This window comes from Streptomyces sp. NPDC047869 (assembly GCF_040704065.1).
Classification (GTDB): domain Bacteria; phylum Actinomycetota; class Actinomycetes; order Streptomycetales; family Streptomycetaceae; genus Streptomyces.
The window spans coordinates 1-97,824 of sequence record NZ_JBEYRK010000034.1; the positions used below are offsets into that span (position 1 = coordinate 1).

The window sequence follows — 97,824 nt, forward strand, 5'->3', positions numbered from 1 at the left end:
GCCGAGAATGGTCAGCAGTTCGTCGTTGACGATCTTGAGGACCTGCTGGGCGGGGTTCAGCGCCTTGGAGACCTCGGCGCCGAGCGCGCGCTCCTCCTCCGGAGACGTGACGCGCCGTCACTACGTGACGGAGAGTTGCACCGTCGCTCCGCGACGTTTTGTAACGCCGCTCCGCAGCGTTACAAGCTGGCTAGGTGGCAAGTGCCGGCCCCCGCTGGCCAGTTACATAATTGAAGTAGCGGCATCGCTTGGGCTTTGGTGCTCTTGTGTGCTTTTGAGCTGCGATTTTATCTCTTTGGGTCTCGACTGCTAGTGACGAGGTGGAGCTGACTTGCATTGAAGCGCCCTCCGGGCGCCTCTCCTTCACCTGATGTGTACTCATTATGTAACGCTCTCGAGTCGGTGCATAATTTATGTAACGGCTACTCTTCGTGCTGGGAGTAGTGGTCTGGACCTCTTGTGAAACATTCGATGCCTGAAAAGGTGAAAGAAAATATCCCAGAGGGATTATGTAACTCACCGAGAGGGCGGCGCACATTTCTGGTGTATTCAGTGGCAGTCAGCGTGAGAACGACATGGCTCTTCGTCACTCATGCCAGCAACGGAGTGAGCATCACCCGTCAGTGTCAATGACCAGATCGCCGCGCCTGCGCCCCGGATGTCGTCCAACGGCGCACCGTCACCCGCTGCCATCGACGGGACCGGCTGCAAGACGGCACCAAAACGGGGCACCGGTCCTCCGTGTTGAACTGGCCCGGCGAGGGCCCGTATACGGCACTGGTGCTGCCCCGGGCGGGATTGGCATGATGGGGACGCGACGTCGCCGCCTCCCGCCTCCGGGCGAGGGCGGTGACGGTGTGCGCGCGAAGGGCCCCCGTGCCGGCCAGCAGAGAGGGCCCTTGCGTTCCTTGCGGTGTCGTCTCCTGGCGCCCGGTGGTTACCGGTGCCAGGGGCCGAACGCCTGCCAGGGGATCGCCCCGGCGAGCTTGACCGTCCAGTACAGCGCGATCACGACGGCCGTGTACGTACCGGTCCGCTGACGCTCCTCTGCCGATCGGAACTGGTGCCGCGGAACCGATGTCCGCTGCGCCGGGGTGTCCCGCTGACAGTCCTTCTTACGGTGCCCACACCACATGTGAGCGCCTCCCTCCCATGCCCGGTTTCGGCCGGACTGCCGGGGTCCGAGTGTTTCGGACCCGGCCGGATTCAAAAACACTCCCCGGACTGGTGTGGAAGGGATTCACCGCCAGTTACTCTGGCACACCCAGGCGCCCCCGTCGACGCGGAACAGACCATTCCGAATCCATCTGACCTGCGGAAACGTGAATGGCAAACAGGCAACTCCCTTACAGGGAAAGGAAGTTGGGGAACCAGGGAAGATTTTTTGCAGTTCAGCGGCCTGCGCAGGGTCCGCTCGACGGCGAAATCTGCGTGACGGGCCGCATCTGCCGGTGATCGCGCTGGTCAGGCCCAACCAGCATGCTAGCTGCCCGCCCCGGCAACCTCCATGCCCGGCTCGGGAACAGACCGGCCGCCAACGCGGGCCCACCGTGCGGAAACAACCCTAACTTCAAGCTCAGCCCCGGCGACCGGCAGACCTTCGACGACTGGTAAGCGCCCCGGCCCGCACACCGAGTTCGGGTGTGCCCGCCTCGGTGAGCTTCCACGTGTGTGCGTGTCCGCCGGGGCAGACCCGGCGCCCTCGATCCTCGACCGCCCGCTGCTCCTCGGTATTTCGGGCGCGCGTGAAGTCGCACCGGTCATGGATTGTGGGGTGCTGCGTCATCGCGGCTCCGCAAGGCGCCCCTGTGCACCGGCGCCCGCTGGCAGATGGTCGTAAACGGTCGCCGCGAAATCCTCGGTCCGACCGTTCCTCGGGAAGGGCCGCGGCCGCGGTCTACAGCCGTACGCAGGTTGCCCCGGCGGACAGCCAGGGCGCGCAGCTGAGGCGAGAACGGACGCGGATGTCGGGCAGCTACGCACAGCGGCGGCGCATCTTCCGGAAGACCCCAAAGATCAGCTGGTTGGGGCGTATCCGGGGTGGCGTCGCGCGTCAGCGGGCTGTCCGGCTCCGGCTGTTCGGGCCGCCGCGCGAGCGCATGGTGGTACCGGCTTCGGTGAGCAGGCGGTGGACGAAGCCGTAGGAACGGCCGCAGCCCTGGGCGAGGGTCCGGACCGAGGCTCCCTTGTCGTACGCCTTCTTCAGCTCGGCGCCGAGCTTCTGTCGGGCCGGCCCTTTGATGTGGACGCGGATTCCCAGCATGCCGGCTCCCTTCAGGCTCGTGCTCGTGAACGGCTGCGGCTGGCGCCGCGGTGGGCCGGGCGCGGCGCCGGGTAGCTCACCGGTGGGCAGCGGCACCGACGTCGCCCGCGTTGACCAGCGCCGTCCTCAGCTCCTGCACCCCGCAGGGGCGTTCGCCGGGGGGCAGGGCGGTCGCGGCGTCCAGCAGGGCGCGGGCGTAGCGTCGTACAGCCGTCTCCCGCCACGTCCCGGGCGCCTGGGCGACCAGCAGCGCGGCCAGGAGCAGGGCGTCGGCGCGATCGGGGTGGGCGGCGGCGCGTTCGGCGACGAGATCGGCGTCGGTCAGGGCCGGAGAGTGCTCGGCGCTCGCCCGCATCAGCTCAAGCCACACCGTCTCCTCCACGGCCGCGTCCGCGAAGGCGCCCGCGCCAACGAGCGCACCTGCCGGCAGGCCGGCCGCGAGCGCGGCCCGCCACAGGTCCACCGCCGACCCCAACCGCGTCTGCTCGGCCGACGGGAGCGGGCCGTCGTCGCCGGTGTGCGGCGTGCGGGCGGCGATCGCCTCCAGCAGGCGGGAGACCTCGGCCACGCCGTCGCCGGGGCCGGCCGCCAACTCGGTCCACCAGACGGCGGGTTCGCCCAGGAGTGCGGGGTCGGCCAGAAGGGCGTGCGCGAGGTGCTCGGCGGCGCCGGGCACAGCGGCGCGCAGCGCGGCGAGGAGCTCGACGCGGTCCAGGGCGGCAAGGAGCTGCCCATCGGGGCCTCCCCAGCGCAGCCAGGAGGCGGCCGGCGATGGCCGGCCGGGCTCGATCCCGTAGAGGGCGGTGCGGTGGGCGGCGGCGAACGCGGGCGCGTACCGGTGCAGGGCCGGCAGGTGCACCCCGAACGCGGTGGCCACAGCCTCCTGGTCGGCGTGCGCGGCCAGGACGCCGGCGACCGTGTCCAGGACGTCCTCGGGCATCTCGCTGGCGGTACGGGCCCGGTGGGCGGCGTACTCCAGCAGGCAGCCCAGCGCCCGGACTTCCGGATCCGATCCCACCGGCGTCGGCGTCGTCGCCTCTCCTGCGGTTCCCGAAGCAGCGGCGCCCGGGCCGCTGGCCGGGGCCGGGGTAGCGGCGACCGAGGTGGTGGTGCCGTTCTTGGTCTCCGCGGCGGGGGCGGGGCGGGTGAGTGGGGCGACCAGTGCCTTCATGTACGCCATGGCTTCCTTGTCCTGGTCACCGGCGAGGGCATCGGCGCGCCAGGCAGCGGTGAGCAGGTCGAACAGCGCCTGGTCGGCGAAGAACACCCCAGCGGGCCGGCGCCGTACGCCGTCGGAGCCGACGGTGGGGGCGATCTCGCCGAGGCCGCGGCGTACCTCGAGCGCTGCGGCGACGGCCGCCGGCAGCGCACCGTCCGGGAAGGCGCCGAGGCGGTCGGCGTGGGCGGCTACCGCAGCGAGGTAGAACGCGGCGAGCTCCGGCCGCTGAAGGGCGGCCAGGACGGCGGGCACGTCGGTCGTCCAGGCGGCCGGGTCGGTGGCGACGAGGCGGTGCAGCACTATCGCGTACCCGTCGACGCCGGCATCCGGGGCGGCGGTGATCCGGGCCGCGGTGGCCACCGGCCCTTGTCCGGCCGCCAGTTCCACCAGGTCCTCGGCCTGAAGGGCCGTGGTGGTCTTGCTCGGTTCCAGCACGGCCTGGGCGCGTGGGTCGGACGGGCCGGCGGGCTCAAGGCAGCGCAGCGCCTGAAGGAACACCTCCCAGCCCTGAAGGACCGTGGAGGTCAGGACGGGCGACCAGTCCCACACCCGCAGCCAGCCGGCGAGCGGCTCGGCCCTCCCGTCAACCTGATCGGCGTCGGTGGGCAGCACCTCCTCGACCAGGGTGGCGGGCGGCGGGGTGCCCAGGGCTGTACGGACGTCCGTCTCCAGCTGCGCTGTGTGCTCGGGCGGGCAGGCGGCGAGTACCAGCTCGACGAGGCGCGCCGACTCCGGGTCGGGACCGGCGGCCAGGGCCTGCGGGACGAGCGCGAGGCCTTCCTGCCACCATTCCTGGCCGTCCAGGGCGCCGGCGGCCGGTGGACGGTGGGCGAGGTGCGCGGCCATCAGGCGGGTGTGGAGGCGGGCATCGAGGCCGGCTACCCGCCGGAACTGGCGGGTGCGCTGGGCCAGGCCGGTGCCGGCGTCCGCGTCCGCCGCGGCCACGTCCAGCACGGCGCGCGCCAGCCGCGGCCCGCCGAACGCCGCGGTGTCACCGAGTTGTACCTGGTCCAGGTCGGTGTGGAAGACGACCGGCCGGACCTCCTCGGCGGTCAACTCGACATCTTGGGCGAGCAGTTTGGCCAAGACCACCCGGATGGCGCCGATATTGCGGTGCGCGGGGCCGCGGCGGCCGGCCGGGTAGGCGGTGCACGCCAACTCCTGTACCAGCATGGCGACGTCGTGGTCGGGCAGACGGGACGCGCCCTCCAGGGGGGCCAGCTCGCGCATCTCCTTCTCGTCCACCACACCGACCGCCACAGGCTCCCCGGCGGCACCGCCGGAGGTCTGTGTCTCGGCGGCGGCGCGTTCGGCGACAGTCCGCAGTGCCAGGTGGCCGGTGTGCTCGTCCTCGACCGCGCCGGTCAGCAGCCCCTCCACCACACCGATCCACTGCCCCGTCCGCTCGGCGCGGGGAACCGCGCGGGCCCACCTCGCGGCCAGGCGCAGGGTCGCCCCCACCTCCAGGCCGCCCCCCTCCCGGGCACCGGGGCCGGCCAACACGGCCTGGAGCTGGGCGGCATCGACGGCGTCCCAGCGGCGTACGGCCACGCCCAGCAGCGCGTCCAGGGCGAGGCGGCCGGTGGCGGCGATCTGCTGGGCGCGCAGGACACCGGGGGCCCCCTGGTCGGCGGGTTCACTCAGCCAGGTGCGGACGGCATCCGGGTCGGCGGCGGCGACGTGGTCGAGGAACGGGGCGGCCGGCCACCGTCCGCCGGCCGCCCCGTCCGGCATCAGCAGGTGCGGCGCGTGCTCCTGCAGCACGTTCAGCCACGCCGTGGCCGGGCCGGAGCGGAAGAAGAAGTCGGTGGCGCGCGGGTCCGCCCAGCCGGCGAGCTCCTTCGCCTCGGTGGCTTCCGGGTGTTGGAGGGCGACCAGCTCCAGCACACGGGCCGCACGGTCCGGGAGCGGCACCAGCAGGTTGCGGGCCGCGCCGAGGATGTCCGCGTACAGGACGGCGGCCTCGCCGACGTGGGCCGCACGGCCGTGCAGGATCCCCGAGGCCACCCCGTAGACGGTCCCCCACACATCCAGCGCCGTCTCCTGCGCCGCACCGAGTTCCACCTTCATCAGCCGCTCGACGATGCCCCGCGCCCGCGCCTGGTGATACCGGCCCGGGCGGTTGAGCTCGTCGCGCAACACATCCGCAGCGGCCGTCACCCGCTCCCACGCCGCACTCGCCCCGGCGGACACGCCACCAGCCGCGTCGTCGTCGATACCGGCCGAACCGGCTTCGGCGGCCCGGGAGGCCTCACCGGCCGAGGGCCCGGCGCCTGCCGGGACGGCCGGGACGGCCGGGACGAAAACCTCGGCGGCAGGGGGCGCGACGGCATCCACCGCGGCCAGCAGGGCTTCCGCTGCGGGCTTCAGTCCCACCGTGACCGGGGCTCCGGGCAGGCCCAGCAGCGCGTCCGCCGCGGACCGCACACACGCCGCAGCCACCTCCGCCGGCCGTACGAACCCCGCCCCGGCCAGGACCCGGTGGGCGTCCCGCAGCAGCCCCAACGCCCGTACGCCCGCCTCCCCCTGCGCCGTCAGGACGTCCGCGAGGACGTCGTCGACCTCGGGCAGCACGCTCGCGCCGGCCGGCGCCACCTCGTCGCTCATCCCCGCACCGTAGACCCGCCGGCCACCACCGGCGGACCGGCTATGGCGAATCCGCCATAGCCACCCGCCCGACCTGCCGCTCCTCCCCCAACGCGCTGGCCGCCGACACCGCCCTGCCCACCTCGGCGCGCACCGAGGCAAGGCGGTCATACGACACGGCCGGCTGCTGCTCGTCACCACAGCCGGGTCCCGGTGGGCACCCGACGTACGACCTCGCCCGGGGCGCAGCACATGGCGGGCGGCGCCGTACGGCCGCACGCTCTCGCATGGGCGCGTGGGTGAAAGTGTGAATTTGTGAAAGCCCCTCAGGCGGCGCCCAGTGCCCTGGTGGTCAGGTTGGTGCGCAGCCGCGGCAAGGGCGGACGGGGAGCAGCACTTCGATCGGGAAGAGGCCAGCCGCTGGCCGGCGGGGGCGTGCCCCCTGTCGGGGCCGTGTGCGGGGTAGGGCCGGATCCCTTTCGGGACCCTGGTCGACTCGGGTGCGGGACCGGGCTGTTGGTACCGGAGCGGGTGGGCCCCCGGCACCGTTCTCCCAGTGCGGGGGCCCATGTGTGTTTCCGGTGCCGGCTGTGGTTTCGGCCGGCCGAGGGGTCATGTGCGCCGGTGCGGCATGCGCGTCCGGTGCACGAGCGGGATCCCGAGGCGCGCGGCCACGGTTTTTTTCCAGGGCGGAGACGACGTGGCCGGGGGTGGCATCACGCAGCGGGATCACCCAGTACTCGACCCATTCGTCCCGCTTCGATGTGCTGGTGTTGATGTGCTGGCTGAGCCTGGTCGCGGCGGCCCCCCGGTTCAGGGCCCGGGTGGGGGCGGTCTTTCCGCAGTAGCAGGCGTTGCCGTTGCGGTTGACCGCGATGTAGATGGCCTTGTCCTCGTACCCGGAGTCCTCGCCGATGGGGATCGGTTCGGGCTGCGGTTCGACGAGCCACTGGCCCGTGAGCCGGGCGAGCATGGCGTACCGGTCGTCGGTGATGGCGACGACGCCGGTCCAGGTGGTGTCGGTCATCAGCGCGGCTCGGCCTCGGAGATGCCGCCGAGGTCGCTGCCCATGTAGCGGAGCTGCTTGACGGACGGCTCCACGGCGATCCAGGGGAGTTTGGTGTCGGTGCCGTTCTCCTTGCGCAGGGCGATCAGGTCGTCGAGTTCGGCGGCTGCCGTGGTGAGGGAGCCCTGGAAGGCCGTGAGGGCCTTGTCCTCGAGTTCGGTGGCGGTGGGGTCGTTCTGGTAGCCCTCGGGGTCGAACCCGTGGTTGGCGGCGAGGCGCAGGTGGGCGTTGAAGTCGCTGCCCTTCCAGCCGTCCTGCTCGACGAGGTGGCCGTCGGCCCACCACTGCGGGCGCAGGCCGGCCCGGATCCGCTTAATCGCGTCCGCGAGTACCTGCCGGCCCTCCTTCTTGTCGAGGACGGTCTTGATGACCGTGCCGACGCTGGCGCGCATGACCTTGATGTTGCCGACGATCTGCTCGGCGGAGCCGCCGGGGGCGAGGAGGTAGCCGCTGGTGACGAGGGTGATCATGGCGAGCACGCCGAGAAGCAGCCGGGCGGGGATGTCGTTGTCGGCGCGCTCGAGGAGGTCGTCCACGGCCTGGTCGTTGTCGATGTTCTCGACGGACCACTCGTGGTCGGCGAGCGCCTGCCACAGGCAGCCGGTGTCCAGCGCGGTGCGCACGGGCGCCATCTTCTCCTTGGAGAGGCTGGAGTACGAGCGCAGGCCGAGTTCGACGATCGGGCCGCTGCGGTGGGAGACCTGGAGGCGGCGCTTGTCGAGCTTCGCGGCCATGATTGCGTTCAGCCGGGGCTCCTTACGGGTGAGCTGCTGGACGACAAACGTGAACCGCAGGTCGCGGAAGGCGGGGTTGAGTCCGATGGACTTCATGGCGTCGGTGACGTCGGCGCGGCCGAGGAGGACGTCCCGCACGGCCTGTGCGTCGTCGCCGAACTCACCGGCGTCGGACAGGGCGGTGACGATCTCCTCGGCGGTGACGCCGTTCTGTGAGGACGGCTCGAACGACTTCACCCCGACGTTCATGCGCATCAGCAGCGAGCGGACCGCGACGGGGAAGCGCCGCATGCCCATGTCCGGTTTGTCGTCGGTGTAGCCGACGATGACCTGCACCGGGACGGTCATCGCGTTGAGGAGCCTGGCGGCCTGGTCGCGCTTGGCACGGGCGGCCCTGCTCGTGCCGGTGGTGGCGTTGATGTCGCGGTGGGCGTTCTTGACGATCTCGCGGACGAGATCCCGTCTCTCGGTGAGGGGGAGCCGCATGAGGTGGGACGGAAGGAGGCTGTCAGGGTCCTTGGCGTTGGTGGGGCGGATCGAGCTGGACGGGACCGTGATGCCGGCGGTGCAGGACGCCCAGCGGCTGTTGCCGTCGACGATGTTCAGGTCGTCATCGGGGTGGCGTCCAGGGTTGAGGAAGGTGACAGGGACGGCCGTCAGGGGCCGCTCCACGATGCGTCGGCCGACTTCCTGCGGGTTGTTCTCCCTCACGCGCTTGGACGCCCGGTCGATGGCGGCGACGAGGTCGTCCATGGCGTCGGCGTAGACGAGAGTGGCGTCGGTGTCGTGCGCGGTGGGCATGGCCAGGACCCGCTGGTGGTCGCTGGTGTCCGGGTCGGCCGCGTAGTGGGCCTCGTCGAGGAGTCGGTCGTTCTCGATCGCGGGGGACAGCATCAGCGTGTACGCGCGGTAGGTGATGACGGTCAGCCAGCCGGTCTCGACGCGGTGGCGCTCCAGGCGGACGCCCTCGAGGAGTCCGGGCTCGACCGCGCCGTACGCGATCCGGCGGACGGCGGCGGGGGAGATCTGGACGTCGGGGTGCTCCTGCTCGAGGAACTTGATCGCCTTGGTGGTCTTGCTGACCGGCTCGACGCGGTGCTCGAACGGCGTCGAGCGGTCGCCGGAGCGGATGTCGATGACCTCGATGCCGTCGATGTCGTCGTGCTCGTCGGGGGTGTCGATGGTGCTCACAGGGCCTCATTCGCATGGGCCGGCGCGAGGTGGGCTCGCGGCCGGTGATCGGCGTACGCGAGCAGAGCGCCATCGGAGCGCTACGCACCCGTGCCCGCCTCGGTGCGGACCGCGGTCCGTCGCTGGGCTGACCCGGCGTCGCTTCGGTGACCTGCAGGCGGATCCGGGTACCCGCCCCGTGACGTGCAGGCGGCGTACTCGGGTCTTGCCGGTGGATACCGCGGTGTCCATCGGCTGCGCAGCAAGCCGCCCTCGGCGGCGGCGATGGCACAAGGGTACGGCCATCCGAGGGGGCGCATCATGTGAGTTGACGGTCTTTCCGATCCGGTCGGCTGTGACCTGCACGATCTCGCCCGACGGTCCGTCAGGGGCTGCGTGGGGGTTGCCTGCCGTGCGGCCGAGCCACCTCGGCGGCCGCCCCGTTGGGTGGCGCAGCGGGTCGGCACCCCGTGCGGGCGTCGCCGCGTCCCGGGACCCGCGCCTCGTCCGGTTTCGGGAGCGCGGCGCCGTACGGCGGACGAATCCCCGGGCCGGGCAGGCAAGTTGCGAGAGGCCCGTGGTCGGCGTCGTAGGGCGCTCACGGCGGACGAGGCGCAGCAGGTCGCCGTCGCGGCGGGGCGGGCGGGCGGCGGGCAGGTTGTTTGTCGAGCTTCCGGATCCAGGCGCGTACGGGGATCCGGCCCGTCGCCGACGCCAGGATCACTGCTGCCAGCCCGCCCACGGCGGCGACCATCTGCTCGACCTCGCCGAACGTCGACCCGGTGAGGTACAGGACCACCGCCGTGGCGAAGACGACGGTCATCATGGCGGCCTCGGCCCCGTTGAGCCGCTTGCTCCCCTCACTCCCGGGCGAGGAGAGGGGCCGGCCGGGAACACGTCGACGGCGGCACCCGCACGCTCGGAATGGTCTTCGGGGGACATCACAACTGGCTCCTGGGCACGACAGGGGCTCCGGCAGCGGGGCCCGACGAGGCTGAGGGGAGGCGGGCGCCGGACCGCGGGGCCAAGCCGACCGCGTTCGTCTGGCGCATGCCGTCATCGTTGCAGTCATCCGGCCAAATCCCGTAGCGGAAAACGTCCGTTGAAGCGGATTCCGCAAGACGCATCCCAGTGCCCGGACGCCGCTCCGAGGGGCCCACGGCCTCGTGCCGGGCGCGTACAGGAGAACGAGCGCGCGGGCAGCCGTACCCGTTGCGTACGCTGTCCCGCCTCTCGCACCCGCGGTTCCGCAGCTGGCGTCCCAACCCTGCGTCGTCCCCGGCTTACAGGGCACTGAGCGGCGCTTGGGGCCGGTCAGGCTGGCCGCGGGCGGTCGTGTCAGGCGCCGATGCCGATGTAGGAGACGTAGGTGTAGGCGCCCCAGTCGGAGTCGAGTTCGGCGATGACGTCGTCCCAGAGGTCTTCCATGGTGTCCAGGTCGCTGGCGACGAGGGCGTCGACGGCGTCGTCCCAGATGTAGCGGACCTGCCGGTGCTGGATCCTCAGGTTGTCGCGGCGGCGTGGCTCGTCAACGATGGCCTGGTTGACGGGGTGGATCTCGATGCGGGTGCCGCGGCCGTTGCGGTTGAGGTGTTGCTTGAGGGCGCCGGGGTTGGTGAGCACGTTGTGGGCTCGTAGGTTCCAGTAGGCGGTGTCGATCGCTTCGAGGTTGGCTGGGCGCGGGCGTTGGGTGCCGCGGGTCCAGGCGCGGATCGTGGCAGGGGTGGCGTGGATGCCGGCGTCGGCCAGGGCTTGAGGGCCGCCTTTGGTGGTGGTGAGGTAGCGCATGCGGGCTTTCAGGCCGCGGCGGGTGTCGACCGGGGATTTGATTCCGCCGTCGATGATCATGCGTTCGAGGGCGTCTTCGAGGGCGCGGGCGAGGGCGATTTTGCCGTGGACGTTTCCGGGGTCGCGGTCTGCGCCGTAGTTGCCGAAGTTTTTCCATCCGTCGGTCGACATCTATCGGGCGCTCTTCCTCGGCAGGGGGTATTGGTCTTTTTGTTTCATCTGGGTGGTGAGGCGGCCTTCGGTGAATACGGTGCGCCAGTCGCCGACGACGTGGAGTTCGTCGGTGCCGCGGACGCGGACGACGGTCAGGCCGTTGCTGTGGGCCCGGTGGGATTTATACCAGAGGTTGGCGAATGCCTGGGAGCGGATGATGTGCATCCAGTCGGGTCGGCGGATTTCGCGGTTGACGCTTGATTCTCCGATGGTGGAGGTGAATTTCGAGTACATGGCTTTGATGTATTCGACGGTCACCGTGTCGTCGGCTTCGATGGCCTTTGTGCGGGCCTCAGTCAGGACGCGTCGGAATTTTTCCAGGAGGCCTTCGCTGGTGCCGGAGGTCCAGCACTCGGTGATGTGCGGGGCTTCGCACAGGCCGAGGCGGGCGCAGCGGATGAGGAGGCGGATGGTGGCGTCGTCGAGGAGGACGGGGCCGTCTTCACGGCGGTTGCCGATGGGGTCGGGCAGGTGGGGGTGGTGCCAGGTGGGGCGGGTGGGGAGGCGGTAGATGCCGGAGCGTTTGGGGTCGAAGCCGCCGTGGGGGTCGTGGATCAGGGCGCCGATGGGCAGGTGGGTCTTGAAGGCGGACAGGAAGCTGGCGTTGGTGTCGAGGGCGTTGACGGTGATCGGGGGGTGGGTGCCGTTTTGGAGGGCGTCCGTGAGGTGGGTGTTGGTCCAGTTGTGGCGACCTTCCCAGATTTCGTCAGCGCCGTCCTTGGTTTTCTTTCGGAGGAATTCGAGGGTTTCCGGGTAGACGGTGTGTTCGTAATTTCCGCCGACGCGGGTCGCTTCGAACAGGGCCATTGCGTTCGGTACGGCCTTTTTCACCAGAGCTTCGGTTGCGGCTGCGATGTCGCCGTCGTGGTCGTGAAGGGCTTCGTCGACGGCGCGGGTGATCATGCCGGTGAAGTAGCTGTAGTCCCGGTTGGCATAGCCGCCCTGGGGCGGAGGTGGGGTGGTGCGGCGGGGCGGTGGCCTGTGTGGGGCGGCGGTGTGGGGCGTCGGGGCGGGCTGGGTGGCCGTGGGGTCCGAGGATGGGCCGGTGGGGGCTTGGAGAGGCGTCTGCGGGGTCGGCGCGGGGTCGTGCGGTGTCGTAGTCGGAGGCGTCTGGGGTGCTGAAGTGGGGGTGACGGAACTGGCGTAGGGGTCGGTAATACGGGCGTGGGCGAGGTCGGCGTGGAGAGTGAGGGTGGCCTGCGGGCCGAGATCGCGTTCGGTGACGGTGGCGTGGATCTGGTCGGCGTCGCGGGCCAGGGTGATAGTGATGTCGAGGCTGAGCGCGGCGATCAGATGGGGGTCGTCGGTGTCGACGGCGGCGAGGACAGGGAGATCGTGCGTGCGGGCCAGATGAGCGAGGGCCTGGGCGGCGTCGGTGATCTGGGCCGGGCCGGACAGCGGCAGCCGGGGATCCTCGGTGGTCTGCAGGCGGTCGACCACGATCAGGGCCAGGCCCGGCAGGTCCGGGACGCTCTCGGCGATCGCGTCGGTGGTCAGGTCGGTGCCGTCGTCGATATAGAGCGGAGCTTGGACCAAGTGGTGGTGGAGGGCCGCGGTGTCGTCCAGTTCGGTGGGGGTGAGGCGGCCGGCTCGCAGGCGGCGGTAGTCGACGGGCAGGTGGGCGGCGACGATGCGTGCGGCGATGTCGGCGCGGGTGAGTCCGGAGGCGGCGTACAGGACGGGTTGGTGCTGGTCGAGGGCGCTGGTGCGGGCGGCGGCGGTGGCGATCAGGCTGGATCCGGCTCCCGGGGCGGCGGCGACGAGGTAGAAGCGGCCGGGTTGGAGGCCGCCGAGGACGTCGTCCAGAGCGCGGATGCCGGTCGACAGGCCCATCAGGGGTGTGGGCGTGGTGGTTTCCCCGGTGGGGGCAGTGGTCGGGAGGACGGTGTCGAGGGCTTGGGCGAGCGCGGCCAGGCGTCGCGGGGTACGCGGCGCAGCGATGGCAGGTGGGCCGCTGGCTGGGAGGGCAGCCTCGTGACCGGTGACGGGCATCGCGGGAGCGAAGGCCGGCGGGCTCGGCTCGGATGGGGTCGAGGGTGGTGCTGGGAGGGCGGTCGGCGGTGTGCCCGGGTGTTGGCGTGTGGGAGTGCCGGGGGTGGGGGCGGCAGCGGCCGGCGGGCCGGTGGGGGCGGTCGGTGGGGCTGGGGCAGTGCCGGGTGAGGCGCGGGGCGTGTCGGCAGGCGCAGGCGTGTCGTGGGCTGCCGGTTCCGAGGAAATGGTGGGGGCAATGGCCGCTTCGGCAGGGGTAGTTGCCGGCGCGGGTGCGAGGTCCTTGGCGGCTTCGTCTGCTGGTGTGGCCGGAAGGGGGTTCTGGACTGTCTGCAGGCCCTCGGGGGGTGGGGTGGAGTCCGGGGCTGATGTTGCCGCCGGGGCCGCTGTGTCAGGCGCGGGCTCGGCGTGAGGCGTGGGCGGGGCGGGGGTGCCGTCCGCGGCCGCGGCGATCAGTACGGCGACAGGGGTCCTGTGGCGGCACAGCACCTGGGGGTGGCCCTCGGCGCCGAACTGGACCAGATCCCCGAGCTGTCTGCGGGCGTCCGCGATGCTGTGGGTGGGGGCTTGGATGAGGTCCCAGCCCAGTTCGGTTGCGTGGGCGGGGGTGGTGAGCAGAGCGTGGTGCGGGCCGCGCGTCAGGGGGGTGGGGTGGCCTTGGATGGCGGCGTCGATCAGCTGCTTGAGTGCGTTGCGGGCCCCGTGCAGCGTCGCAGGGCGGGTGCGCGCCAGGGTGTGTGGTGTTCCCGCGTCAGGGGTGGTGGAGGTTGTTCCCCGCTCGTCCAGCGGGCCCTCAGCTGACTCGGGTTGACTGTCCTCGTCGTGTTGGCGGCTGGCGTTTTCAGGGAAACTCAGGGGCCAGTGGCCCGCCCAGCGCGGAGCCGGATCGGACGGCTCCGTCGAGGTTGCGGGCGCGACAGTGGGGGCGGAGTTGTCCGGCACGGCAGCGCCGGAAGACGCCTCATCGGCGGCGTCGGATGAACGCGAGGAGGACACCTGGGGACTCCAAGAGCAGAAGCGGTAAGCGGGTTGCGAGGGACAGGTCGGGCAGTGGGCCGCCGAGGGGGGTGTGGAGCGGCCGTGCCGTCAAAAATGTAACGCTGCCACCCAGTCTAGCTGACGGTACATAACATTCGCCAGAATTATGTAACGCTGCGGTCGAGGTCTCGTATGGTCACAGGGCGTGAGCATGCCTCCGGAGGGGGACGGTGCGCCAGGCCCTCAGCTCGAGGGCCGTCAGGCACGAGCGGCGGCGCGCTCCCTGGGAGTGACAGGTTCGGTCTTGGCCTTCAGCTGACCGCGGAGAGCGGTCTGCGTTCGTCCGTCGTTCCCGTCCTCGAGCGACGGCCGGCGTGAGAATCACATGGCCTTTTGTCGTCATGTCAGCAACGGGTGAGCTCCACCCGTCGGGTCAGGCCAGATCGCGGCACCTGCGCCAGTCGGACGATGAAGTTCAAATGACGCCCCCGCAGACCATCATCGCGACTAACCTGGACACGCCACTCTGGGTCAGGGCCGCGACCCTACTGGGACGCTCTCAGGCAGAGAGCGGCAAGACCGCCGACGCGGGGCGGTACCCCACGCGGACGACACCACCGCTGGTGTCGTCCGTCTCTGCACGTCCTTCTGCAAGAAGACTCCCGATGGCTCGGGCCCTCAGACCCTCATACCTTCTCGCCCGGAACCGCCCAGCCCGGCTGGCCTGCCGTCTGCAGCATCGCCGCCGTTCTTGTCACTGCACACCACTGTGGTGATGCTGACCGCCGCATTTTTCGGCGTGGTCATAGGCGGGCTCATGTTCCTCCCCGAGATGTCCGTGGCCAAGGCCATGGCTACAGGCTTGACGACCGGGGCGGTCAGCACCCCCGCACTCCACAAGCTGATCGGCTAACCGGGTGACGGGTGGGGCAAGACCCTCTTGCCCCACCCGTCACCCATCTCTGACTCGTCATGGCAGGCCTTGTACGCACGCGCCTCGGCAACCAGTTCCTCCGTAACTCGGAGCGCATCCCGGGAGCTACTGCGAGCGCGGACCAGGCGGTCCACGCGCTCGCGCACGCCATCGTCCGTCAGCGCGGCCGCCCAGGCTGTGATCGTTTCGCTCATGTCCCTCCCGGCCAGTGGGACAAGCAGCTCAACCAGGCCGGTACGAGCTGCAGATGCCTGGATCCGCTGGCTGCCTCTCTTTGCGGCAGACATGGCTCCTGAACGCAACAGTTCGCCACGCAGGTTGTCGTGCCCGGTTGAGATGTCCAGCTGCGGCGGCAGCGAGACGACGTTGCGGTTCCCCGTCACGAGGATGGGGATGGCTGTGGTGCGGACCCAGTCCTCCAAATACTCCAGCTCTTTGACCGCGATGTTCCACACCTCAGTGTGCGGACGCTGCAGTGACACAGTTGTCCAGATGGAGAGGGGGATGTACGCACGGCGCGGTGCCGTCGCGATGACGTCGTCGACATGGAGCGGCTGTCCGCTGCCGGGCTGAGGTCGCCGCTCAAGTGGCTGGGAGACAGCAAGGTCCGCATGCGGCGCATCGGGATGCACCGCGCCAAGGCGAGCCGCTGCGACGGCCGGCCGCCGATGCTTTGCCAGGTTGGTGTACTCGACCAGGAGCTTGAGTGGGTGTTCGTCAGGAGTACGGCGTTGGAAGGGCTGCAGATCCCGGATGCGCTGAGCAAGGGGAGCACTCTGCTGCAGCGGCGAAAGGCCACGCCTGCGGCGGTGGTTGAGCCAAAAGGCAAAGTCGGCGGGACTCGTGCTGGCGGGCATCTCAATGCTTCGTGCTTCCTCAGCCGTCAGAGGTCGTGCGAGTAGGTGCTCCACTTCGGCATACACGGTGTGCTCGAGCGCGGCACGCAGTTGCGTGAGGGCGTCCGCGACGAGGCGGGGAATCGCCTCGGGCAGGGGAGCAATCGCGGTCACAACAACCTGCGCTTGATCGCCTTCCACGACGGTCTTGAGGGAGAGGGGCCCTTGGGCGGTGTAGTCGTGGATCATCCGGATGACACGGTCGACCGTCTGATCGACATGAGCCAGGGTTGCCGCCACGTGCAACTGATGATCCGGCAACCACGCGTAGTCAGTAGCGGGGACACTCATGACGGCGAACCTAACGATCTTAGGGGTGGGTTGACGGCTGTAGCGCAGGCGCAGCAGTGGGTCGGGCGGGGCTTCTGTCCGACCCACTTGCTGTTCGGTCTCAGCGGCGGGTCGTGTAGAGGTGCAGGATGTCGCCCATGGGCTCTTGTGTGCCGTCCGGGTTCTTTCGAATGCCGGGGGCCGTGTTGAAGCGCAGCGTGGGCCCGCGCTGGCTCAGCTGGACCCTGTCGAGTGCGGTGTGCCGGTCCGGGTGCCCGATGACGACCTTCTCGCAGCTGTCCGTGAGGTCCTGGTTGCAGTTGATCACTCGGCTGAGCTTGACCTCTTCTGAGGATGTGCCTTGGCCGGGGATGAGGACGAGCTGGGCCGTGGGGCTGACCGGGAACCTGATCTCGTGGGCGTCCTCCAGGCCGAACCCTTGGTAGGCGTCACTCGGAGTTTCCGGGCGCCAGAGTACGAGGGGTGCGTCGGAGGTGAGGAAGATCGGCTTACGGCTGGTCTCGAGCCTCCAGTGCCGAGCACGGTACTGCGGGATGCATGCCTGGACGGAGCTGAGCGGCACGGTGACCGCGTCGTCGTGGGTGGGGTCGTTGCCGGCGTTCATGGCTCGCGTGCCGTGGTAGTAGTCCCAGGCGCCCTGGGCTTCGGCTGCCCGTGGCGGGTGACCGAGATGCTTGCGCGTGAGGTACTCGGTCATCAGCGCCTGGTCGACCTCTCGGCCGTTTGCGTAGGCGGTGACGTCACGCCCGAAAAGCAGCATCGTGCGCTGCCTGGGTGTCCTGGCCATCTGTACGGCCAGGTAGAGGCAGAGAAGCTCGCGGTCGTCGGTCCCGGCAGCGGGAGGCATTCCTGTCTCGTCTATTCGGCGCAGGGCGGCGAGCCCCTGGCCTTCCAGACCACTGAGCTTGAGCTCGATGGCCGTGGAAGGCATGCCGTACTCGTCCGTGATCGTGTAGAAGCCAGTCTCAGCTGCAACGTTCTTGACGTTGGCGAGGTGCGTCTTCGGCGGGCACCGGCGTCTTACCCTGACCATGTCGCCTCGTCCAAATCGTGCCAGGTAGCTCTGAGGCACATAGTGGTGAAGTTTCGGTGCAGACACGCCACCCAGCGTAAGCGAGCCAGCTGCGTGCAACTACGGGATTTTCGAGGCTTCAGGCACTCACCTCGGTGCCGTCCGCGATCAGGACGGGGAGGTGATTGATCGCCCGTTCCGGAAGCGGTTCGGTCATCGCCGCGTGCTCGCTGATGTGACGGTCGGCGTGAGAATCACATGTCCTTTCGTCACTCATCTTGGCAACGGGTAGGCACCACTAGCCGCGGTTCCTCTGGAGGGAAGCGTGAGCTGGGCCGACGCTGAGGGGGGCGTGCGCGGACCGCCTGCAGCCCATGGGCCTGCACCACTGACGTACAGACGTTCAACTGGTACTCCCCCGCAGACGTCACTTGCCGGGACTCCCCCGGGTGGGCGCGTCGTTGATCTGTCACGCCGGTGCGAGTTGGTCGTCCCCAGAGGCGGCGCGCGCCCCCGCGCTCTGTCGCAGCGGTGCGGACGGCCTCTGGAGGACCTCGGATCGCCGTCGAGGCGGCCGGCGGCGCGTGCCCGCGGCGCTGGAGAACAGCACCGGCATCTCGGGGTGGCCACTGCGCTGTGCCTGCGCACCCCCACTGGCGGGTCAGATCGTGTCGTCCTGGGTGGCTGGCCAGCCGAACGGGTCCGTGTGCTCGATGTCGTCCGTCCAGTAGCCGTACCGGTCGCCGAGCACCGACAGCAGTGCCTGGGAGTCGAGCCGGCCGGGGCGGATGGCGAGGCCGAGGCCGCGCGCGGTGCTCACCGCAGCCGCGGACAGGTGGGAGCGCAGGGCATGTTCGGTGAATGCCTGGGCGGGAACAGGCGGGTCGTGAGGACGTTCGGGGGCCTGCATGGCGGCGAGGATGCGAGCTCGGTGTTCGGGGGAATCGCCCGGGGAGGGGCGCAGGCTCTGCTGCTGGGCGCGGTGGTTTCCGGCCGCGTTGGCGATGGCGGTCAGCAGGTGCCAGTCGCGCCACCCTTCCTGCCTCAACTGCGTGGCTGTACGCCGGAAGCCAGGGTCCGCGGCCAGGCGGGGAAGGGTGTAGCGCACGATGGGGAGCAGGTTGGCATAGCGGTTGCGGACGGTGTCGAGGGCTGTTTCGTGCTTGTAGCCGGGTCCGGGCCCGGTCCGGGCCGGTAGGGCAGCTGGTTTCGCCTGGCCGCGCGGTATGCCTGCTCCGACGGCTGGGTCGGCGAGCGCAGCCATCGTCTGGTAGTCGTCGGCTTTCAGGAAGTCGGCCAGTTCGTCGTAGGGGCGGCCGATGAAGAGTTTGTGCCAGAGACCGCCGGCGAGCGCCTGCTCGACGAGGTGCATGAATGCCTCGTCGGAGAGCAGCGACTGGGAGAGCACCACCTTGACCAGGGCGGTAAGCAGACGGGACGGTTCTGTTTCCACGTCCGCGGGGGCGATTGTGGGCAGGCGCAGCCTCCACCGGTTGGTGTCCCGGTCGGCGCTCTGGTCGCAGACGGCGGGCTGGTCGTGGGGCAGGGTGGTGTCTGCGTGGATCTCGACGCTCAGGCTGCCGGGCAGGAACAGCGGGTCTCCTACGGCGAGTTCGCCGAGGAACACCTGGAGTGCTGCGGTGTAGCGTTCCGCGGCCAGCACCGACAGCCGGTCGTTCGGGCAGGTGATCTCCCAGTCGACGCCGAGCGCGTTCCAGGCATAGCGGCGTGTGGGGCCGGCGTCGCTGAAGGGCCGTCCCACACCGTGGGCGTCGGCCTCCTCGGCGTACGTCTCTTCGGCTGCTGTGAGGACGTCTGCGGTCGAGGCGAGCAGGTCGTCGATGATGGTGTCGATGCCCGCCGAGGCGGTGATCGTGCGGAGCAGGGGGACGAAGCCGGGCCTGACCGCGTCGGCTACGCGCAGGGTGAGCGCCTGATTGCCCATCATGTCCCAGACGTAGGGGTAGCGTTCGTGGTTATACGGCTCGTCACAGTAGGAGTTCTGCGCCATGAGGCCGATGCAGAACAGGCGGGTGGCGGAGATCCAGTTTCCGGCTTGGCGGTCGTACTGGGCGGCGAGGATGATCCCGCGGGGGACGAAGCGGTTCAGCTCCGGGGCGGGGGCAGACGTCGCGGCGGTGGCGGCTGCGAGCGCGTACTGCTTGGCCGCGGTGGGCAGGCCGAGTTCGCTGTAGAGGCGCGCGCACAGCAGCAGCATGATCAGGCCGCCCTCAAAGGTGTCGCCGCGCAGCCAGTTCGCCTTGGCGTCGTGGATCTCCTGGAGCGCTTGCGGGATGCGGCCGCTCTTGATCAGGGCGTGGCCCCGTGACTGGGCGCGTTCACCGCGTGCACTCTGGCCAGTGACCCGGTCGGTGGCCTGATCGAGCAGGTCACGGACCTCCCGGTACAGGGGGTGGTCCACCAGTAGAGGGGTGAGGTAGTCGAAGAGGTCGGCGGTGTGCTCGATGGGGAACAGCGGCGCGTTGACCAGGTGGTGGCCCAGCCGGAGCAGGATGCGCATGCCGGTGTCGAGGTCTGTGAGCGGGGGCTCCGACTGCAGGGCGGGGATCGGCTCGCCGGCTTCTACCGCTTCGCGGACGGATGCGGTGACCTCTGCGACGGTCGGCAGGTCCTCGGGCACGGATTCGAGGTCGGCGGTCATGTCGGCGTGCAGTGCCAGGCGGGCCCGCATGGCCAGCAGATGCGCCATGGCGTTGGGGGGCGGGTCTGCAACCAGCAGGCGGTCGATCTTGTCTGCCAGCAGGTGCTGCCAGCCGCACAGGTCCTCTACGGTCAGCGCGGTGAGGCGGCGCACCAACGCCCCGAATCCGTATTGGAGGAGCACAACGGCGTCCTCGAGAATTCCTGGGTCGGTGAGGGTGTCGTCGGTGGTGACCGTGTCGAAGAAGTCGCGGGCCAGTTGGTCCGAGGGGTGCATGTCGCCGAGGCCGCGCAGGGTGGCCACGACAATCTCGTAGCGGGCGCGCAGGGCGGTGTGCTCTCCCGCTGCGGCGGCCAGCAGGGCACGTGCGTGGCCGATCCATTCCGGCAGATCGGCCCGGGCCTCGTCGTGGAAGGTGGCGTGGCGCAGCGGGCCCCGCAGGTCCACCAGGTCGCCCAAGGTGCGGACCGGCTCGTCGTTGGCCTGCCATCGCCGGCGGGCTTCGACATACCAGGCGGGCAGTTCACCGGCTCCGTCCGGGCGCGGTGGAGCGAGGTCGGAGGGCAGGTGGAGGTACTGGACGGCGAGGTAGAACAGGTCGTAGTCGGCGAGGTGGAGGGCGAGGGCGGCCGCGTCCCAGATCTCCAGTTCGACCTGGTGCGTCCGGGCGGCTTCGTCGATCAGGTCGTGCCGCTTCCTGGCGGGCACGGCGGTCACCGTGAAGTAGATGACGCGGTCAACGGGGGTGCCCTGCCCGCAGATCGATGCCAGGTCCTTTCGGATCTTGCCGGGGATGTCGGTGGCCTGGATGGTGCAGGCCATCACCACCCGCTGGGTGGAGGCCAGCGACGCGAACAGGGACGTGCCGGGCAGTTCCCGGGGAATGTTGCTCCAGTGGCTTTCGGCGTCCCGGCCCTGGTCCCCGCCGCTGCTGACGGGGCCGGTCGCCGGCAGCAGATTGCTGGTGATCCTGCGGCGGGCCAGGCCCAGGCACAGGGCCTCGAACTCGTGGTGGCTGTTGCTCTCGCCGAGGATGCTCAAGGCGAAGCGGATGCGCTTCTCGAGCTGGACGGCATCGTCACTCACGTCGTTCCCCCTGGTCTGGCTGCCGCAGTCACGCACGACCAGTGTCCAGTACCCCACTGACATCCCGGGGCCATGCGCGCGTCTCGGTGCTGAGCGGACATGGGTTCGGCCGCCGGGCGCGTGCTTATGCGCGTCACGCAGTCGGCACCCCGCGTGGGCTGAGTCTCGGCACCGCGCGGTGCGCAAGGATGGAGCAATGGCTGAGGACCCCGCTGACCCTGTTGCGCGCCCGGTACAGATCCCTGCGCGGATCCACGCAGTGGGGCCGGGCTGGCAGGGGCTGCTGGAGCGTCTGCATGCCCAGATCCGCGCGGTTTTTCCCGGCTATCGTCTCCTCGATCTCAGGGAGAAGCTCGGCGGCCTGCGCGTCTACGTGGAAGGGCCGCCGGGCAGCGGCGACAGGCTGAGGAGCCTGATCGTTCTTGCCGAGGTGGAGGCGGAGCGCACCTGTGAGTTCTGCGGCGCACCCGGCCGCATCCGCACCCGCGACGATTGGCCGGGAGGATGGCGCAAGAGCGTGTGCGACAGCTGCCACAGCGACTGGTCGGCACGCCGCATCGTGATCGTTTGTGGTGTGGTGCGCAACCGCGGGTGAGGGCAGGTCGATGCGCGCGCTGCGGGTGCGTGCCGGGGACTGCTCATCCGCGCCGGCGGCCGGGCTGGGCCCGGGCGTGAACGGTGTGGTCGGTCAGGTGGGCGAGGACGGTGTGGTTGGCCTCCCAGCCGTCGGCGACCTGGGAGGCGGCTCCGGGTTGTGCGGGGTCGTTGGAGGGGTGGGCGTCGAGGAGTTCGGCGATGCCGGCGCGGGCCACGACGATGCAGGCGTGGCGGTGGCGTGAGGTGAGGACGCACAGGCGGCCGGCTTCCAGGTGGAAGGCGGAGGCGTCGCCGCGGCCGGAGAGGGGGTGCAGGACGATAGTCACGCGGAATTCGCAGCCTTGGAGTCGGTTGGCGGTGTCGATGGTGACGCCGTGGAGGTGGGGGTACTGGCGGGCCAGGAGGGCGCGGATGTGGTGGGCCTGGCTGCGGTGGGCGGTGCCGATGGCGATGTCCCCCGGCTGCAGGACGTGGCCTTCGGGGTTTTCCTCGCAGGTGGTGGTGGCGCGCCGGGCCAGCAGCCGTTCGGCGATGCTGAGGACGGTCTGGAAGGCTTCGATGTCGTGCTGGCCGGTGATGCGGGCTGGTAGTTCGAACAGTGCCCATCCGGTTCGGGCGGCGTGTTCGATGACCTCGTCGGTAGGGGTGCGCATGCCGCGGATGGAGAACGTGAGGGTGCGGTCGGCTTCACGGCTTCCGGCGTGGAAGGGCGTGAAGGGGTAGAAGGCGTCGCTGATCAGGGGGACGGCTGAGGGCGGCAGGCGCCAGGACACGGGCAGAAAGTGGACGGGCAGGTCTCGGTTGTTGCCGAGCAGGACGGCGACCGCGCTGTTCATGGGGTCATGGGGCAGGCCTTGGAAGCGGTCGGTTTCGACCGTGGAGAAGGGGTCGAGTTGGCCGGGATCTCCGACGAAGAGGGCCCGGTCAAAGAGGCCGGCGGTCCACAAAAGCATGTCGGAACGCATCTGGTAGGCCTCGTCGATGATCGCCCACGGCCATCGGCGGTCGGTGACCGTGGCCCATTTCATGGCGGTTCCCACGATGACGTCGGCCGTCTTCTCGAGGGCTTCGATGCGGGTGGCGATACGGATGCCGGGATGTGCCTGCAGGTCGTGCGGGACTGAGTGTTCCGTTGCGGTGAGCCGTGCGGTGCGCAGATGCGGGTGGTGCCGGGCGAGTCGTCGTAGGAGTTGGTCGACCTGGGTGTTGGTCTGGGCGATGACGGGGCAGGGGGCGTTGGACTGGGCGAGGGCGTCGGCGGCTCGGGCGACCAGGGTGGATTTGCCGGCGCCGGGCGGGGAGTGCACGACGATTCCGCGGTGGGTGAGTGTGGGCAGTTGGTCCAGGATGGCGCGGGCGGCCGTGTCCATCCGCTGCTGCGGCGAGGGCTGGTGGGAAGGTGTCACTGTTCTTCCTCTCCCGCGCCCGCATCCTCGTCGCTGTCGTCCGGATGGTCGGCAGGAGGCCCGCCATGGGTCCAGGGGGTCTGTTCTCGTGAGGGAAATTCCGGCATCCGGTAGGAATCCGGTGCGATGGTGAACACGAGGAAGGCCCCGGCTTCGGGCAGGACGTCGTAGGTGGGACGGTGGGCGTGGCCCATGCCTGCGGTGATCTCGAGTTTGACGAGAGTGTCGCCGTCGGCGGGAGTGATCTCGCAGATCTTGTAGCCGGCCTTGCGGTAGGTGTGGCAGGCCAGGAGTTGGCCGGGTTCCATGCGCAGCGGGTCGGAGGTGGACACGGTGAACCGGGGCCGCCATTGTGGCCGTCCGGTGGGCCCGCGCAGGGTGTGCTTGGAGTTGATCGCGGTGACGGTGCCGCCGAAGGCTTCGCCGGTGGTGCGCAGTTCGGCTCGTGCGAAGGGGTCGTCGGCGGTGCGTTCGGCGGCGAAGACGGCTGCTGCGTGTTCCATGTGGGCCAGGCGGACGGCGGCGGCGACGGCTTGGTCGCGGGCCGGCCGGGGGCGTCCGTCCTGGGCCAGGTGCAGGCATTCGTCGGTGAAGGCGGTGCGTTCGTGGTCCCAGCGGCGTGCGGTGCTCTCGGCTTCGGGGAGGGCCTGCAGGAGTGCGTAAGCCTGCCACATGAGGTCCCAGGTGGGCTGCAGGCAGGTGGCCAGCAGGCGCTCGAGTTCTCGCAGGATGCGGGTCTGCTCCTGGGCCAGGGCTTGTCGCCGGGCGCGGGCATAGGCGTCGAACAGGGGCGCCAGGTGGTCGTTGTCGAAGGCGGCGTCGGTGACCGGTCCCGCCGGGCGGTGGGTGGCCGGGTCTTCTGCTGCCAGTGCGGCGTCGCGTCCGGAGGCGGTGTGGCGGGGCGGGTCGATCCAGGCCAGCAGGGTGGCCAGGTCCTCGTCCTCGAGGGGGCTTTGGCCGCTGATCCAGTGCATGCCAAGGAAGCTGGTCATGGGGATGAGGGCGGCTGAACCGGCCAGGTCGGCGCGGTCGGTGAGATAGGTGAGCCAGTGTCCCAGGCGCTGGACGGCCCGGGAGCCGGGATGGTGGTCGTCGGTGCTGCGGAACCGCAGGTCGGCTCCGAGGTCTTTCAGGTGCTGCACGGTCTGGGGGTTGGGGACGAGGATCTGGGGAGCGTCGGTGTAGCGGCGGCGGGCCGGCTTGCTGGAGGTGGCGGGCAGGTGTTCGCTGTGCCGCTGGCAGGCGTCGATGTAGGCGGTGACGGCGTCTGCCAGGGAAGCGAGCATGGGAGTGGTGCTGCCTGAGGGCGGGGCGAGCAGGAGTTGGGGGCGGTGCGGGTCGGTGCCCAGCATGACGGCCAGCGGTCGTGCGGCGGGCCCGGTCTGTTTCAGTGCCAGCAGCATCAGCGGCTGGTCGCTGAGGTGGAGGTGACGCAGCTGGCTGGCGCGTTGGGCGTTGCCGGTGGCGGCGGCGCGCATGCGCAGGAGCGAGGTGAGGCGGATCATGCGGTGTCCGTCTGGAGGTCTGCGTGGATGCGCTGTGCGTGGCGCAGGGCCTGGGTGAGGTCTTTCTGGCCTCGTGAGGGGTGCAGGTGCCCGTCGGTGAGGGCCAGGGCCGTGGCGATGGTGTCGATTCCCGCGAGGTCCTCGCGGACTGCGGTGCCCAGGGCGGCGGGCTTGCCCTGGTTGCGGGCTTCGGTGCGGCAGTGGAAGGCCAGGTCGCAGTGGTGGCGGCAGCCGGGGGTGTAGTTGGGCCGCACGGTGGCGAGCGCGGCAACGAGTTCACCGCGGGGCCGGGTCGGTTTCTGGTCGGGGCCGGGCGCCAGGTCGAAGGTGGTGTCGGGGGGAACTTTGTCCAGCAGTTCGGGCAGGCGCCGCAGTCTGCCGAGGTGGCGGCTCAGGTTCTTGATCTGCTTGTGGGCGCTGAAGGGCGTGGCGGTGGGGTGGCGGGTGAAGTTGCGCGGGTTGACCAGGACCACGGTGTCGGAGACGCGCTCTGGCGGGAGACCGTCCTCGGCGAGGAGTTCCCGCAGGGCCAGGACGTAGGCGGCGGCCTGGGTCAGCGCTGCGGTGGCCTTGATGGGATCGGGCTGTCCGTGGATGACGGGGAAGGATTTGATCTCTACGACGTAGAAGACGCCCTCGCGCTGGAAGGCGATGACGTCGGGTTCGAGGTAGGCCTGGTGGCCGGCGACGGTCAGACGCAGTACGGGGTGGTCGAGCAGGGTGCGGGGGTCCGACCTGCCGTGTGCTGCTCTGCGGATACGCGAGCGGGTGTGGACGCGGCGCAGCCGCAGAGGGGACGTGTCGTCATCGCTGCCGACGCTGTTGACGTCCTCGTAGGACACCTCCGGCACGCTCAGGCCCAGGGCTTGGCGGAGCAGGGGCACCAGCGGGGCTCCGGCCTGGGCGGTGACCTGGCGTTCAAAGGCGAGGCCGTAGTCGAGGGCGAGCTGGGATTTTCTCAGCGGCCGCGGGAGGTCCAGATGGGCGGCGAGGGCGTCTTTGTCGATACCGGCCGCATCCAGCAGGGAGCGGCGCTCGCAGCTCGGATTAGCGGTCAGCGCCGCCAGGGTGCGTGCATTGTGCGGGATGGGCGCAGCGGTTCCGCGTAATACGCCCAGTCGTTCGTCGAGCGAGCTCACTGATTTCCTTGGCGGGACAGGGCACAGCCGTGCTGGTTGCAGAGGTGGATTTACGAAGTACGCCGCAGGCGGGCGGTGTTGCGCAGGATGTTGCCGAAGATCTGCTCTGCGTCGCCGAGTTGCTGACGTGCGCGCTGGGCCGCTTCGGCGCGGGTGTCGGCGTCGTCGTCGGCGTGGATCTCCAGTTCCGCTGCGGCGGCCCGGCGCAGCGCGTCCAGGTCGAGCGGGCCCCGGGGGGCGTCGCCGTGGATGTTGCGGCTGTAGTGCAGCAGCAGCTGCTGGACGGGCTGCGGCATCCCGGCCTCGCTGGCGAGGCGTTCGGCGGCGTCCGCGAGCCGCACAGCTGAGGTGAGGAAGTGGACGCGCTGGGTGAGCGGTCCCACCAGGCGCTGCTCCAGTGGCCAGGTGCTCAGGGCGAGCAGCGCGCGGGCCGGTGAGAGCAGGTCGAAGGTCAGCGCGGGACAGATGTAGTAGGCGCGGCCGTAGGGGGCGGAGCGGAAGGAGCGTTCCTCGTCGCGGCGCAGGGTGGTCATGCGGGCCGTGTTCAGCGGGGTGGAGAAGAACGCCTGGTGGACCTGGCTGAGCAGTTTGGGCGAGGCGGGGACGGTGAGCAGGGCGAGCGCCTGATGGACCTGGTCGCGTACGGGCACGTCCTGGTTGGGCTCGACGACTGCCGGCGCGGGCTCCGGCCGGACCCCTGGCTGCACCTCCGGCTGGGCCGTACCCGGGACCTCAGTGATCCCGCACAGAACGTTCCAGGCGTGTCGAGTGCGCGTCAGCTCCTCGCCCAGGGAGTGCAATTGGGCGGTGTCGTGTTGTGTGAGCGCCTGCCGGAGCGCCTCTTGCAGCTGCTGCATGCGCTTCTCGAGTGCGACCAGATGCTCATCCATGCCCGCATGCTAGCAGTCACTCGGGTATCCCAGTTTCATTCCAGGAAAGTGTGAAGACCGGTATCTGGAGATTTGGTCGCGACAGGTGCGACCAGGTGGGGGCTCGGCGACCGTAGGGGTACCGTCGGCTGGGCCGTGTCCCGGGACATCACGAGCTGCACAGAACGTCCCAGGTGTGCTGGGTGCGTGTCAAATCCGCACGGGCAAGGGGCACTTGGAAAGTACCGTGTTGCGTGAGTGCCTGCCGGGCCGTCTCTTGCGGTTGCTGCATGCGCTCCTTGAGAGCGGTCATGTGTTCATCCATGCCCGGACGCCAACAGTCACTCGGGACCTCCAGTTTTACTCCAGGGAATTTGGTGTACAGTCCCGGGCTCATAAGGCACCATCGGTGCTCTCCTACGCCTCGCTTCCCAGAAGGGCGCACGAAGGCATGAGACTGCTCCACACCTCCGACTGGCATTTAGGCCACATCTTTCACGGGCACGCCCGCGAAGAGGACTTCGACACCGTCCTGGCCGAGATCGTGACCATCGCCCAGGAAAGCCAGCCGGATCTGATCGTCCACAGCGGCGATCTGTTCCACCACTCCCGTCCCACCATCCGGGCCATGTCGCGCGCCATGGACACCCTGATCGAACTCGCCGCCATCGCCCCCACCGTGGTCCTGGCCGGCAACCACGACTCCCCCGCATACTTCAAGTTCTTCGGCTCCATGAACGGCCCCTTGCGGGGCCGGGGCCTGTTCTTCGCCGACCGGTTCCGCCCCGCGGACGACGGCGGTGTCCTCACCTTCGACGCCTGCGGCGGTGAGCAGCGAATCCGCCTGGCCGTCCTGCCGTTCGTGCATCCGAACCACTTCTGGCAGCACTCCGCGACCGGCACGTCGTACGCCGACTACGCCGAGGGGATGCGCGGGCTGCAGGCGGAGCTGATGAGGGCCATGCACGAGGGGTACGACCCCGACCGGGACATCCTGCTGTTCGCGGCCCACGTGTACGTCACCGGCGCCCAACGCTCCCCGAGCGAACGGGCTGTGGACGACGGCTTCGAAACCGGCCCTGAGAATCTTCCGGAGGTTTCCTACGCCGCTCTCGGGCACATCCATCGCCCGCAACCGGTGCGGGGCGCCAAGTGCATCGCCCGCTACGCGGGAAGTCCGCTCGCCATGGACTTCGGCGAAGCCGACGAATCCAAAAGCGTCGTGATCGTCGACGCCGACCCCGGACGACCGGTAAGGGCGTTGCCCCGCCGGCTCTCCAGCGGCCGACGGCTGGCCCACTTCCCCGGGACCCTGGAGGAGTTGAAGGCCGCGGCCGCCCAGTACGACGGGACCTTCCTCAAAGCGGTAATCGCCGGCGAAGAGCCCGACGGGCTCCTCAGCCAGAAGATCGCCGAGATCGTCCCGAACGCAATCCTCGTCAACCCCGTACCGGCACGGGAGGCGGCCGCCGAGGCTGTCATGGACGGTGATCCCGGCGAGGAGCCGGAACTCCCCGACGCCTTCCGCGCCTACCTGGCCTCCGAGGGAGTGAGCGGCGCTGCCGCAGAGTCCACCGTCACCGCATTCACCCACCTGCTCAACGAGCTCGACGACGAGACGCTTCCCCCGGTCCCGGCCGAGGACATGCTCCGCGCTGCGCTGGAAAACACCTGGACGGAGGCGTCGTGAAGCCCAGCCGGCTCATCGTCAGCGGAATGCGCAGCTACCCCGGCACCTGCACCATCGACTTCACCGGGAAGCGCCGGTTCGCCATCCTGGGCCCTACCGGCGCGGGGAAGTCCACTCTCCTTGAGGCGTTCACCTTCGGCCTGTACGGGGCGAGCTCGTGGTCGAGCAAAGCTGACGAAGCCTATGAGCTGATCAGCACCGGCAGCCCCAGCATGCACGTGACGTTCGAGTTCTCCGTGAACGGCCGCCCGTGGCGGGTGCGGCGCACCCTGTATGCAAACCGCAGGAAGCCGCAGGCTGTTCTGGAGTCCATGGCCGAAGGCGGCGCCGACCTGCGGGTCGACAACATGCGCGCGGTGACAGAAGCCGTCACACAGCTCATCGGGCTGGACTGGAAGGGCTTCGTCAGTACGGTCCTGCTGCCCCAGGGGAAGTTCGACAACCTGCTCACGGCGAACAAGGGCGACCGCGCCGACATCCTGCGGCACGTCTTCGGCATCAGCGAACTGGAACGTGTGCGCAAGCACGCCGGCGTTCGACTGGAGCGCTTGAGCGCGGGCATCTTCGACGCCAGGAGCGCCCGGGCGGACCTCTTGCGAGATCCCCATGCCGTCGCCGCACAGGCGGCGCTGGATGTGGAGCGTACGCGTGGCCTCGCGGCCAGCCGGCGTGAGCGGTTGGCCGCTCTGCGCGCGGCACAGGGGCGGGCCGTCGCACAGAAGCACCGAAAGGCCGCTCTGGACAAGGCGGCACGGCTGCTGCGTGAGCGCAGCGTCCCGGAAGCGGCTGTCACCCTGGCCACGCTGGCCAAGGCGACGACGGAGCTCGATGCCGAAGCCGCAGCACAGGAAGCGGCCGGACGCGATCTGAGCCTGAAGCTGGAGGTGGCGCAGGCCGCCTTGGAGGCGGCCACGCAGGCCGGTGACACGGTCCGGTCCCTGTCCGGTGCGGTGACTGTGCTCTCCGGCCTGCCGCGCCGTACAACGGGGTTGGACGCCCTGATGCAGCGGCTTGCGCAGGAGCAGCTGCAGCACGGCGAACATGAGCAGGAGCACACGCAAGCACAGCAGGAGCTGGCCGAGCACGAGCAGCGCCTGGCGGTTCTCGTCGAGGAAGCCGACCGGGCACAGCATGCCGTCACCCAGGCCCGCGCACACACCGACCAGATCCAGGAGGCCGTCCGGGGCCCGCTGCAGGAAGCAACCGCCGCGGCAGCACATCTGCAGTCGGCCAACACGGCGCTCGAGGCAGTCGAGGAGCAGCGCGGCCGCGTCGGCAAGCTGGAAGCTGAGCTACGTCAGCTGCGCGGGGCACGGGAAGAGGCCGAGGAGGCGCTTGCTGCGGTGGAGCGCGGCGAAGCCGCCCACACGGCGGGTTTCGCTCTGGCGCCAGGGGACGCCTGCCCGGTCTGCGTCCGGCCCCTTCCGACCGACTTCACTCCCCCCTCCCCGCTGGACGGCAAGGCGCTTGGCAAAGCCAGAGGCAAGCTCACCAAATCCTCGACAGCCGTGAACACAGCTGTCACCGCCGCGGCGCAGGCAACGGCCCAGTTGAGCGCGACCGAGCAGACGGCCCAGAAGCATCAGCGCGCGCATCTGGCCGCCCTCGAGCGCATGGACACTTCGCTGCTTCAGCTGCAGGAGCTGGTGGACACGATGCGGCCGGACGTCGTGCCGGGCGTGGCCACGACTCTGGACACGCTTAGCCGGCAGACGGCCGCCCAGGCGCGTGTCCTCGCGGGCAGCGCCCCCAAGAACCGGGCCCAGATCACCCGTGCGGTCAAGACACTCGTCCAGCCGCTGCGCGCTACGGAGGCAGAAACGCTCGCGGCCCACACGAGCGCCCAGGCAGAGCTGGCGACCGCGCAGGCCGAGAAGGAGGCGGCCCGGGCCCACCTCAAACGCCAGCGCGGCCGCTTGCAGCGTGAACGCAAACGGCTGGAGAAGACCCAACTGCAGTACGAGAGCGACCTGCAGACACTGCTGACCGAGGTCGCCGGCCTCCCGGCCTCGGTACGGCCCGTCCAGGACACACCGCAGGACCTCCCCTCCCCGAAGGACATCGCCTCAGCGCTGGAGACAGCCGGTCAGCTCCTTGCACAGCTCGAACAGACAGCACAGGCACGCGACGAAGCACAGCAGGCCCTCACCGAACACGCTGAGCTCCGGCAGGCCCTGGACGGACGGCGCCAGCGCAAGGTGGAGACTCCCACCCGTAATCTCCTCAAGAAGCTGGAGCGTTGGGCGGACGCTGCCACCAACGCGGACAGTCTCCTTGACGGCGAGGCGCCCAAGGAACTGCCTCCTGTCCCGGACGGATCCGACTTGGTCGTCGTCGTCGACTACTACCTGGCCCTCGCCTCCCTGAGCCGGCAACTGGCGGGCGCACTGGAACAATCCGGGCACCGAGCCAGAAACGCCATCCACGCGTTCGAGAAGGACCTCGCCCTCCAGGCCGGGACCGCCGCCGACGAAACCGACGATGACCCGGGTTTCCCGGTGCCGGAGAAGAGTGACCTGCTGGCACCCGCCGTTCTCGACCCGCTCAGCCGCAAGACGAGCGACGCGGAAACGGCGCACGACCAGGCCAAGTCCGATTTGTGTACCGCGCAGTCCCAAATCCCCTACGCCGAGGCACTGGACGCTGCCATCACCGCCGCGGATGAACAGGCCGCAGTGTGGAGGAGAGTGAGGGACCAGCTCACCGACACGAAGTTCCTCACCTATCTCACAGACCAGCGCACCCATGCGCTGCTCCGCTACGGAAGCAGAATCCTCCAGCAGATCTCCACCGGGCTCTATGCCTTCACCAAGGACTTCAAGATCGTGGAGTCCGCCACGAACCTCACGCGCGGCCGAGAAACCCTCTCCGGCGGGGAGAAATTCCAGACCTCCCTCGCGCTGGCACTGGCATTCGTGGAACTTCACAACCGCAGCAACAGCAAGCTAGAGAGCCTGTTTTTGGACGAAGGGTTCGCCTCCCTGGACTCCGACCGCCTGGACGCCACTCTTCCCGTCCTGAGCAACGCTGCAATCCAGGACAAGACCCTCGCAGTCATCAGCCACCTGTATCCGGTGGCCGACGCCGTCGAAGACGTGCTGTTCGTCGAAAAGACCGCCCAGGGCTCCACAGCCACCTGGCTCACGCCGCAACAACGCGCCACGACCATCCGCGACGGGATCCGGCGCATGCTGGAACACGCCTGAGCAACACCGGGCTGGCCAGCAGTGGCGCCAAGGACCGTCCGCCCCAGGGCAGCACCTTGGGACACCGGTAGCTCTCCTCTCTTCCTGCACCCGGCCCATCCCGTACGTCCCCCGGCGCATGCAGGCGCCCCAGGAAGCCCTGCGGCCGGCGCTGACAGGCATTCAGCTCAGCGCCGACCGCGGCCTTCCACCCACCGCAACAACGCCGGCCAGTCCCGGGCCGCCCCCGATGCCCCGGCATAAGCCTGCCCCTTGGAGCAGCCGGGCCTTCGAGAAGCGCGCCCCCTCCCAGCGAGTTGCCGACGCTCGCAGCCGGTGCGGGATGACGGCTCCGCCGTCCCTCCCTCGGCAGGACGCCGCATCACGAACCTGACAAACGGCCGGGGGATGCCAGTGCCGTCCGCCTTCTGGCACCGCCAACTCCCGGAACTAGCACGGCACTTCCGGTCCTTTCCACGATTCGTATCCATGTAAGGAGCAGGCCGCATGAGTGACTCTTCTGCCGGCGCGCAGGGTGCCGGCAAAGCGGTGTTCACCGCCCGCACGGGGCGGCCGGCCGCGCTGCCACGGTTGCTGTCGCTGGACCAAAGCGGCGAGCTGACCAGCGCGCACGTGAAGCTGGTCGCCACGGCCGTGGGCCGCTCAGAGCGGGCGGTGTGGCGGTGGGTCGCCAAGGCGCGCGCCACCGGCCAGGTCGACGCGGCGTCCCGGACACGGTTCCGCATCACCCCTGAACTGCGGCGGCTGCTGGTGGTGTGGGGAGGCAACGCCTCCGCCGTGCACCGTGAGCTTAAGCAGCGGGCCCTGGACGATCCCCGGCTGCCTGCGGCCCCGTCGCTGTCGACGCTCCACCGGGCGCTGCGCCGGGACCTGACGCCCGGGGAGCGGGCCGGGCTCGCCAAGGGGGAGGCCGCCCGGCGGGCCTTCGACGTGTTCGGGCAGCGCCCTCCCGCGCACCGCAACGCCGCCTGGGAAGGCGACCACAAGTGTGTGCCCGTGCGCGTGCTGCTCGAGGACCAGCTCGTGCAGCCCTGGGTGACCTGGTTCATCGACTGCCACACCAAAGTCATCACGGGTGTGGCCGTGACCCCCCACGCCCCCAGCGCGGATGCGGTGCTGGCGGCCCTGCGGATGGCCCTGGACCGTTCCGATCCCTTCGGCCCGGCCGGCGGCCTACCCGGCCTGATCAGGGTGGACCGCGGCAAAGAATTCCTGTGTCCAACCGTCGCCTCGGCCCTGGGCGCCTTCGCCGTGCCCGTTATCGATCTCCCGGCCTACAGCCCGCACCTGAAGGGCACCATCGAGGCGCTCAACGACGCGGTCGAGGACATGCTGTTCGTCTCCATGCCGCGCTACGTGCACCAGCAGACGCTCACCGGCGGGCGCACCGCGGATCCGGACGAGCCCGCACTCTCCTTCGAGGCGTTTGTGGAGCTGCTGCTGAAGTGGGTGCACTGGTGGAACACCGAGCACCAGCCCAGGGCGCTGGGCGGCCGCACCCCGATGCAGGCGTGGTCCTGCGACCCCACTCCCCTGCACGACGTTGCCGCCGAGCAGCTGGCCCATTTCGGGCTCGAGGACGACGGACGCACCCGCACCATCACCACGCAGGGCGTGCAGTGGCGCAACCGCCACTACATCGCCCCCTGGATGGTCGGCCAGGCCGGCGTCCGCGTCGTGGTGCGCCACCTGCCCCACCACGACAGGACCATCGAGGTCTTCGGCCTGGACGGTGTGCACCTGGGCAGCGCCGTCCTGGCCGAGGCGGCCAGCGAGGAGCAGGTCAACAAGGTCCGCAAAGCCCGCACCGCCAAGGCGCGGCGGCTTCGCGCGGACATGAAGGCCGCCGCACGGCTGCGCCGGGAGCGCTTCGAGGCCGTCACCACCGCCGCCCCGCCCGAGCGCCTGGGTGCGCTGACCGAGGCGGAGGCCGAGGCAGAACTTGCCGAATCGGACGCCACGGACCTGCGGAGGGCCGATCCCGGCTACATCCCGCACCAGCCCGTCCCGGACGGCTGGGCCCGCCCGGTCCCCCCGGCTGCGGACGAGCCGGGAAACGACACCCTTGAGGAGAACGCGTGAGCGGCGACATGGACTACGGCAGACTGCCCGCAGAGGACGAGGACCACTTCCACCGCCTCGATGCGCACCTGGTGGCCACCGAAACGCTCATGACGACCCTGGACGACGTGCAGGCGACGATCGACGCCAAGGCCATGATGGTCGCCTACGGAGCGGCCGGATACGGCAAGACGATGTCGGTGAACTCGGCGCTGCGCAAGATCGCCCCCGGCAACACCTACCGCCTGGAGCTGCGCTCGGGGCCGACTCCCCGCGACATCCGCCACGGGCTGTTTCACGCCTTGGGGCTGCCCGGGGAACCGCCGACCCGGCCGATCGAATTCGACACCCTCTTGAAGGAGGCGCTGTCGCAGACGTTCCGCGTGCTGGTGTGCGACGAGGCCCAGTGGATGGGCCGCAGTTCGTTCGAGTACTGGCGCCACCTGTGGGACGACCGCAACACCAACCTCGCGGTGATCTTCGCCGGCGGCGATGGCTGCTACAAGGTCCTCAAGCGGGAACCGATGCTGGCGTCGCGGATCTTCATCTGGCAGAAGTTCACGCGCATGCCCGAGGCCGAAGTCGTCGGCACGCTGCCGGCGTTCCACTCCCTGTGGGCCGGGGTGGACCCGCAGATGATCCGCAGCATCGACCGGGCCGCGGCCCACGGCAACTTCCGCAACTGGGCCACCATCACCAAGCACATGCTCAACGGCATGCAGAAGAAGGGCCTGACCGAGGTCAGGCAGGACCTCGTCAACTGGGTGTACAGCAAGCTGGGCGGCATGTAGCAACGGCCGCACATCCGCGGCGGCCCGGCGAGCCCGGGCCGCCGCCAACAACCTCGCACACCGCACGGACCGGCCCTGGCATCTCCGCATCCGGGGCCAGTCTGCGCGGTGCGCGGCCGGAAGGGAGGCGGTGGCTGTGGTCTACGGCGAGGTGACGATCGTGGTGGACGAACAGGACGACCTGTTCTACACCCGGGCCGCGCTGCAGGCGCACCGGCCCGCAGAAGGCCGCATCACCGTGCAGCCGACGCCAGGCAGCTCCAGCCCGGCCGCGCTGGCGCACGACATGCTGTATGCGCTAGGCAAGCGGCTGGCCCCCGGGCCCAACTCCCCCGATGTGTGGCTGGACTCGGTGAACGCGGCCTGGCTCGCCGCAGCTGCCTGGGGCATTGCGACCGGAGTGCGGCACGTGGTGGTCCCCCGGGCCCATCTGCTGACCCTCCGCCGCATCGACCAACTGCTCGCCTGGCGCGAGTCGACGGGGACGCAGCTGACTCTGCTGTGGCAGAAGGCCCCGCGCGGACTACCGCCGACGCTGGCCCGCGTGGAGCGCCGTATCAGCGGCCGGCCCCAGTTCGAGGCGCTGCTCGCCGAGCCGGGACCGATACCCGCGCGCCCGTCCTTCCCTCCCGCTATCCCGGCGATCACGGGAGCAGCGGCGACGTCTGCGGGGCAGTCACCCGCCCCGCAGCCGCATGGGACCGGGGCGGCGGCGATGAGGCCCGGACGGCGGACCAACCCTTGTGCCGGTGCGTTGGCCACGGTGCAGTTGGTCCAGGCCGCCCCTGCCATCGAGATCGCGTCCGAAGACACCACCTCTCTGGCCACTCTCGCGCACCCGCTCATCGCCGGAGCGCTGAGCGTGCTGGCCTTCACCCGGGCCGGCCTGGGCAGCCTGCGCTTCACCCGCGACCTCGACATCACCGGCGACGTCTCCACCATCAAGCTCCACGGGGTCGGCCATCGCAGCTGCCCGCTGTACGCGGTCCCTGCCTGGGCACGCCCGCTGCTGGCCAGCGCCCGAGCCCACCACCGCCTGACGGGCCGGCCCGGGGACAGCGTGTTCGGCCCCGTGCTGGTCGCCGAGGCACGCCATCTGCGTGCACACGCCGGGCGTCTGTCCCGACTCGACCTGACCCGGCCCGCTGGCATGCTTGTCCCGTGAGCTGGCGGTGCCGACCGTCCGCACTGAGCGCCACACGGCACAGCTGAGGTTGCCGATCGCGGCAGCCACCACCACGGTGTGGCTAGGAGCGGTGGAAGACAGTCCCAACCGCCCGCTCTGCCGTGTGCCGCAAGGTCAGCAGTTGTCGGGCATCTGCACGGCTTCCAGCAGGCCCGGGAGTGCGGGCAGGACATCGTCGTAGAGGGTCTCCTGCTCGCAGCCGTGCCCGCCGGTTCGGGCGATCTCGTCGGCCAGATCGCGCAGGGCCTCGATGCCCTGGTGCGCGAGCCGGGCGGCGAGCTTGCGGTTCTCCTCCAGTTTCGCGGGCTCCTGGTGGTATTTGGTGCCGGCACGGTAGAGGTCGACGGTCATAGCGACGGGGGTGACGGGCCGCCCGATGCGGTCGGTGAGGTTCCCGATGATGCGGATGCCGTGGGCGTCGAGGTCGCCCCATGCCGCAACGGGCAGGCTGTCGAGGCCGCGGAGAAACTCGGCCAGCCCGTCGGTTGCGTAGCCCTTGCCCCAGATACACAGCCAGGTGTCGGCGATCTCCGGGATCTTGCAGACCTGTTCGAAGGTGTCCTCGTTCTCGATCAGGAAGATGCCCTGGGCGTCGCAGGAGATCATGCCGAGGGCGCGGACACCGCGGGCGGGAAGGGCGAGCCAGGGGTTGCAGGCTGCCGCATCGGCGATGACGGTTCCGACGCGCCACTGCAGGGGGCCGCGGATGCGTAGTTCGGTGTCGGCCTTGTCGACGGCCTGGTCGAAGGGGATGCCGATCAGGTTGGAGAAGGCCTGCTGCCTGGCGGGGGTCCAGGCGCTCTTGGTGTTGCGCAGGCTGCGTCCGGCGAGTTCCTTGGCGGTGGTCTTGCGGGGGGTGTCCTGGGCGGGCCACCAGATGCCAGCGGCCCGGATGGCGACCTCGTACACGCGCCAGTCCTCGGCTCGTGTGGCGGTGCCTTCGGGGATCTTCAGGACGCGCCCCGGTGGTGTCCTGGCCAGCAGCGCGTGTTCATGGGTGAGCTGAAGGACGTCGGACATGACGTCGAGGAGCTCGCGGTGCAGGTCTTCGGGGTGCTGGCGGCCTTGGAGTTCGGCGAGTTTGTCCTCGGCGAGTTCGGCCCACGACTGGGTCAGGGTCCATGACCGCGGGCTGTAGGCGGTGCCGTTGACGACGTCGCAGCGCAGGATGACGGCGCCGCAGCGGATGAGGTCGACCACGGCCTGCCAGGCATTGTCGCCGAGATCGGCTTGGATGGTGGGCCAGCGCTTGGTGGTCTTGGTCCGCAGGACCTTCATCAGTTGTCGGGTAGTCAGGGCGGGCGGCGGCTCATAGGGGCTGACGGGGTGGTCGGCGACAAGGTCGACCTGCCGGGGACTGACCCGCCGTCGCTGGTCCCTGGGGACGCTCACGTGGATGGTGTCGTCGGCGTCCTTGGTGATGCGCGGCAGGGTGACAGCGGTGATGCCCGGCGGCAGGTTACGCAAGGGGACGGACTCGCGGCCGTGTGCCTCGCCGATGAGGAGTGGAGGCCTGGGGGTGGGATCAGACATGGGCGCGTCCTGCGGTGATCCAGTCTTCGGTGAGTTGGGTACGGTCACCGTTGCTGTCGAAGGCCCAGATGTTGGTGGGCTGGTTGATGATGTCGGCCGCTGATGCGTGGACGAACCACAGCAGTTCCCCGCAGACATCGGCGGCATCGGCGAGGACGCTGTCCTGGCAGGTGCCGAGGATGGTCAGGCGTTGGTCACGGGCGACGTCACGCAGGGCGGCGAGCATGTCCTTGCGGTTGACCTCGCCGAGGCTGTTGCCGAGTTCGTCCAGGATCAGGACTCTGCCCTGGGTCTGGGAGTCGGCCAGGAGTGCCGCGAGGACCAGCAGGATGGCATGCACCTTGACCTGGGCGCTATTGGCGTTTTCTCGGTAGGAGACATATCCGCCGCTGCGGGAGCGTTTCCACCGCGGGATGACTTGCCACTGCCAGTCACCGGCGCCCTGGGGGCGGACGCTGATGTGCTCGAGCTTGGCTCCGTGGCCGTCGCCACGCAGGTCGAGGTCGTTGAAGGCGGCGCTGATCTGGGCGAAGAGGCCGTCAAGGTGCTTTTCGATCATGTCCTGGAGGGTTTTCAGGTTGCGGACGCAGGTGGCGACCCCGGTGGTGAGTTCTGCGATCGCCTGTTCCCGGGCGTGCTGGTCGCGGGTAATGCGCGTTGCGGCCACCTCGTCCTGGTCGCGGTGGCCGGCGAGGCGGTTGTCCAGCGGTGCTGCCACGTCGGTGAAGGTGAGGGTGGGCAGGACCGTAGGGTCGGTGTCGGAGAAGGCCCGCATGGTCTCCTCTGCGGCGCGGAGGTCTTCGCCGACGTCTGCGCCTGGGGTGCCGTCCAGCCCGTAGTACTCGTAGGCCTTGCGTAGTTCGTCCTGCGCCTGTCGGTGCAGGGTCGCCGGCCGGGGGGAACGGGCCTGGTCCAATGCCGGGTCCAAGAGGCGGACGGCGTCTTCGAGGGTGCCGTCCCACTGCAGCTGCCACTGGGCTGCTGCGACTTGGCTGCGCTGGCGTTCAAGAGCCGCCAGGGTGCGGTGCCGTTCCTTGAGCGCCTTGCTGACCGCTTCCAGTTTGAGCTTTGCATTGGCGAGGAGTTGCTCGTGGGAGGCGTGCCGTGCCACGGCTTCCTTCCAGGTCTGCTGGAGCTTCTGTTCGTCGTGCGCGGCCTTGTTGACGCGGCCGGTCAGTTCGTCGATCTGGGTCTGAAGGTCGTTTTCTCGGGTGCGGAGGTGTGCGAGTTCTTCAGCGGCCTCGGCGGCCGCGTGCTGGGTCGTGGCCAGGGTGAGGGCAGCGGCGGCAACGGTCACGGCCTCGGCGGCCTCAGCGATGCCCTGCTCGGCGGCTGTGAGATCGTCGCGGGCTTGTCGGAGCCGGGCTTCGCGCCCGGCCAGCGGGGTCGTGAAGCCACCCGTCACGGTCAGCGCCAGCGCCTGGTCATGGACGGCAGCGCCGTCGGCCGAGGGAATCAGACGTTCTTGAAGGGTGCCGAGGAAGCGTGCCACGTTCAGGGTGCTGTGCATGCCTTCGGGCAGGCGTTCTTGCCCTTCGTCGGACGAGATGATCTGCGCGCCGGGTAGTGCGGCATGCAGAAGGCGGCGGGCCTTTTCTTCATGCTCGGGTTCGACGACGATCGCGTCCTGCCAAGGCGCCAGACGCGGTTCCCACGCGGGGCGGGCGGCCTCGTCCACGTGGAGCTGGTCGAGCAGGCCGTGCGCGGGGATGCGGTGTTCGCTCAGCAGATCGATGGCGTGGCCGGCCGTCCCGCTGCGGCCCCGTTCGACGTTGTGCAGGTGGGTGCGGGCTCGGGTGGCGATGTCTTCGGCATCCAGGCGTTGCAGCTCAGCCTTGGCGTGATCGCGTTGGCGTCGTTTCAGGCGGGCGGCCGCGGTGGCGCAGTCGCTGCCGTCCCAGCCTTGTGCCTGGGGCAGAAGCGTGGTCCGCTGACTGTGCAGCAGCGCCTGCTGGGTGGTCAACTCCGTCATCTTGCTGGACAGTTCGCGTGCATGTGCTTGGGCGTCGGACCACGTCTGGCGGGCTTCGCTCTCCTGGCTGGCGAGGTCCGCGGCGGAACCGAACGAGGTCACATGGTCCTCGGCGTCCTGCACCAAGTCTGCGACTGTCGCGGCCGCCTGCCTCTCCTCCTCCATGGCCGCGGCGATGCGCTGGTCGCTGTCGTGGGCGTCGCGGAAGGAGGCGGCAAGGTAGCGGCGCCATGCCTCGTGACCGCGTTGGAGGGCCAGGCGGGCGGCGTCGCGGGCTTGCACGCCGCTCATCACGTCGTCTTCTGCGAGCAGCGCCTGGGCGTGCTCCGTCTGGGCCTTGTCGAGGTTAATCTGGTGTTCCAGGGCCTGGCCGCGCAGGTCCTCTTCCTCCTCCAGCAGGTGTGTCATGCCCGACAGGGCGATCAGGGACCGGCCGATGTCGTGGGGCTCCATCTCGGTCAGCTGCTGGCTGAGCAGCGAGGGAACGGGTGGGCGCAGGGCGGTGTCGAGGTAGGTGAGGCAGCGCGGGGCGGTGCCGTAGAGCTTCTCGGCCATGGCCCGGGCGGAAAGGATCTGGCGTGTGCCCAGCTCGCGCCACAGGGCGTCGGCCTGGATGCTGCGCTCGTGATCGGTGGGGGCGTCGGCGAGGTGCAGGCCCTCGGTCCAATTGGCTTGCAGATAGGGGGCGGTGGTGGCGATGCGGACCCACACGGTCAACGAGCTGGTGGCGGGGTCGGCAGGGTCGGCGAAGACGCCGACGATGTAGCCGTGGGTGACCGGAGAGGCATGGTGAGCTTGGTCGACGCCGGCTGCGTCGGGACGGAACAGGATGCCGCTGGCGTGCCGGCCCCCGTTGGCCTCCAGGCGCCACTGCGGGTCGGCCAGCAGCAGGGAGACGGCGATGAGGAAGCTGGTCTTGCCGGAGCCGTTCGAGTCGTCCTTGGGACCGAGGCCGGAGACGGCGATGAACGTCTCCGGGAGGATCGGAACGGCGTGTGCCGTAAGGCGGGCGATGTCGAAGGTCTGGACACCGACCAGTTGGCGGTCGCCGACAATGCCCCGGGACGGGTCGGACGCGGGCGGAGTAGTCATGGTGTGTCGGGCACCTCGTGGTCGGGAGCGGCAGCCGGGGGCACGGCGCGAAGGGCGCGGCGGCGACGGATCGATTCGGCGAGGGGACCGTCGGGGTCGGCGAGCAGGATCAGCTGTTCGAACAGCTCGGCGCCCACGGCCGGCGTCAGGCGCAGGAACTGGTTGCCCAGGACGTAGCCGGGTTTGGTCCGGCGGACCAGGTCGGCGTCGGTCAGGCGCTGCAACGCGCTGGTGAGGGCCATGTCGGAGACCTGGCAGTCCTTGAGCTGATCCCTGGGCACGGGGGTGCCCTGGGTCCACAGCTGCTCGGGCAGGGTGATGCCGGACGCTCGTGGAATGGCGACGCTGAACAGCAGGATCAGAGTGAGGACGGCGCGGTCGTCACGCGGCAGAATCCCGATTCCTTCGTGTGCCAGACGTTGTCTGATCTCGTCGGTGTAACCGGAAAGGTAGCCGCCGCCGACCGCGAGCAGCGTACGTCCGGATGCGGCCAGGACCTGTTCCACCACGACCCGCAGCGGGGTCTCCGCGAGGGCGCGGTAGTAGGCCGGCCGCACAGGGAGCATGGCGGTCTCCACGGCGCAGACCGCCGCTCGGACGTCCGCCCGCCGGTTGTGGGACAGGGCTTCCAGGGCCGGTACGTCCACCGGTTCACTCCTTCCTCGGGGCGGGCAGGACGTCGTATCCGCCGCGGAGTTCGGCCACATCACGCTCGGACCACAGCGCGACCATGGGTCCGAGGCGGATCATGCCGTCGCCGGCGTCCGCCGAGAGGTGGCCGCAGGCGCGCAGGAACCGCAGGGCCGTCAGGAAGTGTGCGCTCTGGCCCAGTGCGGCCACGCCTTCCCGGGGAGTGAGGGCGTCCTGGAGGGGAGCCAGGGAGGCGATGACGTCCTCCTGCGCGGCGGGCTGTCCCGGGTACAGCGGCTGGCTGGGGTCGGGCCAGCAGTGGCGAATGCAGCAGGCCAGTGTGACCAGGCGGACGGCCGAGGCGGTGCGGTGGGCGTCGCTGTCGCCCAGGGCGCCGCTGGCCGGTTCCACGTCGGGGGCCCAGCCGGCCATCAGCTCCTGAATACCGTCGGGTGTGACGGCCTCCACCAGACGGCGCTCCACATCGTCGACGGCGCCGCGCAGCCGGCTGAGTTCGGCGCGGTCCGCGGGGACGGGAACCGTGCGCAGGGCCCGAGCGCGTGCCAGCAGGTAGGGGTCACTCATGGGGGCTCTGCGGTGCGGCTTCGGTGTCGTCGTCCATGCCTTGGGGGCTGTCGGGGATGCGGTACGCGGTCACCGGTGAGGCGTAGGTGACCGGGCCTGCACCATCCACGATGACCTCGCGGGAGATGTCGAGCATGAACGGGATGGCCGGGTCCGCTGCGGCGCGCAGCAGCCCGACCAGGTGCTTGACCGCTGCCTGCCAGGGCAGGGCCCGCAGGACGGTGGTGACGTCGGCTTCGTCCTTGCCGGCCATGAGCAGGGTCACGGTGGCCTCCCGTCGCTGGCGGGCGAGCGCGGCCTTGGCGCGTGCGGCCTCGACCGGGTCCGGTCCGGGCGGCCGCGACGGGGGGCGGGGCAGGCGCTGCCGTGGTGGTGGGGGCTGGTGGTCGGCTGCGGCGGTGAGGATCTGGCCCGTGGTGATCTGGACGTGCGGCGGATCGAAGACGGTCGTGGCGAACACCTGGGCAAGCGCGTCGGCGGAGGACCGCCGGGCCGCAGTCACGTACTGCTCGGGAAGGAGCTTGGTGAAGTCGCGGCGAGTGGTGGCTTGTTGCATGAGCCGGTCGTGGAACTCGTTGACGGCTGCCGTGTAGCGCAGGGCTTCCTGGATCAGGCGGGTACCGGCAGGACGCAGCGCGGGGTACTGCTCGGCGACGGCGTGGACCAGGTGTTTTGCCTCCTCGAGCGAGGTGGTGTGGGCATGGTGGTGGCGCTGGCCAAGCAGTTCTTCGATGGGCCTGGTCCGCACGAGTCGCAGCAGGTGGTTGGTGTAGTTCGCCAAGCTGCGCCGGGCCTGCGCAATCTTGGCGGCCAGTTGCTCCTCGGTCAGGGAGCCGTTCAGGAGACCTTCCCGGGTCCGGTCCAGCAGCATGGTGATCTCCTGGACCCCGCCGGCCTCCCCGAGCCGCTCATAGACCAACAGCGCCGCGCCGCTGGTCGGGTTGAACACATACCGCTGGTCGTGGGCCTTGCCGCGCAGCGACTCCAGCAGACGAAGCTTGATGAAGACCCGGAATCTCGCATCAAACTCGCCGGCGGAGGCCACCGCAGCACACGCCTGGGCTATCTCCCCGCGGCTCAGGCCGTGTTCGGAGCCGAAGTCGCCGAACACGTCCCGGACGGCCTCGGCGATGCGCAGTGCCACCGGATCGCGTGTCACTGCGCTCGGTGCAGCAGCGACCGGTGCCACGAATGGCGGTATGTGCTCTAGACCCTCCGCGTCGTCCTCCTGCTGCACGGAGAACAAGTCAGGCTGATCCGGCAAGTCCCCCTCCACCCCCGCATCACGTGCGTCCCTAGACCAGCATGACCGCTACCGGGCTCAAAGGGCCTGGAAACCACAAAACTTGTCTTTGTCCATCCCCAGTCCCAGCCGCGGCAGTGAGCGCGTGTCAGGTGCATCGGGATAGCCGAGGTGTCCATCGTCCGTCGTGCTGGAGCGGGGCCCCGCGTCGAGCCTGGCCCTCCCGGAAGGGGTGCGGGCCGGCTGGCAGGCCGATCTGGCGGGCACCTGGCTTCATGTCCTGGCAGCGGCAGGAGGCTGTGGCAGCGCCGGTGGACGGGCGCGCTCGTCGCCGACCGGGGGGCCGTCGGGATGGTCGTGGATCCAGGACAGTCCGCCCAAGTCGAGGCGTTGGCGGGTGCGGGTGACGGCTACATAGGCCAGGCGGGCTTCGGCGTCGTCGATGGGATCAGGTGGCGGCGGGGAGCCTGTCTGCTCGTCGGGCGTGTTGTCCTTGGGACGGGCGAAGTCGTCCGCGATGAGCACGCGGGGCCATTCACGCCCTTTCGCCTTGTGGGCGGTGGAGACGGTGACCTGGGCGTGTGGCTCGGGGGCGAGGTGGGCGACGGCGGTGAGGATGGCGTCGGTGCCGTGGGTGTCGACGAGGTTGACCAGGGGCTGCAGGTCGCGGCCGGCCGTGTCGTGGGCGGCGTAGTCCTGCAGATCGCCCCATGAGGGGAAGAGGATGAGTTCGGGGTGGTGGGTGCGGCGGCCTTCCTTCAGGTCGCGGGCCGCAAGGGCCAGGGCCTGCAGGCTGTCTCCTCCCCCGGCCAGGGCGACCCGGTAGCCGGCCGCCATGAGGGTCATGACCTGGGCCATGGCTCCGACGTTGGTGCGGCACAGCACGGCGTCCGGCTGGGTGACGGGGCCGAGTTCGGTGGGCACGGCGGGGGTGCCGGTGAGGCGGATGGGGGCGTCGGCGAGGTGCAGCCAGCAGTTGGCCTCGGCGGCGAGGGCGGGGCCGAAGCGGAAGGACTGGGAGAGGGTCAGGTGGGTGCCGTCGAAGCCGGTCATGACGTCTTTGGCGCCGCGCCACTGGTAGATGGCCTGGGCAGAGTCGCCGACCATGACCAGCTGGGCGTGCTCGCGCTGGCTGAGGAAGATCTGTTCGACGACGGGATTGGTGTCTTGGGCCTCGTCCAGCAGCAGAAAATCAGCCTGGATGCGGGGCCGGGCAAGAGCCCAGATCTTGAGGTAGTGGTCGTGGTCGAAGCGAACGGCGCCGTCGTCCGGGTGCTGCAGGTCGGCCCATGCTTTGCGGGCGAACGGCACGATGTGGGCGACGAGTTCGGCATGCAGGTCGGGATCGTCCAGACCGCGCAGGCGGGGTACATGGTGGCGGGTGATGGCCTCGTCCGCGGTGTGGCAGAAGCGGGCGACGGTGCGCAGGGCGGCGTTGGACAGGGCGCGTTGGGAGATCTCGCGGTCGCCGATGCGGACGGCTTTGGTCAGGCCGAGGGCTTGTCCGGTCTGCCAGGCCGGGCGGCGGGGTGCGTTCAGGCGGCGGGTGTATTGGTGGCCGACGGCCGTGTAGGCGAGTGCGTGGGCGGTCTTGCACTGCACGGTGTTGGGGAAGCGGGTGCGGGCGTCCTGGGCGATGGCCCGGTTGTAGGCGAGGTAGCGGCCGCGACGGGTGGTGGCGCGGGCGAGCAGGGCGAGGGTAGTGGTCTTGCCGGTGCCCGCACCGGCCTGCAGGGCGAGGTGGTGGCCGGTGTGGAAGGCGTCGGCGGCGGCGGTCTGTTCGTCGGTGGGTTTCATGGGGTGGGGCTTTCGGGGAGTCGGGTGAGCGCCTGGCCGACGGCGGACAGCAGGTAGCCGGGGCTGGTGTGGGCGAGGAGTTGGCGTACCGCGCGGTCGAGGCGGTCGGTCTCCTGGTAGGCGTGTTCGGCCAGGGCCCGGTGCAGGGCCAGTTCCACGAAGCGTTCGGGTGTCTGGGCGGCGCGCCGGGCTTGGGCGGTGAGGGCGGCGTGTACGGCGGATGGGAAGGCGACGTTGAGCAGCACGTGGTGGTCGGCGTCCGGGTAGTGCGTGGTGATCACGTCGATGGGCAGCCGTGTGCCGAGGCGGTGGCGCAGCCGGCGGAGGGCCCGGCGGGGGGTCTTGGCGGCGAGCGGCAGCAGGCGGGCGGCGCGGTGCAGGGCTGCCGGGGAGAGGGGGCGGGTCAGGGTGATTTCCAGGGCGTGGTGCGGCACGGGTCATCCCCTTCGGTGCGGGCGGGGGATGGGGCAGGGCAGGCGGGTGTGGATGTGTGCCGCGTGCAGGAGGGGGTCGAAGGGTTCCCAGCAGGCCAGGGCGAGGTCGGCGGCGCCGGGGGCGGTGGCATGGGCCGGGCAGCGCTGGGTGCGCCAGCGCAGCTGTTCGCCGTAGGAGAGGTGACCCAGGTCGTAGACGGCCATCAGGGCATCAGGCAGGGCGAGTTGGCCGTGCCGGACGGAAGCCGGCAGTAGTTTCCATGTCCCGGACGGGCCGACGGGGGCGAGGACGGGGTGGGGGCAGCGGTGGCGGTGGCGGGTCTGGGCGACGCAGCGCAGGTCCTCGAGCCGCTGCTGGGCGAGGTAGCGGCACAGCAGCAGCTGGACGACCGGGCGGTCGGGTCCGCCGGGTTTGGGGGCGTCGGGCTGCGGGGTGACAGGTGGGGCGGGGGTGAGGGACCCGGTGTCGATCAGACGGCGGGCGCGGACGGCGAGTTGGCGGCGGATCGCCTCAAGGCGGGGGCCAGGCCGGCAGGTGGGGGTACGGTGAGGGCAGAGCACGGCATGCGGGATGCGGCACCAGGCGCTGTTGTCGCCGTGCGGGTAGGCGATGCCACCGCTGAGGTGCCAGCGGCAGGATTCGGGGACGTCGATGACGGCCAGTTCCGCGGGATGCAGGGCGATGGGCCGCTGGTCGGGGCGCTGGTAGAGGTCGATGCGGCTGCCGCAGTGGCGGCAGCGGCCGGTTTGGCCGGTACGCAGCAGGCGACTGGGGCTGGTGCTGGTCACCCGGAGCGGGCGGGGGCTGCGGGTGGCGCGGGGGCTGCCGTCCCAGTGACGGCCGTCGGAGGCGGGCGTGGGGCACATGGCCCGGACCGTGCCAGGCGACACGCGGGCGTGAGCAACGTGTCGCGGGGATGTCCCCCGACCGGCCCAACGAGCCCGCACGCATGAGCGATAGGGCGGATGGTCGTTCTATGCCCGATTACCCGATCGGGTGATTCGCGACGTGGTCTGCCGGGGCGGAGCGAGGGTTCAGGAAGCGGCCGTGCCAGGCGGGGTGTGGTCGTCGCACAGGGCGCCCAGGAAGCGCTCGATGGGCACGTCGAAGGTGTGGGCGAGGGCGTGCCAGGTGGTGACACTGCCAGCGGTGCGGCCGTGTTCGAGGTCGATGAGGGTGCGCCGGGCCAGACCGCTGCGGTCGGCGAGTTCATCGAAGGTCCAACCGCGTTCGGCCCGCAGGCGCGCGAGCACGACGCGCAGCGCAGTGAGGTCGGGGTCGGGCGGCAAGATCGTCACCCGACCATCCGACGGTGCAGACCCCTGCCCCGTCAGTGCGGGTTTCTGCACTTTCGCCGGGGGTCGGAGAGTGAATCTGCGGTGCGGGAATCTGCACTACAGTGCGTCCGTCTCGGGGGCTGTCATGGTGAACCCCCGCCACGAGAAGGACAGACGGACGGGAGGACGACCAGCCCATGAGGCTCGGTGGCGCACATGCCGCAGTGCGGCGCATCTGGACAGTGGAACTGCGCCCTCAGGCGGGCGGCCCCACACTGGTCTGCCCCTCGTGTACCGCCCGCACCTTTCCCCTGCGAGCATCCTCCGCTCGGTCGGCCGCCCTGGCCCATCTGGCCTGCCATGCCCGCGCGGACGCATTGCCGGCGCACCTGCGCAGCTGCCAGTGCCGGCTGCGGGGCTGCGTCTGGCATCCGCGCCATCGCGGCTGTGCCGGGCGGGTGCTGCTGGCCCTGACCCGCGACCTCAGCGGCCGCACCTGGCGGCTGGCCGACGCGTGCGCGGCCTGCGCGGCGGCGACCAGCAACACCGCCGTGGTGCCGGACACACTGCTCAGCCCTCGCCGACCGGCCGCATCAGCCCCCGTCCAGCCGCGGGTACACGGAGACGAGCGGCAACGGGTACGGGAGATGCTCACCCACCTCGCCTCCACCCTCGGCTGCGTCACCTCTCCCGCCGCCCGCCTGCTGGCCCTGCAATGCGCCCTGCGCGCCGACGCCCACGGCTGCGCCCGGCTGCCGGCCGGCCTGCTGCGCGGCATGCGCCTGCACCGGCACACCGAGGCGTGGCAGGAACTGGCACAGGACGACTGGCTCGACCTGCCCGACCCCCGGACATCGCCGTTGCAGGTGCGGCTGCTGGATGACGCGGCACTGAAGCAGGCCCCGGGCCGCAGCGCCCGCCGGCGCGCCGCCCACTGGGCCCTCAAGCCCACCCCGCTCATCGTTCCGGCAGCGGCAAACCCCGCAGACCGCCTGGCCGCGCTGGTCCTGGCCGCCCACACCACCACAGCCGGCCCCGCAGCCGACATGGCCGTCGTCGCCCGTCTGTGCGGGCACTCCCCCCACCAGACCGGAGCGCTGCTCGACCGGCTGGTCGCCGGCCGTACCCTGGCGGCCTGGCACCATCAGCGGGACACCGACGAGGTGCACTGGCAGCCGGCTCCCCTTCACCGGCCCGTCTCCGGCTCCGCGGACTCGTCTGCGCACTGACCGCCGCCAGGTTCGGTCAAAGAGCTTGGAGTAGAGGGCGATCGAGCCTTCCAGTTCGGCGAACGCAGGACCCATGACATGGCGGTCTTTCATCCAAGATGATGCTTCATCGACAGTCGATACAGCCTCTCTCAGCCGGGACCCCCAGTCCGGCCGCAGGTCGAATCCACGAAACGAACAGGGAGAGCGGGCGTGGATGCACCGGCTGATCGAAGCGGATCCGAACCGTTCGCTGATCGGTCCCGATACTGTGGTGAGGTTGGCTCATGGGTTCCCGATCGAAGCGCCGTGAAGCGCGCAACAGGCGGCAGCGCCGTTCCGGTCCGACGTCGCCGGTGTTCGACCCGCACGCGCAAGTGATGGTGGACTCCTTGACTGCCTTGATGGCGCTCATGGCCACGTTCGCTGGCGATGATCCTGCCGCGGCGGTCGACGCAGCATTCGACAAGGCTGTCGACGAGCTCGTCGCGAAGCTGGGGCGGTTCGACGCGATCCGGATCATCGAGGTGGCTCGTCAGCGGTTCCTGCCGATGGCGCGCGAAGGCGAGACGCCCGTCACTGTGGAGGCGGGCGCCGCGTACCTGGAACTGCTGGCGCTGGTCGCTCTCGCCGCCCGGCAAGATTCGGCGACGGCTGGTGCCCCCGCAGTCGAGGACCAGGAGATGAGCCACTTCGTCTCCGAGGCGAAGGACGAACTCGACGGGATCCTCCGCCTTGCACAGATACGGTCCTTCGCCGCCGTTGACCCGACCGACAAGCTTGCCCTCGTGTCCATGCTCATTCGTGGCGCCGAGGTATGGATGCGCAACTCGTCCTACCCGGAGATGGTCGCAACGACCAACCTGGCGCTTCTCGACGGCAACCCGAGCGTTCGCGCGGCGCTGAATGCCGAACTCGGCTTCGACGCGACCGACGCCCTGGCTGTCCTCGACGCATGCCACCACCTGCAGGAGGCTGGTCTGAATGACCGCCTCAAAGCAATGGGGGACACAGTGCTGGACGCGATGGCCGCGGTGGAGGCGGGCCGGGCGGACGACGGGCTAGCAGAACTCGCCAGGTCCAGTGTCATGTCGATGTTCGAGCCCGACGGCGACCAGGCTACTGTCGCGATCGACGACGTCGTCGCGCGCACGGGCATTGCTGTTGAACGTGTGGGGGCCGTTGTCGAAAGGTTCCGCCTCGACCTCGGGACGGCCAACCCTGCGGACGTCATCGATGCGTTCACCACCGGCAGGAACCCGCTGCGTAGCCGGCCACTCGTCGTCGCTGACAACGGGCGCTTCATGCTGCCGCACCCGGCGTTGAGCGTATTCGCCGTCCGGGAGAACCTCGAAGAGCATCTGAAGACGTCGCCCGTATGGAGCCAGTACGCGAAGCATCGCGGAGACCTTCTCGAGTCCCGCACGCGCGACGCGCTCGACCGCGTACTCCCCGGGGCTCACTTCCGGGACGCGTTCGAGTACTACGTGCCCGCGAATGACAACGAAGCCAAAACTGCTGATCCGGCGAAGTACACCAAGCGCGTCGAGGGCGACCACCTCATCGTCCTCGACGACGTCGCCCTCATCGTGGAGGACAAGGCCGTCGCGTTGAGCGCCCTGTCCCGCGGAGGGAAGACGACACGGATCCGTACTGATCTGACCGGCATCATCACGAAAGCAGCCGAGCAGTCCGGCCGCATGCGGGATGCAATCGAGCGGGACGGTGGCCTACGTATCGAAGACGAAGGCTGGGTCGACCTCAGCCACATCCGTGAGATCCACACCATTGCCGTCAGTCTCGACGACCTCTCGACCGTCCTGACCGCCACCGCAGAGCTGGTGCGGGCCGGGCTGCTCACCCCCGACAACGTCCCCTGGACGGTGTCCCTGCACGACCTCGAGCTGATCACTGAACTCGTCGCACGCCCGGCCGAGTTTCTCCTCTACCTGCGTCGGCGCCGCAACCCTGATGTCACCGTCATGTTCCATGCACCGGACGAACTGGACCTGTTCCTGTACTTCTTCGAGGCGGGCCTTTGGGTCGAACCCGACCCGGCACAGGTGTGTGCCGCATTCCCGTTCCTCCCTGAGCCGACCACGGCCGAGCTGCGCCGCTACAGGGCACAGAAGCCGAGCTTCCTGACCAGCCGAACCGACGTGCTCGACAAGTGGTTTCACACCAAGGGACGTGATGACACAGGTTCGGGGTCCGCACCCAAGCCGGCGATGGTGCCCTCCCCACTCGCACCTCTCCTCGACCAACTGCAGTCATGGAACGTCACCGGATGGCTCAGCATCGGCGCGACGCTGCTATCCCTGGCAACGCCCGCCCAGCACAAGTTCGCGCGCCACGGTGACATCCTCCTCAACAACCCGCGCCCGAACAGCCAGGGCCGCAGCATGACGGTGCCCGTCACGGCCAGCGTCGATCCGGCCGAAGGATGGTTGTTCGTGTGGGCGACGCGCCCAGCTGGACAGGACCCCGACGACGCCGAGAAGAACCTCCGTGGCTACCTGCGAGCCAAGAAACATCAGCTCGGCCTGCCGCGTGGCGTCGTCTTCCTCTACGACGAACCGACTCGCGATCTCGTCGGGGCCCTCTACGACGGACACATCGGGCCGCTCGACGCCGCGCTGACCGCCACCTTGCAGTCGTTGCGGCCTGCGTCAGAACTTCAACGCTCGATCCACCCGAACGCCAAGCGGCCACCACGCGGCACGAAAGACACTCCGAAACAGAGGCAGAAGCGAAAGCGGTAGCCCCTCGTGCCAGGGCTGCCGAACATCACAGGAAAGTCGTCTCGGCAGGCCGCCAAGCCAAGTGGCACGCGGCCAGCGCCGGTGCGAGGAGAGGCTCTGTCTCGCGCAAGGAGGCGGTGCTCCGGCCGGTGTTTGCGCGGCTCGGCCTGGACCGACGCCCCGGCGCGGCGAGCGTATGTCGGCTGGCGACCGGTGGTCTTTTCTGTCCCAGCGCATACCCAGGCGGCTTCACTGGTCCGGTGCTGTCCGAGCCGGTCCGGCTCACAAGCTCTAGTTCGGCCGGATGTCGGCATCATCGCGCAATCCTGACCGGCGACCTCGCCCGGGCCCATCCGTGTCCCGCTGCACGATGTCAATCCGCTTGCACCGCACAGGATTCAAGCCTCATCCTGACCAGTTCGCCAGACGCATGCCTAGGAGAGGTAGGAAAGGTCGCGCATGGATATCAAGCCGTTGGAGGAACTGCAGGCCGCCGACGAACGCTCACTGCGCTTCACGCCTCTCGGCCTGGGCCAGATGCAGCCGGAGGACGCCGCCGACTTCCAGCAGCGTGTGATCGCGGGGCTCAGGCTGGCCGACGATGTCGCTGAAACAACCCGACACAAGTTCGAGCAGTTGCGCACCGCTCACAGCCACGGAGTGCTCTGCTACGAACTGTTCACGCTGGTGGCAGACGTGGCCCGGCTGACGCTGGAGCAAGCGTTGCGGGACCGGTTCGTCGCCCACCATGGACAGGTCGTCGAGGTCCGGGATCGCAAGAGGCACGAGCACCAGATCACGATGACCAGCTACAGCGACTTCTTCGAGCAGTACAAGAAGGTGCGCGGCGCGGAGATCCGCATGGGCACTTCCCGGGTGTGGGAGCCGTTCAATGCCATGCTCGACGGGTTGCTGACCTGGGCCCGCCGCGAGGGCATGTTGCGCGGGCAGCGCAACCGGTCTCTGGAACCGGTTCTGCGCAGGCTGCGGAACATGGTGGCGCACGGCACCTACCACCTGACCTCTCCGGTGGAAGCTGCCAGGGAGCTTTCCGACCTTGCGGAGATCATCAATCACCTTTGGGGGCACGCGACACCGGGAGGCCGGCTGTATCCGGCACCGCTCAGCCGGAGCATCATCGCCATCGGCTGGAGCGACAACGGCGAGTACACCACGGCTGGCTACGCCAGCCAGCTGGCCCAAGAGGACGAGGAGGGGAGGTTCACCTACGTCCTGGTCCGTGCCGTGTTCTGCCCGGGCGGAGTCACTGACCCGAACCTGATGGAGTTCGATGCTCGAAGCGCCACCACCGTCTTCCCCGCCCAATACCTATGGGGTCCTGGACCGCGTGCAGAAGCCATCGCCTGGCTGGACGACCATCAGCCTGAGCCCGATCTGTGCGACTACCTCGATCAAGTGGTCCTCGTACGCGTCAACGATGGCCACGTCTATCTGCCGATGTACCCGGGCGTGGCAGCCGGACTCCCCGGAGCTGAGCAGGACGGCACCTGGTACGCGCTTCGTGTCGACCGCGGGCTCGACGGGCTCGCCCATGTCCGTGCCATCGCCGATGCCGGAACAGAGCATGCCCGTGATGGCGAGTGCAGTGCGTGCCCCGTCGAAACGCTCGCCAGCGGAGACCTCACAACGGTCCTGCAGGCAGCGCGCCACGCGGGCGCAGACGCCACGCCATTGCCCGTTCCGGACGTCCGCACGCCCTTCGCCGACTGGCTTAACCGTCCGGCATCCTGAGGAGGCGAGCGGGTGTCTGATCCCATGCGCTGTTCACGACAAACCCTACTCCGCACCGACATCTTCGAAGAAGAAGACTGTCGGCGCGAAGCAGACTTCAAGCGTAGCTACCGCAGCTCAAGCGACGGTTGGTTCGAGCCGTCCACCAAGTCCTACGCGTCCTCATCCGGAGCCTTCGCGAGCTGAGCCAGTACAGAAGCCGCGTAGCCGAGCCAGGTGTGCCGGGGCAGACGTCCGCGTGCACCGAGTGCGATCTCCTCATCATCGGCCCATCCACGGACGACGCCCTCGGGAATGAGGCTGTCGTCGCCGAGGAAACTCGCCATGCCGACAGCATGGAGCTGGTAGGAGGCCAGGACTCGAGCGCCCAACGCGCCATTTGCCCTGACCTCGATCCCCGCCTTCCGCGCCCATTGGCGAGCCGCCTGGGTCAGCTCCCGATCCACCCGGCCTCGCGGGAGGGCACGGGATGCATCTTGTCGGCATCCGCAGCTCTTGGTGTTCCCGCGAGTGACCTCGGCCTGCGGAAGCCCGGTGACGACCGTCTTACACCTGCACTGGTAGTCCCGCAGCGATCCAGCTCGCTTCTTCGGATTGGGGTACGGGGGCCCACCGGTGTCAGCCAGCTGTCCGCATGTGGCTCGGTGGCCTTCAGTTGCCGTGGTGCGGCGGCCGCTTTCGAAGCCTTGGGAAACCGGCGGGGCTGGTATGGCATACCTAGCAGAGCCTTCTCCACGTCGGCCGCCGCTGTCTCCGTGCCGTGCTCCAGGTAGCTGGCGAGGCCGGGCAGCGGGTGCAGGCCAAGCTGGTGAACGCGCAGCAGGACTGCGACGGCTACCTTCCACGCGCTCCAGCCTGAGCCGACAACGACATCGTGAGGTCCAACCGGGTCAAGGTCTTCGCGGACCCGGATCACCGTCTGGCCGGCAGCGGCCAGACGATCGGTCTTCAGGCGGTCGTCGGCTGCGCGGTCGCGCCAGGACTCAGGTCCATGGGTCTTCCAGCCGTCGAACTCCACAACGAGTTGCAACGCCTCTTCCCACATGTCGACCCGCACGCCGCGGTACCGCTTGCCGGGCGCTGGGGCGAGTGGAATCGGCGCCTCGAGCTCCAAGGCGGGCAAGTGGGGACACAGCTCGTGGTAGAGCGCCAGCGCCTTGGCGGAGACGTTTTTGCTGCACTTCAGACAGCCAGACCGCAGCGCCTTCGCGGTGCGGCGGTTGGGCGGTGCCGGCCAGTCCTCATGCTCCCCTTGTGAGGACGTACAGCGCCACGTCACCTCGATCTTGGACCCGACGGTGGTGTTGTGCGCGTTCCGGCCCGCCGGGCCACGCACCCATTGCTCCGCGAGCTCCGGATACCACGCAGCCAGGCTGTTGGAGGCGTCGGCTTGGTCGGAATTGCAGACCGGGCAGCCGTTGATCCCAGCCGCTTTCCCGTTCCTGCTCCGCCGGCCGGTGCGGCTCTTGGTGGGCTGCTTCCAGATATGGGTCGCCCAATACCATTCTCCGGTCCCAGGCTGGACAGCAGGAACCTGATGCCACCAGGTCACCGGCTTGTTGCTGCCGTAGCTGATCTCCTCTGGCGCACCAGAGTCGGGGTGGAGCTCAGCGGCCAGCGCGGAAATGGCCGCCACGGATCGCTCGAGAGCGGGTTTCTCTCCTGGCCGCGGGGCCGCGCCGGAGCACTTCGGGCACATGCTGGGCCGGTCGGTGCGGCTGCGGTCCTTCGGCGGAGCCATCCATGAGCCGTGTCCCGGTTCTACAGTGCAGCGCCATCTTCTGTCGGTCGCATCCCGCACGCCCACGAGCGCGGGATCCGCCGTGTCCGCCCACTGGTCCTTCAGCACCGTGACGTCGGCTACCGACAGCTCGCGTGGATCGGGGGCAGCCTGCATGGCACTGAGGATGTTGTCCCGGAGCTCCCGGTTGGCAGCATTCTGCTTCTCAATCTTCGCGCGTACCTGTTCCAGCGAAGCGGTGACCTCAGCACGCCACTGCTGCGTGAGCTCCTGCCAGAACTTCTTCTGACGCTCGTACTGATCTGCGCGGCACAGACCGACGAGCGACTCCGGAAGAACAAGCGCCTGCGTGCGTGGCGGCTCAACAGCTGAAGTAGCCCTGGCTCTCGGCGAGGAGGCAGCGGTCATGCGCCGATGATGGCGTACAGCACTGACATCGCCCCTCCTTGGCTGTCCCCGCTCCACCGACGTCTGAGAGTTGTCGGTGGCGGCGACGATGCCGCCCTCGGGTCAGGAGCGTGGACCAGGCTAGGGCACTGCCGGGGCTGTCGCCCTTGACGGTCACGGCGCCTTTGCTGCTTCGTACGCATGAGCTGTCTTGGGAGGCTCTGGAGCACCTCGTGGTGGCGTTGGCGGTTCAGGCCGACCATGCTCTGGAGGCCCGGGCCTTCGGGCACGGCGGCCAGGCCCAGGACGGGGTCGACGTGGTGGCGTTCTTCGCTTCTCAGCCCGCCGCGGTGTCAGGCCAAGAGGTATGAAAAGTTCGCCGGCTTCGCTGCCGACGTCAGCGAGGGCAGGCGTGCCCCTCCGCTCGGTGCCCCATCCACACCGCCACGTCGCATATCCGCAGCGCACTCACCGTCTCCGGCACCCCCGCGACCTGGCGCAGCTTGAGCAACTGGCGGTGCAGGGCGCGATCGTCCGCGCGCAGCGCGGTATGCAGCGCAAGCCAGAACGAGGGGCGGGGGCGGCCCAGAGCGCAGCGCACCACCTTGTCGTAGACCGGTAGCAGGCGCGGACGCTTCCTGGCCAGGAGCTTCCCAGCGATCACCCACCCGACATCAAATTGACCTTCGAGCAGTCGCCAGGCGCGGTCTGCCGGCGAGCCGTCGGCCACAACGACCGCGTCGGCATCAACCATGTCGATGTCCCTGGGAATGGCCTGCAGCAGACCGGACAGCCGCGCGCCGAGGCGGCCCTCCAAGAGGTCCAACGCGACAGGCGCCGGAACGGTGACCGACAACGCCTGCACCGCGACCAGGTCCTCCGCCGTGATCCGGTCGGCCACCTCCGGCCTGTCTCCCCCACCAGCCAGATGCTCGAACCGACTGCCGGTGAACCCGGCCACTCCAGTCGGCAGACCTACACCGAAGTAGCGCCGCAGATCACCCACAGCACGCTCGGCACCCATCCGTTCTTTCAATCGCTGTCCCAACGGCGACAACGACGCTCCACTGGGAGAGATCACGCGAATCCATCCTTCATCGAGATCATAAGCAAAGCAGTCTGCAGCAGGACGGTCAGGCGGGCGTGTCAATACAGACGCAGCTGTCAGGCGCCACACCGCCACCACGGCAGGACGACGGCAGCTTGTACTCGCGAAGCGGCACAACCGGGTTGCGGTCCGTTCGGGCCCTCTCCAGCAGCGTGGCATGCCCAAGGTATGAAGCCGTCGGCGGGACACGGCCGGCGAAGAGCCTGGGGGTGCGGCCGGGACGTGCCCAGGCTAAGGGTTGCCGTGGCCAGCAACCGACCGTAATTCCTACGAAAGGGCATCCCCTAACGCTTCGCTGCTGGCTCAGCGGTGTGCGGGGCGCAGGTACTCAGCAGGACGGTGCGCACGAGCTCTTCGCCGCGGGTGGTGCTGGCCTCGAAGTCGCGGTATGCCATGGCGGCAAAAGTCAGTCAGGGGCGGAAGTGCCCGCGGCGCTGCTGACTGCACGGACCATGACTCTGTGGCTACGGCAACTATTTTTGAGGACCTGGAGGAACTGCGGCTCAGCTCACCGCTGCCACGCGTAGGGCCCTGCTGAGCAGGGCAGGGTTGCCCAGGCGGCGGCGCAGTTCCCTCTCCAGTCCGGCGACCGGTACCAGGTTCTGGGGGGCCCGGGCGTCTTTGTACTCGCAGCTGGCGTACCGCGGCAGTACCAGTTGCGAGAGGTTGGCCAAGGCGATCGCCTCCGGGGTGGGGATGTCGGCGGCGCATTCCAGCCGTACTATTCCGGCCCACGGGGCGCCGGGCGTACACGGTAGGCGTAGGTACCAGGCGTGCCGGTCCCAGGAGGTGCCCATCAAGAACACCGGGGTGCGTTCGCCGGCGGCCAGAACGCTGACCATCGTGTGTAGGTCGGGCGGCAGGTAGGCGGTGCGGTGGGACTTGATGAGACCTAGCGCTCGCGGCAGATGGGTGCGGCCGCGCAGCGGACCGTCCACCACCAGCAGGTCCGAGCCGGCGGCGACGCCGTGGCTGGCCAGGGCAGTGCGGGCGTTGGCGGCGACGAGAATTTCAAGGTCGCCGAGTCGGCGTTGCAGTGCCGCAGAGAGCAGCACCGCAAGGTTTTCTTCCTGGTCGTCAAAGGTGATGTTGGCCTGGTAGGTACCGGCCGTGGTGGGCACGTCGAGGGCGTTGGTGGCGGTGGTGAACAGGCCGCGTCGGGATTCGATGGTCAGCAGGTGCGCGCCACGGTCGGGGCAGCAGCACACGGTGCCGGCTGCATAGGAGGCGCATAGTGCCATCTGGGCGTCGTCGGCGCGGTTGCTGGCGCTTGGGGCCGGTTCGGCGGCCGGGGGCTGCTCGATCCAGATGCGGGCCTCGACGCGGCGTACGCCGTCGACAAACAGGACTGCGCCGGGGTCGGGCAGGTGGGAGGTCGAGATGGGCTTCCAGTCGGCCGGGGCGAGTTCGAGGTCGGGGATGACTTTGGCGGTCGAGTCCCCGATGGTGTTCTCGGCGTTTTCGACGCTGGAGCCGTAGGTGGGGTCCCAGCCGTCGACATGGAATCGCATCCGGGTGGCATGTGCCGTGCTTGTCATGTGCCTTCCCGGGTGACGACGGAAGTGTGGGGGTCGCGGTGTACTTGGAAGCGGACCGGTACCCGTTCGGCGAGCCCGGTGACGTGCGTGATCACCCCGACCATCCGCTCCCCTTGGGCGAGATTCTCCAGGGTGTCGGCGACCATCTCGAGCGAGTCGGGATCAAGGGTGCCGAATCCTTCGTCGAGGAATATGGACTCGAGCTTCGTCGCGCCGCCCATGCCGGCCAGCTGGTCGGACAGGGCCAACGCCAGTGACAGGCTGGCCTGGAAGGTTTCGCCGCCGGACAGGGTGCGAACCGAGCGTTGCGAGTCGGCGTCGGAGTGGTCGATGACGTAGAACTCGCCTTTGTGGTGGCTGAGGTCGAATCGGTCACCCGACAACCGGCGCAGCGACTGCGAGGCGCCCGCGACCAGGGTGTCGAGGGCTGAATCGGCCAGCCACTGCGGAAACTTGTTGGACCGCATCAGTCTGGCCAGCTCGGCGGCCACCTGTTGCTGGGTGCGGGCGCTGTCGATCTTGTCCTGTATGGCGGCGGCGTCGGCGAGGCTGCGCTGGATCATCTCTACCCGGCCCCGGGCCCGCTCGGTTGCGACCGCTACCACCCGGGGGGCTTGGGCGGCGCGCCCAGGGCCGTCGCCAAGGTCTTGGGGATCCAGGTCGTGGTCGCGCAGCAGACCCTCCAGTTGGCCCAGGAGCTGCTCGGCTTCGCTGTGTGCGGTGTGGGCGTCGGCTTGCGCACGCAGGGTGTCGGCCTGCCGGTCGTCGGCCGCGCTGGTGGCCCAGGCGGCCAGGCTGGCCCAGGCGGCGGCGAGGTCGTCGGTGTCCAGGCTCGGCGGTTTAAGGGCCGCCACCGCGTCCCGGGCAGCGGTCAGCTCGGACCAGGCGGTCGCGGTGCGAGCCTGCCACTGCTGCTGTTCGGCCTCCGCCGCCTTGAGTGCCTCGCGTGTCTGGCTTGCCTCGGCTGTGGCGGTCTCCAGGGCCGCTTCGAGGCGGTCGCATTCCTCCAGTAGGCCCGGCAGTGCATCTGTGGGCGGCGCCTGGTCCAGCAGCGTCTGCAGTTCGCTCAGGCGGTCGGTCAGGGTGCTCCGCGCGTGGTCGGCGGCTGCGCTCTGCTGGACGGCGGTGGTGTGGACGCTGTGGGCGGTGGCGTGTGCTTGCTCAGCTGCTTCCAGCGTGGCGGTCGCATCCTGGTGGGCCTGATGCGAGGTGGCGGCCTCGGCCTGGGCGGCCGAAAGGTCGTCTTCCACCGTGGACCTCTGGGCCTGGGCCCACGCTTCCAGGTCGGACCAGGCGGCGGTCACGTCATGGGTGTCGACGGCGGGCGGGTCGAGTTCGGCCAAGGCGCCCAGCTGCGTGTGGAGGTCGCTGCGGGTGCGATCGATCTCCCTTTGCAGCGTGGCGACGGCCGCAGTGGCGGAGGTGTGCGCAGCTTCGGCCTCCTGTACCGCGGCACGTGCCTGCTGCTCGGCGGCGACCAACTGGTCACGGGCTGCAGCGCGTTCGTCAAGATGGGCGCGGTCGGCGTCGCAGTCGCGTTCGGTGTCGGCAGGACGATCGGGCAACAGCGTGCCCAGCCGCTCATCGAGAAGGGTGCGCCGCTGGGTCAGGGTGTCCGTGGCGCGCTGCTTTGCGGCAACCGTCGTGGTGGCGGCCTGACGCTGGGAAAGCAGGTCACGATGTTCGCGGACCGCGGCGTCACGCGAGGCCTGGGCGGCGGCCAGGGCCGGGTCGGACAGCGGCGGCGGGAGGATGGTGACGCTCTGCTCGCAGACCGGGCAGGCGTGGCCCACCTGGAGCTGAGGGCGTAGCTGGGCGGCACCGGCGAGGGTGCGGGCTTCCTCGAGGGCGGCCGTGGCCGCGTCGAGACGCACCTGCGCGTCGGTGACCGCACTGTCGGCCTGGGCGGCTGCCTCCACGGCGTCATCCAGCTCGCTGGTGGCGTCGGTGAGGGAGCTGGTGACGTCAAGGAGCTGGTCGAGTACCTCGCGCGCCTCGGTGAGCCGGCTGCCGTCGCCGGCGGCGGTGAGCGCAAAAGCGGCCTGGTTGTGCCGGTCGCGGGCCGCGGCCAGCTGGGTGGCGGCGGCGTCGTCCTGCCGTGCCAGAGCCGCTGCCCGGCTGGTCAGGTCACTGACACCGTCGGGGGTTTGGACGGGAACCAGCAGCTGTTGGCGACGCTGCAATGCCGCGTACGCCTGTTGTACCCGGTCACGGCGGCCGCGGGTCTCCTCGACGGTGCGCCGGGCCTCGGTGACGGCGTCTGCCAGCGCCCGTAGCCGCTCCTCGCTCTGCGCCAGCTCTTGGCGGGCACGCTGCGCAGCCGCGATGACTGCGTCGCGGCGCCCGACCAAGCCGACCTTCTCTGTGTAGCGGTCGCGGGCGACGTTGAGGACAGCGCGCTGCGGGCCGGATTGGGCGGCTTTGGTGGCGTCGGCCAGGGTCTGGGCGGCCGCGTCGGCGGCGTCGCGGGCCTTGCGGGCGGCTGTCTGGGCCTCCACGGCACGGCGCTGCAGCTCTCCGATGCCGTCTGGGGCGCGGAGGGGAGTGAGCCGGGCGAGTTCGGTGCGCAGAGTAGCGACACGTGCGTGGGCATCGCTGGCGCGGGAGTGTGCCTCGGCGACGCGGGGCACGAGCTGGTCGACGGTGGCGGCCAGCTGTCCCAGTGCCGAGAGGCGTGCCTGGGCGTCGGCCTCGGCTTGCGGGGTGGCGTCGGCGTGCCGACTCAGCTGGTCGGTGAGGACCTCGATCTCCTTGGCTGCTTCGGCCGCCTGGGCGCCGGCGCGTTTGCCGATGCCTTCGTAGTGGGCAGCTCCGAGCAGCTTGAGCAGGATCTGCTGCCGGTCGCGGGCGTTGGCGGACAGGAAGCGGGCGAAGTCGCCCTGGGGCAGGACGACGCACTGGCAGAAGTCGTCGAAGGATAGGCCGAGCAACTGCTCGATGGCGGCGTTGAGTTCCTTGATTTCTCCGGCCAGTACTTCCGGCTGTAGCCTGTCTGCGTCGGTGACGACCGCCGTGGGGTCGGCGAACTTCACCAGGCTGACGGTCTTTTGCTGGATCTGTTGGCCGACGCGGCGGACTTCGCGGGCGACTTGGTAGCGCTGGGATGCGACGTCGAAGGTGAGCGAGACCGTGCAGCGGTTGCTCGTGGGGGCGAGCGCGTAGGCGATGGCGTTGCTGCGGCCCCACCGGTAGGCCGAGCCGTACAGGGCGAAGGTCAGGGCGTCGAGAACGGTGGACTTGCCTGACCCGGTAGGGCCGACGAGGGCGAAGTAGTCGGCGTCGGTGAAGTCGACCACGGTGGGAGCGCGGAAACCGGCGAAGCCGTTGAGCTCCAGGCGAACGGGACGCATGTTGAGGGATTCCTTTAGCGGGTGTCAGGTCCGCTGGGTCAGGAGCGGGCGGTCGAGCGGGTCAGGTCGTCGTGCAGGTGGTTGAACAGGGCCGTGACCCGGTCGTCGCTGACGCCGACGCTGTGGCAGTAGTCGGAGAACAGTTGCGCAGGCGTCTTGGTCGGCTGGTGGGTGGCGATGCCCGCCTTGGCGCCGGTGCTCGCGTGGTCGGGGTGGATGCGGATCTCGAGGGCGTTGGGGAGGGCTTCCAGCAGGTCGTCGCGCATGCCGGCGTAGGCGGGCTGGGTGATCACGAGCCGGAGGTAGTCCTCGCCGTAGACGGCGGGGTCGGCGGTGAGCTGGGCGACGGTCCCCTCGATGGTGCGCAGCCTGCGGCCGGCAGTGACCGGGATGTCGGTGATCTTCGCGGGGGTGCCGGGAGAGGCTTCGACGAGGCAGACCACGTGGGTGTTGTTCTGCTCGCCGAAGTCGATCGCATAGGGGGATCCGCTGTAGTGCACCGGGCAGGCGGCCGGGATCGTCTGTCGGCGGTGCAGGTGGCCCAGGGCCACGTAGTGCGCTTCGACGGGGAAGATAGCGGCGGGCACGTGGTATTCCATGATCGATTGGGCTGCCCGCTCGCCGCCGCCGAAGACGCCGCCGGTGCACGTCAGGTGGGCCATGACGATGTTGACGGCGTCGGAGGTGAAAGCCCCTGTCAGGTTGTCCAGGACATCTCGGATGAGCTGGTCGTAGGCGCCGACGTTCTGGGACGGGGTGTTGGCGATGATCTCCGCGGCGCGGACGGCGTAGCGCTGGGAGAGAAACGGCAGAACGGCGACGTTGACGCGCTCGTCGGTGGACTTGGCGCGAAAGCTGTGCACGCCGCCCTTTGCGGCCGGGCGGGCCTGGCCATAGACGTGGATGCCGGCGATGTCCATCAGCGGCTTGTAGGCCTCGAGTGTGGCACCGTGGTCGTGGTTGCCGGCGATCAGGACGACCTCGATGTCCTGCTTGGCCAGTTGCAGCAGGGTGCGCACGACAAGCCTTTGGGCGTCCGCGGTGGGCGCGGCGTTCTCGTAGAGGTCGCCAGCGATGAGGACGGCATCGACGTCGTTGCCGACGGCTATCTGGGTGATCTCACGCAGTACGCCTGCCTGCTCCTCGAGCCGGTTACGGCCCTTGAGGGTCTTGCCGACATGCCAGTCGGAGGTATGCAGAAACTTCACCGGGTCGGTCCTTTTCGGATGGCTGAAGCAGAGCAGCGGATTGCGTCAGGCGTGATCTGAAAGCGCGTCGGCGGACGTCAGAAGGGCGGCTCGTCGATGGCCCCATCGTCGGGGTCGTCGAACCACGAGTCGCTCTGGGTCTGGGGCAGCTTGCTGAACGGGTCCGGTCGCGCCGCACCACCGGCGTTCGAGTCAGCAGGCGAGGTGCCGGTAGTGAAGGTGGGGTCGGCGACCTCGGAGAGACGGGTGGCCCAAGCGGGGAAGGGGAATTCGACGGCCAGCGGCACCGGGATCTCGGGCTGGGAGACGAACATGGTGCCGGGCTTGGCGAGGGTGGCGCGCTGCCGCTGCGAGGTGGGCAGGAAGCCATACTCAGGGCGGCCGGCCTCGGCGGGATCGAGCCGGCCGACGATCTTGATCGAGGAGTTCGACACGATGCGCCGTTCCACCTCGGAGGCGGTCTGCTGAGCGCCAATGAGGATGATGCCGAGCGAGCGGCCGCGTTCGGCGATGTCGAGCAGGACGTCCTTGATCGGTGAGGAGCCCTCGCGGGGCGCGTACTTGTTCAGCTCGTCGATCATCGTGAACAGCAGCCCGCCCGGACCGGCTTGCTCCTTGCGGTCGGTCTCCGCGGCTAGCACGACACCCACAACGAAGCGTTGGGCCCGCTCCGGCAGGTTGTGCAGATCCACGACGGTGACCTGCTGCCTCGAGGTGTCGATGGAGTGCGTGACCGGACGGTCGGTGACCGTGCACAGGTCGCCACGAAGCAGGGGGCCCAGCGGCCTTTGGGACGACCGCAGCCGCCGCACGAATGCGTTGACGGTACCCATTCCCACCGCCGGCCCCGCCCAGTGGGCGCGTGTGCCCTCGTCGGTGACCTTCTGGGAGATGAACTCGATCATCTCTGCCCAGGTGCGGATAGTGGTTCCGTCGATGGCGACCGCGCCGTCGTTCCCTGCGGCCTGGGCCTCGTGGCGCAGCCGGCTGGTGACCTGGTGCACGACGATCGTGTACTGGTTCTTCTCGTCTTCGACGTCGGCGAACACGTACGGGAGCAGTTCGCGTTGGCAGAACTCCGCGAGCGTCCACCAGAACGCGGTGACGCCACTGGTCCGGCCGGTGACGTGGGGGCGGCCGGTGGTATCACCAGGCAGCGGCGGCGCGTAGAAGCCGGCGGAGGCAAAGGGTCGAGCGGGCAGGCCGAGCCGCGCGTACGCGGCGCGTAGCGTCTCGTCGAGGCGGGTGTTGGGCTGGTCGACGAACAGCAGGTCCTCGCCCTTGACCGAGAAGATCAGGGCCTTGGCGTTGACCGCGCGGCCTCCCAGGGCACCCGAGGTGAACAGCGAGTGCAACAGGAACAGCGCGAAGCTGGTCTTGGTCGCCACCCCGGAGATGCCTGAGATCGACACGTGGGCGCCGCGGGTACCGTCGAGGAACTCGAGGTTGAGATAGATCGGTTCGCCGTCACGGCCGATGCCGGCGGGGATCCGCGCGTCCATCTTGTCGAAGTACAAGGCGGCGTCCCGGTCAGCACCCGCCGCCCGGATCGCGACTGCGCCGGGGCGTGGCGGGACGTAGCACTCGGGCTCGACGCGGGTGGTGGTGACCTCAGCGATCTCCTGCACAGTCGCCGGCAAGATCCCGTCCGCAATGAGGAACACATCCGAGCCGAACGCGGCGCCCTCGTGGCGGGCGACCACCTCCGTCACCACCCCTGAGGTGACGACCTCGCCGTAGCCGGGGATCTGCCGACGGGTGCTGACCACGTCGTCGAGCTGCAGATACGCATCTGGGGAAAGGGCGACGTGAAACTTCAACGGTGTGGAGTCCTCAGTGCCTGCAACCTTCCCGACCTCCTGCTCGACACCGCCACTGGGGGGCAGGCCTCCAGGCGGCTGCTGACTCGTCAGGGGCGCTGAACCGCGGCCTGAGGTAGTGCTTTCGACGCCCGGGGTTTCGGAGTCAGTGTCGGTCATCGGCGGTCCCTGTGCCTATCTCATCGTGCGGCGGGGCGGCCCTGGCGGCTGGCGGTGACACCGTACGCCGGGGCGCCGAAACTACTGGGCAGTTCCACAGATTGCCGGGACTCCAAAGACGCCCAGTCCCGACGGGCACAGGGGCGGCTTACCCTGCAGATGCGCAACCCGGGCAAGGCCGGTACCCGTCAGTCCCGCCCACCGGTCCCCCAGCTCTTGAGCTCGCAACCGGACGCGTGCCAGAGCTCGTTGGCTAATTTCCCCCGCTGGAGCGCTCCACCATCGACGCCGGACCACCCACGTGTTGGCCGAAGGCGCGTCGCTGATCGCCGACGGGTGATGTCGTGGTCGGTTTATCCGCGTCACAGGGCACAGGCGGATGGCGTCGGCGAGAAGCGGTCCCGCCCTGTTGTTCGTTCTCCCCGACCGCAGCATGGGTGGCCGGGCCGAAGTCGGCCTGCAGACGTACGGCCTGAACCGATCGTTCTGCCGAGCGCAGCCGAAGAGCAGGAAATTTTCGGCACACAGACATGCCAGATACATCCGCACCCCCGGCGTGCTGGGCCCGCACCACGAACGGCACAGGCGGTGAATAACCGCCTCAAGCACCCCACCCGCACGCGGTCTGCGCGCACCCTACACACGATCCCTTCACCATGCACACACATTTCGCAACCTCTCGCACCACCCCTGGAAGCAACACGGCGGCGGCCTCCCGAACGCAGCGCTGATCGGTCACGCTGCTGCGCGTCCCAGGTGAAGCTGTCCGGTCGACTCCGCTTCCCGGCAGACGTGCGGTCCCCTTCACTGAGCCCAGGCGCAAATGCTGAACGAGGCTGCTCGCTCAGCGGTGGGCTGCCATATGGTGGAGGCGGCGTGGATACCTCGGGCCACACCAAGGAAGAGCAGCCCCAGTGAGGCGGCCGATGCGACCCACTCCCCAGGCAACCGCGGCGCCGGTCACCAACATCGTCCACACCCACGGCCGCACGCAGTACGTGCACATCGGCAGTCCAACGGGGCTTGCCACCCTGAGCTGGCCGCTGCAGGCAGAAGCGTCGTAGGGACGCCGCCGCCCGGCAATGCCCGTTGCCTTCGGAGTCCTGTGGCCTTGGAGCGACGGGTACTGGGGGCCGGAGCTGTCAGACTCGCCCTGCGGGACACGTGCCGTTACGCGCTGGACGACGGTCGGTACGGCAGCCTGCTGCTTCCAGCCCCCGCTCAGCAGTCGCTGTTCGATGCGTTGGATTGAGACGCCTGACACTCAGACGACGATGCCCCCTGGCACTCCCCCGCAGACCATCAGTCGCCGACCACAGCGCCGACACTTTCCCCGCGCTGATCTCGAGCCCCGCCTCCGCCAGCAGCCGGCGCATCTCGACCGCCTGGAGCAGGACGAGAGGCGTCGGCAGAGAGGATCAACATTTCGTGACCTTGGTCCCCTTGGTGTATCAGTCCAGAGGTCCCCGTGGTGAGCCTTCTGGCGGCCGGGTGTTGGCCAAGCGTGCAAATGACGTGCAGCGGCGGTGGCCAAGAGCGACGATAAGGGCGGGCGAACGGTCGTGACTGTTGTTCCGTGTCTACAAGTCGTTGCCTTCCTTACAGCCTCGGGGAGCACGGGTGTAGCGGTCATGCCGGATGTTCTCCCTGGAATCGCGTTACCTGCTGGAGGAACCCAATGACCGATCGGCCTGGACCGCAGCTGCCCGACGAGCCCGAAGGCAGCGCGGAGCAAATCCCGGCACCGGCGGCCATGCCCGTCGAGAGTGCGAAGAAGGCGGAGCGTCCGTCCCCTCGGCCGGACGTGTCCTACACTCCCGTGTCCAACGGCATGGACTACCTGGTGAGCGTCTTTCAACACCTGACGGAAGGTGCGACACCTCCGAGCGCCCGTGACCTCAAGTACACGGTGCTTCACCTTCAGGCGGCCACCGAGGTACTGCTCAAGGCCCGTCTGGCGCGCGAGCACTTTAGCCTTATCTTCGCCGACCCCACCGAGGCGACTCACGACGCGTGGCAGAAGGGCGACTTCAAGAGCTGCGGCACCCTGGACGCGTTCGACCGGCTCCGCAACATCGCCCGCCTCGCAATCGAAGAGGACGACCGGAAACGGATCAAAGACCTATCGGACCACCGCAACGCCCTTCAGCACTACGGGCTGAAGCACAACGCGTACGCCATCGAGTCGCGTGCGGCGAGGGTGCTCGACTTCCTGATCGCTTTCATCCACAGACACCTCATCCCGGAACTCGAACCCGCCGAAGCTAAGGGCGTCGAGCAGGACATGGACTCGTTCCGGTTGAAACTCAAGGGCATCGAGACGCTGGTCAAGCAGCGCATGAATAACCTCCGGAGCGAGCTGGCCAAGGTCACCGACGTGACGGTGAAGTGCCCCGACTGCGAGCAGTGGGCCTTGGTCGCTAACGGCAGGGACGAGGGCCCGACCTGCCTGTTCTGCCACCAGGTATGGCCGCAGGATCCAGAGTCCGCAGCCGCCAACTATGCATGGATCATCTTGGGGCTGGACAACTACTCCGCCATCAAGGACGGTGGAGACTCTCCGGTGGTCGAGTGTCCGGACTGCGAAATAGGCGCTCTGGTGATCGAAGCGGTGACCGCGGCGGGCCAGCCCGATGCAACGCCCCTGTGCTTCTCGTGCGGCACCGTATTCAAGAACTTGATCGACTGTGAAGGTGGTTGCGGGACTGTCCTCGACATCGGCCCCGACGAAGATGCGATCCACATATGTCGCAACTGCATTGAAAACCGCTACGCGCGGTTCTGATGGCCAGGCCCAGCCACTCGTCATTCGCCCCTCGTGAGAGGAGCCCATGGCTCGACGGCCGCACGAGGCAGCCCGGCATGAATGTGCGCTCCTGACGGGCTGTCCAAATGGAGATGGTCACCCTATGCGATCACTCGCAGGACGCCGCACCTGCCCGCCAGGCTCAACCCGAAGGGGGGGTCCCGCGTGATCGTGCTGCCGCTCGTCCCCGATGTTCCCGTCTACGGCATCGGGACGGCAGACCAGCCGTTCCCGGCAGTGGTCGGTATTGAGGAGCCGTTCGACTCGGCGCACGCGGAGATTCCGAAGGAGCTCCGCGAAAGAAGGAACGCATCGAGGCGTTCACCCAGCAGAAGCGGACCGCGGTGGCGGCGGTGAACAGTGGGGTGCCGCTGGAGGAGGTGGCCCGGTGGGCGGAAATGCCCACCGAGGTGCTGAGGAGGATGCTGACGGCAGGCAAGCAGGAAACATGCGGTGGTACTGGCATCACAGGATCGTGAGGCTCACGGACGCGGACCCGACGCTGGAGGCGGCGCCGAGCACGAACCGCTGATCCAATGCGGCCTGCTCCTTCACGCACCGGTTGGCAACCGCCGGATACAGGCCGCCGATATGCCGGCATGGCGCCAGCGGCGGACAGGCCGGTGGTTCTTGACTCCCCGGCCTGCTTCGCTTCCTCATTCCCGCAGCACGATCTGCTCCGTGCCTCCACCGCCTACTTGGCGCGACCCCTTCGGCGGCGCTCCCAACAAGCTTTGCAGCCTGTACCTCTTTTCGTGCGCTGGTCGGGAGTAGTGGTCCACTGGTGGCCGCAGGCTGCGCAGCGCCAAAGACACCGTTTCCCGGAACCTGGCCCAATATCCCAAGCTGTAAGCATCGCGTCATCGATTACCTTGACCAGCTCTTTCGCGAGGTCGGGGTTGAGGTCAGCCAGCGATTACCCTGCAGCGGGGCGCCGGCGTGCTGCGCCGCGGCGTTTCACGCTGCATGGAGGACAGCCACTCTTCCGACCTGGGATTGTGCGCGCGTTTGGAGTCGCCTCCCACTCGTGGCCACAGACCGAGCACTGCCACAAGCACTTCAGCCCGCTGCCTCGCCGGAGATCTTGCGCGGTCATCAGCGGGTCGCTGATCACCTTGACGAGTTCCGCAGCAATGTCCGGTTCGCGATCCTCGAGCGACTCGCCGGACTTCGGACGGATGATCGCTTGAGCGAGTTTCTGCCGCCCACAGTCCGGACACCCTTGTCCGCGCAGCGTCCGCTTGTCGAGCCTTGCTTCCCAGGTACGCAAACACATCTGGCACTGCCAGACGCAACGGTCTGTGCAGCCGGGCGGCATCCAGTCCACACCTCGGCCTGGGTGATCAAGATTGCGCCGGAACTCGTCCGCAAGATGTGGGGCAGCGTCTCGAGCCGATGGGCTAGGAGGCGCAGCGCAGACCTCGGACCACCTCCTGGTTGCTGCGGTAAGTGCGCTTGTGATCCCATCCTGGTCAAGGTCTTTCCAAGCGATGCCTTGGGCATCGAGCGATCGCCCGATCACTCGAGCCCATGACCAGGCGTTGAGCCCTGGCGCTACTTCGACGTGCACGTAGCCGTCTACGCCTAGCACTGGAAGGCCGCGATGACGTGCTCGAAGGACGGCATGCCCATTGGCAATCAGTTGCTGCGTCTTACGGGTATCCCGATCGACGCCCTCCGAGGACGCATGGCTCCCCATCGGGTCCAACTCGATGATGAGCGGCACTTCGGGCAGCCGAAGGTCTACCTCGCGGCGTCGTCCGGTGGCAAGCGTGACTGTCTGATGAAGCTCTACGACGAGCCCGGTAGCGGAAGACAGCAGCGCTGCGACCTCGAACTCCAACCGGGAGCGGCCGTGAGTCCTGCAATCGGGGCAACCATTTCCTGCGGTCCGGTCAACAACCCGCGCGGACCACAGATGCGCGCTGTCGCACTCCCATTCGCAGAGATAGTGGCTAGCCGGACCGAGACGATCAGGACCGCGGCCCGGCATCTCGATGTTGCGGCGGAACTGGCGTGCGATGTCGGGCCGTAGCGCCTTGAGGGACTTGGCGGGAGACGGGGCCCTATTGGAAGTCCGGTGACACTCAGGGCAGCCGGTCTGGTTGGTACCCGTACGGCTACTGAGCTTAGCCGACCACGTTGAGGAGCATGCGCGACACTTCCACCGACACAGGTCGGCAACGCCGCCACTCATAGCCTCCCACGGTGTACCGGGCCGGCTCAGGTTCTCAACGAACTCGTCCGCGACAAGGTCGCGACGACACGCCAGGCACAGCGGATGCTTGGCCCTGTTCCGGGCTCCACACTGCTGGCAGCGATCGGGGTCAGGCTCTGACGCAGATGCGATACCACTGCCAGGCCCAGGAGGTGGCGGGGGCGGCACGCTTCGGGCAGCCAGGGCGTACGGCTCCCCAGTCTCCTTCATCCGCTGGCGCACGGTCTTCTTGCGGGCGTTGCCCCTGGTCACGGACCGATCTCCTTCTCGGCGTGCCCCACGCGCAGCGCCGTGATAACGGCATGACCCAACCACTCGCGAATCGGAGATCCTTGGCCAACTCCCAGACAGCGTGGGTTGAGTTCCGGAGTCGCACAGGCTGGCGAAGTCAGCCGTCAGTCACTCTAGCGTGACTGTGCGTTTCTGTCCGCAGCTTGGTGAAATGGCAGCAAGCCGCCAACTGGGGGCTGATTGGTGACTTACGCCTCTGGCGGACTGGTCCCGCCCCCGCGTGGGCCAGGGGATGGCCGGTGCGGGGACTTGGCCCTCTCCCGTTACTGCTGGCCGAGCCAGGCGAGAATCAGGCCACCAATAACGGTGCCCGTCGCCTGGACTGCGACGTGGACCGCGAACTCAAGGAGTCGCTGCCGCTTGCTGGGCTTGCTGTTGTACATGAGATGTCCCCTCTCAACTGATGAAGCTTGAGAGAGAGCCCGCCCCCAAGATACCTGCTCAGCTTGCGGGTTGAAGGCCGAGCCCCGAACCCTGTGAGACGCACCACGCGAGGGAGTAGAAGGATGCGCACCAGCGCACCTCGCGATTCAATGAGATGGACGTCAGAGCGCGACCGTGCAAAGAAGGGCGGTCATAGAAAGTCCTCCCAGACGGTGCCACCGTCAGCCCAGGTCCACAGCCATTCGCGTAGTGAGGCGGTTGCATGGCGCAGGCCGCCGCGAAGGCTTGCACCAGATCCAGCCATGATGGCGGCATGCATGCCGTCCAGTACATCGGCGCCGACAAGTGGTACACCCTCACCGGCGGCACCGCCCTCATCCCCACCGGGGCCTCGCTGCCTACACCGTGACCTTTTTGGCCGCATCCGCCGTGGCCAAGGCGTCGGCGTACCCAGCCGCCGCCTCACTGTCAGAGGGTGGCGTTACGCTCGCTGGCTCTAGGACCGAAAACGGGTGGGGCATGAGGGACAACGCATCGATCCACGTCGGCAGTCTTCTCAGCGGAGATGACCCGATCGATGACGCCAGCCAGGACTTGCTGCAGCGTGCGGACCTCGCTGATGTGTTCGCCGTGGAAATCCGTCGAACGTCCGCGAAGCACGGCGCAGTTGTCGCACTGACGGGGAAGTGGGGTTCGGGCAAGACGTCGCTGGCGAATCTCACCTGCAGCGCTCTGGACGCGGTCGATGACGTGCACGTCGTCCAGTTCAACCCGTGGTTCTTCTCCGGCACGGACCAGCTCATGCGGTTCTTCTTCGACGAATTGGCCGGGCAGTTGCGGGACGGGCGCCGGCTGAAGGACAAACTCAAGGACGCGGGCCGCACCGTCGCTGAGCGGCTGGGCAGGTACTCAGCCGCCCTGTCGCCACTGAAGTTCGTCCCCGGAGCCGGCGTCGTCCTGGACGGCGCAAGCGCGGTCGCCGCGGGGACGTCGAAACTCCTTGGCGAGGAACAGGGGACCATCCATGAACAACGAGCGCAGCTCACTGAGCTCCTGATCAAACTGCCAGGACGGATCGTGGTGTTCATCGATGACATTGACCGGCTGTCACAGCAGGAGATCCGAGATCTCTTCCGCCTGGTGCGTCTGACCGGCTCGTTCCCGAACATCGTCTACGTCCTGTGCTTCGACCGCGAGGTGGTGGAGGCGGCGTTGACGGATGAGGCGGTCAGAGGATCCGCGTACCTGGAGAAGATCGTGAAGATGTCGGTGGAGGTGCCGCCGCTGCCCACGCAGGCACTCTCCCCGGTCATCGCGGAAGGACTGGCACAGGCGCTCGACGGGATCGAGTCCGGGCTGTTCCATGCGTCGCGGTGGCCGGACGTGCTCGTGCAACTGATTCTCCCGATGTTCTCCACCATCCGGGATGTGAAGCGGTATCTGGCATCGGTGCCACTGGCCGTGCGAAGCCTGGGTCTGGAGGTGAATCTGGTCGACGTTCTGGCGCTTGAGGCCCTTCGCGTGCGCTATCCCGCAGCGCACGCGATGCTGCCGACTGCCGCAGACCTGCTGGCGCCAGCCAAGACGATGTACCGGCCCAGCACGGACCGGGCAGCACGTGAGGAAGCGTTCGTGGAAGAGTTCACCGGCCTCTTGAACGGCCACGCCCGGACGGTCGTCCACCTGCTGTTCCCGGCCGCCGAGCGGCTTTTCGGCGGCCCGAATTACGGCTCTGACTGGATCCCGGCCTGGGAGCGGGACCGGCGGGTCGCCTGCAGCACGGTGCTGGACTTCTATCTCCATCGCAGGCTTCCGGCCGGACGGGCACCCGCTGCGGGCATCGACCAGGCCGTGGCCTGCATCGGCGACGAGAGCGCGCTCGACGAGGTACTGGGGCAGGTGCCGGATGCCCTGCTGGACGACACGCTCAAGCGTCTGGTCCCCCATTGTCGCGACCTGCCTGAGGAGAGCGTGCTGTCTACGGCTGCGGCGTTGATGCGGCAGCTGCCGCGGGTCCGGCTGGCCTCCACGGGCATGTATTCCCCCGGCGGTGAATGGGCGGTGCTGAGCCCGGTGAGTGTTCTGCTGCGCAACCTCCGCGGCGACGCGGTTGATCCCACCGTCCGCAACCTCTTTCACGGCATCCCGAGCCTGTCCGGAAAGGTCCTTCTGCTCGACATCGCCGCGGGCCGTCCAGGCAAGCAGGGCTTGATTCCAGATGAATCCGCCCGGTTGCTCAGGCAGGAACTTGCCTCCCAGCTCCGCACGGCTGGGCCCGAGGACCTTGCCGACGAGCGGATGCTGCTGCGAACGGTCCTTGTGGCAGCAGCAGACGGTCCGCCTGTCCTTGAGCCGGCCTTCGATGCCCGCGTCGTCGCGCGCCTGCTGGAAAGCGGAGTGGCGCCGGTACACAGCCAGACGATGGGTAGCGTGGCCGTGCGGACCGAGAAGCAGCTCAGGTGGGACTCCCTGGTGAGCGTCTACGGCGGGGAAGCGCATCTGGCCGAGGCCGTCGCGTTGTTGCAGCAGTGCCTGCAGGAGGGGACGGTCGAGCTGAACGAGGACCTGGCGGCCGCTCTGGCTCTGTACGAGAAGTACGCGACAGGCTGGCGCCCCAAGGAGTTCTGACCACGCACCATGCTCCGCGGGCGGCTCGCGCCACGTCTTCCCCATCACCGACTGCCCGCCCACCGTGCTTCGTAGCGTTCTGGCACCAGCTCAGCAAGGCACGGCCAGTGCGGAGGCCTGCGGTCAGAAGGCCCGCACCGCGCAGTGGCGCGGTCGTGCGGTGGAACGCCAGCATCGCCTGCACCGCCAAGGACTGCCCGGGAAAGGGCCTTGCCGTATTCAGCGGCAGCAGGATCGTGGTGCTCTCAGGTCCAGACATACCAAGTCGGCAAGAGCAAGGGGCTGCTCAACCAGCGCTCCGCCACAATCTTCCTGTTCGTCGCGCTGACCGGCATCGGCGCCAGCTTGTTCGCCATCCTCACCGTGAATTCCTGGCCCGTGGCCGTCACCGCCGGGGCAACCGCCGCCGGCTTGTTCGTCGACCGAATCATGGAATGAATCTGCCTCAGCGTGCCCACAACCACCTCGGTCAGTCGCGGCACTGTGCCGCGACGGCATGCTCGCCGGGCGTTACCAGTGGCGCAGTGCCTCGGTCAGTTCCTGACGCCATTGATCTCGCCCGGGATCGTCGTCGTCTGGTTCTCCGCCCAGGGCGAGGACCTGGTCGGTGATGTCGTAGGTGATGCGGTAGGCAAGCAGGGATGTCGCTGCCTCCAGCCAGTCCTCTGTCTTGCGGGTCGGCGCAACCGGGCCGAGCACCGTCACGAACCACATGGGCAGCAGTGACCTGGCCCGGATCGCCTCCGCGATGCGATTGCGCAGTTTCTGGTACAGCTGCTTCTGAGCCTCGATGCCTTCGGTGAGGAGCTCGGCGTCGCGCACCCGCGTCTCACGGTCCCGGGCCAGCGCGGCCCGCGCACGCCGGGCGTAGGGGGCACGGTGGCTTGCCGTTCGAGCGTACTGGTCAGCCTGGTGTCGGGCCGTGGTGAAGGCCTGGCTGGCCTGCTCGTGCTGGGGTGTGCCGAACGCTGTGCTGGCCAGGGTTTCGGCAGCAGTCAGGACTGCCGCGTACTGCTCGTTGCGCTGCTCGACGGCCTCTTGGTGGGAGCGGATGGAGGAGGAATTGCTGTCCCGCTCAACGTGTGTGAGAAGCATGGTGCGGGCTGCGCGGGCTTTGCCGGCGAGTACGCCAAGGGCGCGCCACGAAGCGGGAAACGAGTCGAAGTCGGCGCGGGGCATCTTGTCCGCGGCCGCCAGGTTCGCCTCCATCAGCTGGATGCGCGCGGTCAGCTTCTTCAGGGCCCGGCCGGTGTCGGCGATGTGTCCGCGGGCTTCGGTGTCCAGGTCCTCGAGGTTGCTGCGGACTTCGTCGGCCTTGTCGTCGGCGTCGCTCACCGCGCTGCGGATGCTGCGGAGTTCGTGTTCGAGGTCGTCGATGTAGCCGAAGCTTGTCTTCAGTGACTCCAGGTCGTTTTCCAGGTCCTCGATGCGGCTGTCCAAGCTCCGTATCTTGTAGCTGTAGTCGTCGCTCAGGCTCACCTGGACTGTCCCTTCTTGACCGCGTCGCCCGGTCCTTCGCTGACGGTGACGGCGAGGACGAGCCACCCGATGATGGCGAGGATCACGAACCACAGTGAGATCACGCTCAAGGTAATGAGCGCGACCAGCAAGCACTCCAGGTGCAGGCCGATGGTCAAGTGCCGGTAGAAGCGGTGGTTCTTGTCCGTGACCTTCTGGAAGGAGAGGGACAGTGTGGCGATGCAGTGGGGTACCAGCACCACCAGCCACCAAGCCGAGTGCCCCAGGGCGAAGGTGAGCACGATCAGCGCGAGCGCGACAGCGGTCTGCCCCAGCCACGAGATCCGCACGATGCGCTCGCTCAGCTGCCGCTCGGGCTCAGCAAGCTTGGCGGGGATGGTCTTTTCGAATGCCAGGAGCTCGTCGGCCGCCTGGAGCAGCCGGGCGTACTCGGCACCGAAGTTCTCATCCCCTGCCTCATACCGGGCCGTCTCACCATGACGGGCGAGAAGCCTTTGCTGCAGTTGCCGGTACTCGGCTTCTATCTCATGCCGTACCTTGCTCACTGCTCCGTCCCCCTGACCACGGACCGACGTCTGACGTCCAAGGCCTTCCCACGGGCAGTACGCCACAGCCCGAAATTGATCGACGGTATCCAGCCGTATTTTCGAGGTCCGTTCCAGTCAGGACAAAGTGGGTGCCCCGGCCCGGCATCACACTCACCATCCTGAACTGAGTTCAGGACAGTCGCCAGCCGCAACTTCTTCTCACTGGTCATCACTCTCATGCTCCCGTTGTGCCGTTCCTTCCTTGTAGAGCAGACGGCAAGGCAAAACGTCCAAGGCGAGTGCGCCGGCATCCCACCGCTTCGTCGCCGACGCAAAGCTACGGTTAACGGCGCTGCGCTTCTCTCGATCGCCCACACTGGGACTGCCGCCTCGGATGGTCCCCGCAGACGCAACTCCGCCCGCATGACCGGCCTTTGGATGCGTGCTGCAGGGTGTCTTCGGGCGGACGACCTGCGAACTCCGCGCTCAAGCCCCGGCTCGGGGTCTCACGGCGCCCGGCGTGGAGGCGCTGTGCCCTACCGGCGGAAGCCTCGCCCGGGATCGCGGACGCTGTGGCTGCCGAAGGGCTCGAACCAGGCGGCCGCCCTGAGGTCGCCCACACCCATGGACTGGTTCGCTAGGTCCTCCGGGTCTGCGATACCGCCGAGTTTCGGGTCGAAGAGCATCAGGACGTCGTGGTCCTGGAACAGCAGATCGGAACAGTCGTCCCAGCTGTAGTCGTCGCCGTGTTCGGGGAGCGTGTGGTGGGGATCCGTGGGTGGGCGATCTTCCAGGTGGGTGGGGGCGTCCTCGATGGCCAGGTGCAGGGCCATCTCCTCCGCAGTGCAGGTGGGTTCGGGCCACTTGCCCCGGGCGAGGTCTGCAGCCAGGTCGTCGAAGGCGCGCGCCATGCGCCGCCGCCATCGGTGGTCGGCCGTCCAGGTGAGCGGAGGCAGCCGGTCGAAGACTTCCCAGGTGGTGGCGTCGGCGTCCGGCAGGAACTGGTCCCCCAGGCGGTGTGCGTCGTCGTAGGCCTGGTCTGCGAGGAGAACGAGGGCTGTGTGGAGCAGGTCGGCGGTGCGGGGGGTGAGCTGCCAGCCGCACTCCTCGCAGTCGGGGTCCTCGCCCTTGCAGGGGCAGTCCCGTACGGCGAAGAGGGCGGCGAAGTTCGGCGTCTGCTCACCGGCTGCGGGCCTTTTGCGCTGCTGGCGCAGGCGCCAGCCGTGGACGAACCGGGTGACGACGGGCGCTGCGCTCCAGTCGGCCAGTTCGTCGCCGTCTTCGACGCTCAGCACCTCTGCCGAGCTTTGGTCTTCCAGCGTCTGGCTGCCAGTGACGTCGCTGTCCTCGGTGAGGGTGATCACGGCGCCGGCCAGGTCGCGTGGGTCGTCGTCGCCGAGTTCGGACGCCGGCAGCGGTTCCCAGCCGCGGCGGGCAGCGGCGTGAAGGAGCGCGTCTTCGTCGGTGATGTGGAACTCGCGCAGGTGGGTGATCCGCACGACCTTCCCCGGCAGGTCCTTGAGCCGCGGATGGCCCGCCGCTGCGGGCGCTGCCGAGGAATCCGGTTCGTCGTCGAACGGCTCCGAGTCCGGGTCCGTCGCCGTGAGCAAGGTGCCGGGTTCTGCGGGCCAGGTCCCGCTCGCGGCTCGCGTGACGGCCTGGCGCAGGGAGCCGGCCGGTGCATCCGGCATCTGGGCCGTCAGAGCGGTCAGTTCGTCATCGACGGCTGCGGCGTCACGCAGCGCCAGGACCCGGCGCAGAATGCCTGTCGCCTCGAAGGCGTGCTCAGGGTTTTTGCAGGTCAGAACGGCGGTCAGAGAACTGGGCCCGTGGTCGTGCGCCAGCAGGGCCAGCACGCGGCTCTTGCTGGAGGTGTGTTCGCACAGGAACTCGATGGCCCGGGCCACGGTCGGCGATGACGTCATCGCGGGACTCCAAAAGAGGAAGAGCGCGGGGCACACCGGACGGGCGGCGCACGCGCACAGACAGAACCCGCTGGTGGACACGGTGCGGCCGCGTCCCCGGACGGTGAAAGAGGCAAGTTGGGGTGCCAGTTGGTGTCCTCGCTACGAACGAAGACCCGGACTCGGCTGACACAGACACTACCCGCGCCTGGCGGCGCGTACCCCGGACATCTACAAAAGAGCGGGATTTGCCGGGCACCGCCACCGCCACGCCAAAGGTCTGTCGCAAGCGGAAGAGCGGCACGCTGCGGTAGGAGATCGTGCAGCGTCTGTAACGACGGCGCGATGGGACCGTGCTGAGCAGTCCACGGGCGGCGAGTGTGACGCGGCGCAGCTCGTCGGCGAACCGGTTGGCCACCTCAGCGTTCCAGGCGGCCGTTTCCTCATCCTGGTCGGGCAGGAGGCGCGCGAGCGTCGTGCACGGCGTCACGCGGTTGCGTCGGGTCAGGTCGACGTATTCGTCCTGGCTCTCCGCGATGACAGTGATCACGCGCCGGAAGCGGTCCTCGTGTTGCTGCTTGATGCGCGTCAGGTCAGCGACGGTGTGGAGGGTACGGCCGTTCTTGCCGTCCACTTGTTCGTGGTGCGTGGGGCAGAGGATCAGCAGGTTGTCGAAGTCCGCGCGCTCCTTATTGGTCATAGAGGAGTCCAACCGTGCGGACCCCTTCTTGGCACCGCGGATGTGTGCGATCTCGCCTACCCAGTCGTCATTCTCGTTGAGCAGCCGCGTTCCGCAGCCAGGCTAGGCGCATTCGTTCCCGCTCAGTAGCCATAGCTCTCGGGAAACTTCTGTTCCTGGTGCCAGCCGCTTGGGTGCCTCTGGTTTGTCTACCTGCTTGGGTTGGGGGGCGGGCCCGCGTCGTCGATCTGGTGGCCATGGTTCCTCTCGTTCGCGGTGTGCTGCTGTAGGTTCTCAACTTCAGTGTCAGGCGCCGACCCTGTGACCTGGATATTTCCCTTGAGTCTCACGATGTGTCGGCAGGCGGCTGTCTCAGATCGGTGTCATTTCCTCAGGCTGGCCAGCAGGCTGCAACGCGGCCCGGGGCGTCACGAACCTGCATCGGCAACCATCCGTTCCACCCACTCACACACCTTCGTTGCACACGAACGTCCCGAGCGTCGTCGCCGACAAGGGCCTGCGGGACTACGGACGGGTTGATCAGCCCATAATTGGAGTCAGTGCCGAGCGACCCGGCGCATCGCACCCGCCCCGGGTGCACTCACCGCGATCGGAGAGCATCGTGAAGAACAGCGCGTTGTGGCGAGTGGTTGACAACGAGAGTGGTACCCAGTCCATCGTCAGCACGCCCTCCGAGGCGGTCGCGTTCGTCAACAGCCGGTTCGACACCGATGACGACGACGAGCCGTTCAGCATCACCAAGGTCGGCCCTCTCCTTCCGAAGCCGCTCGGGGTCATCACCGCATGGGCAGCCAAGAAGGACGGCGAGCGAACCGACGGGCGTACTGCCCCGATCACCATCAGGCCGGTTGTGACGGACAACGCCAGCGAGTGCGATGACGTCGTGCTCTGGGGCGACGTGTACGTCTCCTGGGACCACGACATGTACACCGTCGAGGAGCCGGACAGCTCCGAGTACAGCGAGGCTTACAGCGCCGCCGAGTTGAGCGCGATCCTCGACGAGTACGCCGACGACTACGAGTACGCGCCTGAAGGGCCTGAAGGGCCCGACAGCCACAGGTGGCCGAAACCGGAAGAGTTGATCACCTACGGCGCCCAGGAGTGTGCCAAGCGGTTCGGGCACCTCGACGACGACGCCCTGCTGTGGCTCGCTGCCACCCGCATCACGCTCGCCGTGTGGCGCAACACACCCGTCGAGAACTGGCATGCCGGGAAGAGTCCGCTGCACGACGGCACAATGATGCGGATCAACACGGCAACCACCCGACTCGTGCGCTCGATGCTGTCGTTCGACCATGTCGACTGGATCGGTCTCGGTCTCGCGATCGTCAACCCGTCCCGGGTTCTACCGACCGGGCAGTCTGTGCTCGAGCTCGGGCTGGCCTGCCACAACCCTGACGACCCGGCACACGAGGTTGATCCGCGCGTAGAACTCGCGGGGATGGCACAGGTCGCGATCTCATGGGGGCGAAGGTACTGCCTTACCGAGAAGGAGTTCGGCCTGCGAACCCTGATCGAATCCTTCTGCGCGTCCGACAACGGCTGGTTCGGAGCACCGAGTTGGGGGCGCATCGTCGATCGGTTCCTTACGGCTGTCGACGACCGGGAGAATGCGCACTGGCGCATACACCGGGACAAGCCTTGGTTCGACAAGTGGTTCACCAACCGGCCGGCCGACATTGCGGACACCACGGAATTTCGTCGGCTGCTCCTTGCCGGGCCCGACCTGCTGTCCGAGGAGGCCGCCGAATGGTGCGTGGAAGGTGCCATCGGCTACGTCTGCCAGGACGACCACGCAAACGGCTGCCCGCGGTGCGGTATCCCGCTGGCAACGGAGTCCTCAAACGAGTGACGGCAGTGGCCAGCGATTCTCAATCCGTGTCAGTTCGGCCAGTCACATGACATCGCGACTGAGAAAATGACACGGGATCTGAGAACCTACAGCTGCAGGGGTTAGGTCTGGGCCATGTCGACGAAGCGGGAGTAGTGGCCCTGGAAGGCGACGGTGATGGTCGCGGTGGGTCCGTGGCGGTGTTTGGCCACGATGAAGTCGGCCTCGCCGGCGCGGGGGGAGTCCTTCTCGTAGGCGTCCTCGCGGTGCAGGAGGATGACGAGGTCGGCGTTGTCCTCGAGGGCGCCGGAGTCCCGCAGGTCGTTGATCATGGGTTTCTTGTCGGTGCGCTGCTCTGGGCTGCGGTTGAGGGTGGAGATCGCGACGATCGGCAGGCGGAGTTCCTTGGCGAGGAGTTTCAGGCAGCGGGCGATCTCGGAGATTTCCTCGTAGCGGGAGCCGAGCGGTCTGGTGCCGTAGGTGAGCAAGTGGACGGCGTCGACGACGATGAGCTGAACGCCTGCCCGGGCCTGCAGGTAGCGGCAGTGGGCGCGCAGGTCGTGGACGTTGGAGTAGGCGCCGTCCTGGATGTAGATCGGGGCGGCGCTGACGTCGGGCATCCGTCGGGCGAGGCGGGTCCAGTCCTCGTCGGTCATGGTGCCGGAGCGCATGTGGTGCAGCGCGACGCGGGCTTCGGCGGACAGCAGCCGCATGCCGATCTCGTTGCGGTCGGCTTCGAGGGAGAACACGGCGCTGGGCAGGTTGTGCTTGATGCTGGCGCAGCGGACGAAGTCGAGGGCGAGGGTGGACTTGCCCATGGCGGGCCGGGCGGCGATGACGGTGAGCTGGCCGGGGTGGAGTCCGCCGGTGAGGGAGTCCAGGTCGGTGAAGCCGGTGGGCACGCCGGGCAGGGTTGCGTCGCGGCCGCCGGTTGCCTCGATCCAGTCGAGGGTGTCCTCCATGACGTCGCCGAGCGGGCTGGCCGGCGGTAGCAGGGGGCGCCGGGTGGTGGCGGCGAAGATCTCGGCTTGCGCCTGGTCGGCGATGCGGTCCACGGCGTCCAGGTCGGCATCGGAGGCCAGGTTCTCGATGTGGATCGCGGCGATCTTGGTTCGGCGCAGCATGGCCGCGTTCTGTACGCGGTCGGCATTGGTCTGCCAGCTCCGAGCAGAGGAAGGCCCGTTGACGAGGGCGGTGATGTAGGCGGAGCCGCCGGCCTTCTCCAGGCTGCCCTGCTGGGTGAGGCGGGCGGCTACGGCGAGCGGGTCGGTGGTCTCGCCCCGCCCGTACAGGTCGAGGATCGTCGTGTAGATCAGATCGTGGGCGGGCCGGTAGAAGTCGTGCCCGTGGAGGGTGTCGACAATGTCGGCGATCGCGTCCTTGGACAGCAGCATCGCCCTCAGCACTCCCTTCTCCGCTTCAAGATCGTGCGGATGGTGCAGTGCGGCGTCGTTGTCGTCGATGGTCACCCCGGTTCCCTCTCCCCCATGTCCGTTTCCCAGGTCCCGCTGGCCGCAGCACGCGGCATCAGGTCAGAGTAGCCACGCTCGGGTCTGCATGATCACCGTTTCGGCCTGCCTACCGGAGGAGGGGTTGGTCTGCTTCGCACGGGAGTTGACGGGCCTGTCGGTTCAGAGCCGCCTCGATGGCGGGGTCGGGCGGCGCAGTTGTCGGCTCCGGTCGTGGTGTACGTAAGCTGTCCGGCATCGGGGGCAGCAAAGGAACCTGGGAGGGGTTTTCCTTCACCAGACGGATATGGCGCACCGTGCCCGCACCGAGCACGTCATTGAGCCCTTGCACCAGCCGGTCCGCCACGAGCCGTGTGTTGGTCAGCCAGGCAGCCGAGGGGCCGGCCAGGGTGAGCGTCCCGGTCTCGGAGTCGAAGTCGGTGGGGACCACGTGCTGGGCCAGGGGGCCGGCCACCGAATGCCAGGCTGGCAGCGGCGAGGCCTCGGACACGGCGAACAGGTCAAGCAGGACTCGCGCGAGAAGGACCGGCGGGGTCCGTCCCCGCACGCGTTGCCGGCGGACGGCGGGGGCGCGCTCGGTGAAGCGGCCCCGTCGGGCGTCCTCGCGAGCCCGGCGCAGGGCCAGTGCCGCCAGATCGACGCGTGCCTCGCTGCCCGGGTGCTGGTCGTTCAAAGTTCGACCTGGCGGAGCGCCGGGGTACCCCAGACCTGGACGACGCTGTGGTCGGTGAAGGCGTACACCAGCCGATAGGCCGGCGCTGCCTGCGGACCCTGGTACAGCCGGCTCAGGTACTGCTCGGCTTCGGGCTCGCTGTGGCGGGGAGTGCCGCACATCTGCCAGGCCAGCCCGTTCCACATCTCGGGGACCCAGCGCTTCCTCGGCTGCGGCTGGTCCTCACGGATCCTGTGGCTCGAGGGCACGCGTGCCGACGCCTCATCGTCCTCCCCGCCGGCGGAGCGCGGATTCGGTACGCGCGTCCCCGATCGCCGGCGGGTCTCGCACAGCAGACACAGGTCCGCGGCGTCCGGGTCGACGAGGCCGCCCGGGTGCTCGGGACAGCGGGTGGTCGGCTTGGAGGTGCTGACCGCGTCGTCCAGCAGGGCCAGGGCCCGCTCGAGGTCCTGGCGGATCTCCTGAGTGTTGGTGTCGGCGTCGTGGTCTTCGAGTCGCTGCCCGTGCTCTCCGGCGACGCGAAGGGACCGTCCCAGGGCGATGAACTGGGCATGGTTCATGCGGTTCTCCTTCATGCGACACCGAGACGGCAGGGGCTTGCCGGCCGCGGTCCTACGGCTGCTGAACCGGCCTGGACGGCGAAACGCACGGGAAGGCCCCCAAGATCTCCTTCATCATGCCGGGCTGACAGCCAGGCGACCGGACCGGCCAAGGCGGGCACCGTAACCCTGGCAGCGTGCACGACCAGGACCGCCATGGCCAGCAAACTCGCTACGCTCCCTTACGGCCCACCACCTCCGACCAGCACAAACCCCGCACCTGCTATAGCAGTCGGCGTGAGAATGACCTGGCCTTTCGTCACCCATGTCAGCAACAGGTGAGCACCATCCATCAGTGCCAACTACCAGGTCACCGAGGCTGCACCACTGACATTTACATGACGATGCCCAGCTGACACTTCCCCGCAGACTTTCAGTCGTGCTGGGCTCGTTCCGCGAAGAGGCCCAGCGGGAGCCCACACTGACGGGGCTCGCAGAGTGGATCGAGCAGACCCTGCTCCGGGAAGCTGCGCAGCGCGAAGGCTGGGACGAGATTGAGGACTTCACCACCGCCTTGCTGACCGAGATCCCCCCGCCGGGCGATCGGATACGGCTGGTCAATCGAGGCCACCCGGCGCCGCTCCTCCTGCTGGAGGGTGCTGTGCGCCCGCTGGAACCCTCCCGGCCCGCTTTGCCCCTGGGCCTGACCCCTTTGGGCGCCGATACCAGCCCCGTCGACACCGTGGCGTTTCCCCAGGGAGCCAGCCTGCTGCTGTACACGGACGGGGTCAACGAAGCCCGCGACAGGAACGGCACGTTCTACGATCCCGCCGACCGACTCATCGGCCAATGCCCCCGCGGCCCGGACGAGCTCCTCGCTGTCGTCATCGCCGACGTTCACCAGCACACCCGCGGTCAGATCACCGACGACATGGCTCTCCTAGCCCTCACCCACACCCGACACACCAACATCTCCCAACCGGGCTGACCCCGACGGACTGCTCCGGAGAAGCGCACACGACAACCGCAGCCGTAACGGGACACGCTATACGCGCGCCGAGCGCGCTGTGGCCCAGGTGAAGAAGGAAGGCAGCCCCACCACCCGTCGTACCGTCCAGCAGCTCCACGGTGTGGCGATCGCCAAGCAGCGTGCCGCACTGTCCTTCTCGATGGCCGGCTACACCCCGCCAGCCATCGCATGGGCAACCCAGCAACATCGCTGAGGTTCGCCCCGCCCAGGTCGGCGCGTGTGATGTCCGCCCCGCGCCGGGAGGCGCCGGCGAGGTTCGCCTTGGCCAGGTTGGCGCCGGTGAGTATGACACGCGAACGCTGCTCACCAGAGGCGTCCGGAGGCGGCGTGCCCAGCTGGCAAGCGAACGCCGACGTGCCCAACGGCACCGGCCAGGCCCGCTGGCACGGCGTACCCGATGTCGCCGCCGGCGCCAACCCGTGCCACTGGATACGAGGTACTCATCCACGCCAGGATGAATCCACGCAGGGGCCCGTCCTCCGGTTCTGAGCTAGAAGTTGAATTGGCAGGCGGTCCTCGACCTGATCAGTGCGAGCGGCTGGCGGAGTGAGTACTCCGAGGGCGGTGTGGTCATGCCGCTGCCGCGTGCTGAAGAGGTGCTGTCGCGACCTGCTGATGCCGAGTGCGCGGATCTGCGGGTCTGGCCGGTTCCGGGATCACCGTCTGGGCCCGGAGATGCTCCTCCCCCTGGCCGCCACGACCGACGTCAGCCCCGCCAGTACGTATGATCGGCGATCGACACGACACGGGCCTTCACCAGGTCCGCCCGACCTGCGGCGTCCAGCGATAACGTCCACCAACTGCCGCTATCGCTGCGGACTGGGGCGCGCGAGTCCGGGGCAGCAAGCAAAAGGCCCCGCCAATCCGCCACAGAGAGTGCGGATGAGCGGGGCCAGCTGAGGGACTACCACGGGATGCGCAGCGGACCTGTGCTTTCTGGGCGGCCTTCGGGTCGGGACCCTTCACCGGACCAGGGTCTGCGGCACATTGCACAGTCGACAGGCGTTCTGTCACGAAAACCGTGAAGGAGCGCCACCAAGATCTGATCCAGCGGGGACGGGCCACCTCGGCGGAGCATCACCGAGGCCGTTCGTCCTCAGCGGTGCTTTCTCACGCGTGGACGTCGTATCGATCGGAGCAGACGAGTCCGCCGCTGCCGCCCACGCAGGCCCACAGCTTGTAGTGGTTCCCTTCAGGAAGATTTCCTCCCTGTGTGGCCGTGTAGCCGCGGCTGTGACCGAAAGTGCCCGCTTCGCGCACAGGGTCAGTGCTCAGATACGCGCCGATACCCCATCCGTCCGCATCAAGGTCTTCTGCCTTCAGAGTGTCTCCGTCAGCCACCCAACTCACCTCGCCGGCGTACCTCTGGCCGACGTACACACTGATATGACGGGATCCATCACCCGTTATGGACGAGGGGTAGAACTTGACGTTTTGAGGAGTGGCCGCGAAGGCGCTTCCGGCACCAATAGCCATAGCGCTGCCTGCCATCATTATGGTAGCCGCGAACGAAAAGGCGGCGCGCTTGCGCAGAGTAATGTGCATACTCATCCCCCTAGATGCTGGCACATAAGTGCTGGTCTGGCGAAGACCATAGCGCGTTTGGCACACCAGTGCGACGGCATTCGCTTGCGCGGGGAAGATATCAAGCCAGATGCTCGAATTGGACAAAAGGGAAGCCGGCGCGCATTCTGTGTGTCATGTCGAGTTTCATGACGAGATAAGCCCGTAGCGAGGCGACCTGCTCGTTGCGCTTCGAGGTCGTTAATGCCGTCACTAAAACCTCATCAGAGGTGGGCACCACAAGCACGCGACTCGGAATGTAATGTTTACTCTGACCTTTTGACCCTCATAAAGGACGCTGACGCTACCAGGACTGTCGACGATGCAAGGAGCGCTCAGTTACATGAATAGGTTAGACCCTAAATGCCAACTTTGAAGTCTCCCGACCAGGATTGCATTAGCTGAATCAAGTGATCCCAGACGCCCGTCAGCAGGAGAGCACCGGTCGCAATCATCATGACTCCACCGATCCGCATAACCAGTGCATACCGCTGCTTAACCCAGGCGAATGCACCAAGCGCCTTCCGGAACGCAACGGCGACGAAGACGAACGGAACACCCAACCCACAGCAGTAGGCAACAGTGAGGAGCGCCCCCCGGCCAGCGCTGCCCTCATTGGCGGCGAGAATCGTGACTGCCGAAAGAGTCGGGCCGAGGCACGGCGTCCATCCAATCCCGAAAAGCGCACCGAGCAGCGGGGCTCCCACGAGGCCCGCCGTAGGCCGCTTATGAATTCTGAACTCGCGCTGCGTTAGCCACGGCATCAGGCCCATAAAAAATGCACCGAGAAGGATCATCAGTGCGCCAAGTACTTTCGTAAGGAGCAGCTTATGTTCCTGCAAAGTCGAGCCGAAGTAACCGAACAGGGTCCCAGTGGACACGAAAACGCAAGTGAAACCCAGAACAAACAGCGAAGCCCCAGCTATCATGCGGCCTCGCCGAGCTTCGGCAAGATCGGCTCCGGTGACTCCCGTAACGTACGACATGTAGCCCGGTACGAGCGGAAGAACGCAGGGCGAGAAGAACGATACGGCACCTGCTGCTACCGCGATCGGCAATGAAACCGCTAGAGAACCATTAAGAATGGTCTCATTGACACCGCTCGACACGGCCACACTCATCACGATCTCACTTCTCCATAATCAGTGGATTTATCATCTTGCGTAGCCCTTTTTCGTCGAGTGGCTGCAAAGCGCGTGCCGCGATTTTCCCTTGCCTATCGAGAACAATGGTGCTGGGTATGGCTTGTGAGTTTATCGTACCTCTTGGAAAACCGTAGGCGAGAATCTTTCCCGACGGATCATAAAGGCTCGGATAGGTGATGTTGAAATCCTGTTCAAAGCTACGACTCGATTCCCTTTGAGGGTCGCGCGTGTCGATCCCTACGAAAGTGACACCGTCCTGCTTGAATCTCTTGGCCGCAGCCGAAAATATGGGTGCTTCTTGGCGACAAGGAGCACACCAGGATCCCCATACGTTTACAACGACTACTTTGCCTCTAAGGCTAGAAATATCGAAATCTTTACCCTCGATAGTTTTGCCTTTTAGGGGGCCTGCGGGTTGCCTCTGATCTTTCGGCGCGGTATCAATACCGCTGGCGTCGGTAACAAATCGCGGCCGCCCTTCGCCGCCAGCACCGGTGACGCTGCAAGCCGGCAGCAGCACTGTACTTGCGGCTATGGCCGGGGCCAGCATGGCCATGCGGCGAGGCAGGCACCTGAGAGTCATGGGGCAAGCTTCGCATGCCTCATTCCGCAGGGTCTTCGCGACCCCAGGGACGACGGATAAGCTGATGTCCGCCTGGCGAGGCCAGCAACAAGCGGGGCGCGCTGCAGTCTTGTTACATGAGACGAGAACCGTCGTCAGCGCGTACCTGCTTCGCCGAGGCCGGCACGTTAGCCGCCCCGACCGTCGCAACCGTGCTGGAGAGGCCGGTCACGCAGTGGAGGGCTAACTGTGCGCAATCTGGGGGCCCGAGGACGGTCCATGCATCCCTACCGTCGAGTGGGCACGGGTCCCATCTGGTCCTTCTGGTGGGACTGACACCGGCCGACACAGCAAGTGAGCGGCCGGTGTCTGATCAGGCGGCAGGCGAGTTCAGGAAAACTTCATGGATGTCAGCTCTGCGTTCCAACGGACACGGAGGCACAGAGGCTGTGGAGCCAGGCGAAGCTGCGCTCGATCACCCAGCGTTAGGTACCGGCCGACGTTGCTCCTGTCATAGAGAATCGGCGGCCGGCGCTGCCCGGATGATGACCTGCAAAAACCATGCACTCGAGGGAGTTCGGCGAACTGATCATGCGAGGGACGGTAGACCCCGCCACTGACAACATGTCCAGCCGAGTGCCCTGTCCGAACCCGGCCCGCTAGTCATCGAGCGGCAGGCACGGCGCCGGTCATGCAGAAAGGCGTGGCCCGCCGCCACGGGGGAAGCGGCGGACCTACCTACGTCCACGGTGCCACACCAAGTCCCCGTCATACCTGGTTTGCAGGTGATCCGCGCGGGTTGGTCAGCCGTTCCGCCGTCCTCGCCGACTTCCGGCGTCGGCGCGGCGACATCACGGTGGGGGGCGCACCAGCCGGGCTAGGCCAGGACGGACGCGAAGGACGCGTTCATCCTCGCCGCCGCCGCCCGCGCGATACCCCGCACACTCTGCGGTTGAATCGACAGCGAAGGCCGGACGCGCGCCGAGCAGGAGGTTCTTTTCAGGGGCGTAAAGAGCGCGTCCTTTGGGGCCCGATGGGAGGGCGGCGCCCGGCCGTCGCTTTGGGTGCATGCGGCGGACGATCGCCTGAACACGGCTGAATGGGATTCGTCCGTGGTGCGCCGCCCGGACTTTGGGACGGGGGCCGCCGCTCTCTTCGGGGGTGTCGGGAGTACGGCACCCTGCCACAGGGGGTTACTTGCGGTTGACGACCTGGCCGATGAAGGCTGCCTTGGTGGCGTGCAGGGTGACGCTCTTGACGGCCTTCGTCCCGAAGGACTTGACCTGCGGGAGGGCGGTGAGCAGACCGCTGGCGTCGTTGCCCTTGGTGCTATTGGTGACGTCGATGCGGATCGCGGCGTTGATGTTAAAGACGTCGGTGCTGCCCTTGGTGGTGACGGGGAGCTTACCGACGGTCGGGTAGACGAGGGTGGCGCCCTCGATGGTGACGGGGATATTGAAGATCTCCTCCGTCACGGAGAATGTCGCGGTGGTGGTGCGGGCCTTGTCCTTGGCGGTCTTGAAGGATGCCTTGGTGACGAAGGTGACGTTCTTGTTGTAGGGGTCGACGGTGGTGACGTTGCGGATCAAACCCCATGCCTTGCCGGTGAGGGCCTTGTAGACCTTCTGGTCTTGCAGGGTCTTGACGAAGATCTGCTTCTGGTTCTTGTTCAGCTTGGCGAACCGGGCGGCGCTCGTCTTCGCGGCCGGGGAACTCTGCTGCTTGAGGTACCTCTCGTACGCCGGGACCGTCAGCTTGGCCGCTGGCTTCGCCGGGGCAGCATCGGCGGCGTGGGCGGCCGGGGCGAGGACGGAAAGCCCGGCAACGGCGGCAATGGCGGCGGAAGCGAGACGGACGGTCGAGGACGTGAGCATGCTGACTCCCGTGGTGTGGGCTTCTGTGCGATCGTCAACGACATTACGAACGGCGCTCCTTGACGGAAATTGTCACTTCAGGCATGGCCCGAATGGGCACTGCCCCAGGGGGCAATGCCCATTCGGGTGAGGCGCCGCCTGACTGCCGGTGCAGTCTGGTAGGTCGAAAAGGATCTAACGGAAAGACTTCAGGAGTGGCATGAGGCCGGTGAGTGGGACCGGCTGTGTCAGGTACTCCTGACCGAGCCGCATCAGGGCAGGGAAACTGGACTTATCGTGGGCGATGATCAGCGGCTCGCATGCTGCAGGCACGATGGGGCCGCCTGCATAGGGCCGAGCTTGGACGACCGGGCATACCGGGCTCGAAAAACGCCGCGCGAACGGCACCTCGCTGGCCGTCACGCTCACCGAGGGTAACCATCCCCACACCGGACCGAACGCTCAACTCTCTCCCCGGACAGGGCAGCCATGATCGATCCAGCTCATTGTGCTAGAGGTCCCTAGAGGCAGCCGTAGCCGCGGCCGGCGAACCACTCCCACGATCGGTGGCGGAGTGGAGGAAGATGTCCGATGGCGGCACTGATCACGGCCTTGCTGGGTGGACTGATGCGCATGCACATGTGTCCGCTCGTTGGTGACGGAATCACGACGGGGCTGCCGCCCGTGAAGCGGGCACGTTAAGGGCTGTCCCGAAAATGCGGGGCGAGAGGAGGCCGCTACGGTCGGCTCTCCATGCCGGGAGCCGATGAGAGCCCTACCAGTGCGTCTACGGCCTCAACAGCATTCGGTGTGGCGAGTACGAGGACGGGGTCGGGCTTCCGAAGAAGGACGCAGTCGGCAATACGGTGACCATCGCGGACGGCGGCTATCCGCGCACCGGAATGGTGATGCTGCCGCACCGCCGCCTTAAAGGGGAAGAGTTGGCCGACTGGCAGAAGACGCACAACACCTCCCACAAAACAGGTCCGCGCCCGCATCGAGCACGTCTTTGCCCGCATGAAGTGCTGAAAAATCCTGCGGGATTGCCGGCTCAAGGGCGACGGCGTCCATCACGCGATGCTCGGCATCGCCCGTCTGTACAACGTCACTCTCGCCGGATAGACGAGAGGCCGCCAGGGCGGTCAGCCGCACCCTGACCACGTGCAAGATCATGGGACAACCCTTAGGCGTTTCAGCGGAGTCGAACTCTTGGTTCTTGGGGCACTGCCCCGTTGGGTCGGGCCGAGTTCCGATTAGCCATGGTTTCTCAAGTCGGTTAAGCCGACGGCACGTCGGAGAGGCTGATGCATTCGTGTCCGTCGGGGGGCAGGCGTGCGGCGAGCGGAGTCAGGCTCATGAGGGCGGTGTCGGGAGCGACTTTGGTCTTGTCAATGCGGACTTCCAAGGCGGGATCGCGGCCATAGGAGATGAGGGTCTGGTGGGTGGCGTCGCCTGTGTGGACCTGCCAGACCCAGTCGACTTTCTCGATGGTGGCGCACGGGTCGCTCGTCCTTTCGGGTGCGTCAAGGCCGCAGCGTGCCGTGAGGGCACCGCCGCCCCAGGCGGCGGTGCCGGGGGTAGCGGCGGGGTCGCGGTGCAGGCTGCCGATGCGGTCGGGGTAGCGGGCAGCGAGCTGAGTGCAGGGCCTCGATGCGGCGTGGGGGGGCTTGGGGAGGTGCTGCTCGGCGGGTACGGCCTGGAGGGCCAGGAGGACGGCGGCGGTGAGGGTTCCCACGGTGAGGGTGAGTGCGAGCGGCCGGTTGATGGTCATCCGGTGATCGTACGGGCCAGCATGGGTGCCCAAGTGGGCAATGTCCGTTGGTGCATTGCCCCTTGAGACGTCGCGGACCCGGCAAGTTCGGATCTATGTTCTGGTCTCCCGATCGCGATCTTCGAGGGAGGGCATGACATGGGTGCTCGTGCAAGAGGTCTGATTCTGGTGGGCGCTGCGGCCGCGTTTGTGGGCGGCAGCACGGGTTCTGCGGCTGCGGCCGGTACTGCGCCGGCTCCAAAGCTGTCGTACTCGAACGTCCAGCTGCAGAAGGTGTGGAGCGGTACGCACAGCATGTGCTGGTCGCTGGACGGGTCTAAGTCATCCGGTGCGGTACTGAAGATCCGAGGCTGTGCGAAGAAGTCGTCGTCGGCCGCGAAGACGCAGACGTTCACGCTGAACCTGGTGGACAGCAGCCGGCGGCTGTTCGTGATCAAGAACAAGCTGTCGGGGAAGTGCCTGTACGCGTCGTCCAAAAAGGTGGGAACGACGGTGAAGCAGACCGCCTGCAACTCGAGGTCGTCCGCGCAGCGGTGGGCGATCGGCAACTCGAAGTTCTACAACAAGGCGAGCAACCTGGTCATCACCGCCCCGAAGGATGCTTCGGGGACGAAGCTGACGTTCACCAAGGCGAGTGACAGCAAGGACTACCAGCAGCGGTTCGACATCCGCGGTCACTAGAGGGTGCCCGCTTGGAGCGGGATCGTAACCATCAAGACGGCGTGCCCGGGTTCGGCGTGTGCTGGCGGGCGGGCGCGCTGTGTCACAGAATTTGGAGAACCGCTTTGAGTACGCGATTGCCGTTTGGCCGCATCGGTGCAGTATCGATGCTTCCTCTGGTCCTCCTGGCGGGGGCCGTGACCGGCTCGGCGTCGGCGACCGCCTCGGCCGGACACCCGGCCAGGGCTGCGTTCGGCCTGGATGCGGTCTCGTATCCGGATGCGGCTGGTGCGGGCCCCCGCAGCGCGCTGGCATCGGATCTGCGAGGGTCCAGCTTCAGCGTGAAGACGGCCCCGTCGGGCGAAACGGCCGTGGTGGACCGCTCCCTTGCCGAGGAGGGGGCACTGAGCGCGGCGAACTCATCGTTTGTGGACCTGGCGTGGAAGTCGTATTCGAGCAACGCTCGGTACACCATCGTGCGGGATGAGACGACGGTGGCCGAGGTGCCGGCGGGTGTGGCCAGCTTCCGTGACACCAGCGTGACGGCGGGCTCGCATCACCAGTACCGGATCATCCCTCAGCTGGTCGGCAAGGACACCTCGAAGGCGCACACCTTCGGCCTTCAGGTGCGGGTGCCGGAGAAGACTGAGGGCGGCTCGGCGCTGGCGGCGCTGCGCAAGTCCGCCTCGGAGCGTGCGATCAGCATGAAGGCGGCGAAGCAGACGACGCTGACGTGGGAAACGTTCATCCACAACAAGTACCTATCCGCGCCCACCATGCTCGGCAAGGCCATCTGCACGTACGGCAAGGGCTACTACTTCCGCGGCGACAACCACGGCTTCGACTGGAAGGCCTCGGGGTACCGGACAGCCGCGAACGCGGTGATCACGTGGGAGGGCAAGAAGGTCAAGGGGTACACGGCGATCGGTACGACGCACGTGTACAAGAAGCAGGGGGCGAAGTACAAGTTCGTCGCTAAGCGGACGGCTTCGGGCAGCAAGATGCAGGTCAAGAAGCTGGGCAGTGCCTGGGCCACCGTGGACATCCGGATGGTCACGCACGCCACAAACCCGTTTTGCAGCAAGAAGTTACCGAACGCGATTGACGGGGGGCTCACCTTCAAGATCGTCAGCAATGGGAACTGGGAGATCCGTCAGGGTAACCACCGGCTGATGCCGGATCACCTCATCTACATCTACAACGGCGGCAACGTCACGACGGTGTACAAGCGCAAGGCGGCCAGCCCCTGGTGCCTGTCGGGGGATTTGATACTCGGCTGCCAGCTGGCCAACCTGACCGGCTACTCCGGGCACTACAAGTAGTCGCCTGCTGGCGCTGCGGGGCGGCAGTCTGGTCCATGGAGGCCGGGCAGCCGCCCTTCTTTTGCACTGGTCACTGAATGCTGCGGCGCCAGGTGATGGCCGTGAAGGCGAACACGAAGAGGGGGTATCCGGTGTAGACAGACCACACGGCCATGCCTGCTCCCCCGCCGCCAGTGGAGAAGACGACGGGGACGGCGATGCTGGCGAGTAAGGCGGTTAGGCAGATCAGGAAGGCGCCGAGTGGCCATTGATCGCGGGTGAGGATGCCTTTGCGGCGGAAGACGATCACGACGGCCACAACGACCGCGGCGACCAGCGCAGGTGTGAGCAGGAGAGGGCTGGCCAGCAAGACGGAGGCGATGCCGTCGGCGTCCCCGAACAGCAAGGCGCTCTCGGCCATGGAGATGGCGGTGCAGGTCAGCCATGGGGCGATCGCGGCGGCGAGAAGGAGTCTGACGGTGGCGGTGTTCATCGGGAGGCCTTCGTACTCGGTGGGGTCGGGTTGGGGTGGGTGGCCCACTTCACCATGGCGTCCAGCACCTGCCGGTCGAGTTCGCCGGAGTAGGAGGCGGCGATGCGGCCCTGAGGGTCGATGATCACAGTGAAGGGCAGCCCTCGGGACCGAATAATGCCTTTGGGGAAGTCGAGTTGTGCACGGCCGCCTGGGTCGTGCAGGGAGGGGTAGGGGACTTTGTAGGCGTCGGTGAAGGCACGGCCGTCGGCGGTGCTGTCGTTCTGGTCGATGCCGAGCACTGTCACGGTGGCGTGCTGGCGGTGGTAGTCGGACAGCAGAGGGGTTTCCTTGCGACAGGGTGCGCACCATGAGGCCCAGGCGTTGAGGATGACCGTCTTTCCTTTGAGGTCGGCCAGGGCCAGGGGTTTGCCGTCGATGGTGGCGCCGTGCAGGGCGGGGGCTGGTGGGCGATGATCAGGGTCGATGACCAGGGCGCCGGAGGCGGAGTGGTAGTAGCCGCTCGGGGTGTCGGGGACATTGATGGCGCTGATTGCGGCTACGGCTGCGTAGACCAGTACGACCGCAGCAGCAAGGGTGGCAATGGAGCGTTTACGCATGAGACATCCTTGGCTGGCTGGGCCTGTTGGGTACTTTCATGATCTCAGCTAAGTGTTTTCGGCTGCGCCCCGGGCCGGACCGCCAAGGGCATTCTTGGTCCGGGAAGTGGCCCATCTTCTGGCAGTTCTTGAGCAGCACCACCAGTGCCGGCAGACGCTCCAGCGATCGCGCCTTGCCCCGCGTCCACGCCACCTCGGGCGGACAGGCGGTGAACGCCTCGTTGGGAAATTTCACCGCCTCACGCGACAAGATGCGCACGCCACTGGTTCGGTACCTGGCCGAGGCGTCGCGCGCGCATCGGGTCGGTACACAGGGATTTGTGGGCCAAGGCGGGGACGATCGCGGCCTGCGGGATAGGGCCCACCGCACTGAATGGATAAGTGATACGCGAAGGCAAAAAGAGCGGCCTCCGTTCGGGAGCTGACACTGATCTTCATCTTGATACTGCTCAGATGCGCCTTGACTGTGCGTTCCGCGATGCCGAGGGTACGACCTATATCGCGATTGGACGCGGCCCTGGACAGTAGCAGAAGTACCTCACGCTCCCGCGGTGTGAGATCGGTGATGGCATCCGAATCCCCCGGCGCCGTGGGTTGTCCAGTCGATTCGGAATCTCGCAGCGTATCTAAGGAGCGCGAATTCTCTCTTTCCGACAAAACCGTGTACCTTTCCCCGTTGCACACATGGCTGGACTGCCTTGGCCAACCGGTCCAGCGTTTCTGCCCGCACTTTCTGCGACAGACCCGCTTCAGAGCGACGGCCAGCATGTTGTTGGAAGTGCCATCGGTCGCCCAGTCGGGTGATGTGCCAGTTGCACAGACTGCGCTGGGCGACTTTGAGCCGGTCTCGATGGTCGCCGAGGCCGTGCCAGCCGGAACAGCGCTTGGCGTCCATTCTCCGGCTACTTGGATGCTTCGAGATTCTTAAGCAGGATTTGTTCTGCCGGGGTGAACTGCGGACCGTGCAGTTGCGGACGCTGCGGGCCAATGAGGGCCGCAAGGAGCACGCTCGGTTTCACGAGAGACGTGGGCGGTGCCTGCAGGGCCACCACGTCGGTGAGGGCCGTCGCTGCGTGGAATGAGCCAGTCGCAGTGCGGGAGAGGCGGCTGATGTAGCGACGCAGAAGCCGGTCTGCCAAATTCGGGCTTTTGCCTGTGGTGGTGGGGAAGTGGATGTCCTGCCCTACGGCTAGGGTCCAGGCCGTGTTGGTGCAGCGGGCAATGTCCCGCTGCGCCCTTCTGGCGAAGTTGGGGGCGCGGCCGCGGTCAAGGGCGTCGCGCAGTGCGACGGCGCTCAGTGCCGCCACTGATATGCCCTGCCCGTAGAGGGGGTTGAAGGCGGCGAGAGCGTCTCCCAGAACGATCAGTCCCGCCGGCCACGGGTTGAGCCTTTCGTAGTGGTAGCGCCGGTTCGCGGTGCTGTGGGTGACGCTGACGTCGGTGACCGGTTCGGCATGCTCGATGAGGTCAGCGATGACGGGGTGGCGCAGTGTGCGGGCAAAGGCTGCGAATTGGCTCGGGTCGCTGGTTGGCTGCCTGCCGGGTGCGCCCATCAGGCTCACGTGCCAGTGATCGCCTTCGATGGGCAGTATGCCGCCTGCGGTGCCGGGCTGGGGCAGACGCGGATCGGCCTGAATCGCTACCACGGGCCAGTTCCGGGCGGGTACGGGAGCCCGGTAGATACGGCTGGCGTACACCAGGCCGGAATCGATACGGTCCTCGGCGAGGCCGGTGACCCCCATTTCCTCGAGCCACTGCGGCGTTCGGGAGGCCCGGCCGGTTGCATCGATGACCAGGTCGGCCTTCAGTGTCGTCTCACCACCGTCAGCTTCGCGGACCCTGACACCGGTGGCGTGGCGGTTGCTTCCGAGTAGCCCGGTGACCCTTGTGTGGGTACGGACGCTGACTCGGGGGTTCTTGAGGACTTGGTTTCGGATGATGGAGTCGGTCAGGTTTCGGCTCGCGGTGATGACGTAGTGGGTTGTGTTCCGCCATCTGCGGTACCAGCCCTCGGGAGAGTGGACGATCATGTTGGTGGTCATGGGGACGCGGTGGGCGCCTGCGGCCAGCAACCGGTTGATGGTGTCTGGCAGCAGGGAGTCGATGGCCTCGGCGCCGCCGGCCTGGAGGAAGTGGATGTGGGCGGCTTGTGGGACGCCGGTGCGCGGCTCGGGGCCCGTGGGTAGTTCGTGTGCCTCGATGATCTCGATGGAGTCGACGTGGTCTGCGATGGCGGCTGCTGCGAGCATGCCCGCGCTGCTTCCTCCCACGACGACCGCGCGCTTGATTGGGCTGTCCAACGTCTCAGTCATGGTGGGCTGCTGCTTTCTGTGAGTGCCTGTACTGCTGACATGTGTGTCGGACGATGGGCGAGGTGATCGCCTGCGATAGGTGCACCAGATCGTCCAGACGCCAGGTCGAGGTGTGCGGGGCGTCGTGTGCTTCTTCGGGTGCTGTGCGCTGCCGTTCCCGGGCGACGAGGATCATGGCCGCGTTCCCGGTTGCTGTGGCGTGGGCCTCGTGGCTGCCGTGGCGCAGGTCTGCGTCATAGGCGGCCTGGCGGACAGTGGGGTCGCAGTACGGGGCGAGAGCAAGGATGGCGTCGTGGAGTGCGGTTCTGCGTCCCGTGAGCAGTACGGCCGGGGGCGTTCGCCACCACGGGAGTGGCGCACGAATCGCCCCGGGTGTGGGCACATCCTCGAGGACCTTCCACAAGGGGGTGAGTTGGCGCAACTGCCGCAGGGCACGTGCCGTGGTGGCAAGGCGTGGGCCTGTGAGAGGAAGCGCGAATCCAAGAACTCCGAAGACGCATGAGGGCACGGCTAGTTGTGGGGATACTTCGTCGACGAGGAAGTCCAGGTTCCTGCCTGTCCAGCGGCCGGCGACTGCGATCAATCGGATGAGGTCGTAGGCCACGATGGAGAGGTACGCGGGCGCGAGGATGCGCAGGCCCGCCCGGAGTGACCCGTGCACGTGCGCGGACCACCGCCAGCACAGTGTGCCCGCGGCCATCATGGCCACGGCTTGGGCGAGCAAGTAGGTGACGATCATCTCTCTGATGTACGGCGTGCTGGCGTAGTAGGCGTCGAACAGGGTTATCTGCTCCACCGATGCGTCGCCGGCCCAAAACAGGACGATGATCGCGACGATGGCCAGGCTGTATGTGCCGGCGACCAGGCGCGTTACTCGCCGGGTCTGCTCTGGTGATGCGGAGCGCCAATTGACGATCAGCACGAGGCTCGCTCCGGAGAAGGCGATCGTCATGGCGTAGACCAGCGGGGCAGCGGCGTTGGGGACCTGTGTGAGCCGGTTGATGGCGACGATGGACTCTGGAGCCGCCAGGAGTATGAGGCACGCTGCGGAGAAGAGGAGTAAGCATGCTGCCTGTAAGAGTGTGTCGTGCCGTCTTCGCAGCAGCGCGGGCATTTTCATGGCGCACGCCAGCAGGAGCAGAGTCCCGCTGATGTAGAAGCCGATACTGCTGGGACCGGATGACACGTCGTTCTCTCTTCTTGTGGGGGGGTGGACGGCCTGCTGTGGGCGGGCTCATGTCTGGTGGAAGCGATGTGCCATCGATGCCTGGATGCGTCCGGCCACGTTCGGTTGGTCGGCGGTGGAGCGGACCTCGTTCAGCACGGCTTGAAGGTCTGTGGCGAACCGGACGCCGAAGTGCTCTGCCTCGAGTTCTTCGTCAACCTGACGGGGCTGTGCGCGTGTGGCGAAGTGGAGGTCGGCGTCCATGTGCTCTGTGAGAGGTGTGTCGGTCCCGCTGTCGCACTGTGCGATGACGGCGAGGATTTTTTCGTGAGTGCCTTGTGCCTCGTCGGTGTCAGTGCGGTGTGCTGTGAGGCCGTGGTGGGTGGCGCTGCCGCAGTGGCCGTTGAACATGTGCCACGCCTCGTGACCGATGATCACGAGCTGATGCTCTGGGTCGGTGTTCGCTTCAAAGATGATCAGGTCGTGGTGGGTGCGGTCCACCCAGAGCCCACTGGCCGTCATGGGTGGAAATGCGGCGCTGCGTACCCGGACCTGCCTGCCGCGGACTTGGCTGAGGGCATGGCCTATCAAGGGGATGATGTCCTCAGTATCGGCCGGTGCGGGTAAGTTTTCGATGAGTCGGGCGCTGAGTCGCCGCATCGCCCTGGGTCCGGTCCTCACTGACGCTCTTCTCTGTCATCGACCTCGAGCAGCGCCTTCAAGGTCGCTTCTAGTACGTTCCATCGCTCCTTGGGCAGGTCCATGGCCTGGCGTAGGGCGATACCACGTACCTCGGCCATTTCCCCGCGCGTCTCGGACCCGCACTTGGCATCGGACTCCTGTCCGTCCTGCGCCGGGTCCAACGCTGCGAGAATGGGGAGCAGTTCACGGTTGAGGGCCTCAGCGGGAGAGGCGGTGAAGAACGTTTCCCCGGCCTGCACGCCAAAGACTTCTACCAAGCCGTGCAGCAGCTCGATGCTGGGCACCTTGGTTCCGGAGCAGACCTGCCTCGCCCAGAAAGCGGATACCCCCAACTGCTGAGAGATTTTGCCGGCGAGTTCTGACATGCGCTCGCCCGTTCGCGCCATGCGGGCATCTGCGAGGGCTTTGATACGCGTGCGGACCCTCTCGTTCACAGTGTCGGCGGGCGGTTCACCACCCTGCAGCAGCATGCGCACGATACTCTCGGGAAGCGCTGTTGCGTCGGCCAGGGACGGCGCCGTGAACAGGTCCGAGCTTCTCAGCCCGCGCTCCGCGATGAGTTCTTCCAAACGCTCAAGGGTTGCGCGCAGAGGCGAAGCGTAGGACACCGAAGCGCTCCCCAGGGCTGGCAGATCAATGGTTGGTGTGCGCACAACACCCTACTCACACCTTTCACCAGCTCTCAACGATCGTTTATAGCCAAAGGCGATCGTTGAATCATCTAGGTTGCGCGGGTTCCAAGGTGGCCGCTATGCCCTGGGGACTGCCGCTTTGCCTCGCTGTCGATCGTCCGCATCGTCAGCTTGGCGAGCACCTGAGGCAGTTGATTCGGAGCGTGGTGCGCGCTCTGCTTCACGAGGTAGTCGATCTACGGCGAGCACTCGGATTGCATCGCACTCCAGACCGGTCACGATTCAACGATCATTTACTTGCTGAAAACGATCGTTGACACACGGTGCCCGCACGTAGCAACATCCCCAAAGCACACGGAGCCATCGGCTACACAACGAGTTGATGTCGGCCGGCGAGACGAGTGCAGTCGCAGGAGGTCAAAGGGTACTGGATGTTGCTCGCCGCACTTCTGTCCGAAATCCTGCGGGCCCGTTCACGGCTGAGTCAGTCTGAGCGGCCTTCTGCCAAGTCACATGAGCTGAGCTCGTCGCTTAGCCACGGCCGCCTCGCGTACAACGTCGTACCGGGGGGCCGTGAATCCTTCCGGCCAGGAGCCATATCACCCAAGCCCTCTTCTCGGAGGTACGACGATGCACCAGCCTTTGCTCCTCCTAGGGAGCGGTGACTCTGCCGTCCATGAGTTCACGCTGGCTCAGATCGCTGCTATTCATCCTGTGGTGCTGGCCGACACCTTCCTTCCTGCCTGGGCACGTCCCTATCTGGTCAGTCACCTCGCAGTTGACCCTGCAGACAGGGTGAAAGTTATCGACGTGGTGGAAACGTACGCGGCGAAACACGCGCTGAAAGGCGTACTCACTTACACGGGAGAACATCTCCCCACCGCTGCCGAGGTCGCCCACCATCTAGAGTTGTGCGGGCCTGCTGCGGAGTCCCTTGCCGTCTGCTGTGACCGGGTGGCGATCCGGACGGCGCTGGCCCAGCACGGTGTGCCTGTCCCGCGCTGGGCGGTAGCGCGCAGCCCTGACGAGGCAGCAGCTCAGGCTGACTTGCTTGGATATCCCGTAGTCATCAGACCGAGGACCAGGGAAATCTGCGCGATGCAGGCTGAGAGCCGTGCTGAAGTACTCGCTGCCTACGCCCGTATGAACGGTGAGCCGGCGTCGGTCCATGACGGTCGATTGGATGGCGTGCTGCTCGAGCAACTTCACGACGGTCCACAGGTCGCGGCCGAGGTTGTCATCTCGGACAAGGGTGACGTGCAGATCGTGGCGATCACGCGGACCATCTTGGGACCGCCTCCTGCGCGACAGCCGGTACGCCACAGCGTGTACGCGCACGACAGCCTGCTGCACAACCACCTCTTACGGCGGACGGTCGATCGAGCAGTCATTGCTCTGGGCGTCACCTCTGGGGTGCTTCGTCTGCAGATGAAGCTGACCGCACGAGGCCCACGGATCACCGACATCACGTCTCACTTACCGGGCGATTTCATGACCAGCACGCTCACCCTGCTCGCCGCCAGCACCCTCAGCAGCGGCCGCTACCTCGCCTTCAACAAGGACATCGCGCACGGTGCCACCACCCGCTTCCCCCGCACGGTGGTGTGCAAGACCGCCCACGCCACGGCCTACGCCGCCCTCGGCCACCGCTACACAAGCCGGCTCAACAGCCCC

71 protein-coding genes and 3 pseudogenes are annotated in these 97,824 nt (G+C 67.9%); 21 read left to right on the top strand and 53 right to left on the bottom strand.

The genetic code is table 11. The features are described 5' to 3' along the window. The coding region (locus tag AB0924_RS31805) for a hypothetical protein (protein ID WP_366913254.1) at nt 1–234 on the top strand (234 nt) is incomplete at its 5' end. A 703-nt stretch (nt 235–937) separates the two neighbouring features. On the opposite strand, the gene AB0924_RS31810 is transcribed toward AB0924_RS31805, so the two are convergent. From AB0924_RS31810 to AB0924_RS31860, 11 genes are all read right to left on the bottom strand, one after another. Beyond that, nucleotides 938–1,135, bottom strand: a complete 198-nt coding sequence (locus AB0924_RS31810) for a hypothetical protein (protein WP_366913255.1) — start codon at nt 1,133–1,135, stop codon at nt 938–940. A 918-nt stretch (nt 1,136–2,053) separates the two neighbouring features. Next, a complete protein-coding gene (locus AB0924_RS31815; RefSeq protein ID WP_366913256.1) occupies nt 2,054–2,263 on the bottom strand; it encodes a helix-turn-helix domain-containing protein in 210 nt (69 codons plus the stop codon). A gap of 76 nt (nt 2,264–2,339) precedes the next feature. Further along, nucleotides 2,340–6,089 (bottom strand): hypothetical protein, encoded by a 3,750-nt coding sequence (locus AB0924_RS31820; protein ID WP_366913257.1) that lies wholly within the window; start codon nt 6,087–6,089, stop codon nt 2,340–2,342. Nucleotides 6,090–6,420: 331 nt separating this feature from the next. Beyond that, nucleotides 6,421–7,095, bottom strand: coding sequence for a hypothetical protein (locus tag AB0924_RS31825; protein WP_366913258.1), 675 nt, complete (start codon nt 7,093–7,095; stop codon nt 6,421–6,423). Then, nucleotides 7,095–9,059 (bottom strand): hypothetical protein, encoded by a 1,965-nt coding sequence (locus AB0924_RS31830; protein WP_366913259.1) that lies wholly within the window; start codon nt 9,057–9,059, stop codon nt 7,095–7,097. The genes AB0924_RS31825 and AB0924_RS31830 overlap by 1 nt, the downstream gene beginning before the upstream one ends. Nucleotides 9,060–9,636: 577 nt before the next feature. After that, the gene (locus AB0924_RS31835) at nt 9,637–9,861 is read right to left on the bottom strand and encodes a hypothetical protein (RefSeq protein WP_366913260.1); all 225 of its coding nucleotides are present in this window, start codon (nt 9,859–9,861) and stop codon (nt 9,637–9,639) included. Between the two features lie 515 nt (nt 9,862–10,376). Beyond that, nucleotides 10,377–10,997 (bottom strand): hypothetical protein, encoded by a 621-nt coding sequence (locus AB0924_RS31840; protein ID WP_366913261.1) that lies wholly within the window; start codon nt 10,995–10,997, stop codon nt 10,377–10,379. Further along, nucleotides 10,998–13,031 (bottom strand): DnaB-like helicase C-terminal domain-containing protein, encoded by a 2,034-nt coding sequence (locus AB0924_RS31845; RefSeq protein WP_366913262.1) that lies wholly within the window; start codon nt 13,029–13,031, stop codon nt 10,998–11,000. It lies immediately after the preceding gene. A gap of 1,884 nt (nt 13,032–14,915) precedes the next feature. Continuing rightward, nucleotides 14,916–16,127 carry a hypothetical protein gene (locus AB0924_RS31850; RefSeq protein WP_366913263.1) on the bottom strand — a complete coding sequence of 404 codons (1,212 nt, stop codon included), beginning with the start codon at nt 16,125–16,127 and terminating at the stop codon, nt 14,916–14,918. Nucleotides 16,128–16,227: 100 nt separating this feature from the next. Continuing rightward, nucleotides 16,228–17,226 carry a DUF4238 domain-containing protein gene (locus AB0924_RS31855; protein ID WP_366913264.1) on the bottom strand — a complete coding sequence of 333 codons (999 nt, stop codon included), beginning with the start codon at nt 17,224–17,226 and terminating at the stop codon, nt 16,228–16,230. A gap of 574 nt (nt 17,227–17,800) precedes the next feature. Continuing rightward, a complete protein-coding gene (locus tag AB0924_RS31860) occupies nt 17,801–20,887 on the bottom strand; it encodes a hypothetical protein (RefSeq protein WP_366913265.1) in 3,087 nt (1,028 codons plus the stop codon). Nucleotides 20,888–21,083: 196 nt separating this feature from the next. Here AB0924_RS31860 and AB0924_RS31865 point away from each other — a divergent pair, with 196 nt between their 5' ends. Beyond that, on the top strand, nt 21,084–21,482 hold the full coding sequence (locus tag AB0924_RS31865; protein ID WP_366913266.1) for a hypothetical protein: 399 nt from the start codon (nt 21,084–21,086) through the stop codon (nt 21,480–21,482). A 43-nt stretch (nt 21,483–21,525) separates the two neighbouring features. On the opposite strand, the gene AB0924_RS31870 is transcribed toward AB0924_RS31865, so the two are convergent. Genes AB0924_RS31870 through AB0924_RS31885 form a run of 4 tightly spaced genes read right to left on the bottom strand, consistent with a single transcriptional unit; the run spans nt 21,526 to nt 26,424 of the window. After that, a complete protein-coding gene (locus AB0924_RS31870) occupies nt 21,526–22,890 on the bottom strand; it encodes an AAA domain-containing protein (protein WP_366913267.1) in 1,365 nt (454 codons plus the stop codon). Beyond that, complete coding sequence (locus tag AB0924_RS31875; RefSeq protein WP_366913268.1) at nt 22,887–24,395, bottom strand: hypothetical protein; 1,509 nt, start codon at nt 24,393–24,395, stop codon at nt 22,887–22,889. The genes AB0924_RS31870 and AB0924_RS31875 overlap by 4 nt, the downstream gene beginning before the upstream one ends. After that, nucleotides 24,392–25,534 carry a hypothetical protein gene (locus AB0924_RS31880; protein ID WP_366913269.1) on the bottom strand — a complete coding sequence of 381 codons (1,143 nt, stop codon included), beginning with the start codon at nt 25,532–25,534 and terminating at the stop codon, nt 24,392–24,394. Before AB0924_RS31880 ends, AB0924_RS31875 begins: the two co-directional genes overlap by 4 nt. A 50-nt stretch (nt 25,535–25,584) precedes the next feature. Continuing rightward, entirely contained in the window at nt 25,585–26,424 is an 840-nt protein-coding gene (locus AB0924_RS31885; protein ID WP_366913270.1) for a hypothetical protein, read from the bottom strand. Between the two features lie 430 nt (nt 26,425–26,854). Between AB0924_RS31885 and AB0924_RS31890 the strand changes: the two genes are divergently transcribed. From AB0924_RS31890 to AB0924_RS31910, 5 genes are all read left to right on the top strand, one after another. Then, nucleotides 26,855–28,093 carry an exonuclease SbcCD subunit D gene (locus AB0924_RS31890; protein WP_366913271.1) on the top strand — a complete coding sequence of 413 codons (1,239 nt, stop codon included), beginning with the start codon at nt 26,855–26,857 and terminating at the stop codon, nt 28,091–28,093. Further along, nucleotides 28,090–31,299 carry an SMC family ATPase gene (locus tag AB0924_RS31895; RefSeq protein ID WP_366913272.1) on the top strand — a complete coding sequence of 1,070 codons (3,210 nt, stop codon included), beginning with the start codon at nt 28,090–28,092 and terminating at the stop codon, nt 31,297–31,299. The genes AB0924_RS31890 and AB0924_RS31895 overlap by 4 nt, the downstream gene beginning before the upstream one ends. Before the next feature lie 486 nt (nt 31,300–31,785). Next, nucleotides 31,786–33,381 carry a Mu transposase C-terminal domain-containing protein gene (locus AB0924_RS31900; RefSeq protein ID WP_366913273.1) on the top strand — a complete coding sequence of 532 codons (1,596 nt, stop codon included), beginning with the start codon at nt 31,786–31,788 and terminating at the stop codon, nt 33,379–33,381. After that, nucleotides 33,378–34,151 carry an ATP-binding protein gene (locus tag AB0924_RS31905; RefSeq protein WP_366913274.1) on the top strand — a complete coding sequence of 258 codons (774 nt, stop codon included), beginning with the start codon at nt 33,378–33,380 and terminating at the stop codon, nt 34,149–34,151. Before AB0924_RS31900 ends, AB0924_RS31905 begins: the two co-directional genes overlap by 4 nt. 130 nt (nt 34,152–34,281) lie before the next feature. Continuing rightward, nucleotides 34,282–35,316 (top strand): hypothetical protein, encoded by a 1,035-nt coding sequence (locus AB0924_RS31910; RefSeq protein ID WP_366913275.1) that lies wholly within the window; start codon nt 34,282–34,284, stop codon nt 35,314–35,316. A 135-nt stretch (nt 35,317–35,451) separates the two neighbouring features. Here the strand turns inward: AB0924_RS31910 and AB0924_RS31915 are convergent, their stop codons facing one another. The 9 genes from AB0924_RS31915 to AB0924_RS31955 all read right to left on the bottom strand — a co-directional run bounded on the left by AB0924_RS31915 (nt 35,452) and on the right by AB0924_RS31955 (nt 45,922). After that, the gene (locus tag AB0924_RS31915) at nt 35,452–36,870 is read right to left on the bottom strand and encodes a Wadjet anti-phage system protein JetD domain-containing protein (RefSeq protein WP_366913276.1); all 1,419 of its coding nucleotides are present in this window, start codon (nt 36,868–36,870) and stop codon (nt 35,452–35,454) included. Beyond that, nucleotides 36,863–39,934, bottom strand: coding sequence for a hypothetical protein (locus tag AB0924_RS31920; RefSeq protein WP_366913277.1), 3,072 nt, complete (start codon nt 39,932–39,934; stop codon nt 36,863–36,865). The genes AB0924_RS31915 and AB0924_RS31920 overlap by 8 nt, the downstream gene beginning before the upstream one ends. Continuing rightward, complete coding sequence (locus AB0924_RS31925; RefSeq protein ID WP_366913278.1) at nt 39,931–40,581, bottom strand: hypothetical protein; 651 nt, start codon at nt 40,579–40,581, stop codon at nt 39,931–39,933. Before AB0924_RS31925 ends, AB0924_RS31920 begins: the two co-directional genes overlap by 4 nt. 4 nt (nt 40,582–40,585) lie before the next feature. Next, a complete protein-coding gene (locus AB0924_RS31930; protein ID WP_366913279.1) occupies nt 40,586–41,149 on the bottom strand; it encodes a hypothetical protein in 564 nt (187 codons plus the stop codon). Further along, complete coding sequence (locus AB0924_RS31935; RefSeq protein WP_366913280.1) at nt 41,142–42,386, bottom strand: hypothetical protein; 1,245 nt, start codon at nt 42,384–42,386, stop codon at nt 41,142–41,144. The genes AB0924_RS31930 and AB0924_RS31935 overlap by 8 nt, the downstream gene beginning before the upstream one ends. Before the next feature lie 279 nt (nt 42,387–42,665). Further along, nucleotides 42,666–44,189 (bottom strand): UvrD-helicase domain-containing protein, encoded by a 1,524-nt coding sequence (locus tag AB0924_RS31940; protein WP_366913281.1) that lies wholly within the window; start codon nt 44,187–44,189, stop codon nt 42,666–42,668. Further along, complete coding sequence (locus AB0924_RS31945) at nt 44,186–44,623, bottom strand: hypothetical protein (RefSeq protein WP_366913282.1); 438 nt, start codon at nt 44,621–44,623, stop codon at nt 44,186–44,188. Before AB0924_RS31945 ends, AB0924_RS31940 begins: the two co-directional genes overlap by 4 nt. Before the next feature lie 3 nt (nt 44,624–44,626). Further along, nucleotides 44,627–45,490: a DUF6083 domain-containing protein gene (locus tag AB0924_RS31950; protein WP_366913283.1), complete on the bottom strand. Its 864-nt coding sequence runs from the start codon at nt 45,488–45,490 to the stop codon at nt 44,627–44,629. Nucleotides 45,491–45,658: 168 nt separating this feature from the next. Further along, entirely contained in the window at nt 45,659–45,922 is a 264-nt protein-coding gene (locus tag AB0924_RS31955; protein WP_366913284.1) for a helix-turn-helix transcriptional regulator, read from the bottom strand. A gap of 437 nt (nt 45,923–46,359) precedes the next feature. On the opposite strand from AB0924_RS31955, the gene AB0924_RS31960 reads away from it, so the two are divergent. The 3 genes from AB0924_RS31960 to AB0924_RS31970 all read left to right on the top strand — a co-directional run bounded on the left by AB0924_RS31960 (nt 46,360) and on the right by AB0924_RS31970 (nt 51,602). Then, on the top strand, nt 46,360–47,130 hold the full coding sequence (locus AB0924_RS31960; protein ID WP_366913285.1) for a hypothetical protein: 771 nt from the start codon (nt 46,360–46,362) through the stop codon (nt 47,128–47,130). A 266-nt stretch (nt 47,131–47,396) separates the two neighbouring features. After that, on the top strand, nt 47,397–49,871 hold the full coding sequence (locus AB0924_RS31965; protein WP_366913286.1) for a preprotein translocase subunit SecA: 2,475 nt from the start codon (nt 47,397–47,399) through the stop codon (nt 49,869–49,871). Between the two features lie 438 nt (nt 49,872–50,309). Next, a complete protein-coding gene (locus AB0924_RS31970) occupies nt 50,310–51,602 on the top strand; it encodes a hypothetical protein (RefSeq protein WP_366913287.1) in 1,293 nt (430 codons plus the stop codon). A gap of 152 nt (nt 51,603–51,754) precedes the next feature. Here AB0924_RS31970 and AB0924_RS31975 read toward each other — a convergent pair whose 3' ends face one another. The 7 genes from AB0924_RS31975 to AB0924_RS32005 form a co-directional block, all read right to left on the bottom strand. Then, nucleotides 51,755–51,928, bottom strand: a complete 174-nt coding sequence (locus AB0924_RS31975; RefSeq protein ID WP_366913288.1) for a hypothetical protein — start codon at nt 51,926–51,928, stop codon at nt 51,755–51,757. A gap of 104 nt (nt 51,929–52,032) precedes the next feature. After that, nucleotides 52,033–53,751, bottom strand: coding sequence for a hypothetical protein (locus tag AB0924_RS31980; protein WP_366913289.1), 1,719 nt, complete (start codon nt 53,749–53,751; stop codon nt 52,033–52,035). Between the two features lie 376 nt (nt 53,752–54,127). Then, complete coding sequence (locus AB0924_RS31985; RefSeq protein ID WP_361937515.1) at nt 54,128–54,811, bottom strand: DUF6308 family protein; 684 nt, start codon at nt 54,809–54,811, stop codon at nt 54,128–54,130. 530 nt (nt 54,812–55,341) lie between these two features. Further along, nucleotides 55,342–56,376 carry a hypothetical protein gene (locus AB0924_RS31990; protein WP_366913290.1) on the bottom strand — a complete coding sequence of 345 codons (1,035 nt, stop codon included), beginning with the start codon at nt 56,374–56,376 and terminating at the stop codon, nt 55,342–55,344. After that, nucleotides 56,373–59,726, bottom strand: coding sequence for an SMC family ATPase (locus AB0924_RS31995; RefSeq protein WP_366913291.1), 3,354 nt, complete (start codon nt 59,724–59,726; stop codon nt 56,373–56,375). The genes AB0924_RS31990 and AB0924_RS31995 overlap by 4 nt, the downstream gene beginning before the upstream one ends. A 38-nt stretch (nt 59,727–59,764) precedes the next feature. Continuing rightward, on the bottom strand, nt 59,765–60,934 hold the full coding sequence (locus AB0924_RS32000) for an exonuclease SbcCD subunit D (protein ID WP_366913292.1): 1,170 nt from the start codon (nt 60,932–60,934) through the stop codon (nt 59,765–59,767). A gap of 77 nt (nt 60,935–61,011) precedes the next feature. Next, a complete protein-coding gene (locus AB0924_RS32005) occupies nt 61,012–62,913 on the bottom strand; it encodes an ATP-binding protein (RefSeq protein ID WP_366913293.1) in 1,902 nt (633 codons plus the stop codon). 926 nt (nt 62,914–63,839) lie between these two features. Between AB0924_RS32005 and AB0924_RS32010 the strand changes: the two genes are divergently transcribed. Then, nucleotides 63,840–63,977, top strand: a complete 138-nt coding sequence (locus tag AB0924_RS32010; RefSeq protein WP_182327522.1) for a hypothetical protein — start codon at nt 63,840–63,842, stop codon at nt 63,975–63,977. A 614-nt stretch (nt 63,978–64,591) separates the two neighbouring features. Next, on the top strand, nt 64,592–65,698 hold the full coding sequence (locus AB0924_RS32015) for a hypothetical protein (RefSeq protein ID WP_366913294.1): 1,107 nt from the start codon (nt 64,592–64,594) through the stop codon (nt 65,696–65,698). A 715-nt stretch (nt 65,699–66,413) separates the two neighbouring features. Here the strand turns inward: AB0924_RS32015 and AB0924_RS32020 are convergent. Then, complete coding sequence (locus AB0924_RS32020; protein WP_366913317.1) at nt 66,414–66,632, bottom strand: zinc-ribbon domain-containing protein; 219 nt, start codon at nt 66,630–66,632, stop codon at nt 66,414–66,416. 3 nt (nt 66,633–66,635) lie between these two features. Beyond that, the gene (locus AB0924_RS32025; RefSeq protein WP_366913318.1) at nt 66,636–68,147 is read right to left on the bottom strand and encodes a zinc-ribbon domain-containing protein; all 1,512 of its coding nucleotides are present in this window, start codon (nt 68,145–68,147) and stop codon (nt 66,636–66,638) included. 984 nt (nt 68,148–69,131) lie between these two features. Between AB0924_RS32025 and AB0924_RS32030 the strand changes: the two genes are divergently transcribed. Both AB0924_RS32030 and AB0924_RS32035 read left to right on the top strand, forming a co-directional pair. After that, the gene (locus AB0924_RS32030; protein WP_366913295.1) at nt 69,132–71,240 is read left to right on the top strand and encodes a P-loop NTPase fold protein; all 2,109 of its coding nucleotides are present in this window, start codon (nt 69,132–69,134) and stop codon (nt 71,238–71,240) included. A 210-nt stretch (nt 71,241–71,450) separates the two neighbouring features. Then, nucleotides 71,451–71,678, top strand: coding sequence for a hypothetical protein (locus AB0924_RS32035; protein ID WP_361259205.1), 228 nt, complete (start codon nt 71,451–71,453; stop codon nt 71,676–71,678). Between the two features lie 72 nt (nt 71,679–71,750). On the opposite strand, the gene AB0924_RS32040 is transcribed toward AB0924_RS32035, so the two are convergent. The 3 genes from AB0924_RS32040 to AB0924_RS32050 all read right to left on the bottom strand — a co-directional run bounded on the left by AB0924_RS32040 (nt 71,751) and on the right by AB0924_RS32050 (nt 75,171). After that, complete coding sequence (locus AB0924_RS32040; protein ID WP_366913296.1) at nt 71,751–72,719, bottom strand: hypothetical protein; 969 nt, start codon at nt 72,717–72,719, stop codon at nt 71,751–71,753. Then, the gene (locus AB0924_RS32045) at nt 72,716–73,264 is read right to left on the bottom strand and encodes a hypothetical protein (RefSeq protein WP_037775682.1); all 549 of its coding nucleotides are present in this window, start codon (nt 73,262–73,264) and stop codon (nt 72,716–72,718) included. The genes AB0924_RS32040 and AB0924_RS32045 overlap by 4 nt, the downstream gene beginning before the upstream one ends. A 518-nt stretch (nt 73,265–73,782) precedes the next feature. Further along, complete coding sequence (locus tag AB0924_RS32050) at nt 73,783–75,171, bottom strand: hypothetical protein (protein ID WP_366913297.1); 1,389 nt, start codon at nt 75,169–75,171, stop codon at nt 73,783–73,785. Nucleotides 75,172–76,451: 1,280 nt separating this feature from the next. Between AB0924_RS32050 and AB0924_RS32055 the strand changes: the two genes are divergently transcribed. After that, complete coding sequence (locus AB0924_RS32055) at nt 76,452–77,702, top strand: hypothetical protein (protein ID WP_005322175.1); 1,251 nt, start codon at nt 76,452–76,454, stop codon at nt 77,700–77,702. A gap of 101 nt (nt 77,703–77,803) precedes the next feature. On the opposite strand, the pseudogene dnaB reads toward AB0924_RS32055, so the two are convergent. From dnaB to AB0924_RS32070, 3 genes and pseudogenes are all read right to left on the bottom strand, one after another. After that, nucleotides 77,804–79,114, bottom strand: a pseudogene (gene dnaB, locus AB0924_RS32060) (replicative DNA helicase); the annotation flags it as partial. Between the two features lie 145 nt (nt 79,115–79,259). Continuing rightward, nucleotides 79,260–79,823, bottom strand: a complete 564-nt coding sequence (locus tag AB0924_RS32065) for a DciA family protein (protein WP_366913298.1) — start codon at nt 79,821–79,823, stop codon at nt 79,260–79,262. Continuing rightward, complete coding sequence (locus AB0924_RS32070; protein ID WP_366913299.1) at nt 79,820–80,383, bottom strand: hypothetical protein; 564 nt, start codon at nt 80,381–80,383, stop codon at nt 79,820–79,822. The genes AB0924_RS32065 and AB0924_RS32070 overlap by 4 nt, the downstream gene beginning before the upstream one ends. Nucleotides 80,384–80,801: 418 nt before the next feature. Here AB0924_RS32070 and AB0924_RS32075 point away from each other — a divergent pair, with 418 nt between their 5' ends. Together AB0924_RS32075 and AB0924_RS32080 are read left to right on the top strand one after the other, a co-directional pair. Continuing rightward, on the top strand, nt 80,802–81,350 hold the full coding sequence (locus AB0924_RS32075) for a PP2C family protein-serine/threonine phosphatase (protein WP_366913300.1): 549 nt from the start codon (nt 80,802–80,804) through the stop codon (nt 81,348–81,350). 79 nt (nt 81,351–81,429) lie between these two features. Then, nucleotides 81,430–81,585 carry a hypothetical protein gene (locus AB0924_RS32080; RefSeq protein WP_366913320.1) on the top strand — a complete coding sequence of 52 codons (156 nt, stop codon included), beginning with the start codon at nt 81,430–81,432 and terminating at the stop codon, nt 81,583–81,585. A 37-nt stretch (nt 81,586–81,622) separates the two neighbouring features. On the opposite strand, the pseudogene AB0924_RS32085 reads toward AB0924_RS32080, so the two are convergent. The 6 genes and pseudogenes from AB0924_RS32085 to AB0924_RS32110 all read right to left on the bottom strand — a co-directional run. After that, a pseudogene (locus AB0924_RS32085) lies at nt 81,623–81,760 on the bottom strand (hypothetical protein); the annotation flags it as partial. Nucleotides 81,761–82,502: 742 nt separating this feature from the next. Then, nucleotides 82,503–82,943 carry a hypothetical protein gene (locus tag AB0924_RS32090; protein WP_366913301.1) on the bottom strand — a complete coding sequence of 147 codons (441 nt, stop codon included), beginning with the start codon at nt 82,941–82,943 and terminating at the stop codon, nt 82,503–82,505. A gap of 94 nt (nt 82,944–83,037) precedes the next feature. Next, on the bottom strand, nt 83,038–83,202 hold the full coding sequence (locus AB0924_RS32095) for a hypothetical protein (RefSeq protein ID WP_366913302.1): 165 nt from the start codon (nt 83,200–83,202) through the stop codon (nt 83,038–83,040). A 112-nt stretch (nt 83,203–83,314) separates the two neighbouring features. Beyond that, complete coding sequence (locus AB0924_RS32100; protein ID WP_366913303.1) at nt 83,315–84,076, bottom strand: cytochrome c biogenesis CcdA family protein; 762 nt, start codon at nt 84,074–84,076, stop codon at nt 83,315–83,317. Between the two features lie 7 nt (nt 84,077–84,083). Next, nucleotides 84,084–84,656: a TlpA disulfide reductase family protein gene (locus AB0924_RS32105; protein WP_366913304.1), complete on the bottom strand. Its 573-nt coding sequence runs from the start codon at nt 84,654–84,656 to the stop codon at nt 84,084–84,086. Nucleotides 84,657–85,855: 1,199 nt separating this feature from the next. Continuing rightward, nucleotides 85,856–86,536: a hypothetical protein gene (locus AB0924_RS32110; protein ID WP_366913305.1), complete on the bottom strand. Its 681-nt coding sequence runs from the start codon at nt 86,534–86,536 to the stop codon at nt 85,856–85,858. A gap of 824 nt (nt 86,537–87,360) precedes the next feature. Between AB0924_RS32110 and AB0924_RS32115 the strand changes: the two are divergent. Beyond that, nucleotides 87,361–87,637, top strand: a pseudogene (locus AB0924_RS32115) (transposase family protein); the annotation flags it as partial. Nucleotides 87,638–87,791: 154 nt separating this feature from the next. Here the strand turns inward: AB0924_RS32115 and AB0924_RS32120 are convergent. After that, nucleotides 87,792–88,286, bottom strand: a complete 495-nt coding sequence (locus AB0924_RS32120; RefSeq protein ID WP_366913306.1) for a DUF3515 family protein — start codon at nt 88,284–88,286, stop codon at nt 87,792–87,794. Between the two features lie 138 nt (nt 88,287–88,424). Here AB0924_RS32120 and AB0924_RS32125 point away from each other — a divergent pair, with 138 nt between their 5' ends. Both AB0924_RS32125 and AB0924_RS32130 read left to right on the top strand, forming a co-directional pair. Then, on the top strand, nt 88,425–88,967 hold the full coding sequence (locus tag AB0924_RS32125) for an RICIN domain-containing protein (protein ID WP_366913307.1): 543 nt from the start codon (nt 88,425–88,427) through the stop codon (nt 88,965–88,967). A gap of 146 nt (nt 88,968–89,113) precedes the next feature. After that, on the top strand, nt 89,114–90,268 hold the full coding sequence (locus AB0924_RS32130; protein ID WP_366913308.1) for a hypothetical protein: 1,155 nt from the start codon (nt 89,114–89,116) through the stop codon (nt 90,266–90,268). Between the two features lie 70 nt (nt 90,269–90,338). Here the strand turns inward: AB0924_RS32130 and AB0924_RS32135 are convergent, their stop codons facing one another. From AB0924_RS32135 to AB0924_RS32165, 7 genes are all read right to left on the bottom strand, one after another. Continuing rightward, nucleotides 90,339–90,740 (bottom strand): hypothetical protein, encoded by a 402-nt coding sequence (locus tag AB0924_RS32135; RefSeq protein WP_366913309.1) that lies wholly within the window; start codon nt 90,738–90,740, stop codon nt 90,339–90,341. Next, nucleotides 90,737–91,339 carry a TlpA disulfide reductase family protein gene (locus AB0924_RS32140; protein ID WP_366913310.1) on the bottom strand — a complete coding sequence of 201 codons (603 nt, stop codon included), beginning with the start codon at nt 91,337–91,339 and terminating at the stop codon, nt 90,737–90,739. Before AB0924_RS32140 ends, AB0924_RS32135 begins: the two co-directional genes overlap by 4 nt. Nucleotides 91,340–91,570: 231 nt before the next feature. Continuing rightward, nucleotides 91,571–92,107, bottom strand: a complete 537-nt coding sequence (locus AB0924_RS32145; RefSeq protein ID WP_366913311.1) for a response regulator transcription factor — start codon at nt 92,105–92,107, stop codon at nt 91,571–91,573. A gap of 134 nt (nt 92,108–92,241) precedes the next feature. Then, on the bottom strand, nt 92,242–93,651 hold the full coding sequence (locus tag AB0924_RS32150) for an FAD-dependent monooxygenase (protein ID WP_366913312.1): 1,410 nt from the start codon (nt 93,649–93,651) through the stop codon (nt 92,242–92,244). Beyond that, nucleotides 93,644–94,837, bottom strand: a complete 1,194-nt coding sequence (locus AB0924_RS32155; protein ID WP_366913313.1) for an MAB_1171c family putative transporter — start codon at nt 94,835–94,837, stop codon at nt 93,644–93,646. The genes AB0924_RS32150 and AB0924_RS32155 overlap by 8 nt, the downstream gene beginning before the upstream one ends. 48 nt (nt 94,838–94,885) lie before the next feature. Next, on the bottom strand, nt 94,886–95,476 hold the full coding sequence (locus tag AB0924_RS32160; RefSeq protein WP_366913314.1) for a hypothetical protein: 591 nt from the start codon (nt 95,474–95,476) through the stop codon (nt 94,886–94,888). A gap of 17 nt (nt 95,477–95,493) precedes the next feature. Next, a complete protein-coding gene (locus tag AB0924_RS32165) occupies nt 95,494–96,126 on the bottom strand; it encodes a hypothetical protein (RefSeq protein ID WP_366913315.1) in 633 nt (210 codons plus the stop codon). Nucleotides 96,127–96,780: 654 nt separating this feature from the next. On the opposite strand from AB0924_RS32165, the gene AB0924_RS32170 reads away from it, so the two are divergent. Continuing rightward, nucleotides 96,781–97,824 (top strand): acetate--CoA ligase family protein (locus AB0924_RS32170; RefSeq protein ID WP_366913316.1); only part of this gene is annotated, 1,044 nt, incomplete at its 3' end.

Excerpts from the sequence above, each read along its gene's own strand:
- AB0924_RS31965 (WP_366913286.1), top strand. The coding sequence starts at position 47,397 with ATGGGTTCCCGATCGAAGCGCCGTGAAGCGCGCAACAGGCGGCAGCGC.
- AB0924_RS32145 (WP_366913311.1), bottom strand. The coding sequence starts at position 92,107 with ATGCTGGCCGTCGCTCTGAAGCGGGTCTGTCGCAGAAAGTGCGGGCAG.
- AB0924_RS32110 (WP_366913305.1), bottom strand. The coding sequence starts at position 86,536 with ATGCTCACGTCCTCGACCGTCCGTCTCGCTTCCGCCGCCATTGCCGCC.
- AB0924_RS31820 (WP_366913257.1), bottom strand. The coding sequence starts at position 6,089 with ATGAGCGACGAGGTGGCGCCGGCCGGCGCGAGCGTGCTGCCCGAGGTC.
- AB0924_RS31990 (WP_366913290.1), bottom strand. The coding sequence starts at position 56,376 with ATGACAAGCACGGCACATGCCACCCGGATGCGATTCCATGTCGACGGC.
- AB0924_RS32050 (WP_366913297.1), bottom strand. The coding sequence starts at position 75,171 with ATGACGTCATCGCCGACCGTGGCCCGGGCCATCGAGTTCCTGTGCGAA.
- AB0924_RS32100 (WP_366913303.1), bottom strand. The coding sequence starts at position 84,076 with ATGAGTGTGGCCGTGTCGAGCGGTGTCAATGAGACCATTCTTAATGGT.
- AB0924_RS32090 (WP_366913301.1), bottom strand. The coding sequence starts at position 82,943 with ATGAGTATGCACATTACTCTGCGCAAGCGCGCCGCCTTTTCGTTCGCG.
- AB0924_RS32010 (WP_182327522.1), top strand. The coding sequence starts at position 63,840 with ATGCGACCCACTCCCCAGGCAACCGCGGCGCCGGTCACCAACATCGTC.
- AB0924_RS31885 (WP_366913270.1), bottom strand. The coding sequence starts at position 26,424 with ATGGATGAGCATCTGGTCGCACTCGAGAAGCGCATGCAGCAGCTGCAA.
- AB0924_RS31825 (WP_366913258.1), bottom strand. The coding sequence starts at position 7,095 with ATGACCGACACCACCTGGACCGGCGTCGTCGCCATCACCGACGACCGG.
- AB0924_RS31835 (WP_366913260.1), bottom strand. The coding sequence starts at position 9,861 with ATGACCGTCGTCTTCGCCACGGCGGTGGTCCTGTACCTCACCGGGTCG.
- AB0924_RS32140 (WP_366913310.1), bottom strand. The coding sequence starts at position 91,339 with ATGCGTAAACGCTCCATTGCCACCCTTGCTGCTGCGGTCGTACTGGTC.
- AB0924_RS32105 (WP_366913304.1), bottom strand. The coding sequence starts at position 84,656 with ATGGCCATGCTGGCCCCGGCCATAGCCGCAAGTACAGTGCTGCTGCCG.
- AB0924_RS31865 (WP_366913266.1), top strand. The coding sequence starts at position 21,084 with ATGGCTGAGGACCCCGCTGACCCTGTTGCGCGCCCGGTACAGATCCCT.
- AB0924_RS31815 (WP_366913256.1), bottom strand. The coding sequence starts at position 2,263 with ATGCTGGGAATCCGCGTCCACATCAAAGGGCCGGCCCGACAGAAGCTC.
- AB0924_RS32015 (WP_366913294.1), top strand. The coding sequence starts at position 64,592 with ATGACCGATCGGCCTGGACCGCAGCTGCCCGACGAGCCCGAAGGCAGC.
- AB0924_RS31980 (WP_366913289.1), bottom strand. The coding sequence starts at position 53,751 with ATGACCGCTGCCTCCTCGCCGAGAGCCAGGGCTACTTCAGCTGTTGAG.
- AB0924_RS32160 (WP_366913314.1), bottom strand. The coding sequence starts at position 95,476 with ATGCGGCGACTCAGCGCCCGACTCATCGAAAACTTACCCGCACCGGCC.
- AB0924_RS31810 (WP_366913255.1), bottom strand. The coding sequence starts at position 1,135 with ATGTGGTGTGGGCACCGTAAGAAGGACTGTCAGCGGGACACCCCGGCG.
- AB0924_RS31890 (WP_366913271.1), top strand. The coding sequence starts at position 26,855 with ATGAGACTGCTCCACACCTCCGACTGGCATTTAGGCCACATCTTTCAC.
- AB0924_RS31875 (WP_366913268.1), bottom strand. The coding sequence starts at position 24,395 with ATGATCCGCCTCACCTCGCTCCTGCGCATGCGCGCCGCCGCCACCGGC.
- AB0924_RS31995 (WP_366913291.1), bottom strand. The coding sequence starts at position 59,726 with ATGCGTCCCGTTCGCCTGGAGCTCAACGGCTTCGCCGGTTTCCGCGCT.
- AB0924_RS32030 (WP_366913295.1), top strand. The coding sequence starts at position 69,132 with ATGAGGGACAACGCATCGATCCACGTCGGCAGTCTTCTCAGCGGAGAT.
- AB0924_RS31915 (WP_366913276.1), bottom strand. The coding sequence starts at position 36,870 with ATGTCTGATCCCACCCCCAGGCCTCCACTCCTCATCGGCGAGGCACAC.
- AB0924_RS31950 (WP_366913283.1), bottom strand. The coding sequence starts at position 45,490 with ATGTGCCCCACGCCCGCCTCCGACGGCCGTCACTGGGACGGCAGCCCC.
- AB0924_RS32125 (WP_366913307.1), top strand. The coding sequence starts at position 88,425 with ATGGGTGCTCGTGCAAGAGGTCTGATTCTGGTGGGCGCTGCGGCCGCG.
- AB0924_RS32150 (WP_366913312.1), bottom strand. The coding sequence starts at position 93,651 with ATGACTGAGACGTTGGACAGCCCAATCAAGCGCGCGGTCGTCGTGGGA.
- AB0924_RS31845 (WP_366913262.1), bottom strand. The coding sequence starts at position 13,031 with ATGCCCGTCACCGGTCACGAGGCTGCCCTCCCAGCCAGCGGCCCACCT.
- AB0924_RS32005 (WP_366913293.1), bottom strand. The coding sequence starts at position 62,913 with ATGACCGACACTGACTCCGAAACCCCGGGCGTCGAAAGCACTACCTCA.
- AB0924_RS31940 (WP_366913281.1), bottom strand. The coding sequence starts at position 44,189 with ATGAAACCCACCGACGAACAGACCGCCGCCGCCGACGCCTTCCACACC.
- AB0924_RS31900 (WP_366913273.1), top strand. The coding sequence starts at position 31,786 with ATGAGTGACTCTTCTGCCGGCGCGCAGGGTGCCGGCAAAGCGGTGTTC.
- AB0924_RS32070 (WP_366913299.1), bottom strand. The coding sequence starts at position 80,383 with ATGAACCATGCCCAGTTCATCGCCCTGGGACGGTCCCTTCGCGTCGCC.
- AB0924_RS31930 (WP_366913279.1), bottom strand. The coding sequence starts at position 41,149 with ATGAGTGACCCCTACCTGCTGGCACGCGCTCGGGCCCTGCGCACGGTT.
- AB0924_RS31975 (WP_366913288.1), bottom strand. The coding sequence starts at position 51,928 with ATGGCGAGTTTCCTCGGCGACGACAGCCTCATTCCCGAGGGCGTCGTC.
- AB0924_RS31840 (WP_366913261.1), bottom strand. The coding sequence starts at position 10,997 with ATGTCGACCGACGGATGGAAAAACTTCGGCAACTACGGCGCAGACCGC.
- AB0924_RS31850 (WP_366913263.1), bottom strand. The coding sequence starts at position 16,127 with ATGAGTGTCCCCGCTACTGACTACGCGTGGTTGCCGGATCATCAGTTG.
- AB0924_RS32025 (WP_366913318.1), bottom strand. The coding sequence starts at position 68,147 with ATGAAGGAGACTGGGGAGCCGTACGCCCTGGCTGCCCGAAGCGTGCCG.
- AB0924_RS31920 (WP_366913277.1), bottom strand. The coding sequence starts at position 39,934 with ATGACTACTCCGCCCGCGTCCGACCCGTCCCGGGGCATTGTCGGCGAC.
- AB0924_RS32130 (WP_366913308.1), top strand. The coding sequence starts at position 89,114 with ATGCTTCCTCTGGTCCTCCTGGCGGGGGCCGTGACCGGCTCGGCGTCG.
- AB0924_RS32135 (WP_366913309.1), bottom strand. The coding sequence starts at position 90,740 with ATGAACACCGCCACCGTCAGACTCCTTCTCGCCGCCGCGATCGCCCCA.
- AB0924_RS32120 (WP_366913306.1), bottom strand. The coding sequence starts at position 88,286 with ATGACCATCAACCGGCCGCTCGCACTCACCCTCACCGTGGGAACCCTC.
- AB0924_RS31970 (WP_366913287.1), top strand. The coding sequence starts at position 50,310 with ATGGATATCAAGCCGTTGGAGGAACTGCAGGCCGCCGACGAACGCTCA.